The organism is Actinospineispora acaciae DSM 45401 (genome assembly GCF_000620785.1).
Lineage (GTDB): Bacteria > Actinomycetota > Actinomycetes > Mycobacteriales > Pseudonocardiaceae > Pseudonocardia > Pseudonocardia acaciae.
Genome location: NZ_JIAI01000005.1, coordinates 1 through 113,722, shown reverse-complemented (window position 1 = coordinate 113,722; position 113,722 = coordinate 1). Strand labels below are relative to the sequence as shown.

At 71.8% G+C, this 113,722-nt stretch carries 111 protein-coding genes and 2 tRNA genes (1 of these 113 cut by a window edge); 55 read left to right on the top strand and 58 right to left on the bottom strand.

Features of this window, described 5'->3' with window-relative positions; genetic code table 11:
• On the bottom strand, positions 1-73 hold the start of the coding sequence (locus N912_RS0123525) for an NAD(P)-dependent oxidoreductase (RefSeq protein ID WP_028924316.1). 776 nt of this gene lie to the left of the window's left edge; 73 of the gene's 849 nt are visible here — the first part of the coding sequence; the start codon lies at positions 71-73; its stop codon lies beyond the left edge, outside the window.
• Between the two features lies 1 nt (position 74).
• Positions 75-668 carry a helix-turn-helix domain-containing protein gene (locus N912_RS0123520; protein ID WP_028924315.1) on the bottom strand — a complete coding sequence of 198 codons (594 nt, stop codon included), beginning with the start codon at positions 666-668 and terminating at the stop codon, positions 75-77.
• A gap of 139 nt (positions 669-807) precedes the next feature.
• On the opposite strand from N912_RS0123520, the gene N912_RS0123515 reads away from it, so the two are divergent.
• Positions 808-1,317 carry a DUF1707 SHOCT-like domain-containing protein gene (locus N912_RS0123515; protein WP_051580679.1) on the top strand — a complete coding sequence of 170 codons (510 nt, stop codon included), beginning with the start codon at positions 808-810 and terminating at the stop codon, positions 1,315-1,317.
• Positions 1,318-1,417: 100 nt separating this feature from the next.
• Positions 1,418-3,427: a PhoX family protein gene (locus N912_RS0123510; RefSeq protein ID WP_028924313.1), complete on the top strand. Its 2,010-nt coding sequence runs from the start codon at positions 1,418-1,420 to the stop codon at positions 3,425-3,427.
• Positions 3,428-3,430: 3 nt separating this feature from the next.
• On the opposite strand, the gene N912_RS0123505 is transcribed toward N912_RS0123510, so the two are convergent.
• From N912_RS0123505 to N912_RS0123490, 4 genes are all read right to left on the bottom strand, one after another.
• The gene (locus N912_RS0123505) at positions 3,431-4,570 is read right to left on the bottom strand and encodes a mandelate racemase/muconate lactonizing enzyme family protein (protein ID WP_051580678.1); all 1,140 of its coding nucleotides are present in this window, start codon (positions 4,568-4,570) and stop codon (positions 3,431-3,433) included.
• A gap of 61 nt (positions 4,571-4,631) precedes the next feature.
• Positions 4,632-5,222 carry a thiamine pyrophosphate-dependent enzyme gene (locus tag N912_RS0123500; protein WP_028924311.1) on the bottom strand — a complete coding sequence of 197 codons (591 nt, stop codon included), beginning with the start codon at positions 5,220-5,222 and terminating at the stop codon, positions 4,632-4,634.
• A 2-nt stretch (positions 5,223-5,224) separates the two neighbouring features.
• The gene (locus tag N912_RS0123495) at positions 5,225-5,767 is read right to left on the bottom strand and encodes a thiamine pyrophosphate-binding protein (RefSeq protein ID WP_028924310.1); all 543 of its coding nucleotides are present in this window, start codon (positions 5,765-5,767) and stop codon (positions 5,225-5,227) included.
• Between the two features lie 469 nt (positions 5,768-6,236).
• Positions 6,237-6,959 carry a GntR family transcriptional regulator gene (locus N912_RS0123490; RefSeq protein WP_028924309.1) on the bottom strand — a complete coding sequence of 241 codons (723 nt, stop codon included), beginning with the start codon at positions 6,957-6,959 and terminating at the stop codon, positions 6,237-6,239.
• 217 nt (positions 6,960-7,176) lie between these two features.
• Between N912_RS0123490 and N912_RS54155 the strand changes: the two genes are divergently transcribed.
• The gene (locus N912_RS54155) at positions 7,177-8,499 is read left to right on the top strand and encodes an MFS transporter (RefSeq protein ID WP_245645394.1); all 1,323 of its coding nucleotides are present in this window, start codon (positions 7,177-7,179) and stop codon (positions 8,497-8,499) included.
• Here the strand turns inward: N912_RS54155 and leuS are convergent.
• The gene (gene leuS, locus N912_RS0123480) at positions 8,483-11,383 is read right to left on the bottom strand and encodes a leucine--tRNA ligase (RefSeq protein ID WP_051580677.1); all 2,901 of its coding nucleotides are present in this window, start codon (positions 11,381-11,383) and stop codon (positions 8,483-8,485) included. The two genes, N912_RS54155 and leuS, sit on opposite strands and share 17 nt — an antisense overlap.
• Before the next feature lie 225 nt (positions 11,384-11,608).
• On the bottom strand, positions 11,609-11,758 hold the full coding sequence (locus N912_RS63680; RefSeq protein WP_211261362.1) for a hypothetical protein: 150 nt from the start codon (positions 11,756-11,758) through the stop codon (positions 11,609-11,611).
• A 105-nt stretch (positions 11,759-11,863) separates the two neighbouring features.
• On the opposite strand from N912_RS63680, the gene N912_RS54150 reads away from it, so the two are divergent.
• Positions 11,864-12,310, top strand: a complete 447-nt coding sequence (locus N912_RS54150) for an SdpI family protein (RefSeq protein WP_245645393.1) — start codon at positions 11,864-11,866, stop codon at positions 12,308-12,310.
• An 8-nt stretch (positions 12,311-12,318) separates the two neighbouring features.
• Here N912_RS54150 and N912_RS0123470 read toward each other — a convergent pair whose 3' ends face one another.
• Entirely contained in the window at positions 12,319-12,918 is a 600-nt protein-coding gene (locus N912_RS0123470; protein ID WP_037066215.1) for a YqgE/AlgH family protein, read from the bottom strand.
• Between the two features lie 195 nt (positions 12,919-13,113).
• Between N912_RS0123470 and N912_RS54145 the strand changes: the two genes are divergently transcribed.
• Complete coding sequence (locus tag N912_RS54145; RefSeq protein ID WP_051580676.1) at positions 13,114-14,427, top strand: MFS transporter; 1,314 nt, start codon at positions 13,114-13,116, stop codon at positions 14,425-14,427.
• Between the two features lie 35 nt (positions 14,428-14,462).
• Here the strand turns inward: N912_RS54145 and N912_RS0123460 are convergent, their stop codons facing one another.
• The gene (locus tag N912_RS0123460; RefSeq protein ID WP_084211133.1) at positions 14,463-15,998 is read right to left on the bottom strand and encodes a CCA tRNA nucleotidyltransferase; all 1,536 of its coding nucleotides are present in this window, start codon (positions 15,996-15,998) and stop codon (positions 14,463-14,465) included.
• Positions 15,999-16,124: 126 nt separating this feature from the next.
• Here N912_RS0123460 and N912_RS0123455 point away from each other — a divergent pair, with 126 nt between their 5' ends.
• The 9 genes from N912_RS0123455 to N912_RS0123415 all read left to right on the top strand — a co-directional run bounded on the left by N912_RS0123455 (position 16,125) and on the right by N912_RS0123415 (position 27,043).
• Positions 16,125-16,616 (top strand): NUDIX hydrolase, encoded by a 492-nt coding sequence (locus N912_RS0123455; RefSeq protein WP_028924305.1) that lies wholly within the window; start codon positions 16,125-16,127, stop codon positions 16,614-16,616.
• Positions 16,616-19,618, top strand: a complete 3,003-nt coding sequence (locus tag N912_RS63675) for a DUF6049 family protein (RefSeq protein WP_028924304.1) — start codon at positions 16,616-16,618, stop codon at positions 19,616-19,618. Before N912_RS0123455 ends, N912_RS63675 begins: the two co-directional genes overlap by 1 nt.
• Entirely contained in the window at positions 19,615-21,246 is a 1,632-nt protein-coding gene (gene murJ, locus N912_RS54140) for a murein biosynthesis integral membrane protein MurJ (RefSeq protein WP_051580675.1), read from the top strand. Before N912_RS63675 ends, murJ begins: the two co-directional genes overlap by 4 nt.
• A gap of 102 nt (positions 21,247-21,348) precedes the next feature.
• Complete coding sequence (locus tag N912_RS0123440) at positions 21,349-23,010, top strand: protein kinase family protein (protein ID WP_028924303.1); 1,662 nt, start codon at positions 21,349-21,351, stop codon at positions 23,008-23,010.
• 139 nt (positions 23,011-23,149) lie between these two features.
• On the top strand, positions 23,150-23,710 hold the full coding sequence (sigM, locus tag N912_RS54135; protein ID WP_051580674.1) for an RNA polymerase sigma factor SigM: 561 nt from the start codon (positions 23,150-23,152) through the stop codon (positions 23,708-23,710).
• Positions 23,707-24,213, top strand: a complete 507-nt coding sequence (locus N912_RS60655; protein WP_028924302.1) for a hypothetical protein — start codon at positions 23,707-23,709, stop codon at positions 24,211-24,213. Before sigM ends, N912_RS60655 begins: the two co-directional genes overlap by 4 nt.
• Before the next feature lie 113 nt (positions 24,214-24,326).
• Entirely contained in the window at positions 24,327-25,304 is a 978-nt protein-coding gene (trxB, locus tag N912_RS0123425) for a thioredoxin-disulfide reductase (RefSeq protein WP_028924301.1), read from the top strand.
• The gene (gene trxA, locus N912_RS0123420; RefSeq protein ID WP_342670876.1) at positions 25,301-25,663 is read left to right on the top strand and encodes a thioredoxin; all 363 of its coding nucleotides are present in this window, start codon (positions 25,301-25,303) and stop codon (positions 25,661-25,663) included. The genes trxB and trxA overlap by 4 nt, the downstream gene beginning before the upstream one ends.
• A 225-nt stretch (positions 25,664-25,888) precedes the next feature.
• A complete protein-coding gene (locus N912_RS0123415) occupies positions 25,889-27,043 on the top strand; it encodes an N-acetylmuramoyl-L-alanine amidase (RefSeq protein WP_028924299.1) in 1,155 nt (384 codons plus the stop codon).
• 156 nt (positions 27,044-27,199) lie between these two features.
• On the opposite strand, the gene N912_RS0123410 is transcribed toward N912_RS0123415, so the two are convergent.
• Entirely contained in the window at positions 27,200-27,850 is a 651-nt protein-coding gene (locus N912_RS0123410; RefSeq protein WP_028924298.1) for a GNAT family N-acetyltransferase, read from the bottom strand.
• 229 nt (positions 27,851-28,079) lie between these two features.
• Here N912_RS0123410 and N912_RS0123405 point away from each other — a divergent pair, with 229 nt between their 5' ends.
• Together N912_RS0123405 and N912_RS0123400 are read left to right on the top strand one after the other, a co-directional pair.
• Positions 28,080-29,417: an aminotransferase-like domain-containing protein gene (locus tag N912_RS0123405; protein WP_245645392.1), complete on the top strand. Its 1,338-nt coding sequence runs from the start codon at positions 28,080-28,082 to the stop codon at positions 29,415-29,417.
• Between the two features lie 13 nt (positions 29,418-29,430).
• Entirely contained in the window at positions 29,431-30,375 is a 945-nt protein-coding gene (locus N912_RS0123400; protein ID WP_028924296.1) for a D-alanine--D-alanine ligase family protein, read from the top strand.
• Here N912_RS0123400 and N912_RS0123395 read toward each other — a convergent pair.
• The 8 genes from N912_RS0123395 to rpmH all read right to left on the bottom strand — a co-directional run bounded on the left by N912_RS0123395 (position 30,372) and on the right by rpmH (position 37,512).
• Positions 30,372-31,346, bottom strand: coding sequence for a ParB/RepB/Spo0J family partition protein (locus tag N912_RS0123395; protein ID WP_028924295.1), 975 nt, complete (start codon positions 31,344-31,346; stop codon positions 30,372-30,374). The genes N912_RS0123400 and N912_RS0123395 overlap by 4 nt on opposite strands.
• Entirely contained in the window at positions 31,343-32,218 is an 876-nt protein-coding gene (locus tag N912_RS54125) for a ParA family protein (protein ID WP_037066212.1), read from the bottom strand. Before N912_RS54125 ends, N912_RS0123395 begins: the two co-directional genes overlap by 4 nt.
• A gap of 245 nt (positions 32,219-32,463) precedes the next feature.
• Complete coding sequence (gene rsmG / locus N912_RS65820; protein ID WP_037066376.1) at positions 32,464-33,099, bottom strand: 16S rRNA (guanine(527)-N(7))-methyltransferase RsmG; 636 nt, start codon at positions 33,097-33,099, stop codon at positions 32,464-32,466.
• Positions 33,100-34,818: 1,719 nt separating this feature from the next.
• Positions 34,819-35,370 (bottom strand): Jag family protein, encoded by a 552-nt coding sequence (locus N912_RS0123375; RefSeq protein WP_211261361.1) that lies wholly within the window; start codon positions 35,368-35,370, stop codon positions 34,819-34,821.
• Between the two features lie 85 nt (positions 35,371-35,455).
• Positions 35,456-36,673, bottom strand: a complete 1,218-nt coding sequence (gene yidC / locus N912_RS54115) for a membrane protein insertase YidC (protein ID WP_051580673.1) — start codon at positions 36,671-36,673, stop codon at positions 35,456-35,458.
• Positions 36,667-37,002 carry a membrane protein insertion efficiency factor YidD gene (yidD, locus tag N912_RS62265; protein ID WP_084211131.1) on the bottom strand — a complete coding sequence of 112 codons (336 nt, stop codon included), beginning with the start codon at positions 37,000-37,002 and terminating at the stop codon, positions 36,667-36,669. The genes yidC and yidD overlap by 7 nt, the downstream gene beginning before the upstream one ends.
• On the bottom strand, positions 36,999-37,352 hold the full coding sequence (gene rnpA, locus N912_RS0123365) for a ribonuclease P protein component (protein ID WP_028924292.1): 354 nt from the start codon (positions 37,350-37,352) through the stop codon (positions 36,999-37,001). The genes yidD and rnpA overlap by 4 nt, the downstream gene beginning before the upstream one ends.
• 16 nt (positions 37,353-37,368) lie before the next feature.
• Positions 37,369-37,512: a 50S ribosomal protein L34 gene (rpmH, locus tag N912_RS0123360; protein ID WP_028924291.1), complete on the bottom strand. Its 144-nt coding sequence runs from the start codon at positions 37,510-37,512 to the stop codon at positions 37,369-37,371.
• 539 nt (positions 37,513-38,051) lie between these two features.
• Between rpmH and dnaA the strand changes: the two genes are divergently transcribed.
• The 11 genes from dnaA to N912_RS0123305 all read left to right on the top strand — a co-directional run bounded on the left by dnaA (position 38,052) and on the right by N912_RS0123305 (position 50,795).
• Entirely contained in the window at positions 38,052-39,758 is a 1,707-nt protein-coding gene (gene dnaA, locus N912_RS0123355) for a chromosomal replication initiator protein DnaA (RefSeq protein WP_028924290.1), read from the top strand.
• A 597-nt stretch (positions 39,759-40,355) separates the two neighbouring features.
• Positions 40,356-41,495, top strand: a complete 1,140-nt coding sequence (dnaN, locus tag N912_RS0123350; protein ID WP_028924289.1) for a DNA polymerase III subunit beta — start codon at positions 40,356-40,358, stop codon at positions 41,493-41,495.
• Between the two features lie 22 nt (positions 41,496-41,517).
• Positions 41,518-42,417, top strand: a complete 900-nt coding sequence (gene gnd / locus N912_RS0123345) for a phosphogluconate dehydrogenase (NAD(+)-dependent, decarboxylating) (protein ID WP_028924288.1) — start codon at positions 41,518-41,520, stop codon at positions 42,415-42,417.
• A gap of 6 nt (positions 42,418-42,423) precedes the next feature.
• Complete coding sequence (recF, locus tag N912_RS0123340; RefSeq protein ID WP_028924287.1) at positions 42,424-43,593, top strand: DNA replication/repair protein RecF; 1,170 nt, start codon at positions 42,424-42,426, stop codon at positions 43,591-43,593.
• A gap of 34 nt (positions 43,594-43,627) precedes the next feature.
• Positions 43,628-44,338, top strand: a complete 711-nt coding sequence (locus N912_RS0123335; RefSeq protein WP_245645391.1) for a DciA family protein — start codon at positions 43,628-43,630, stop codon at positions 44,336-44,338.
• Between the two features lie 251 nt (positions 44,339-44,589).
• Positions 44,590-46,572: a DNA topoisomerase (ATP-hydrolyzing) subunit B gene (gyrB, locus tag N912_RS0123330; protein ID WP_028924285.1), complete on the top strand. Its 1,983-nt coding sequence runs from the start codon at positions 44,590-44,592 to the stop codon at positions 46,570-46,572.
• Positions 46,573-46,635: 63 nt separating this feature from the next.
• Positions 46,636-49,119 carry a DNA gyrase subunit A gene (gene gyrA / locus N912_RS0123325; RefSeq protein ID WP_028924284.1) on the top strand — a complete coding sequence of 828 codons (2,484 nt, stop codon included), beginning with the start codon at positions 46,636-46,638 and terminating at the stop codon, positions 49,117-49,119.
• Between the two features lie 87 nt (positions 49,120-49,206).
• The gene (locus tag N912_RS66795; protein WP_051580672.1) at positions 49,207-50,385 is read left to right on the top strand and encodes a DUF3566 domain-containing protein; all 1,179 of its coding nucleotides are present in this window, start codon (positions 49,207-49,209) and stop codon (positions 50,383-50,385) included.
• A 67-nt stretch (positions 50,386-50,452) separates the two neighbouring features.
• A tRNA-Ile gene (locus N912_RS0123315) sits at positions 50,453-50,526 on the top strand.
• Between the two features lie 33 nt (positions 50,527-50,559).
• The gene (locus N912_RS65245) at positions 50,560-50,673 is read left to right on the top strand and encodes a DLW-39 family protein (protein WP_211261360.1); all 114 of its coding nucleotides are present in this window, start codon (positions 50,560-50,562) and stop codon (positions 50,671-50,673) included.
• Positions 50,674-50,722: 49 nt separating this feature from the next.
• A tRNA-Ala gene (locus N912_RS0123305) sits at positions 50,723-50,795 on the top strand.
• Between the two features lie 147 nt (positions 50,796-50,942).
• Here N912_RS0123305 and N912_RS0123300 read toward each other — a convergent pair.
• Positions 50,943-52,151 carry a cytochrome P450 gene (locus N912_RS0123300; RefSeq protein WP_028924282.1) on the bottom strand — a complete coding sequence of 403 codons (1,209 nt, stop codon included), beginning with the start codon at positions 52,149-52,151 and terminating at the stop codon, positions 50,943-50,945.
• 133 nt (positions 52,152-52,284) lie between these two features.
• Here N912_RS0123300 and N912_RS0123295 point away from each other — a divergent pair, with 133 nt between their 5' ends.
• Positions 52,285-52,914 (top strand): class I SAM-dependent methyltransferase, encoded by a 630-nt coding sequence (locus N912_RS0123295; RefSeq protein ID WP_028924281.1) that lies wholly within the window; start codon positions 52,285-52,287, stop codon positions 52,912-52,914.
• A 173-nt stretch (positions 52,915-53,087) separates the two neighbouring features.
• Entirely contained in the window at positions 53,088-53,336 is a 249-nt protein-coding gene (locus N912_RS0123290; protein ID WP_156993927.1) for a hypothetical protein, read from the top strand.
• Positions 53,337-53,380: 44 nt separating this feature from the next.
• Here the strand turns inward: N912_RS0123290 and N912_RS0123285 are convergent, their stop codons facing one another.
• The gene (locus N912_RS0123285) at positions 53,381-53,794 is read right to left on the bottom strand and encodes a MerR family transcriptional regulator (protein WP_028924279.1); all 414 of its coding nucleotides are present in this window, start codon (positions 53,792-53,794) and stop codon (positions 53,381-53,383) included.
• A gap of 83 nt (positions 53,795-53,877) precedes the next feature.
• Between N912_RS0123285 and N912_RS0123280 the strand changes: the two genes are divergently transcribed.
• From N912_RS0123280 to N912_RS54110, 3 genes are read left to right on the top strand one after another with little or no spacing between them, the layout of a single operon-like run.
• Positions 53,878-55,302 (top strand): amidase, encoded by a 1,425-nt coding sequence (locus N912_RS0123280; protein WP_245645390.1) that lies wholly within the window; start codon positions 53,878-53,880, stop codon positions 55,300-55,302.
• Entirely contained in the window at positions 55,299-55,508 is a 210-nt protein-coding gene (locus tag N912_RS0123275) for a hypothetical protein (RefSeq protein ID WP_028924277.1), read from the top strand. The genes N912_RS0123280 and N912_RS0123275 overlap by 4 nt, the downstream gene beginning before the upstream one ends.
• Positions 55,505-56,857, top strand: a complete 1,353-nt coding sequence (locus N912_RS54110; RefSeq protein ID WP_037066209.1) for an MFS transporter — start codon at positions 55,505-55,507, stop codon at positions 56,855-56,857. The genes N912_RS0123275 and N912_RS54110 overlap by 4 nt, the downstream gene beginning before the upstream one ends.
• On the opposite strand, the gene N912_RS0123265 is transcribed toward N912_RS54110, so the two are convergent.
• A complete protein-coding gene (locus N912_RS0123265) occupies positions 56,841-57,470 on the bottom strand; it encodes a MerR family transcriptional regulator (RefSeq protein ID WP_342670874.1) in 630 nt (209 codons plus the stop codon). The genes N912_RS54110 and N912_RS0123265 overlap by 17 nt on opposite strands.
• A gap of 116 nt (positions 57,471-57,586) precedes the next feature.
• Here N912_RS0123265 and N912_RS54105 point away from each other — a divergent pair, with 116 nt between their 5' ends.
• Both N912_RS54105 and N912_RS0123255 read left to right on the top strand, forming a co-directional pair.
• Entirely contained in the window at positions 57,587-58,555 is a 969-nt protein-coding gene (locus tag N912_RS54105; protein ID WP_051580671.1) for a hypothetical protein, read from the top strand.
• A complete protein-coding gene (locus tag N912_RS0123255) occupies positions 58,552-58,998 on the top strand; it encodes an ABA4-like family protein (RefSeq protein ID WP_028924275.1) in 447 nt (148 codons plus the stop codon). The genes N912_RS54105 and N912_RS0123255 overlap by 4 nt, the downstream gene beginning before the upstream one ends.
• Before the next feature lies 1 nt (position 58,999).
• Here N912_RS0123255 and N912_RS60650 read toward each other — a convergent pair whose 3' ends face one another.
• Positions 59,000-60,148: an acyl-CoA dehydrogenase family protein gene (locus N912_RS60650; protein ID WP_051580670.1), complete on the bottom strand. Its 1,149-nt coding sequence runs from the start codon at positions 60,146-60,148 to the stop codon at positions 59,000-59,002.
• 68 nt (positions 60,149-60,216) lie between these two features.
• Between N912_RS60650 and N912_RS54095 the strand changes: the two genes are divergently transcribed.
• Genes N912_RS54095 through N912_RS0123225 form a run of 5 tightly spaced genes read left to right on the top strand, consistent with a single transcriptional unit; the run spans position 60,217 to position 66,937 of the window.
• On the top strand, positions 60,217-60,876 hold the full coding sequence (locus N912_RS54095) for a TetR/AcrR family transcriptional regulator (RefSeq protein WP_037066207.1): 660 nt from the start codon (positions 60,217-60,219) through the stop codon (positions 60,874-60,876).
• Between the two features lie 50 nt (positions 60,877-60,926).
• A complete protein-coding gene (locus tag N912_RS0123240) occupies positions 60,927-62,234 on the top strand; it encodes an extracellular solute-binding protein (RefSeq protein WP_028924274.1) in 1,308 nt (435 codons plus the stop codon).
• On the top strand, positions 62,234-63,118 hold the full coding sequence (locus N912_RS54090) for a carbohydrate ABC transporter permease (protein WP_037066205.1): 885 nt from the start codon (positions 62,234-62,236) through the stop codon (positions 63,116-63,118). The genes N912_RS0123240 and N912_RS54090 overlap by 1 nt, the downstream gene beginning before the upstream one ends.
• Positions 63,115-63,945, top strand: a complete 831-nt coding sequence (locus N912_RS0123230; protein WP_028924273.1) for a carbohydrate ABC transporter permease — start codon at positions 63,115-63,117, stop codon at positions 63,943-63,945. Before N912_RS54090 ends, N912_RS0123230 begins: the two co-directional genes overlap by 4 nt.
• 7 nt (positions 63,946-63,952) lie before the next feature.
• Entirely contained in the window at positions 63,953-66,937 is a 2,985-nt protein-coding gene (locus N912_RS0123225) for an alpha-mannosidase (protein ID WP_028924272.1), read from the top strand.
• Here N912_RS0123225 and N912_RS0123220 read toward each other — a convergent pair.
• Complete coding sequence (locus N912_RS0123220) at positions 66,927-67,541, bottom strand: LysE family translocator (RefSeq protein WP_028924271.1); 615 nt, start codon at positions 67,539-67,541, stop codon at positions 66,927-66,929. The genes N912_RS0123225 and N912_RS0123220 overlap by 11 nt on opposite strands.
• Positions 67,542-67,661: 120 nt before the next feature.
• Between N912_RS0123220 and N912_RS0123215 the strand changes: the two genes are divergently transcribed.
• Complete coding sequence (locus N912_RS0123215; RefSeq protein WP_028924270.1) at positions 67,662-68,117, top strand: Lrp/AsnC family transcriptional regulator; 456 nt, start codon at positions 67,662-67,664, stop codon at positions 68,115-68,117.
• On the opposite strand, the gene N912_RS54085 is transcribed toward N912_RS0123215, so the two are convergent.
• Together N912_RS54085 and N912_RS0123205 are read right to left on the bottom strand one after the other, a co-directional pair.
• Positions 68,112-69,788: an MFS transporter gene (locus tag N912_RS54085; RefSeq protein ID WP_037066201.1), complete on the bottom strand. Its 1,677-nt coding sequence runs from the start codon at positions 69,786-69,788 to the stop codon at positions 68,112-68,114. The genes N912_RS0123215 and N912_RS54085 overlap by 6 nt on opposite strands.
• Positions 69,788-70,228, bottom strand: coding sequence for a MarR family winged helix-turn-helix transcriptional regulator (locus N912_RS0123205; protein WP_028924269.1), 441 nt, complete (start codon positions 70,226-70,228; stop codon positions 69,788-69,790). The genes N912_RS54085 and N912_RS0123205 overlap by 1 nt, the downstream gene beginning before the upstream one ends.
• A gap of 108 nt (positions 70,229-70,336) precedes the next feature.
• Between N912_RS0123205 and N912_RS0123200 the strand changes: the two genes are divergently transcribed.
• Positions 70,337-71,110, top strand: a complete 774-nt coding sequence (locus N912_RS0123200; RefSeq protein ID WP_028924268.1) for an SDR family oxidoreductase — start codon at positions 70,337-70,339, stop codon at positions 71,108-71,110.
• Complete coding sequence (locus tag N912_RS62255) at positions 71,107-71,568, top strand: hypothetical protein (protein WP_211261358.1); 462 nt, start codon at positions 71,107-71,109, stop codon at positions 71,566-71,568. The genes N912_RS0123200 and N912_RS62255 overlap by 4 nt, the downstream gene beginning before the upstream one ends.
• Here the strand turns inward: N912_RS62255 and N912_RS0123190 are convergent.
• A complete protein-coding gene (locus tag N912_RS0123190) occupies positions 71,483-72,457 on the bottom strand; it encodes an amidohydrolase family protein (protein WP_028924266.1) in 975 nt (324 codons plus the stop codon). The genes N912_RS62255 and N912_RS0123190 overlap by 86 nt on opposite strands.
• Before the next feature lie 67 nt (positions 72,458-72,524).
• Between N912_RS0123190 and N912_RS0123185 the strand changes: the two genes are divergently transcribed.
• Positions 72,525-72,962 carry a MarR family winged helix-turn-helix transcriptional regulator gene (locus tag N912_RS0123185; RefSeq protein ID WP_028924265.1) on the top strand — a complete coding sequence of 146 codons (438 nt, stop codon included), beginning with the start codon at positions 72,525-72,527 and terminating at the stop codon, positions 72,960-72,962.
• 12 nt (positions 72,963-72,974) lie between these two features.
• Here N912_RS0123185 and N912_RS0123180 read toward each other — a convergent pair whose 3' ends face one another.
• The gene (locus tag N912_RS0123180) at positions 72,975-74,093 is read right to left on the bottom strand and encodes a serine hydrolase domain-containing protein (RefSeq protein ID WP_211261357.1); all 1,119 of its coding nucleotides are present in this window, start codon (positions 74,091-74,093) and stop codon (positions 72,975-72,977) included.
• A gap of 259 nt (positions 74,094-74,352) precedes the next feature.
• Between N912_RS0123180 and N912_RS0123175 the strand changes: the two genes are divergently transcribed.
• Positions 74,353-74,916 (top strand): dihydrofolate reductase family protein, encoded by a 564-nt coding sequence (locus tag N912_RS0123175; RefSeq protein WP_028924263.1) that lies wholly within the window; start codon positions 74,353-74,355, stop codon positions 74,914-74,916.
• A gap of 79 nt (positions 74,917-74,995) precedes the next feature.
• Positions 74,996-75,472, top strand: a complete 477-nt coding sequence (locus N912_RS0123170; RefSeq protein WP_245645389.1) for a Panacea domain-containing protein — start codon at positions 74,996-74,998, stop codon at positions 75,470-75,472.
• Here N912_RS0123170 and N912_RS54080 read toward each other — a convergent pair.
• A complete protein-coding gene (locus N912_RS54080) occupies positions 75,436-76,557 on the bottom strand; it encodes a Glu/Leu/Phe/Val dehydrogenase dimerization domain-containing protein (protein ID WP_064745368.1) in 1,122 nt (373 codons plus the stop codon). The genes N912_RS0123170 and N912_RS54080 overlap by 37 nt on opposite strands.
• 109 nt (positions 76,558-76,666) lie before the next feature.
• Here N912_RS54080 and N912_RS54075 point away from each other — a divergent pair, with 109 nt between their 5' ends.
• On the top strand, positions 76,667-77,164 hold the full coding sequence (locus N912_RS54075) for an Lrp/AsnC family transcriptional regulator (RefSeq protein ID WP_051580755.1): 498 nt from the start codon (positions 76,667-76,669) through the stop codon (positions 77,162-77,164).
• A 53-nt stretch (positions 77,165-77,217) separates the two neighbouring features.
• Here the strand turns inward: N912_RS54075 and N912_RS0123155 are convergent, their stop codons facing one another.
• Positions 77,218-77,967: a GntR family transcriptional regulator gene (locus N912_RS0123155; protein ID WP_028924261.1), complete on the bottom strand. Its 750-nt coding sequence runs from the start codon at positions 77,965-77,967 to the stop codon at positions 77,218-77,220.
• A gap of 260 nt (positions 77,968-78,227) precedes the next feature.
• Positions 78,228-79,175 (bottom strand): ribose-phosphate diphosphokinase, encoded by a 948-nt coding sequence (locus N912_RS0123150; RefSeq protein ID WP_028924260.1) that lies wholly within the window; start codon positions 79,173-79,175, stop codon positions 78,228-78,230.
• A gap of 207 nt (positions 79,176-79,382) precedes the next feature.
• On the opposite strand from N912_RS0123150, the gene N912_RS0123145 reads away from it, so the two are divergent.
• The 4 genes from N912_RS0123145 to N912_RS60645 all read left to right on the top strand — a co-directional run bounded on the left by N912_RS0123145 (position 79,383) and on the right by N912_RS60645 (position 84,725).
• The gene (locus N912_RS0123145; RefSeq protein ID WP_084211187.1) at positions 79,383-80,945 is read left to right on the top strand and encodes an ABC transporter transmembrane domain-containing protein; all 1,563 of its coding nucleotides are present in this window, start codon (positions 79,383-79,385) and stop codon (positions 80,943-80,945) included.
• On the top strand, positions 80,942-82,726 hold the full coding sequence (locus tag N912_RS0123140) for an ABC transporter ATP-binding protein (protein ID WP_051580668.1): 1,785 nt from the start codon (positions 80,942-80,944) through the stop codon (positions 82,724-82,726). Before N912_RS0123145 ends, N912_RS0123140 begins: the two co-directional genes overlap by 4 nt.
• An 11-nt stretch (positions 82,727-82,737) precedes the next feature.
• Positions 82,738-83,943 (top strand): arginine deiminase, encoded by a 1,206-nt coding sequence (locus tag N912_RS0123135; protein ID WP_245645388.1) that lies wholly within the window; start codon positions 82,738-82,740, stop codon positions 83,941-83,943.
• A gap of 107 nt (positions 83,944-84,050) precedes the next feature.
• Positions 84,051-84,725 (top strand): hypothetical protein, encoded by a 675-nt coding sequence (locus N912_RS60645; protein WP_051580667.1) that lies wholly within the window; start codon positions 84,051-84,053, stop codon positions 84,723-84,725.
• On the opposite strand, the gene N912_RS0123125 is transcribed toward N912_RS60645, so the two are convergent.
• From N912_RS0123125 to N912_RS0123070, 12 genes are all read right to left on the bottom strand, one after another.
• A complete protein-coding gene (locus N912_RS0123125) occupies positions 84,712-85,689 on the bottom strand; it encodes a DUF5926 family protein (protein WP_028924256.1) in 978 nt (325 codons plus the stop codon). The two genes, N912_RS60645 and N912_RS0123125, sit on opposite strands and share 14 nt — an antisense overlap.
• Positions 85,690-85,738: 49 nt before the next feature.
• A complete protein-coding gene (locus N912_RS0123120) occupies positions 85,739-86,656 on the bottom strand; it encodes a DUF4328 domain-containing protein (RefSeq protein WP_051580666.1) in 918 nt (305 codons plus the stop codon).
• Positions 86,657-86,672: 16 nt separating this feature from the next.
• On the bottom strand, positions 86,673-87,008 hold the full coding sequence (locus N912_RS0123115; RefSeq protein ID WP_028924254.1) for a rhodanese-like domain-containing protein: 336 nt from the start codon (positions 87,006-87,008) through the stop codon (positions 86,673-86,675).
• A 70-nt stretch (positions 87,009-87,078) separates the two neighbouring features.
• Entirely contained in the window at positions 87,079-88,725 is a 1,647-nt protein-coding gene (locus N912_RS0123110; protein ID WP_028924253.1) for a solute symporter family protein, read from the bottom strand.
• Positions 88,722-89,063, bottom strand: a complete 342-nt coding sequence (locus N912_RS0123105; protein ID WP_028924252.1) for a DUF485 domain-containing protein — start codon at positions 89,061-89,063, stop codon at positions 88,722-88,724. The genes N912_RS0123110 and N912_RS0123105 overlap by 4 nt, the downstream gene beginning before the upstream one ends.
• 243 nt (positions 89,064-89,306) lie before the next feature.
• Positions 89,307-91,079: a sodium/solute symporter gene (locus N912_RS54065; RefSeq protein WP_037066197.1), complete on the bottom strand. Its 1,773-nt coding sequence runs from the start codon at positions 91,077-91,079 to the stop codon at positions 89,307-89,309.
• 55 nt (positions 91,080-91,134) lie between these two features.
• Positions 91,135-91,998: a hypothetical protein gene (locus N912_RS65240; protein WP_211261356.1), complete on the bottom strand. Its 864-nt coding sequence runs from the start codon at positions 91,996-91,998 to the stop codon at positions 91,135-91,137.
• Positions 91,995-92,876: a LytR/AlgR family response regulator transcription factor gene (locus tag N912_RS0123090; RefSeq protein ID WP_028924250.1), complete on the bottom strand. Its 882-nt coding sequence runs from the start codon at positions 92,874-92,876 to the stop codon at positions 91,995-91,997. Before N912_RS0123090 ends, N912_RS65240 begins: the two co-directional genes overlap by 4 nt.
• Before the next feature lie 188 nt (positions 92,877-93,064).
• Positions 93,065-93,958, bottom strand: a complete 894-nt coding sequence (locus N912_RS0123085; protein WP_028924249.1) for a S49 family peptidase — start codon at positions 93,956-93,958, stop codon at positions 93,065-93,067.
• A 10-nt stretch (positions 93,959-93,968) separates the two neighbouring features.
• Positions 93,969-95,174 carry a sensor histidine kinase gene (locus N912_RS0123080; RefSeq protein ID WP_028924248.1) on the bottom strand — a complete coding sequence of 402 codons (1,206 nt, stop codon included), beginning with the start codon at positions 95,172-95,174 and terminating at the stop codon, positions 93,969-93,971.
• Positions 95,175-95,179: 5 nt separating this feature from the next.
• Positions 95,180-96,043: an Fpg/Nei family DNA glycosylase gene (locus N912_RS0123075; protein WP_028924247.1), complete on the bottom strand. Its 864-nt coding sequence runs from the start codon at positions 96,041-96,043 to the stop codon at positions 95,180-95,182.
• Between the two features lie 18 nt (positions 96,044-96,061).
• The gene (locus tag N912_RS0123070) at positions 96,062-96,433 is read right to left on the bottom strand and encodes a hypothetical protein (RefSeq protein WP_245645387.1); all 372 of its coding nucleotides are present in this window, start codon (positions 96,431-96,433) and stop codon (positions 96,062-96,064) included.
• 321 nt (positions 96,434-96,754) lie between these two features.
• Between N912_RS0123070 and N912_RS0123065 the strand changes: the two genes are divergently transcribed.
• A complete protein-coding gene (locus N912_RS0123065; RefSeq protein ID WP_028924245.1) occupies positions 96,755-98,041 on the top strand; it encodes a hypothetical protein in 1,287 nt (428 codons plus the stop codon).
• A gap of 6 nt (positions 98,042-98,047) precedes the next feature.
• Here N912_RS0123065 and N912_RS0123060 read toward each other — a convergent pair whose 3' ends face one another.
• The 3 genes from N912_RS0123060 to N912_RS54060 form a co-directional block, all read right to left on the bottom strand.
• Positions 98,048-98,596 carry a methyltransferase domain-containing protein gene (locus N912_RS0123060; protein WP_245645386.1) on the bottom strand — a complete coding sequence of 183 codons (549 nt, stop codon included), beginning with the start codon at positions 98,594-98,596 and terminating at the stop codon, positions 98,048-98,050.
• A gap of 356 nt (positions 98,597-98,952) precedes the next feature.
• Positions 98,953-100,071 (bottom strand): DUF1996 domain-containing protein, encoded by a 1,119-nt coding sequence (locus N912_RS0123055; RefSeq protein WP_064745367.1) that lies wholly within the window; start codon positions 100,069-100,071, stop codon positions 98,953-98,955.
• Positions 100,072-100,120: 49 nt separating this feature from the next.
• Entirely contained in the window at positions 100,121-100,669 is a 549-nt protein-coding gene (locus tag N912_RS54060; RefSeq protein ID WP_245645415.1) for a DUF4142 domain-containing protein, read from the bottom strand.
• A gap of 329 nt (positions 100,670-100,998) precedes the next feature.
• On the opposite strand from N912_RS54060, the gene N912_RS0123045 reads away from it, so the two are divergent.
• Both N912_RS0123045 and N912_RS0123040 read left to right on the top strand, forming a co-directional pair.
• On the top strand, positions 100,999-101,682 hold the full coding sequence (locus N912_RS0123045) for a winged helix-turn-helix domain-containing protein (RefSeq protein WP_051580663.1): 684 nt from the start codon (positions 100,999-101,001) through the stop codon (positions 101,680-101,682).
• 103 nt (positions 101,683-101,785) lie between these two features.
• Entirely contained in the window at positions 101,786-102,988 is a 1,203-nt protein-coding gene (locus tag N912_RS0123040; RefSeq protein ID WP_211261355.1) for an MFS transporter, read from the top strand.
• On the opposite strand, the gene N912_RS0123035 is transcribed toward N912_RS0123040, so the two are convergent.
• The 5 genes from N912_RS0123035 to N912_RS0123015 form a co-directional block, all read right to left on the bottom strand.
• Positions 102,981-103,922, bottom strand: coding sequence for an acyl-CoA desaturase (locus N912_RS0123035; RefSeq protein ID WP_028924240.1), 942 nt, complete (start codon positions 103,920-103,922; stop codon positions 102,981-102,983). The two genes, N912_RS0123040 and N912_RS0123035, sit on opposite strands and share 8 nt — an antisense overlap.
• Before the next feature lie 167 nt (positions 103,923-104,089).
• Positions 104,090-104,656: a methylated-DNA--[protein]-cysteine S-methyltransferase gene (locus N912_RS54055; protein ID WP_051580662.1), complete on the bottom strand. Its 567-nt coding sequence runs from the start codon at positions 104,654-104,656 to the stop codon at positions 104,090-104,092.
• A gap of 39 nt (positions 104,657-104,695) precedes the next feature.
• The gene (locus tag N912_RS0123025; protein ID WP_028924239.1) at positions 104,696-105,142 is read right to left on the bottom strand and encodes a DUF3887 domain-containing protein; all 447 of its coding nucleotides are present in this window, start codon (positions 105,140-105,142) and stop codon (positions 104,696-104,698) included.
• A gap of 184 nt (positions 105,143-105,326) precedes the next feature.
• Positions 105,327-105,677 carry a DoxX family protein gene (locus tag N912_RS0123020; protein WP_028924238.1) on the bottom strand — a complete coding sequence of 117 codons (351 nt, stop codon included), beginning with the start codon at positions 105,675-105,677 and terminating at the stop codon, positions 105,327-105,329.
• Between the two features lie 5 nt (positions 105,678-105,682).
• Complete coding sequence (locus tag N912_RS0123015; protein WP_028924237.1) at positions 105,683-105,988, bottom strand: hypothetical protein; 306 nt, start codon at positions 105,986-105,988, stop codon at positions 105,683-105,685.
• A gap of 125 nt (positions 105,989-106,113) precedes the next feature.
• Here N912_RS0123015 and N912_RS54050 point away from each other — a divergent pair, with 125 nt between their 5' ends.
• Positions 106,114-106,620 (top strand): DUF4232 domain-containing protein, encoded by a 507-nt coding sequence (locus N912_RS54050; protein WP_156993925.1) that lies wholly within the window; start codon positions 106,114-106,116, stop codon positions 106,618-106,620.
• Positions 106,621-106,626: 6 nt separating this feature from the next.
• Here the strand turns inward: N912_RS54050 and N912_RS0123005 are convergent, their stop codons facing one another.
• The 6 genes from N912_RS0123005 to N912_RS54045 form a co-directional block, all read right to left on the bottom strand.
• Entirely contained in the window at positions 106,627-107,517 is an 891-nt protein-coding gene (locus N912_RS0123005; RefSeq protein ID WP_028924236.1) for an SMP-30/gluconolactonase/LRE family protein, read from the bottom strand.
• Positions 107,518-107,528: 11 nt separating this feature from the next.
• Complete coding sequence (locus tag N912_RS65235; protein ID WP_028924235.1) at positions 107,529-107,735, bottom strand: Orn/Lys/Arg family decarboxylase; 207 nt, start codon at positions 107,733-107,735, stop codon at positions 107,529-107,531.
• A 231-nt stretch (positions 107,736-107,966) separates the two neighbouring features.
• The gene (locus N912_RS67070) at positions 107,967-108,809 is read right to left on the bottom strand and encodes an SAVMC3_10250 family protein (protein WP_425415318.1); all 843 of its coding nucleotides are present in this window, start codon (positions 108,807-108,809) and stop codon (positions 107,967-107,969) included.
• A gap of 602 nt (positions 108,810-109,411) precedes the next feature.
• A complete protein-coding gene (msrA, locus tag N912_RS0122990) occupies positions 109,412-110,077 on the bottom strand; it encodes a peptide-methionine (S)-S-oxide reductase MsrA (RefSeq protein WP_028924234.1) in 666 nt (221 codons plus the stop codon).
• Positions 110,078-110,106: 29 nt separating this feature from the next.
• Positions 110,107-111,756 carry a TM0106 family RecB-like putative nuclease gene (locus N912_RS0122985; RefSeq protein WP_028924233.1) on the bottom strand — a complete coding sequence of 550 codons (1,650 nt, stop codon included), beginning with the start codon at positions 111,754-111,756 and terminating at the stop codon, positions 110,107-110,109.
• Positions 111,757-111,802: 46 nt separating this feature from the next.
• A complete protein-coding gene (locus N912_RS54045; RefSeq protein WP_037066193.1) occupies positions 111,803-112,870 on the bottom strand; it encodes a homocysteine S-methyltransferase family protein in 1,068 nt (355 codons plus the stop codon).
• 180 nt (positions 112,871-113,050) lie between these two features.
• Here N912_RS54045 and N912_RS54040 point away from each other — a divergent pair, with 180 nt between their 5' ends.
• Positions 113,051-113,311, top strand: coding sequence for a hypothetical protein (locus N912_RS54040; protein ID WP_037066191.1), 261 nt, complete (start codon positions 113,051-113,053; stop codon positions 113,309-113,311).
• 84 nt (positions 113,312-113,395) lie between these two features.
• On the opposite strand, the gene N912_RS54035 is transcribed toward N912_RS54040, so the two are convergent.
• Positions 113,396-113,722, bottom strand: a 327-nt coding sequence (locus tag N912_RS54035; protein ID WP_037066189.1) for a glycine betaine ABC transporter substrate-binding protein, incomplete at its 5' end; no start/stop codon positions are given.

Here is a 113,722-nt window from a genome sequence, read left to right as displayed (position 1 = left end):
CGTACCCGGCGCGGGCCAGGTTGGCGGCCATCGGCGCGCCCATCCGTCCCAGCCCCACGAACCCCACACGCATCTCAGATGGCCTCCTCGCCTCGGTAGATGAACCAGATCGCGCGCGCGTCCTCGGTGCCCGTGTTCTCCAGCAGGTGCGGCTCGGCGGCGTCGAACAGCGTGACGTCGCCCGGTTCGAGGACGTGGGTGTCGAAGCCCAGGTGCAGGGTCAGCCGGCCGGCGAGCACGTAGCCGCAGTCCAGGCCGGCGTGCTGGGAGTACCTCCCGGACCGCGAGGACCTGCCGCCCGGCGGATAGGTGACCTGCATGAACTGCAGCACGTCCGGGTCCACGTTGGCCAGCCGCTCCCAGACCACGCCGGTCTCCAGCTCGATGCGCGCCCGATCCTTCGCCTTGAACACCGGTTCGCTACGGCGCGGCGGCACCGGGCCGAAGTCGACCTCGGCCCGGCCGGGCCCGAGCGCGAAGAGGTCGTCCAGGGAGATCCCCAGTTCGCTGACCAGGGAGTAGAGCGTGCTCACCGAGGCCTGGCTGCGCCCGGTCTCGACCTGGGACAGCATGCTGGCCGACACGCCGACCCGCTCGGCCAGCTCGCGCAGCGACAGGCCATGGCGCTGCCGCTCGGCGCGCAGCCGGCTCCCGATGTCGACGTCCATGAACGCCCCCTTGCGTGTGAAGTGACATTAAATAGACAGTGGTCTGTCAAGCAATAGTGAACACCGGCTGAGAATCCGGGGCGGCGCTTGCGCGGGCGGCTCTACGCTTGGTTGCGGACTCCCCTGACCCGGAGGTGTGATGGCTCGGGACGATGGTTCGGACGAGGGCGCGCTGGAGCCTGCCCAGGACCATCACCGGGCCGGCGACGCGGACCGCCAAAAGGTGGCCGACCGGCTGCGCCAGGCGCTGGACGACGGCCGGCTCACACTGCTGGAGTACGACGAGCGGCTGCGCGCCGCCTACGGCTCGCTGACCTACGGCGAGCTGGCCAAGGTCACCAGCGACCTGCCGGCCACTGCCCCGGCCGCGCCGCCGGAACAGGCCCCGCCGAAGGCGCCCAGCCCGGCCCGGAGCTACCTGATCCGGCAGGGCCGAGGCTGGCTGGGCGGCGCGGTGATCACCAACGGCATCTGGGCGGCGACCTCCGGGTTCGACTGGCACCACTACTGGCCCGGCGTGGTGCTGCCCATCTGGGCGGCCGCCATCGCGGCCAAGCTGGTCAGCGGCGGGTTCCGCGAAGACGGGGAGAAGAGCCGCCACCGCGACCGGCTGCGCCACCGAGACGATCGCCGCTCGCTCCCGGAGTGACCGGGGACGGTGTTCATCGGAGGTTCACGTCCCGGACGGCCGGCGCTCACCCCGGTCGGGTGAGGTTCGGCGCGTGACCGCCCCGAACGATGGAGCCCGCATGCCACCACCACACGCCGGCGCCGGCCACCTCGGCCGTTCCGCCATCACCTGCCGGTACCGCTGCGGCGCCGCCTGCGCGCACCCGGCGCCGAACACCAGCGCGAACCCGACCTTCCTCGGGCTGGTCAACCGCCGCGACGTGTTCCGGGCCGGCGCGCTGCTCACCCTGGTGGGCGCTTCCGGTGCGGCGCTCGCGGCGTGCGGCGGTCCCGAAGGCGGCGGCTCGGGTGGTGCGCCGGCCGGCCCGCCCGCGCCCGGAACGGCCTTCACCCCGGTGGCGCCGAACACCGCGGACACCGTGACCGTCCCGGCCGGGTACACCAGCTCGGTCGTGGTGCGCTGGGGCGACCCGATCCTGCCGGGCGCGCCGGCGTTCGACTTCGGCAAGCAGACCGCCGCCGCGCAGGCCGGCCAGTTCGGGTTCAACAACGACTTCTGCGGGCTGGTGCCGCTGGGGCCCGACCGCTGGGCCATGTGGAGCAACCACGAGTACGTCACGCCGCTCGCCATGTTCACCGGGTACGACGAGAAGAACCCCACCGAGGAGCAGGTGAAGATCGGCTGGAACGCCGTGGGCGGCAGCGTGCTGGTGGTCCACCGCACGGCGACCGGCGCGCTGGAGGCGGTGCCCGGCGACCGGCTGAACCGGCGGATCACCGCGCTCACCCCGTTCCGGCTGACCGGCCCGGCGGCCGGCTCGGCGCCCGTGCGCACCGGCGCCGACCCGGAGGGCCGCACGGTGCTCGGCACGCACAGCAACTGCTCCGGCGGGGTGACGCCGTGGGGCACCATCCTGTCCGGCGAGGAGAACTTCCACAGCCTGTTCGCGAACGCCGCCTCGGTGACCGACCCGGCGGCGGCCGCCCGGCTCACGCGCTACGGCGTGACCACGGGCGAGTCCGAGACCAAGTGGGAGCGGTTCGACCCGCGCTGGGACGTGGGCAAGGAGCCGAACGAGGTCAACAGGTACGGCTACATCGTGGAAATCGACCCGCTGGAGCCGTCCTCCACCCCGGTCAAGCACACCGCGCTGGGCCGGTTCAAGCACGAGGGCGCCAACATCCGGCTGGCCCCGGACGGCCGCGCGGTGGCGTACATGGGCGACGACGAGCGGTTCGACTACCTGTACAAGTTCGTCTCCCGCGATCGGTACGACCCGAACGACCGGGCGAAGAACAAGACGCTGCTGGAGAGCGGCACGCTGTACGTGGCCACCCTGACCGGCGCCAGCCCGCCCGGCACGGTCGACGGCGGCGGCGCGGCCCCGGCCGGCGGCTTCCGGGGCTCGGGCACCTGGGTCCCGCTGGCCGAGGGCGGGACCAGCAAGGTGCCCGGGATGAGTGTCGAGGAGGTGCTGGTGTTCACCCGGCTGGCCGCCGACAAGGTGGGCGCCACCAAGATGGACCGCCCGGAGGACGTCCAGCCTCATCCCAGCACCGGCAAGGTGTACGTGGCGCTGACCAACAACACCGACCGGGGCGCGGCCGGCAAGGCGGGCGCGGACGAGCCGAACCCCCGGCGCGGCAACAAGCACGGCCACATCCTGGAGCTGGCCGAGCGCGGCGACGACCCCACCGGCACCGCGTTCGACTGGTCGCTGCTGCTGGTCTGCGGCGACCCGGCCGCGCCGGACACCTACTTCGCCGGGTTCGACAAGAAGCAGGTCAGCCCGATCTCCTGCCCGGACAACCTGGACTTCGACGCGCACGGCAACCTCTGGATCGCCACCGACGGCAACGCGCTGAAGTCCAACGACGGCCTGTTCGCGGTGCCACTGGACGGGCCCGAGCGCGGGCACGTCAAGCAGTTCCTGACGGTGCCGAAGGGCGCGGAGACCTGCGGGCCGGTGGTCACCGACCGGTTCGTGCTGGTGTCCGTGCAACACCCCGGCGAGGTGGACGGCGCCTCCGCCGACAAGCCCGCCTCACACTGGCCGGACGGCGGCACCAGCCTGCCCCGGCCGGCCGTGGTGTGCGTGGTCCGCGACGGGGGCGCGATCGGGGCCTGAGACCTAGGAGCCGATCACGATCTCGAACTTGGCGACGGCGTCCTCGTCCAGCTCGATGCCGAGCCCGGGGCGGTCCGGGACCAGGACGTGGCCGTCGCGGTAGCGCAGCCGGGTGTCCTCGGTGAGCAGGGTCTCGAAGTTGTAGATGCCCTTCTCGGGTGCGAAGTACTCGACGGTCACGGTGTTGTCGGTGGCGGCGGCCAGGTGGACGTGCAGGTTGTGGTGCCAGTGCGGCGCCATCGGCAGCCCGAAGCTGTCGGCGGTGTGCGCGACCCGCATCCACTCGGTGACGCCGCCGACCACGCCGGCGTCGGCCTGCAGGATGGCCGCCGAGCCCGCCTCGATCAGGCCGCGGAACTCCCACCGGGTCTGGTGGATCTCCCCGGTGGCCACCGGGGTGCGGATACGGGCGGCCAGTTCGGCGTGCCCGGCGATCGCGTCCGGGGACAGCGGCTCCTCGAACCACCACAGCGGCGTGGCGGCGGCTCGCTCGAAGGCCTCGATCGCGGACCGCGCCTCGGCGACCGAGCGGTAGGCGTTGTTCGCGTCGAGGGCGAGCCGGCCGTGGCCACCGATCGCCTCGACGGCCGCCGCGACGCGGGCCGCGTCCTCGGCGACCGTCAGGCCGCCGACCTTAATCTTGTGGTCGGTGAAGCCCTGGGACCGGTTGAACGCGATCTCGGCGGCGACGGCTTGTTCCGGCTCGCCGTCACTGGGTCGGTAGTACCCGCCGGAGGCGTAGGCGGGCTGTGGTGCGGTGGTGCCGCCCAGCAGTGTGGCCAGCGGCTGACCGGCTCGTTTCGCCTTCAGGTCCCACAGCGCGATGTCGACGGCCGACAGCGCGCGGATCACCGCGCCGCGGCGGCCGGCCAGCAGCGTCTCCTGGTACGCGCGGCGCCACGACCCGACCGCGTCGTCGGCGTCCTCGCCGAGGTAGACCGGCGCCAGCAGGTCGTCGACGGCCGCCTTGGTGAGGAACGCGCCGGCGGTGCCCGCGTAGGTGTAGCCGAGCCCCGTGCGCCCGGACTCGTCACGCACCTCGACGAGCACGTAGTGGCGGCTGTTCAGGTCGCGGTTCGACATGCGGGTGGGCACCGTGACCGGGATGTCGACCGCGCGGGCGCGGATGTCGGTGATCGTCACTTGCTCTCCTTAGTTCCCAGTACGAGGGCCGCTCACGAATCGCCTCCGGCGATGAACCGCGTCAGGAACGTGAACGGCCCTCGTGGCGGCCTGCGAGCCAGCCCTGGAAGCGGCGGGCGATCACGACCGGGTCTTCCAGCAGCTTCGGCACGTCGGGCGCGTTGCCCACCTCGATGCGGGCGTGCAGCAGCACCGGCCCGTCCAGCAGCATCGCCTCGGCGAGCCCGTCGCCGAGCCGGTCGGGGTCCTCGGCCCTGAGCACCCGCCAGCCGGCGGCGTCGGCCAGCCGCCCGAGGTCGACCCGGGTCGCGTGGGTGGGCAGGTTCGCGGTGGCGCCGTACACGCCGTTGTCCAGGAGCACCATGAGCAGCTTGCGCGGGGCGAGGAAACCGCCGGTGGCCAGCACGTTGGGGTTCATCAGCAGCGAGCCGTCACCCTCGATGGCCACCACCCTCGGCACCGGTGAACCGGCCAGGGCCAGCGCGAGGCCGGTCGCCACCGAGCCGGCCAGGCCCATGGAGTCCAGCAGGTACAGGTGGTTGGGGCGGTCCGCGACCGCCGCGAGCTCCCGGCTGGACGCCGCGCAGGTCACCACCACCGGGAGCCGTTCGGTGTGGGCGGCCAGCACCTCGAGCGCCTGAATGCGTCGCATCGCTACGCCACCTTCCCGTCCGTGCCCCAGAACGAGGCCAGCACGACGGCCGGGCGGAAGGTCATCCGGGCGTGCTCGCCGGCCTCGGTGACCACCGCCTCCCAGTCCGCCGGGCCGCTGCGCCGGTCCAGGCCGAACACCGGCAGGCCCACCCGGTCCAGCAGCGCCGGTACGTGCTGGCACAGCGAATGGATCATCGAGTTGTACTCGCCGAGCCCGCCCCTGGTGTTGGCCACGATCAGCAGCGGCAGGTGGTAGGCGAGGTTGAACGTGGTCAGCGCGGTCAGCGAGTTGCCGAACCCGTTGTCCTGCATCACCACGGCGCCGAACCTGCCGGCCAGCGGCAGCGCCCCGAGCACCCCCATCGCCTCCTCCTCGCGCGACAACGGGAACACCCGCTCCTCGCCCTGGCCGCCGGGGCCGTAGGAGCGCCGCAACTCCGCGATCACCGGCGCGACGCTCACCGACGGGACGTAACCCACCAGGTCCACCCCGGCCGCTCGCACCCCATGGGCCAGTGCCACCGCGTACGAATCCCGATCCAAGCCGACTCCTCTTCGATGTGACATGCAGTACTGTATCTGTTGCATGCTACTTATGTCTACAGCTATGTCACCGGCGTGCGGTGTGGGGATATCTCGGGGGACTTGGCACGGACGGCACGTCGTGGTGGCAGAACAGCGGGGACGTGGCCGGGGACGGCGGGGGACGCGGCGGCAGCGGAGAACGTGGTGGTGACAACGGAGGCGTTCCGGTGGCAGCGAAGAACCTGGTGAGCGCATCGGGACGTTCTGGCGGATCGGGCGCACACCGCTTCGATGTTCAGGGCCTTCTCGGACGCCACGCCCGCGCCGGCCGCCCCGGTGCCGGCCCGACGCCGGCCGGAGCCGCCGAGTGCCCCGCCGATCATCGAGGACACGGGCGGAGGATGCCGCCGCCCATGTCGTCCAGGACCCCGGCCGCCGTCCACGTCCGAGCCCCGCCGGCGCGGTGCCCAGGTCGCGGCGGCGAGGTTCAGCTCGGGATCCGGTCGCGTTCCGGCACGGCGATCTCCACCCAGCGGCGCCACTCCGCGACCAGGGACCGGTCGCTGCCGCTGTTGTGGGCCACCAGCAGGTCGGCGGACCTGACCAGGTGGCGGCGCATGGCGCCCTCCGCCCCGACGCCGTCACGGCGGCGCAGCGCGTCGACGATCGCCCAGTGGTCCTTGAGCGCGGTGTCCACGGACTGGTAGCGCGGCACCGTCATCCGGCCGTCCAGAGCCAGGGTCTGGCGGAGCCCGGCGACGAACTTCGCCAGTCGCTCGTTCCCGCTGCTGCGCATGATCAGGTCGTGTAGGCATTCGTCGGCCGCGAAGTACTCCGGACCGCCGTCGGCGCGGTCTTCCATGATCTTGTACTCGGCCAGCAGCGCGTCGTCGTCCAGGCTGGTCATGACGGCGGCGGCGGCGCGGCAGGCCGGCGGCTCGAGCAGCACGCGCAGGCTGCACAGCTCGACGATGCCCCGCCCGTCCGGGCCCAGCACGCGGGCGCCCCGGTTGCGCTCGATCTTGACAAGGCCCAGGTCGGCGAGCTTGAGCAGCGCCTCGCGGACAGGCGTCCGGGACCCGCCGAAGAGCTGGCCCAGCTCCCGGGAGGAGTACAGCTCCCCGCGCTGCAGCCGCCCGGACCGGATCGCGTCACGAATCTCGGTGGCGATCCGCTCGGTCATGCTGTCCGTGAGCGAGTCGGAACTCACGCGTCTCCCTGTGTACGAGGGCTGGGCGATCAGGTCACGGTCAGGCCGACCGCGCCATCCCCGGCGCGGCCAGCATAGCCACTCCGCCATCCCAGATCGGGCAGTTCTGTCACAATTGCCGCAAGTAGCATGCAACTCTGGACATCTGCCATTTTACTTGGCACAGTGGCCCGCCAGTGAGCTTCGTCATCGTCGACAGGAGGTCAGGATGGTGCGCGTGCGGGAGCGAGCGGGCGACCCTCTCCGGGCGGGCACGCTGCGGAAGGTGACCTGGCGGCTGGTGCCGCTGCTGATGCTCTGCTACACGGTCAACTACCTCGACCGGATCAACATCAGCTTCGCCAAGTTCGGGCTCGAGAAGAGCTTCGGGATGACGGCCACCCAGTACGGGTTCGCCGCCGGGATCTTCTTCGTCGGCTATGTGCTCGCCGAGGTGCCCAGCAACATGATCATGACGAAGGTCGGCGCCCGGATCTGGATAACCCGGATCATGGTCACCTGGGGGATCATCGCGGCCACCCTGGCGGCGGCGCCTAACGTGGAGACCGTCTACGCGCTGCGCTTCCTGCTGGGCATCGCGGAGGCCGGCTTCTTCCCCGGCATCATCGTGTACCTGACCCACTGGTTCCCCAACCAGCAGCGCACCAAGGTCATCGCCACCTTCATGGTCTCCATCCCGCTGTCGTCGGTGATCGGCGGCCCGTTCAACGGCTGGGTGCTGTCCGCGTTCGACGGGGTCTGGGGCCTCGACGGCTGGCGCTGGGTGTTCGTGGTCGGCGGCGTGCCGGCGGTGCTGCTCGGCGTGGTGTTCTTCCTGTCCGCCACCGATCGCCCGGCCGGCGCCCGCTGGCTCACCCCCGAGCAGCGCGACTGGCTCACCGCGACCCTGCGCGCCGAGGAGTCACAGAGGACCGCCGCCGCCCCGGCCGGGCACCGCGCCGCCCTGCGCAACAAGCGGGTGATCGCGCTGGCCGGCGTCTACTTCCTGCTGCAGTGCGGCGCGTACCCGCTGACCTACTGGATGCCCTCGGTCATCAAGGGCGTGGACAGGACGCTGAGCACGGTCGACGTCGGCTGGCTGTCCGCCGTGCCGTTCCTGGCCTCGGCGGTGTGCATGTTCCTGGCCGGGCGGGGCGTCAAGGGCGGTGACGGCTCCGCCAGGCCGGTGATGATCGCGCTCGCGGTCTCGGTGGTGACGTTCACGGTCACGGCGGTCAGCTTGGGCACGCCGTTGCTCGCGTTCGCGTCCATCACCGTCGCGACCATGGCGGCGCAGACGGCCAAGCCGCTGTTCTGGTCGCTGCCGACCGCGTTCCTGGCCGGCGCGGGCGCCGCCAGCGGGATCGCGCTGATCAACTCGCTGGGCAACGCCGCCGGGTTCATCAGCCCGTTCGCGGTCGGCTGGATCCAGGACGCCTCCGGCGGCAACGTCGGCCTGTCCATGACCGTCATGATCCTGGCCAACCTGTGCGCCATGGCCGTCATCGTCGGCCTGTGGTGGTTCGCCTCCCGGCCAACGCGGGTCAGAGCACGACGTTGACCAGGCGGCCGGGGACGACGATCACCTTGCGCGGCTCCTTGTCCCCGACCAGCGCGGCGATCTTCTCCTCGGCCAGGGCTGCGGCCTGGACGGCATCCCTGTCGGCGTCGGCCGCCACCGTGATCCGGGAGCGGACCTTGCCGTTGACCTGGATCGGGTACTCCACGGTGTCCGCGGCCAGGTACCGCTCGTCGGCCACCGGGAACGGCGCGTACGCCAGCGTCCCGGTGTGCCCCAGCAGCGACCACAGCTCCTCGGCGATGTGCGGACACATCGGCGCCAGCAGCAGCACCAGCGGCTCGGCCACCGCGCGCGGCACCGAACCCGGGCCGTAGTCCTTGGTCAGGTGGTTGTTCAGCTCGATCAGCTTGGCGGCCGCCGTGTTGTAGTGCAGCGCGGTGTAGTCCGCGCGGACGCCGGCGATCGTGCGGTGCAGCAGGCGCAGGGTCTGCTCTCCGGGCTGGGCATCGGTCACCGCCGGCAGCCCGGTCCGCTCGTCGACCAGGTTGCGCCACAGCCGCTGCAGGAACCGCGCCGAGCCCACCACGTCCCGGGTGGACCACGGCCGCGACACCTCCAGCGGACCGGTCGACATCTCGTACAGCCGGAACGTGTCGGCCCCGTACTGCTCGCACATCTCGTCCGGGGTCACCACGTTGCGCAGCGACTTGCCCATCTTCCCGTACTCACGCCGGACGGCCTGACCGTTCCACGTGAAACCAGTCGGCGCCTCGGCATCCTCCACGACCTCCTCGGCCGGCACGTAGCTGCCGCGCGCGTCGGTGTAGGCGTAGGCCTGGATGTAGCCCTGGTTGATCAGCCGGCGGTACGGCTCCTCGGAGCTCAGGTGGCCCAGGTCGTGCAGCACCTTGTGCCAGAACCGGGCGTACAGCAGGTGCAGCACGGCGTGCTCCACCCCGCCGACGTACAGGTCGACGCCGCCGGGGTCGCCCGCGCCGTGCTGGGCCGGCCGCTTGCCGATCCAGTAGCGCTCCACCTCGGGGTCGACGAACGCCTCGTCGTTGGTCGGGTCCAGGTAGCGCAGCTGATACCAGCAGGAACCGGCCCACTGCGGCATGGTGTTGGTCTCGCGGCGGTAGTCCTTGAGCCCGTCGCCCAGGTCCAGCTCGACGTTCACCCAGTCCGACGCCCGGGACAGCGGCGGCTCCGGCTCGGTGTCGGCGGCGTCCGGGTCGTAGCTGCGCGGCGAGTAGTCGTCGATCTCCGGCAGCTCCACCGGCAGCTGGTCCTCGGGCAGCGGCAGCGGGCCGTGCTGGTCGTGCACGATCGGGAACGGCTCGCCCCAGTACCGCTGCCGGGAGAACAGCCAGTCGCGCAGCTTGTACTGCACCACCGACTCGCCTGCGCCCTTGCTCGCCAGCCAGTCGATGATCGCGCGCTTGGCCTCGTCCACCTCCAGCCCGTCCAGGCTGACCTCGTCGTTCGCCGAGTTCACGGCCGGGCCGGCGCCCACGTACGCCTCGCCGTCGAAGTCCTCGGGCGGCTGCACCGTCCGCACGATCGGCAGCCCGAACGCGCGCGCGAAGTCCCAGTCCCGCTGGTCCTGGCCGGGCACCGCCATGATCGCGCCGGTGCCGTAGCCCATCAGCACGTAGTCGGCCACGAACACCGGGATGGTCTCGCCGTTCACCGGGTTGACCGCGTACCCGCCGGTGAACACGCCGGTCTTGTCCTTGTTCTCCTGGCGATCCAGCTCGGACTTGCGCGACGCCATCACCCGGTACGCCTCGACGGCCTCGGCCGGGGTGGCCGCGCCGCCGGTCCAGCGCTGGTCCACACCGGCTGGCCACTCGGCGGCGGTCAGCCCGTCGACCAGCGGGTGCTCCGGGGCCAGCACCATGTAGGTGGCGCCGAACAGGGTGTCCGGGCGGGTGGTGAACACCTCGATGCCCGGCCCTCCGCCCGCCACGGGGAAGCGCACGGTGGCACCCTCGGAGCGGCCGATCCAGTTGCGCTGCATGGCCTTGATCGAGTCCGGCCAGTCCAGCCGGTCCAGGTCGTCGACCAGCCGGTCGGCGTACGCGGTGATCCGCATCATCCACTGCTTGAGGTTGCGGCGGAAGACCGGGAAGTTGCCCCGCTCGCTGCGCCCGTCGGCGGTGACCTCCTCGTTGGCCAGCACGGTGCCCAGGCCGGGGCACCAGTTCACCGGCGCCTCGGACAGGTAGGCCAGCCGGTAGGTGTCGATCAGGTCGCGCCGCTCGGCCCGGGTGCGCTCGGCCCACGGCGTGGTCCCCGCAGGGACGGCCCGGGTGCCGGCGGCGAACTCGGCCTCCAGCTCGGCGATCGGGCGGGCGCGCTCGATGTCACGGTCGTACCAGGCGTTGTAGATCTGCAGGAAGATCCACTGCGTCCACCGGTAGAACTCCACGTCGGTGGTCGCCACGCTGCGGCGCTCGTCGTGCGCCAGGCCCAGCTGGCGGATCTGCGCGCGGTAGCGCTCGATGTTCTCCTCGGTGGTCTTGCGCGGGTGGGTGCCGGTCTGCACGGCGTACTGCTCGGCCGGCAGCCCGAACGCGTCGAAGCCCATCGCGTGCAGCACGTTGTGCCCGCTCATCCGCAGGAAGCGGCCCAGCACGTCGGTGCCGATGAAGCCCAGCGGGTGGCCCACGTGCAGCCCGGAGCCGGACGGGTAGGGGAACATGTCCAGCAGGTAGACCTTCTCGCCCCTGGCCTTCGCCAGCTCGGGCTCGCCGAGCGCGCCCGTCGGGTTGGGGGTGTGGAAGGTGCCGTTGTTCGCCCAGTAGTCCTGCCAGCGCCGCTCGATCTGGCCGGCCAGCGCCGCCGTGTACCGGAACGGGGGTGCCTCGTCCCGCTCGGGCGACTCCTGCCCGGTCGCGGCCACAGCGGTCTCGGTGCTCATCTGTCTCCGGTCCTTCCGATCGGGCCCGTTCACCCGCTCGCTCCTCGATCTCGTCGACGTCTCGATGTCGAGAATGGAAAAACCCCTCCGCTCGAGGCGTGAGGGGTCGGCCGCGCTGGCGTTGACGCGCTCAGCGCGGCTGGGTAAGGCGGGCCGCTCGCACGGCTCCAGGGTAGCTTGCCGTGCACGAGCGGCCCGCATCGGCTGGTCAGAAGCCGTGGGCGGTTACGGCTTGGGCTGTGCCCAGCCCTCGTCAGGCTCACGCTCGAACTGGGTGAGCACCGCGTTCACCGATGCCCCAGCCCCCGGCACCACGGCGGCGGCACGGGCATTGACCAGCTTGGTGACCTGATCCCGATCACTACGACGGAACACACGCACATCCAAATCACAACGGCTGCTCAGAAGCCGTGAGTGGTGAGCGTTGCTATGACAACGCTAACCACTCACGGCTTGTGAGCTGGGCTTAGGGTGGTGGGCGTGGGTACGGCGTTTGAGGTGGTCGCGGGCGTGCTGGTGCTCGGCGGCGTGGGGTTGGCTGTGGTCGGCGTGCTCGGGGTGCGGCGCAGGCTGCCCCGGAACCGGTTCGCCGGGGTTCGGACGGTGAACACCCTGCGCGACGACGAGACGTTCGCGGTCGGCAACCAGGTCGCCGCGCCGCTGACCATCGCGTCCGGCGCGGTGGCCGCGGTCGGCGGGGTCGCGGGGCTGGCCGCGCCGTCCGGTGCGGTGGCGGTGACGCTGCTGGTGCTGGCCGGGTTGGGCGCGGTCGTGCTCACCGTGGCCGGCGGGGTGCTCGGCGACCGGGCGGCCAAGCGGGTGCCGTTGCCCAGGTTCACCGGCTGCGGCGGGGCGTGCGGCTGCTGTACGGCGGCGGCCGCGTGCGCGGCGGCCGGCGACGAGGCGGAGGAACGGGCCGAGGCCTGACTACCGGCTCAGTTGGCGGCCACGTCGGCGGGGAAGGTGGACAGTAACGCCAGCGGCATGCCCTGCCGGCGCAGCACGTGACCCCACAGGTCGGCGCTGCCCACCGAGAGCACGTCGTCGGGCAGCGCGGGCACCAGGATCCAGTCGCCCCGGCCGATCTCACCGGCCAGCTGACCGGAGTTCCAGCCGGCGTACCCGGCGAACACCCGCAGCCCACGCACCCGGGGCGCCAACCGGTCCGGGTCGGAGTCCAGGTCGACCAGCGCCACCGGGCCGCGCACCGCGACCACGCCGCCGACCCCGGCCGGGTCGTGGCCGGGGCGGAAAGCGGCCAGGCACAGCGCCGTCTTCGCGTCCACCGGGCCGCCCACGAACACCGCCTTGGGACGGGTGGTGTGCGGCGCCCAGGCCGGCAGCACCTCGCGCACCGCAACGTCGCTCGGACGGTTCAGCACCACACCAAGGGTGCCCTCATCGCGGTGCTCGATGACGTAGACGACAGTGCGGCGAAAGTTCGGATCCAACAGGCCGGGGGCGGCAACGAGCAGGGTCCCCGGTTCGACGTCGCGGTCCTCATCGGTCTGCCGGTGCGCCGCCACGTCACTCATCGTTGCATCCTCCCGTGCACCCTTCCGCGCCCACGCGACGGCCCTCGATCAGGGCACTCATCATTCACCGTCTCACTACCGGGCAGAACTGAATACGAACGGCCGGTTAATACTGAGCCGGGCGGGCGGGGGTACCCGTTAGCCTTGGGCCTCGTGGGTTCCGCACAGTGGCCATCGGGAGAGCGGGCCGGGCGAGTGGATCGGCTCGGCCTGCGTGGGCTGCTCGGCACCAGGGGGTTTCGCCGGCTGCTCGCCGTGCGTTTCACCGCGCAGTGGGGCGACGGGATGTTCCAGGCCGCGCTCGGCGGCGCCGTGCTGTTCAACCCGCAGCGCGAGGCCGACCCGATGGCCGTCGCGCTCGGGCTGGCCGTGCTGCTGCTGCCGTACTCGATCGTCGGCCCGTTCGCCGGCGCGCTGCTGGACCGCTGGGACCGCCGCCGGGTGCTCTGGGCCGCGAACGTGCTGCGCGTGGTGCTCATCCTCGGGGTCGCCGCGATGGTGGCCACCGGCGTGGCCGGGCCGGCGCTCTATCTCGGCGCGCTCACCGTCGTCGGGGTGACCAGGTTCGTGCTGGCCGGGCTGTCCGCGTCGCTGCCGCACGTGGTGGTGGAGCGGCACCTGGTGGAGGCGAACGTGGTGGCGGCCACCGCCGGCGCGGCCGTGGCGGCGCTCGGCGGGGCGTGCGCGATCGGGCTGCGCGGGGTGTTCGGCGGTGACAACCTGGGCTCGGCCATCGTGACAGTGCTGGCCTCGACCGGCGCCGTGGTCGCCGCGGTGCTCGCCGCCGGGTTCCGCCGCGGCCTGCTCGGGCCGGACCGCAACACCGAGGCGCGCCGGACGCTGGTGGCGGTGGCGCGCGGGCTGGTGGACGGGGCGCGCGCCACGGCGGCGGTGCCGAACGTGGCGTCCTCGTTCGCCGCGCTGGTCGCGCACCGGCTGGCGTTCGGCATCTCGACGCTGTTGATGTTGCTGCTGTTCCGGCACTACTTCGTGTCGAACGGTCTGTTCAAGGCCGGCATGGCGGGCATCGGCGAGGTGGTCGTGGTGGCGGCGGCCGGGCTGGGCGCGGCCGCACTGGTGACGCCGTGGCTGGCGCACCGGCTGGGCCGGCCGAACACCATCCGGATCTCGCTGGTCGTGGCCGGCGTGACCATGCTCGTGCTGCCCATGGCCATCACCATGCCGATGGCGCTGCTCGGCTCGTTCATCGTCACCGGCGCCGGCCAGGTGATCAAGCTGTGCGCGGACGCGGCGGTGCAGAGCGAGATCGGCGACGACCGGCGCGGCCGGGTGTTCGCGCTCTACGACGCGGTGTTCAACATGGGCTACGTCGTCGCCGTGGCGGCCGCCGCCGTACTCGCCCCGCCCAACGGCTACTCCCCGCTCCTGCTCGTCCTGGCCGGCGCGTGCTACCTCGTCGGCGTCCTCGGCCACGAGCTCCTCCGCCGGCGCTCCACCTCCGCGAGTCGGGCGTCCGAGCACACCGAGTCGGGGATCTCAGCACACTGACGGCGCGCGTCGCCCGCGCGCCTGACTCGCGGGGGTTAAAGGCCTTGGTCGGTGGCCCAGCGGCGGAGCTCGGCCACGGCGTCCTCGTGGGACATCGGTCCGCGTTCCATGCGGAGCGCGAGCAGGTGCTTGTAGGCCTTGCCGACCTGTGGGCCCGGCTTCAGGTCCAGGATCCGCATGATCTCGTTGCCGTCCAGGTCGGGCCGGATGGCGTCGAGCTCCTCCTGCTTGCGCAGCTCCGCGATCCGGTTCTCCAGCGAGTCGTAGCTGCGCTGCAGGGCGGCGGCGCGGCGGCGGTTGCGGGTGGTGCAGTCGGAGCGGACCAGCTTGTGCAGCCGCTCCAGCAGCGGGCCGGCGTCGGTCACGTACCGGCGCACCGCCGAGTCCGTCCACTCCCCGGCGCCGTAGCCGTGGAACCGCAGGTGCAGGTACACCAGCCGGGACACGTCGTCGATCACCGCCTTCGGGTACCGCAGCGCGCGCAGCCGGGCCCGGGTCATCTTGGCGCCGACCACCTCGTGGTGGTGGAAGCTGACCCGCCCGTCCGGCTCCAGCCGCCGCGTCCGAGGCTTGCCGATGTCGTGCAGCAGCGCGGCCAGCCGCAGCACCAGATCTGGACTCGCGGACTCTTCCCTCTCGATGGCTTGCTCCATGACCACCAGCGAGTGCACGTAGACGTCCTTGTGCTGCATGTGCTCGTCGGTGGCCAGCCGCATGGCCGGCACCTCGGGCAGCACGTGCTCGGCCAGACCGGTGTCCACCAGCAGCTCGATCCCCGCGCGCGGCTGCGCGCCGGTGATCAGCTTGGACAGTTCGGCCTGCACCCGCTCGGCGGTGATCCGGGTGATCTGGTCGGCCATCGCGGTCATCGCGGCGCGCACCCGGGGCGCCACCGTGAAGCCGAGCTGGGAGACGAACCGGGCCGCGCGCAGCATCCGCAGCGGGTCGTCGGCGAACGACTCCTCGGGCGTGGCCGGGGTGTCGAGGACCCGACCGGCCAGCGCCTCCAGCCCGTCGTGCGGGTCCACGAACCTGCGCCCGTCCGGGCTGGTCAGCTCGATGGCCATGGCGTTGACGGTGAAGTCGCGGCGGAGCAGGTCGCCCTCGATGGTGTCGCCGAACTCCACCTCGGGGTTGCGGCTGCGCCGGTCGTAGCGGTCCGCCCGGAACGTGGTGATCTCCAGCTGGACGCCGCCCCGGACCGCGCCGATGGTGCCGAACGCGATGCCGGTGTCCCACTGCTGGCCGGCCCAGCCGGTGAGCAGCCGACGCACCGCGTCCGGGCGCGCGTCGGTGGCGAAGTCCAGGTCGGCGGTGTCGGCGAGGCGGCCCAACAGTGCGTCCCGAACGCTGCCGCCCACCAGGTACAGCCGGTGCCCGGCGGCGCGGAAGCGCTCGGCCAGCTCGTCGGCCAGCGGCGCCACCCTGAGCAACTCCACCACCGCATTCTGCCGCGCCCTGGCCAGGCGGCGGGTGTGGTGCACGGGCCGCGCGTGGGCGCCGAGTGATGAGCCGGTGGTAGACGGGCTGGCGGAAGCAGGCACGGCGGGCCAGTCTAGGCGTAACCTCATGGCAACCAAACTCAGTTGCCGATCATCGCGGCGAGCGGCAGGCCCCGCGATGCGAGCAGCGCTGACCCGCTCACCCGTTGGCTCACGCAACGAACGAGAAGTGAACGACGTCGTTACCATCTCGGCATGTCCCCTTCCCGCGGTCGCTCGGATGGGCGCCGCGGTCGTGGCCCCGAGCGGCGCCGGCGGTTGCGTACCGTCGACGAGACGTCCGCGGGAGGACTGGTGGTGGACCACGCGTTGTCGCTGGCCGCGCTGATCGGCCGGCTGGACCGGCGCGGGCGGTTGCTCTGGTCGCTGCCGAAGGGCCACATAGAGCCCGGCGAAACGCCCGAACAGGCAGCAATACGCGAGGTGCACGAGGAAACGGGCATCATCGGTCGTGTGTTGGCGCCGCTGGGCACCATCGACTTCTGGTTCGTGGCCGAAGACCGTAGGGTGCACAAAACCGTGCACCACTTCCTGCTGCGCGCCACCGGCGGTGAGCTGTCCGACACCGACGTGGAGGTCACGGAGGTGGCCTGGGTGCCGCTGGACGAGCTCGAGCGCAGGCTCGCCTATGCCGACGAACGGCGGCTCGTGCGCCGGGCCACCGCCCTGCTGGAGGAATCGGCGTGATGCCGGGCCGGCGCCGGCCCGCGGCCACCGTGGCCGCGCTGGCCGTGCTCACGCTCGGCCTGGTGGCGTTGCTCATCGGCCCGTTCGCCTCCCTGGCCACCGCATTCGCCACCCCCGCCCCCGCCGCGGCGGGTCCGGCAGTCGTTCCGGAAGCACCGCCCCCCGCGAACGGACCCCGGATCGAGCTGCGGGTGGGCGCGATGACCCCGAGGGTGGTCACCTCGGCCGGACCGTCGACGCTGATCGTGACCGGCGAGGTGGTCAACACCGGCAGCGAGACGGTGCGCCAGGTGCAGATCCGGGCCCAGCGCGGCGACCGGCTGCGCACCGAGGGCGACATCCGCACCGCGCTGGCCGGCAACGCCGCCGACGACGCGGTCACCCCGGCGTTCGCGGACGTGACCGACAAGCTCGCCCCCGGCCAGCGGCACCCGGTCCAGCTCACGATGCCACTGCGAGGCTCCACCGGCGGTTCGCTGGCGCTGCAGCGATCCGGGGTGTACGAGCTGCTGATCAACGTCAACGGGACGCCGGAGGACGGCTCCCAGATCCGGCTGGCCGGCCTGCGGATGCTGTTGCCGGTGCTCGGGGTGCCGGCCGCCGCGGGGCGGGCTCCGGAGGCCACCGAGACGACCGGCGCCGCCACCCCGGTCACCGTGGTCTACCCGCTGGCCGACCAGCCGCACCGGCTGCCGACCGGCCCCGGCGAGGCGGTGGTGCTCGGGGACGACACGCTGGCCACCTCGCTGGCCCAGGGCGGGCGGCTGGACGGCCTGCTCGGCGCGCTGGAGACCGCCGCGCCGGCCGGCTCCCCGATGCGCGACGCGATCTGCCTCGGCGTCGATCCCGACCTGTTGCGCACCGTGGCCGACATGAGCGGCGGCTACCGGGTGCGGGCCGCGGACGGCAAGGAGACCGAGGGCAAGGGCGTCAACGCGGCCGCCCAGTGGCTCGGCCGGGTGCGCGCGCTGGCCGCCGGCCGCTGCGTGGTGCCGCTGCCGTACGCGGACGCCGACCTGGTCGCGCTGTCCCGGGCCGGGCTGGACGACCTGGCCCGGTACGCGGTCAAGGACGGCGCCCGGATCGCCGGCGAGATCCTGCGCACCCCGGTGCGGACGGACACCTCCTGGCCGGCGGACGGGCTGCTGGACGAGCGCTCGCTGGCCGGCTACGCCGCCGAGGGCGGCCGCGCGGTGGTGCTGTCCTCGGACGCGGTGGCGGTGAGCGGGCGCTCCGGGCGGAGCACCACCGGCGGCACCGTGCGGGTGGCCGGCGCGGCGGCGAACGGGGTGACCGGGCTGCTGGCCGACCCGCTGGTCACCCAGGCGGCGGAGGGCAGCGACCGGGACGCCGGCGGGCTGTTCTCCACCGAGCTGGGCTCCGGCAGCTCGGGGCGACGCGGCTTCGGCGCGCTGACCAGCGGGATCACCAGCACCAGCCCGGCGGGCAGCGGCGTCACGCTGTCCGCCCAGGACGCGATCGGGGCCGTCGGCTTCCGGGCGCTCAACGCGTCGGCGTCCTCCGCTCCGCTGCTGGTGGCCCCGCCGCACCGGTGGAACACCACCGGCGCCGACGCCCGCGAGCTGCTCGAAGGCATCGGCGCGCTGGTCACCGCCGGCCGGCTCACCCCGACCCGGCTGCCCGAGGGCTCCGACACCGCGACGAGCACCCCGAGCGCGAGCCTGGTGTACTCGCTGAAGGCCGGCGCGCGCGAGGTCCCCGGCACCGTCACCGCCCGGCTGCGCACCGACCGCAACATGGCCAACGACCTGCGCACCGCCGCCGAGCCGGCGCCCACCGTGGGCGCCACCCCCGCGCAGGTGTTCGACCCGGTGACCGAGGGCCTGCTGCGCGCCGGGTCGGCGTCCTGGCGCGGCCAGCCCGACCTGGCCACCCTGGCCACCAAGGTGATCACCGATCGGGTGCTGCTGCTGCGCTCGCTGGTCCGGGTGCTGGAGCCGCCCGGCCCCTACTCGCTGGGCGGCGAGGAGGCGCCGCTGCCGATCACCCTGGCCAACGGGCTGCCGGTGGAGATGCGGGTGCGGCTCGCGCTGTCCGACACCCCGGGCCTGCGCACCGAGAAGATCGGCGAGGTCCGCATCCCGCCGCTGGGCCGTTCGCAGCTGCGAGTGAACGCCCAACTGACCCGGTCCGGCCAGTTCAGCGTGGAGGCCGGGCTGACCACGGCGAGCGGCGCGCCACTCGGGGTACCCAGCCGGTTGCTACTGCGTTCCACCGCCTACGGCACCATCACGCTGTGGTTGACGGGTACGGCCGGGGTGCTCCTGGTGATCCTCGCGGTGCGGCGGATCGTCAGGCGACTGCGCGGTGGACGCGGTGGACGCGGCGAACCGGCGGGCCGGCACGCCGGGAGCCAGCCGACCCCGGCGGGTGGGCCGGACGAGGAACCGGAGCCGGACCAGCCCGCACCGGCGGCGAGCCGGCCGGAACCGATCTCGGCCCTCGCCCCGGCGACGACGCCCGACCCGGCAACGGCTCCGGTCCCGACGACACGGGTCCCGACGACACGGGCACCGGCCGGCCCCGCTTCGGCGCGGCCGCCGGCCAACCCCTCGGCCAACCCACCGGCCAGCCCGGTGGCCGCCCCGCTGGGTGGCCCGGCGCGCTACCCGAGTCAGCCCGACGGCGAACCGCGCACCCCGGCGACCGCGCACGGATCGCCGGTCACGCGGCTCGGATCCACGGCGGCGCCCTCGGGCGGGATGCCGGTGAGCCCGGCGCCCCCGGTCCCGCCGGTGGACCAGCCGACCCGCCGCGTCGCCCCCGGCCGCCAGGGCCCGCCCCCGGCCGCTCCGGCGCGCCGGAGCCGTCCCGCCGGCCTGCCCCCGGGCACCCCGGGCGTGCCGCCGATGCCCCCCGGACCACCCCCGAACCCGAACGCGAACGCCCCGAACCCGAACGGGAACGCCCCGGAGCCGCCACCGGGCGCCCCGGCGACGCCGCCGCGACGGCCACGCCCACCGAGGACGCCCCGACGGTGAGCACCTCCACCTCGACCCCCACGCCCGCCCGAGGGCCCTCGCTGCTCCGGGACAGCGGCTCCATGGCGCTGGCCAGCCTGGTCAGCCGGGTCACCGGGTTCGCCCGCCAGCTGGCGCTGGTCGCCGCGCTCGGGCTGTTGATCGTCAATGACTCGTACACGGTGGCGAACACGCTGCCCAACATCGTCTACGAGCTGCTCCTCGGCGGCGTGCTGACCAGCGTGATGGTGCCGCTGCTGGTGCGCGCGCAGGCCGAGGACCCGGACGGCGGCGAGGAGTACACCCAGAAGCTGCTCACGGTGGCCACCGCGGCGCTGGTGCTGGCCACCGTGCTCGCCATGCTGGCCGCCCCGCTGCTCACCTACCTCTACCTGGGCAACGACGACGACAGCGCGGCCAACCCCGAGCTGGCCACCGCGTTCGCGCTGCTGCTGCTGCCCGAGATCGTGTTCTACGGGCTGGGCGCGCTGTTCGGCGCGATCCTGAACACCAAGGGCGTGTTCGGCCCGTTCGCCTGGGCGCCGGTGCTGAACAACCTGGTGATGCTCGGCGTGCTCGGCCTCTACATGGGCCTGCCGGGCGAGGTCAGCCTCGACCCGGTGAGCATCACCGAGCCGAAGGTGCTGCTGCTCGGCCTCGGCACCACGCTGGGCATCGTCGTCCAGGCGCTGGTGCTGCTGCCCGCCATGCGCCGGGTCGGGATCCGCTGGCGGCCGCGCTGGGGCTGGGACCACCGGCTCACCGAGGCCGGCGGGCTGGCCCTGTGGGTGATCGGCTACGTGCTGGTCGGGCAGGCCGGCTACATCGTGACCACCCGGGTCGCGGCGGCGGCCAACCCCGGCAGCGTGGCCACGTACACGAACGCCTGGCTGCTGCTGCAGGTGCCGTACGGGGTGCTCGGCGTCTCCCTGCTCACCGCGCTGCTGCCCCGGATGAGCCGCTCCGCCGCCGACGGCGACACCCCCGGGGTGATCAACGACCTGTCCGTGGGCAGCCGCTACTCGACGATCGCGCTGGTCCCGATCACCGTGCTGATCACCATCTTCGGCGGCTCGATCGGGGTCGCGCTGTTCAGCGTGGGCCGCAGCAGCGAGGCCGGCGCCGCCCGCCTCGGCGAGACGCTCGCGGTGTCCGCGTTCGGGCTGCTCCCGTTCGCGCTGACCATGCTGCAGCTGCGGGTGTTCTACGCGATGAAGGACGCCCGCACGCCCACCCTGATCCAGCTCATCTCCGTGCTGGCCAAGGTCCCGATGCTGCTGGCCTGCCCGATGTTCCTGCCCTCGGACCAGGTGGTGCTCGGGCTGGCGGCCGCGAACAGCCTCTCGTTCGTGATCGGCGCCGTGGTCGGCCAGGTCTGGCTGCGGATCCGGCTGGGTCCGCTGGACACCTGGGCGGCGGTGGTGACCTTCGTCAAGACCGCGATCGCCTCGTCACTCGGTGGAGTGGCCGCGGTGGCCCTGATCCACTGGGTGGTGGTCCCGCTGGCCGGTCGGCGTGGCGCGGTGGCGCAGGCCTGGATCGAGCTCGGAGTGGGCACGGTAACCGCGCTGGTCATCACCGTGGCGGCGATGCGGCTGGTCCGGCTGGCCGAGCTCGGACCGTTCTGGCGACGGCTGACCCGTAGGTGACGCACCCGCTTGCGGTGCGGCCATAATCAGACGCTCGCGGGGCCTTCTGCCGTAGTCTTGGCCCCGGGGTTGGGAGTCTCCGGCCGGCCGAGGGGGTCACATGTGAGCGGGCACACCGGGCAACGCTCCGCCGCCGAGTCGGGGGACTCGGCGCCCGCCGATCCACCCCCGCCGGGCGCGGTCACCCCCGCTCCCTCGGTACCCGCCCCTCGGCCCAGCGGCACGGTCATTGCCGAGCGCTACCAACTCCTGGCCCAGGTCGGCTCCGACGACTCCGTCAACGCCGCGTTCTGGCGGGCCAGGGACACCATCCTGGCCCGTGACGTGGCGCTGACCCTGCTGCAGGCCACCGGCGACGACGGCGAGGCCGAGCGCGCCGCCGAGATGATCACCAAGGCGCTGCGCTGGGGAAAGTTCGAACACCCCGGCTGCGCGCGGCTGCTCGACGTGATGCCGGGCGGCCACCACGGGCTGCCCGAGGACGTGCTCGGGCTTGCGGTCACCGAGTGGGTGCCGGGGCGCAGCCTGGCCGAGACGGTGCGCGCCTGGCCGCTGCGCACCGCCACCCTGCTCGGCATGCTCGACCCGCTGGCCAAGGGCGCCGAGGCGGCGCACAGGCAGGGGCTGGTGCTGGGCTGCGCGCACCCGCAGCGGATCCGGATCACCCCGGACGGCTCGGCCCGGCTGGCGTTCGCGCTCCCGCACCCCGACGCCACCCCCGCCGACGACGTGCGCGGGCTCGGGGCGGTGCTCTACACGCTGCTCACCGGGCACTGGCCGCTGTCGAACAGCGAGGCCGAGCTGGCCGGCCTGCCGCCGGCTCCGAGGGACGTGCAGGGCGTGGTGGTGCCGCCGGGGCTGGTCCGGCCCGGCGTGTCGGTGGAGGTGTCCGCGCTGGCCCTGGGCGCGCTCGGGGCCGGGGCCTCGCACGGGCGGGTGCACACCGCCGCCGGCGTGCACAAGGTCGTCGCCGAGCTGATGGACAGCGAGCAGGAGGTCGCGCTGCTGCCGCCGCCGGACGACGGCACGCCGGCCGCCGCCGACGAGGTCTGGAAGACGTCCACGATGCCGCCCACGGTGGACCCGGAGCGCAGGCGCAAGCTCTCGCTGGCCCTCGGCGGGCTCGGGGTGCTCCTGCTCGGGGTGCTCGGATACCTGGGCGTCCAGGTCGGCTCGCTGCTCGGCGTGACGCCGCCCTCGGCGCCCCGGATCATCGTCGCCGGCCCCCAGGCGCCCGCACCGGCGGCCGAGACCCCGCCCGCGCCCGGCGCCCCCGCCGCGCCGCCGCCCGCGCCGGCCCTGCCGCCCGACCCCGGCCGGGAAGCGGTGGTCCACCCCGCCTCGGTCCGGGTGTTCGACCCGACCGGCGACCCGGACAACTCCGGCCGCATCTCCCGCCTGGTCGACGACGACCCCAGGTCGAGCTGGAGCACCTACATCTACAAGCGGCCGTTCCCCGCGCTCAAGCCCGGCGTCGGCGTGATGGTGTCGTTCGCCTCCCCGGTGCAGCTGTCCAGGCTGACCATCGCGTCACCGAGCACCGGCAGCCGGATCGAGATCCGCTCCGCGCCCGCCCCCGACGCCACCTTCGCCCAGACCATCCAGATCGGCGAGACCACCGTCAACTCCGGCACCGCCGACGTCCCCCTGACCGGCAGCCAGCCCGTCCAGAACGTCCTGGTCTGGATCACCAAGCTCGGCGGCGGAGGCGACCAGAACGTCACCGAGATCGGCGACCTCCGCTTCGAGCGCGTCACCGGCTAAAAAACCGCCCGCGAGTCGGGATATTTGTCAGGGCGAGTCGGGATTTTCGTCAGGCCGGCGGACCGCGCCGCTGTGCGATCGCGAACGACTAGCGCCGAACCGCCCCGCCCGGCGGGCCGGCGACCCTAGCCTCCGGCGCATGATCCGGTCGGACGCCGAGCTGCTGCGCGCGCACCTCGACGGCGACCGGCGGGCGTTCGGCGAGCTGGTCGACCGGCACTCCTCGTACCTGTGGACGGTCGCCCGCCGAAGCCTGGACAGCCGGGAGGACGCCGCCGAGGCCGTCCAGGACGCGCTGCTGCGGGCGCACCAGCGCGCGGCGGGCTACCGGGGCGAGGCGACCGTGCGCTCCTGGCTGGTCCGGATCGTCGTCAACGCCTGCCTGGACAGGCACCGCCGCAACCAGGCTCGCCCCGCCGTCCCGGTCGGTGGCACGGAGTTCGAGACGCTGCCCGCGCCCAGGGACCCGATTGCGGACCACGAGCTGCACCTGGTCGTCCAGCGCGCGCTCGCCGAGTTGCCCGTCGAACAGCGGATGGTGATCGTGCTGGTTGACCTGCTGGGGTACCCGGTCGGCGAGGTGGCGGACATGCTGGAGATCGCGCCCGGGACGGTGAAGAGCCGGGGCGCGCGCGGCCGGGCCCGGCTCGCCGAGCTGCTCCGCCCCGGCGCCCGCGAGACCGTCGGGGAGGCGCGGTGAACGAGCACACCGACCTGCGCGCCACCCTGGCCGCCATGCCCCTGCTCGAACCCCCCGCCGACGTGGTCAAGGACTGGCATGCGGCGCTCGACCGGCTTCCTCCGCCCGCCACCGCGACCCGACGCGGGGGCCGTCGTCCCGTGCTCGCGGCCGCGCTGCTGGCCGCCGCTGCCGTCATCGCGCTGGTCTCGCTGTCCGGACTGGCGCGGCCGGCCACCGGCGCGGCCCCACTGAGCCTGAGCAGATCCGACCTGCCGAGCGCCGTCGCCGGCCTGCGCGCCGAGGCCCCAGGGGCACCGTTCGACGACCCGGGACGGCTGAACGCCTGCCTGGCCCGGCTTGGCGCCCCCGGTGCCGTCGTGCTCGGATCCCGGTCGGTCAGGCTGGACGGCGAGCCCGGCGTGCTGCTCGCGCTGGCCACCCCCACCCCCGGCCGGCTTCGCGCGCTGGTCGTCACGCCCGACTGCGCCACCGTTCTGGACGACCGCCCGGTCGGGCGCTGAGCCCGGAGCGTCCTGCGTCACCTGCGGGAATGCCGCCTCCTAGGATCGTGTTGAACGGCGTGCACGACTTGCCGCCCGGTACCGAGGCGGCCGGAGACGAAACGGACGGTTTGATGACTGGCGACGTGCGTGACCTGGTGATCATCGGATCGGGGCCGGCCGGCTACACAGCGGCCGTCTACGCGGCACGCGCCCAGCTCGAACCGCTGGTGTTCGAGGGCAGCCAGTTCGGCGGCGCGCTGATGACGACCACCGAGGTGGAGAACTACCCCGGGTTCGCCGACGCGATCATGGGCCCGGACCTGATGGAGCAGATGCGCCAGCAGGCCAAGCGGTTCGGCGCCGAGCTGCGCGCCGAGGACGTGGAGTCCGTGGACCTGGCCGGCGAGGTCAAGACGGTCACCGCGAACGGGCGCACCTACCGGGCCAGGGCGGTCATCCTGGCCATGGGCGCGGCCGCGCGCTACCTGGACGTGCCCGGCGAGCAGGAGCTGCTCGGGCGCGGAGTCAGCTCCTGCGCCACCTGCGACGGCTTCTTCTTCCGGGACCAGGACATCGCGGTGGTCGGCGGCGGCGACTCGGCGATGGAGGAGGCCACCTTCCTCACCCGGTTCGCCCGTACCGTCACGATCGTGCACCGGCGCGACGAGTTCCGCGCCTCGAAGATCATGCTGGAGCGGGCCAAGAACGACCCGAAGATCCGCTGGCGGACCAACGCGGTGGTGGAGCGGGTGCTTGGCGAGGGCAGTGTGTCCGGCCTGGCGCTGCGCGACACCCGCACCGGCGAGGAGTCCACGCTGGACGTGACCGCCATGTTCGTGGCCATCGGGCACGACCCGCGCAGCGACCTGGTCCGCGACGTGCTGGACACCGACGAGAACGGGTACCTGAAGGTCAAGGCGCCCAGCACGTACACCCAGATCCCGGGCGTGTTCGCCGCCGGCGACCTGGTGGACCACACCTACCGCCAGGCGGTCACCGCCGCCGGCTCGGGCTGCTCCGCGGCGATCGACGCCGAGCGCTGGCTGGCCGAGCAGCCGGTGCCCTCGGAGTTCGTCGGCGGCGGCTACGCCGCGAGCACCGCCCACTGAAACGTCAACAAGCGAAAACCGTAAGGAGCGCACGCATGGCCAACACCGTGACAGTAACCGACAAGTCGTTCGCCGAGGACGTGCTGAACAGCGACAAGACAGTGCTGGTGGACTTCTGGGCGACCTGGTGCGGGCCGTGCAAGATGGTCGCCCCGGTGCTCGACGAGATCGCCGGCGACCACCCGGAGAAGATCACCGTCGCCAAGCTGGACGTCGACGCCAACCCGAGCACCGCCCGGGACTACCAGGTGCTGTCCATCCCGACGATGATCGTGTTCCAGGGCGGCAAGCCGGTCAAGCAGATCGTCGGCGCCAAGCCCAAGGCCGCGCTGCTCAACGACCTGGCCGACTACCTGTAAGCCGCGACCGCAACCGCCGGGCCGACCCTGGGTTGGCCCGGCGTTCGCGTGTCACAGGCGTGACACGTCCGGGTCACGAAAGGTTTGGACTAGCCCGTCCGGGCGCACTCCTCGGACATGTCGGGGGCACCGTCTGTGTCACCAGGCCCGCCAGGGCACAATAAACCCGGCCCGGGGACCGGCGCCGTGTTACGGCGCGCGGAACATAGAGCGAGCGAGGGGTGCATGCAGCCATTGCGCACGGGGGACAGCGGTCCGGCCGTCGCCGAGGTGCGCTCCGCGTTACGTGAGTTCGGGCTGTTGCCCGCGCTCGCTCCCGGAGCGGTCGGCACGGCCGACGACACCTACGACGCCGCCGTCGAGCGCGCCGTACGAGCCTTCCAGCAACGCCGAGGCCTGATCACCGACGGCATCGTCGGCCCGGCCACCTATCGCGCGCTGCGGGAGGCCAGGTGGTCGCTGGGCGACCGGATGCTCGGGCTGCTCATCTCCGCGCCGATGTCCGGGGACGACGTGTTCGCCCTGCAGGAGCGGCTGCTCGAGCTCGGCTTCGACACTGGCCGGCCGGCGGGCGTGTTCGACGCGCAGACCGAGAAGGCGCTGCGGGCGTTCCAGCGCGAGTACGGGCTGAACCAGGACGGCATCTGCGGGCCGGCCACCCTGCGCGCCCTGCGCCAACTGGGCCGGAAGGTGACCGGCGGGCGCCCCGGGCTGCTGCGCGAGCAGGAGCGGGTGCGCAGGGCCGGGCCCCGGCTGCGCGGCAAGCGGATCGTGATCGACCCCGGGCACGGCGGCCCGGACCGGGGCGTGACGGTGGCCGGCGTGGCCGAGGCGGACCTGATGTGGGACCTGGCCCGCCGCCTGGAGGGCCGGATGGCGGCCACCGGCATGGAGGCGCTGCTGTCCCGTGGCGAGAACTCCTGCCCGCCGGAGCCCGAGCGCGCCGCGTTCGCCAACGCCGCCGGCGCCGACCTGGTGCTCTCGCTGCACACCGACGCGAACCGGAGCATGCACGCGCAGGGCCTGGCCACCTTCCACTTCGGCAACGGCAACGGTTCGACGTCCACCGTCGGCGAGGCGCTGGCCGGCCTGATCCACCGCGAGCTGCTCTACCGCACGCGGATGCTGGACTGCGGCATCCAGCCGCGCACCTGGGAGATGCTGCGGCTGACCCGGATGCCGGCGGTGCGCATCGAGGTCGGTTACCTGACCCACCTCGGCGACAGGCGCAAGCTCCTGGACCCCGTGTTCCGCGACGTGGTCGCCGAAGGCATCCTGGTCGCCGTCAAACGCCTCTACCTCCTGGGCCAGAACGACCAGCCCACCGGCACGTTCACCTTCCAGGACGTCCTAGCCCACGAACTAGCCCGCGCCGAGTAACCCCCCACCCCGCCCGCGCGCCGTACCCGCGAGTCGCGGATTCTGTCAGGGTGAGTCGGGAGATCTGGTAGGGCCGATCGGGTGAGCGGCGCCCGTGCGCCCGGTCTGTCAGAATCCGCGACTCACCCTGACAAATATCCCGACTCGCGGAGGGGTTTACGGGCGGACGGGGGCTTCGAGGGCGGGGGCGCGGACGGTGCCCTGGGCCGGGATGGTGATCTCGGTGAGGAGGCGTTCCAGGGCGGCCTCGACGTCTTCTTTCCAGGACAGCTCGCTGCGGAGTTCCAGGCGGAGCCTGGGCCAGCGCTGGTGGGCACGGACGGTCTTGAAGCCGACGGAGCGCAGGAAGTCGGCGGGGATCACGCAGTGCGCGTCCGGCGGGGGCGCGGCGTCGCCGAACGCCTCGATCGCCTTCACGCCGCGCCGGGTGAGGTCCCTGGCCACCGCCTGCACCAGCATCCGGCCGATGCCGCCACCGCTGCGCTCCGGCAGCACCGCCAGCGCGGTGAGCAGCACGGCGTCGTGGCTGACCGGGCCGGTGGGGAACGCCTCGGACCTGGGCACGGCGGCTGGCGGGGCGTAGAGCGCGTACCCGGCCGGGATCCGGTCCACGTAGACGATCTTGCCGCAGGACCCCCAGTCCAGCAGCACGCTGGACAGCCAGGCCTCCTTCTCCAGCTCGGTGTTGCCGTACTCGGTGGCCTGCTCGGCCATGTGCGGCGCGAGCTCCCAGAACACGCAGCGGCGGCAGCGCTTCGGCAACTCGTCGATGTTGTCGAGCGTGATACCGACCACAGACGTCGACACGTGCTGCAGACCTCCGCGGCGTGGGTGACCGGCCTGGACCTCGCCGGACGCCGGTGGCCAGCGCCCTTGCAATCGAGAATAGATCGATCCAGGAAGCAACCGGTAGTCATCTGTCCGCGGCCGGTCGGTGAACAGCGGCGAAAGGGTGTACGGCTTTCGCCTCCGTCGGCCCGGAGAACCGCTCGCCTACACTCACCCTGCCCCCGACCCCCAGCCCCGGAGCGTCCGCGTGCCACCGACGCCGGCCCATGAGCCCCGCCCCAGCGACCCGTCGCGACCCACGGCGGCGGCGCGGTTCGCGGCCCGTACCGAGCGGATGACCGCCTCGGAGATCCGCGCGCTGTTCGCGGTGGCCAGCCGCCCCGAGGTGGTCTCGCTGGCCGGCGGGATGCCGAACCTGGCCGCGCTGCCGCTGGACACGCTGGCCGGCCAGGTGGCCGAGATGGTCGCCCGCGACGGCCAGGTCGCGCTGCAGTACGGCTCCGCCCAGGGCGTGCCGGCGCTGCGCGAGCAGATCACCGAGGTGATGGCCGCCGAGGGCATCCGCGCGCACGCCGACGACGTGGTGGTCACCGTCGGCTCGCAGATGGCGTTGGACCTGGTCACCCGGCTGTTCTGCGACCCAGGCGACGTGGTGCTGGCCGAGGGGCCCTCCTACGTCGGCGCGCTCGGCTCGTTCTCCGCGTACCAGGCGCGGGTGGTGCACGTGGCGATGGACGCCGACGGGCTGGTGCCGGCGGCGCTGGCCGAGGCGCTGGACCGGTTGGCCGCCGCCGGCCAGCGGGCCAAGTTCCTGTACACGGTGCCGAACTTCCACAACCCGGCCGGCGTCACGCTGGCGGTCGAGCGCCGCGCGCAGATCCTGGAGCTGTGCCGGCGCCACGGCGTGCTGGTGGTGGAGGACAACCCGTACGGGCTGCTCGGCTTCGACGGCCAGACCTACCCCGCGCTGCGCTCGATGGACCCGGACAACGTGGTCTACCTCGGTTCGTTCTCCAAGACGTTCGCCTCCGGGCTGCGGGTGGGCTGGGCGCTGGCGCGGCCGACGGTGCGGGAGAAGCTGGTGCTGGCCGCCGAGTCGGCCACCCTGTGCCCGCCCACGTTCAACCAGATGATGGTGTCGAGCTACCTCAGCGGCCACGACTGGCGCGGCCAGGTCAAGTCGCTGCGCGAGATGTACCGGGACCGCCGCGACGCCATGCTGGACGCGCTGAGCGCCTACCTGCCGCCGGGATGCCGGTGGACGCACCCGGAGGGCGGCTTCTTCGTCTGGGTCACCGCCCCGGAGGGCGTGGACACCAAGGCGATGCTGCCACGCGCGGTGAACGCCCAGGTCGCGTACGTGTCCGGCACCGCGTTCTACGGCGGGTCCGGGCTCGGCGGCCGACACATGCGGCTGTCGTACTGCTACCCGACGCCGGAGCGGATCACCGAGGGCGTGCGGCGGCTGGCCGGCGTGCTCGAGGCCGAGCTGGAGGTGCTGCGGACGTTCGGCTCGCCGACCCGATCGACCACTCGGTCGGCCCCGGTGCGCGGGACGCAGACCCCGGCGCCGGACACCACGTGATGCGGCCGCGCCGGTGAGCGAGCGAACCATTGCCGTGCTGGCCGGCGGGTTGTCTCACGAGCGTGAGGTGTCGCTGCGGTCCGGGCGGCGGCTGGCGGCCGACCTGAGGGACGTCGGGGCCGTCGTGCTGGAGTGGGACGCGGACGCCACCCTGCTGGAGCGGCTGCGCACCGAGCCGCCCGAGGCCGTGGTGGTGGCGCTGCACGGCGGGCAGGGGGAGAACGGATCCATCCAGGCCGTGTTGGAGATGCTGGGTGTGCCGTTCGTGGGTACGGGGTCGCGGGCATGCCGGCTGGCCTGGGACAAGCCGATCGCCAAGGCAGAGCTGGCCCGCGCCGGGCTGGCCACCCCGGACTGGGTGGTGCTGCCGCACGCCACGTTCCGCGACCTGGGGGCACGGGCGGTGCTGGACGCCATCGTGGCCCGGCTCGGGCTGCCGCTGATGATCAAGCCTGACCAGGGCGGATCGGCGCTGGGCGCGAAGGTGGTGTACGACGCGGAGGACCTGCCGGCCGCGATGGTGGACTGCCTGGCCTACGGCAACGCGGTGCTCGCCGAGCGGTTCGTGACCGGCACCGAGGTGGCGGTCTCGGTGTGTGGATGGCCTGGGGCGCGGGCGCTGCCCGTGGTGGAGGTGTGCGGCGACGGCGGCGCGTACGACTACGTCGCGCGGTACACCCCGGGCGCGACCACGTTCCGGTGCCCGGCGCGGCTCGACGACGAGGTGCGGGCGGCGGCCGAGCGGGCGGCGCTGGATGCGCACCGGCTGCTCGGGCTGCGCGACCTGTCCAGGACGGACGCGATCATCGACCAGGACGGCACCGTCTGGGTGCTGGAGGTCAACGTCAACCCCGGGCTGACCGAGACGTCGCTGTTGCCGACCGCCGTGGCGGCCGACGGGAAGCACCTGGGCGAGCTGTTCGCCGGCCTGGTCGAAGAGGCGATCCGGCGGGGCTAGTCGTCCGGGCTCATCAGGGTGACGATGCGCTCCAGGTCGTCCAGCGAGCCGAACTCCACCACGATCTTGCCCTTGCGCTGGCCCATCTCGACCTTGACCCGGGTGTCGAACGAGTCGGACAGCCGGCCGGCGACCCGGTCCAGCTCCGGCGGCCGCTCGGTGCGCTTCTTCGCCGTCGAGCGGTTGTGCTCTGGCTCACGTTTGGCCAGGGTGACGGCCTCTTCGGTGGCGCGCACGGACATTCCCTCGGCGACCACCCTGGCCGCCAGCTCCTCCTGGCGGCCGGCGTCGTCGAGCCCGAGCAGCGCGCGGGCGTGACCGGCGGAGAGCACGCCGGCGGCCACCCTGCGCTGCACCGCGACCGGCAGCCGGAGCAGCCGGATCATGTTCGTGACCACCGGGCGGCTGCGGCCCAGGCGGTCGGCCAGCTGGTCGTGGGTGACGCCGAACTCGGCGAGCAGCTGCTCGTAGGCGGCGGCCTCCTCCAGCGGGTTGAGCTGGACGCGGTGGATGTTCTCCAGCAGCGCGTCGCGCAGCAGGGCGTCGTCCTCAGTCTGCCGGACGATGGCCGGCAGCGTGTCCAGCCCGGCCTCCTGGGCGGCCCGCCAGCGCCGCTCGCCCATGATGAGCTGATAGCGATCCGGCCCGACCTCGCGGACCACGATCGGCTGCAGCAGGCCGAACTCCTTGATGGAGTGCGAGAGCTCGGCGAGCGCCTCCTCGTCGAACTGCCGGCGGGGCTGCTGCGGGTTGGGCCCGATGGAGGCGGTGGCCAGCTCGCGATAGCTGGCCCCCGCGACCATGCCGGTGATCTGCTCGGCCTCGCCGTCCGCTGTCCCGTCGGCCGGGGCCCTCCTCGGCGCCGTGGCCACCCTGATCGGCTGGGCCGCCGCGCCGGGCGCACCGTCCTCCGGCCCGGTGGGGATCAGTGCCGCCAGGCCTCGCCCTAGTCCACCCTTGCGCGTGTTCACCTTCTGGACTCCACCCGCCGCTGGTCCTCCACGATCTCCTTGGCCGCGTCCAGGTACGACATCGCGCCGCGCGACCCTGGGTCGTAGGCGAGAATCGTCTGCCCGAACCCGGGCGCCTCGGACACCTTGACGCTGCGCGGGATGACCGTGCGCAGCACCCGTTCGCCGAAGTGCTGGCGCACCTCGCTGGTCACCTGGTCGGCGAGCTTGGTCCGGCCGTCGTACATGGTGAGCAGGATGGTGGACACGTGCAGCCGGGGGTTCAGGTGGGCGCGGACCAGCTCGATGTTGTTCAGCAGCTGCCCGAGCCCCTCCAGCGCGTAGTACTCGCACTGGATCGGGATCAGCACCTCTTCGGCGGCCACGAGCGCGTTGACGGTGAGCAGCCCGAGCGACGGCGGGCAGTCGACCAGCACGTAGTCCAGGTCCATCGAGTCGAGCACCTGATGGCTCAGCGCCTGCTGCAGCCGCTGCTCCCTGGCGACCATGCTCACCAGCTCGATCTCCGCACCGGCCAGGTCGATGGTGGCCGGCACGCAGAGCAGGTCGGGAGACTGGGTGCTGGGCACGGCGGCGTCGGTCAGGCCGATCTCGCCGAGCAGGCACTCGTACACCGACGCGGTTCCACTGGTGTGCTCGACGGCCAGCGCCGTGCTGGCGTTGCCCTGGGGGTCCAGATCGACGACCAGCACGCGCATGCCGTACGAGGTGAGCGCGGCGGCCAGGTTCACCGCGCTGGTGGTCTTGCCGACGCCGCCCTTCTGGTTGGCGATCGTCATGATCCGACACTGCGCTGGCCTGGGCATGCCCTGACCGCTCGGGTGCAGCACCCGAGCGGCCCGCTCGGCCTCCTCAGCGATGGGAGTCCACATCCGCTCCTCCGATTGCGTGGGGACCGGTGCGCCCGCGCTGTGCCGGCCCCTGTGTTCGTTCCCGCGGTCAGCGCGGTGCTGGGCTCTGTGTTCGCTCCGGTGTTCGGTCGCGGTGGCGACCGGGCCGGATTCGGATGTTTCACGTGAAACATCCGGCTTGTGGTGGTGCGCCCGACCGCCGCCGCGTCGGCCATTGTCGCTGCCGTTGTCGGTGTCGAACTCGGCGCCACCCCGGGCCCACACGCTCATCCTTGCCCTCTCCTCGTCCGGGCACCGAACCGGCTCTCCTGCCGTTCGATGACAACCACGGTGGTCGGTGGATCGACGTGTGTCCCCCCGCATTGGACCACGCGCGGCACCGAGCCTCCAAAGTCACGCACGGCCGCGCGGTCGCGCGTCACCTCTTCGGACGCGGACGCGCCTTTTACCGCGAGTAGACGACCGCCGGGCCTCAGTAAGGGCAGCGCCCAGCGTGCCAACCTTGCCAACGGGGCGACCGCGCGAGCGGTCACCACGTCCGCACCGCGCCACTCCCGGCGTATCTCGCGCTCCTCGGCGCGGCCGCGCACGACGGTCACCGGGATGTCCAGCTCTTGGATGGTGGCCTGGAGCCAGTCGACCCGCCGGGCCAGCGGTTCCAGGAGCACGACCTCGAGATCCGGCCTGGCCAGCGCGAGCGGGATGCCAGGCAGGCCGGCCCCGGAGCCGAGGTCCAGCAGTCGCGCGTCCGGTTCGATGAGCTCGGCCAGGACGGCGCAGTTGAGGACGTGGCGCTGCCAGGCCCGCTCGCCCTCACGCGGGCCGATCAGCCCGTGCGTCACGCCGGTGTCCGCGAGCAGCTCGACGTAACGCACGGCCCGATCGAGCCGATCGCCGAACAGCGCCTCGGCAGCGGGGGGCGGCGTTGGCTCGGTGGCGGGGTTGGCCCGGGTCCGCTCGTCCTGCCGCTCGGGCGTCGGCGTTCGCTCTGACTTCGGGGGATGGCCGCGGTGTCCGGCCGCGGCGGAATCGTTCGGTGAGGTCCCGTCGTTCGACCCTCGGCTGGCCACGACCCGGCCGGTCGACTCCGCCGACAGCCCCGTCGCGCCGTCGGTCGCGTCTGGGCCGACGGTCGCATCCGCCCCGTCGGTCGTGCCTGCGGTCGCCTCCGCACCGCCGACCGCACCCGTCCTGCCGATCGCGCCTCCGCCCGTGTCAACCGGCGCGCCCGTGCCCGCGGCCCCGCCCGTGCCGACAGCGGTGCGCGCAGCCGTGCCCGCGCCGACAGCCGTGCCCGCAGTCGTCTCCGTGCCGCCGGCCACGTCTATGCCGCCGGTCGCCTGCGCACCGCCGGCCGCGCCCATGTCCGCAGTCGCGCCCATGTCCGCAGTCGCGCCCGTGCCCGCGGCCCCGCCCGTGGCGCCGGCCTTGACCGTGGCGCCGGCCTTGACCGTGGCGCCGGCCTTGACCGTGGCGCCGGCCGTGCCCGCACCGCCGCTCGTGTTCATGTCGCAAGCCGTGCTCATGCCGCCGATCGCCTCCGCGCCGCCGGCGCCCGCCATGCCCACGGCCGCCTCCGCACCACCGGCCGTATCCGCACCGCCGGCAGTGCCCGTGCCCACGGGCGCCTCCGTGCCACCAGCCGCGCCCGACCCGACGGCCGTCTCCGCACCGCCGGACGCCGCCATGCCCACGGCCGCGCGCGTGCATGCGGCCCTGCCCATGCCGACCGCACTGCCCATGCCGGCCGCCGTGCCCGTGCCCGCAGTCGCCGCCGTGTCAACAGCCGCTTCGGCGCTGATAGCCGCGCCCGAATCCGAACCCGAGCCCGCAGCCGCCCTTCGACCGCTCCCGGACGCCGGAGTGCCCGCAGCCGAGGACGCGTCCCGCACAGGCCCAACCAGACCGCCACCCGACGCCTGCCCGCCCAACTTCGCGCCGCCCGACGACGTCGCTCCAGAACCGGACATCCCCGACCTCACCGCGTCTACCACCTACTCACCCGCACCGATACCCGCCCAGAACCGGCCAGCCAACCAACGGCACTCGCCGACCCACCCGCGACCGTCCCGGACCACCACCGTGGCGACGCGCTGCGCGGCGCCCGTGACCCGCTGCGCGTGCTGGGCCACCGGCTCAAGCCCTGGGAAGGCCGGCTGCACGAACTGCCCGAACAAGCGGGCACCCCCGACATCCCGCCAGCAACGGCCGCCATCGAACCCGCGACGACCCGTCCATCCGTAACCACGGCGATCACTCGCCGACACCGCCCCGGACCCCGCAGATCACCACCGCACCTCGCAGGTGTCCCGGCGTCTGTGACGTGACGGCAGGGCTGCGAGAACCGAATCGGCACAGGGCCGGCCAGCCACGGGCCCCCCGCGACCAGCGCCCCGCCGGCCGCGACCGAGACCGCCGCGACGCCGACCATCCGTGGCACCAGGCCCACCGAACACTCCAACCGCACCCCGGCCGCGTCAGCCGCCGGATCGGTCACCACACACCTACGAGCCCTACCTACGAGCCTTGCCGAGAGGATTGCTCACGAACCGCCTCCGGCGACCACACCGCCGAACTCCGACGAACGTGAACAACCCTCCCGCGTTTCACGTGAAACATCCCTACGAGCGGGGAAAGACCACCACGCGACGTCGAGGGTCCTCGCCCTCGCTCTCGCTGAACACACCGCGGATGTTCGCCACCGCGTCATGCACGACCTTGCGCTCGAACGGGGTCATCGGCCGCAGCCGCACCGGCGAACCGGTGGCCAGCACATCGCGCGCGGTGTCCCGGCCGAGCTCGGCCAGCTCCGCGCGGCGGGCCACCCGCCACCCGGCGATGTCCAGCATCAACCGGCTGCGCGCGCCCGTGGACTGCTGGACCGCGAGCCTGGTCAGCTCCTGCAGCGCTTCGAGCCCCGCGCCCCGCTCGCCGACCAGCCGACCCAGGTCCTCCCCGCCGTCCACGCTGACCACGGCGCGTCCGGCCTCGACGTCGATGTCCAGGTCGCCGTCGTAGTCGAGCAGGTCGAGCAGCCGCTCCAGGTAGTCGGCGGCCACGTCACCCTCTCGAATCAGCAGGTCCTCACCAGAACCCGAACCCGAACTCGAACCCGAGGTGGCATCCGTGTCCTCGCGGCCCGCCCCCTGATCCGTCTGCGCGGTCTTCGCCACGATTACTCCTCTCCCCAACAATGCCCGGCGCGCGCCACACCGCCGCTACCGAGTTCGTCTGTGCGGGCCACCTCGGGCCCAGCGACTACCGCCGCTTGCGCCGCCGCTTCGCCGCCCCGGATCGGCCGGCCGAGTCCGCGTCCGACCCGACCTCCGCGGTCGGATCGGACGGGGCCGGCTCCGACGCGGCGGGGCTCGACGTCGGGTCCTCGACCACACCGTTCGTCGGCGTCGCGTCCGTCACGGGCCGGTCGTCCGAACCGGCGGCGGCTCCGTTCGTGCTCGCGGCGGCCGGCTTCGAGGCGCCGGTCGCGCCCCGGGCCTTGCCCGTCCCGGCCGCGCCGTTGGAACTCGCCGCACCGCCGGCCTTGCCCCGGCTCGGCGCGATCGGCTTGGCGCCCGGCTTCTTCTGCTTGCGGGCCTGGTCGGGCTTCTGGCCGACCTTCGGCGCCAGGCTGCGCTGCGTCTCGGTCTTCTTGGTGGCCTTCTCGGCCTCTTCGCGGTCGATCTTGCTGTACACCACGCGCTGCTGGCCGAGGGTCCACAGGTTGTTCGACACCCAGTAGAAGAGGATCGCCAGCGGCAGCATCGGGGCGAAGACGACCACGCCGATCGGGAACAAGTACAGGGTCAGCCTGTTCATGATCGCGGTCTGCGGGTTCTCGATCTGCGCGGGCGTCTGCCGGGCCACCGAGTGCCGGGCGGTGATGTGCGTGAAGATGCCGGCCATGATCGCCAGCGGGACCATCACCACCAGCATCTGGCCGACGGTGGTGTCGTAGGCGGCCAGCGGGGGGTAGCCCGCGACGTGGAACAGCGGGAAGTTGGGCAGGAACTCCGGCCCGACCACCGCGCCCAGCTTGGCGCCGAAGATGTGCGCCTCGTTGAACGACTGCACGCCGGCGGCGTCGAAGACGTAGTTCTCGGTCTTGCCGGGGCGGAACTCGCGCAGCACGTGGAACAGGCCGATGAACACCGGCACCTGCACCAGCACGGGCAGGCAGCCACCGAGCGGGCTGACTCCGTGCTCGCTCTGCAGCCGCTGCATCTCGGCGGCCATCTTCTGCTTGTCGTTGCCGTACTTCTTCTTCAGCTTCTGGATCTCGGGCGCGAACTCCTGCATCTTGCGCATGGACCGCACCTGGTGCACGAACGGCTTGTACAGCAGCGCCCGCAGTGTGAAGACCAGGAAGACGACGGCCAGCGCCCAGGTGATCCCGCTGGACGCGCCGAACACGAACCCGAACACCATGTGCCAGAACCACAGGATCCACGAGACCGGGTAATAGATGAAGTTCAGCACGGTTCTCGCTCCTCGGTGGTGCTGCGATCGGTACGGCGAGCGGCGCGGGGCCGCCGCGGTGGCACGGGGTCGACACCTCCAGGGTGCCAGGGTGCGCAGCGCAGCAGGCGCCAAAGCGCCAACGCGCTGCCCTCGAACAAGCCGTGGGTACGCAGCGACTCCAGCGCGTACTCGCTACAGCTCGGATAGAACCGACAGGTCGGCGGCCGCGACGGCGATATCCACCGCCGGTAGAACCGAATCAGCGCGACCAGCGGCCGCGCCAGGAGCGGGGTGTGCGGCGGCTCGTCAGGGGCGCCGGCCTGCCATGGTGTTGCGGTTTCGCTCATCGTCTGCCCTGGTCGGCCCGCAGGGCGCGGAGCGCGCTGTCCACGTCGGCGCCGAGCTGGGCCGAGTTCGCGGTCGCCGAGCCCGGCCGCGCGCGCACCACCAACTGGGTGCCCGCGGGGAGCTGGTCGAGCCGGTCTCGCATCAGGTGCCGCAGCCGCCGCACCACCCGGTGCCGAACCACCGAACCTCCCACCGCCTTGCTCACCACGAACCCGACCTGTCGCTCGGGCCGTGGTGCGCCGGGAAGAAGCGCATGCATCACGACCAGTGTGCGCCCGACCTTGCGGCCCCGGCGGACCACCGTGGCGAAGTCGTCGCGGTGGGTCAGCCGGGCGGTCGCCGGGAGCACGGCAGTGCGGCCCGCGTCAGGCGGACAGCTTCTCCCGGCCCTTGCGCCGGCGCGCGGCCAGGATCGCCCGGCCGGCGCGGGTGCGCATCCGGAGGCGGAAGCCGTGGGTACGCGAACGGCGGCGGTTGTTCGGCTGAAAGGTGCGCTTGCCCTTGCTCACTTCTCGGTTCTCCCGTTCTCACATCCGCCGCTTGGCATGGTGAACTGTGCACATGCCATCGTTCTCGGACGTTCGATGGGCCACCCGGATCGCCGCCAGCCGTCTCGCCCGAGACGTCCGGATGACTGCATGCCACAGCGCGCCGGCTCGCGACGCGGTTACGTCAAGCGTACAGCGCGACCCGCACCGCAGCCGGAGCAACCCCGTAACGAGCGCTCATCCAGCCCCGCCGGCGAGTGAGGCGACAACACAGCGCGACCCGCACCGCGGCGTGAGCAACCCCGTGACGAGCGGGTCGCCCGAGCCCGGCCGGACCGGGATCAGCTTGTGGACAACCGCCCCGCGTTGTTAGCGTGCGCACCTTCGTACTTCGACCCGGGGGAAGTGGCCGTCATTGGGTACCCGCCCCGGGGGTGCCCCGCGAGTACGGCTTCCTCTCCGCGTACCGTCCCGCGCACAGGTGTGGACAACCCTGTGGACGGCACCGCTGACATCGGTGTTTGACAACAGGGCTTTCGACGAGGGGGGAGCGCCGGTCGATGGGCGACCAAGCGAACGGCCTGAGCGAGGTCTGGGACCGGGTGGTCGCCGACCTCTCCGGCACCCGGGAGGGCGGCCCCGACGGTAGGGGTAACGACTCCGGACCCGATCACGGGGGCACCACCTCGCTGTCCGCGCAGCAGCGCGCGTTCCTGCGCCTGACCCGCCCCCTCGGCCTGCTCGACGACACAGCACTGCTGGCCGCCCCGACCGAGTTCGCCAAGGACGCGATCGAACGCATCCTGCGCCGGCCGATCAGCGAGGCGCTGGGCCGGCACCTGGGCACGGCGATCACCCTGGCGGTGGTGGTGGACCCGGCCGCCGCCGCGAGCGGCACCGAGGTGCCCCGCGCCGACGCCCGCCCGGACGACGGCTTCGAGGAGCCGCCGACCCGTCCGCGCTACGCCGACCCACGGCATGCCGACCCGCGACCGAGGGACGAGTTCGACCGCGGCCCGGATGTCGACTTAGGCACACCCGAGGGCCGGGGCTACGGCTCCGAGACCGACCGCCCGGTGGGGCGTGAGTACGAGGGCGACCCCCGAACCGGCCGCGAGCAACCGGAGAGCTGGCCGACGTACTCCGCGTCCGGGTCCGCCTCGGCCGCGGGAGCCACCAGCGCCGGCCCGACCGGCGGCAGCGCGGGCCCAGTCGGCGCCCAGGCGCGGATGACCAGCCGGCTCAACGAGAAGTACACCTTCGACACGTTCGTCATCGGCGCTTCCAACCGGTTCTCCCACGCCGCCGCGGTCGCCGTCGCCGAGGCACCGGCCCGCGCGTACAACCCGCTGTTCATCTGGGGCGAGTCCGGGCTGGGCAAGACGCACCTGCTGCACGCGGTCGGGCACTACGCGCAGCGGCTGTTCCCAGGCATGCGGGTGCGCTACATCTCCACCGAGGAGTTCACCAACGACTTCATCAACAGCCTGCGCGACGACCGGAAGGTGGCCTTCCAGCGCCGCTACCGGGACGTGGACGTGCTGCTGGTGGACGACATCCAGTTCCTGGAGGGCAAGGAAGGCACCCAGGAGGAGTTCTTCCACACCTTCAACACCCTGCACAACGCCAACAAGCAGATTGTCGTGTCCTCCGACCGGCCGCCGAAACGGCTGGAGACCCTGGAGGACCGGATGCGCACCCGGTTCGAGTGGGGCCTGATCACCGACATCCAGCCGCCCGAGCTGGAGACCCGGATCGCCATCCTGCGCAAGAAGGCCGCCCAGGACCGGCTGGCCGCCCCGGCCGAGGTGCTGGAGTTCATCGCCGCCCGCATCGAGCGCAACATCCGCGAGCTGGAGGGCGCGCTGATCCGGGTCACCGCGTTCGCCTCGCTGAACCGCCAGCCCGTGGACACCCAGCTGGCCGAGATCGTGCTGCGCGACCTCATCCCGGACTCGCAGACCCCGGAGATCACCGCGCCGACCATCATGGCGGTCACCGCCGAGTTCTTCGACCTGACCATGGACGAGCTGTGCGGGCCAGGAAAGACCAAGGCGCTCGCCCAGGCCCGCCAGATCGCCATGTACCTGTGCCGCGAGCTGACCGACCTGTCGCTGCCCCGCATCGGGCAGACCTTCGGCGGCCGCGATCACACCACCGTGATGCACGCGGACAAGAAGATCCGTAACGAGATCGCGCAAAGGCGCAAGACCTTCGAACAGGTCCAGGAGCTCACCGCCCGTATCAAGCAGCGCGCCAGGCCCTGATAGCAGGGTCGGGTCGCGACGCCCCGTAACCACAAGATCCCCCGGGCCCACCCGAGCGCGTTGATCCGAACACGACCCGATCCGGCGCCCGGCCGCCGCCGCGGTCGCCCTCCGTGCTCGCGACCGAACCCTTCACCCACACTTGGGGATAACTCTGTGGATGCCTGTGCACGGGCCCGTGGACCGCGCGTGGACGGTTCGCCGCTACACCGTGGACGGGCCCGTGCACAAGGGGGACGGACAAACTCCTTCGGACGATCCATCCACCGGCCACGCACCGCCATCCGCATCCCGACCGCCCGGTTGTCCCCATCGCGACACGCCCCTTGACCAGCGCCGTCGCCAAGCGTCCCCACCATCCACAGCCCTTACTGCTACGACTGTTTTTCCTTTCATCAAGAAGAACCGAGAGAAACCGGGCTGTGCACGGCCGCTCGCCTCGCCCGCCGATCCGGGGCGAAGCGAACCGCGCTCACCCATGCCCCGCGTCAGGCCCTCCGGCCCGACGCTCTACGGTTGACCCCTAAGCACCGCCGCTCCCCGTGGCGAACACGGGTCGAGCTGGCCGCTCGTTACCGCAGGGTTGAGAGGTCCACCATGAAGTTCCGGGTCGAACGAGACGCGTTGGCCGACGGAGTGGCCTGGGTGGCACGCACGCTGCCGCCCCGCCCACCGGTCCCGGTCCTCGGCGGGGTGCTGCTCGAAGCCGGCACCGACGCCGACGAGCAGGCACTGACGGTGTCCGGCTTCGACTACGAGGTCTCCGCGCGGGCCGACGTCGACGCCTCGGTCGGCACCCCCGGCCGCGCGCTGGTCTCCGGGCGGCTGCTCGCGGACATCACCAAGTCGCTGCCGCCGCACCCGGTGGACGTGGCCGTCGACGGCGCCCGGGCCACGATCACCTGTGGCAGCGCCCGGTTCAGCCTGCCCACCATGCCGGTGGAGGACTACCCCAAGCTGCCGGACATGCCCACCCTGGCCGGCTCGGTGCAGCCCGAGGTCTTCGCCGAGGCCGTCACCCAGGTCGCGGTGGCCGCAGGCAAGGACGACACGCTCCCGATGCTCACCGGGATCCGCCTGGAGATCGAGGGCGAGAAGCTGACCATGGCCGCCACCGACCGGTTCCGGCTGGCCGTGCGCGAGCTGCAGTGGCACCCGGGCGACGCCGGGCTGAGCACGGCGGTGCTGGTCCCGGCGCGGACCCTGGCCGACGCGGCTAAGACGCTGGCCGGCAAGGACCCGGTGCAGCTCGCGCTCGCCGAGGGCGACGGCATGCTCGGCCTGGCCGGCAACGGCCGCCAGTCCACCACCCGGCTGCTGGACGCGGAGTTCCCCAAGTACCGCCAGCTGCTGCCGACCGAGCACACCTCGGCCGCCGTCATCGAGATCGCCCCGTTCGTCGAGGCCATCAAGCGCGTCTCGCTGGTCGCGGACCGGGCCGCGCAGGTCCGGCTGGAGTTCACCGAGGGCGACCTGCGGCTGACCGCCGGCGGCGACGACGAGGGCAGCGCCGAGGAGCACCTGCGCTGCGAGCTGGACGGCGAGCCGCTGACCATCGCGTTCAACCCCAGCTACCTGCTCGACGGGCTCAACGCCCTGCACGCCGACCGGGTGCACCTGGCGTTCACCACGCCGAGCCGCCCGGCGCTGGCCCGCCCGGTCTCGCCGGACGACGAGGAGCCCGGCAAGTCGACCGGGTATCTGCACCTGCTGATGCCGGTACGGTTGCCCGGTTAGCCGTCACAACCTAGGGGGAACCATGCAGCTCGGGCTGGTCGGGCTCGGCCGGATGGGCGGCAACATGGCCGAACGCCTGCGCGCCGCCGGACACGACGTCATCGGGTACGACCCGCACGCCGAGGCCAGCAACGTCGCCTCGCTGGCCGAGCTGGTCGAGAAGCTGGCCGCGCCGCGCGTGGTCTGGGTGATGGTCCCGGCCGGCGCGCCGACCAGGGACACCGTGGCCCAGCTCGGCCAACTCCTGGACGCCGGCGACCTGGTGATCGACGGCGGGAACTCCAAGTTCACCGACGACCAGCACAACGCCGCGCTGCTCGCCGAGCGGTCGGTCGGATACCTGGACTGCGGCGTCTCCGGCGGGGTCTGGGGGCGGACCAACGGGTACGGGCTGATGGTCGGCGGGTCCGAGCAGGACGTCCAGCGCGCGATGCCCATCTTCGACGCGCTGCGCCCGGAGGGCCCCCGCGAGGAGGGCTTCGCGCACGCGGGCGCGGTCGGCGCCGGTCACTACTCCAAGATGGTGCACAACGGCATCGAGTACGGGCTCATGCAGGCCTACGCCGAGGGCTACGAGCTGCTGCACGCCGCCAAGCTGGTGCACGACGTGCCGGCGGTGGTCAAGGCGTGGTCGCGGGGCACGGTGGTCCGGTCCTGGCTGCTGGACCTGCTGGTCCGCGCGCTGGAGGAGGACCCCGAGCTGGCCGACCTCGAAGGCTATGTTGACGACTCCGGCGAGGGCCGCTGGACCGTCGAGGAGGCCATCAACAACGCGGTGCCGATGCCGGTGATCTCCGCCGCGCTGTTCGCCCGGTTCGCCTCCCGGCAGGACGAGTCGCCCGCGATGAAGGCGGTGGCCGCGCTGCGCCAGCAGTTCGGCGGGCACGCGGTGAAGAAGGCCGGCCCGCCCGGGGCCGGCTAGGCGGCGATGTACCTGCGCCGGTTGTCGGTCGCCGACTTTCGCTCATGGCCGGCGGCCGACCTGAGCTTCGAGCCCGGGGTCAGCGTGCTGGTCGGCCCGAACGGGGCCGGCAAGACCAACCTGGTCGAGGCCGTCGGCTACCTGGGCACGTTCGGCTCGCACCGGGTGGCCACCGATGCCCCGCTGGTACGCAGGGGAACGCAGCTCGCGGTGGTGCGCGGGCTCGCCGTGCGCGGTGACCGCGAGCTGGCGATCGAGGTCCAGATCACCCCGGGCAAGGCAAACAAGGTGCGGGTGAACCGCTCCCCGCTGCCCCGGGCGCGCGAGGCGCTGGGCATCGTGCGCAGCGTGCTGTTCGCCCCGGAGGACCTGGCGCTGGTCAGGGGCGACCCGGGAGAGCGCCGACGCTTCCTGGACGAGCTGCTGATCCTGCGCTGGCCCCGGTATGCCGGCGTCCGAAGCGACTACGACCGGGTGGTGCGCCAGCGCTCGGCCTTGCTCAAGACCGCGAAGCTCGGCCGCTCCGGGAGCGCGGAGAAGGCCGAGCTGAGCACCCTGGACGTGTGGGACGGCCACCTGGCCCGGCACGGCGCCGCCCTGCTGGCCGGGCGGCTGCGGCTGGTCGCGGAGCTGGCCGGCCCGGTGCGCGACGCCTACGCCGAAGTGGCCGGCCCGGCCGCCGCCTCGGCGCCGGCGGACGCGCGCTACCGAAGCGGTGTCGTGCCGGGCGAGGAGGTTCCCGACGAGGCGGAGCTGGAACAGGCGCTGCTGGACGAGCTGGGCCGGACCCGCCGCCAGGAGCTGGAGCGTGGGGTGTGCCTGGTCGGGCCGCACCGCGACGACCTCGAGCTGCGCCTCGGGGACGGGCCGGCCAAGGGCTACGCCAGCCACGGCGAGTCCTGGTCGCTGGCGCTGGCCCTGCGGCTGGGCTCGTTCGAGCTGCTGCGCGCGGACCTCGGCGAGCCGGGCGACAGCTCCGACCCGATCCTGATCCTGGACGACGTGTTCGCCGAGCTGGACGGCAGGCGGCGCGATGCGCTCGCCGAGCTGGCGGTGCGGGCCGAGCAGGTCCTGGTCACCGCCGCGGTCCCCGACGACGTGCCGGAAAAACTGAGCGGCGCGCGGTTCGACGTAGGATCCGGCCAGGTGACCGGGCCGATATCACACGACAGCTAGATCACCCGGCGATGTGGACAACACTGTGGATACTGTGGATAACTCTGGACGAGCTGGGGACGCCGACGGGCCCGAACCGCCGAGCGCCGGCAATCGACCGTTCATCCGTCATTCACCGCCTGAGACTGTCCTCAACCCTGGGGACGGGCCCTCTAAACCGCCCACCGACGAACATCAACCCGACACGCCGAACCCCTCCGGGTGGTCACCGGGCGCGTCCGAACAGTCACCCAACGCGTCCGGCGCGGACCTGGCACGGGAGGCCCTGCGTGCCGCCCAGCGCTCGGCGGCCGCCCGTGGCGTTCGCCCCGGCGCGCCCGCCAAGGGCAGGTGGCGCCGCGCCGGCCGGGGCGCCCGACGGCGGGGGTGGTCCGGCGCCCGCCCCGACGACCGCGACCCGCAGCCGCTGGGCCGGCTGGCCTCCAAGCTGGTGGCCGACCAGGGCTGGCAGGAACGGGTCACCTCGGCGTCGGTGTTCGGAAGGTGGGCCGAGCTGGTCGGCGCGGACGTGGCCGAGCACGCCACCCCACTGACCCTGCGCGACGGCGAGCTGACCGTCGCGGCCAGCTCCACCGCGTGGGCCACCCAGCTGCGCACCCTGCAACGCCAGCTGCTGGCCCGGATCGCCGCCGGGCTCGGGCCGAACGTGGTGCGCAAGCTGAAGGTGCAGGGACCGGCCGCGCCGAGCTGGCGCCGAGGCCCCCGACACGCCCCCGGGAGGGGTCCCCGTGACACCTACGGATGACCGCTTCGGCGGGCTCGGCGGCCCGGCTTCGCAAACGCCAGGTGTCCAATCGGGGGTATCTCGGACCCGCCTCGGTCGCCGATCGGCGCTCTGTGTGCGTTCTAGGGGTGTCCTAGGCGCCGTTCAGGTCAGCCGGACCAGTAGAATGGACCAGGGAGCGCCGCGTTGCCCCGGTTTCCTGCGCGGCGGCCCCCGGCGCGGGCTCTGACCGCCCCCGCCGGTCGTACCCAGGCAAGGAGACATAAAGGCCCGTGGCTGCTCAGAAGAAGAACGCCTACAGCGCGTCCTCCATTACCGTGCTGGAGGGGCTCGAAGCTGTCCGCAAGCGGCCCGGCATGTACATCGGTTCCACCGGTGAGCGCGGCCTGCACCACCTGATCTGGGAAGTCGTGGACAACGCGGTGGACGAGGCCATGGCCGGCCACGCCACCCGGGTCAACGTCACCCTGCTCGCCGACGGCGGCGTCAAGGTGGTCGACGACGGCCGGGGCATCCCGGTCGGCCTGCACCCGGTGGAGAAGGTGCCCGCCGTCGAGGTCGTGATGACCCGGCTGCACGCCGGCGGCAAGTTCGACGACAAGTCCTACGCGGTGTCCGGCGGCCTGCACGGCGTCGGCGTGAGCGTGGTGAACGCGCTGTCCAGCGCGCTGGACGTGGAGATCCACCTGGACGGTGTGGTCTGGCGGCAGCACTACGAGCGCTCGGTGCCCAGCAAGCTGCGCAAGGGCGAGCCGACCCACGAGAGCGGCACCGCCATCACGTTCTGGGCCGACCCGGACATCTTCGAGACCACCACGTACAACATCGAGACGATCGCGCGCCGGCTGCAGGAGATGGCCTTCCTGAACAAGGGCCTGACCATCGTGCTGCGCGACGAGCGCAACGGCGACAACGGCACCCAGGAGGAGCCGGACGCCGAGGGCTACGTGGCCAAGGTCAAGGAGCGCACCTTCCACTACCCGGGCGGGCTGGAGGACTTCGTCGCCCACATCAACAAGACCAAGGACGCCATCCACAAGAAGGTGGTGGCGTTCCAGGCGGCCGGCGAGGAGCACCAGGTCGAGGTCGCCATGCAGTGGAACTCCAGCTACACGGAGTCCGTCTACACCTTCGCCAACACCATCAACACCCACGAGGGCGGCACCCACGAGGAGGGCTTCCGCGCGGCGCTGACCTCCACGGTCAACAGGTACGCCCGGGACAAGAAGCTGCTCAAGGAGAAGGACGCCGCGCTGACCGGCGACGACATCCGCGAGGGCCTCGCCGCCATCGTGAGCGTCAAGGTCAAGGAGCCCCAGTTCGAGGGCCAGACCAAGACCAAGCTGGGCAACACCGAGGTCAAGTCGTTCGTGCAGCGGGTCTGCAACGAGTGGCTGGCCGACTGGCTCGAGCGCAACCCGGCCGAGGCCAAGACCATCGTGAACAAGGCGGTGTCCAGCGCGCAGGCCCGGATGGCCGCCCGCAAGGCCCGCGAGCTGGTTCGCCGCAAGACCGCCGGCGACATCGGCGGGCTGCCCGGCAAGCTGGCCGACTGCCGCTCCACCGACCCGTCCCGCTCCGAGGTCTACATCGTGGAGGGCGACTCGGCGGGCGGCTCGGCGAAGTCCGGCCGGGACTCCATGTTCCAGGCCATCCTGCCGATCCGCGGCAAGATCATCAACGTGGAGAAGGCCCGCATCGACAGGGTCCTCAAGAACACCGAGGTCCAGGCCATCATCACCGCCCTGGGGACCGGCATCCACGACGAGTTCGACATCGCCAAGCTGCGGTACCACAAGATCGTGCTGATGGCCGACGCCGACGTGGACGGCCAGCACATCCAGACCCTCCTGCTGACCCTGCTGTTCCGGTTCATGCGCCCGCTGATCGAGCACGGCCACGTGTTCCTGGCCAAGCCGCCGCTCTACAAGATCAAGTGGGGCGGCCGGGGCGCCGAGCCGGAGTACGCCTACTCCGACAAGGAGCGCGACGGCCTCGTCGAGACCGGTCGCGCCGGCGGCAAGAAGCTGCCCAAGGACGAGGGCATCCAGCGCTACAAGGGTCTCGGCGAGATGAACGCCAAGGAGCTGTGGGAGACCACCATGGACCCGGCCAACCGGGTGCTGCGCCAGGTCACCCTGGACGACGCCGCCACCGCCGACGAGCTGTTCTCCATCCTGATGGGCGAGGACGTGGAGTCCCGGCGCTCGTTCATCACCCGCAACGCCAAGGACGTCCGCTTCCTGGACGTGTGACCGGCCGCCGGTCCCGCCTGACCCACCCGAGAGAGAGTTGAGAAAGTCTCCGTGACGGACACCATGGATCCCACCGTCCCAGGCAATGGTGGTGGCGACCGCGTCGAACCGGTCGACATCCAGCAGGAGATGCAGCGCTCCTACATCGACTACGCGATGAGCGTGATCGTCGGTCGGGCGCTGCCGCTGGTGGAGGACGGGCTCAAGCCGGTCCACCGCCGGGTGCTCTACTCGATGGGCGAGAACGGCTTCCGGCCGGACCGCTCGTACGTCAAGTGCGCCCGCGTGGTCGGCGAGGTGATGGGCAACTATCACCCGCACGGCGACTCGTCGATCTACGACGCGCTGGTGCGGCTGGCCCAGCCGTGGTCGATGCGCTACCCGCTGATCGACGGCCAGGGCAACTTCGGCTCGCGGGGCAACGACCCGGCCGCCGCCATGCGGTACACCGAGTGCCGGCTCTCGCCGCTGGCCATGGCGATGCTCCAGGACATCGACGAGGACACCGTCGACTTCCTGGACAACTACGACGGCAAGACCCAGGAACCCGAGGTCCTGCCGTCCCGCATCCCGAACCTGCTGATCAACGGCAGCGCCGGCATCGCGGTCGGGATGGCCACCAACGTCCCGCCGCACAACCTGCGCGAGGTCGGCGCCGGCATCGTCTGGGGCCTGGACAACCCGGATGCGTCCGACGACGAGCTGCTGGCCGCGCTCATGGAGCGCATCAAGGGCCCGGACTTCCCGACCTACGGGCTGATCGTCGGCCGCAACGGCATCGAGCAGGCCTACCGCACCGGCCGGGGCTCGGTACGGATGCGCGCCGTGGTGGAGGTGGAGGAGGACACCAAGGGCCGCGCCACCCTGGTGGTCACCGAGCTGCCCTACATGGTCAACCCGGACAACCTGATCGAGTCCATCGCCGGGCTGGTCAGGGACGGCCGGTTGGCCGGCATCGCCGAGATCAACGACGAGTCCAGCGACCGGATCGGCATGCGCATCGTGATCACGCTCAAGCGTGACGCGGTGGCCAAGGTGGTGCTGAACAACCTCTACAAGCACACCCAGCTGCAGTACAGCTTCGGCGTGAACATGCTGGCCATCGTCGACGGGGTGCCCCGCACCCTGCGGCTGGACCAGGTGATCCGGCACTACATCCGGCATCAGATCGAGGTCATCGTCCGGCGCACCCGCTACCGGCTGCGCAAGGCCGAGGAGCGCGCCCACATCCTGCGCGGCCTGGTCAAGGCGCTGGACGCGCTGGACGAGGTCATCGCGCTGATCCGCCGCTCGCCGTCGGCGGACGAGGCCCGTCCGGGCCTGATGGAGCTGCTGGACATCGACGACATCCAGGCCACCGCGATCCTGGACATGCAGCTGCGCCGGCTGGCCGCGCTGGAACGTCAGAAGATCATCGACGATCTGGCCGAGCTGGAGCGGATGATCGCCGACTACCAGGACATCCTGGCCCGCCCGGAGCGGCAGCGGCAGATCGTCAAGGACGAGCTGACCGAGATCATCGAGAAGCACGGCGACGACCGCCGCACCCAGCTGGTGCCCGACGACGGCGAGGTCGCCGACGAGGACCTGATCGCGGTCGAGGACGTGGTCGTCACGATCACCCAGACCGGCTACGCCAAGCGCACCAAGACCGACCTGTACCGGGCGCAGAAGCGCGGCGGCAAGGGCGTGCAGGGCGCGCAGCTCAAGCAGGACGACATCGTGGCGCACTTCTTCGTGTGCTCCACGCACGACTGGATGTTGTTCTTCACCAACAAGGGCCGGGTGTACCGGCTCAAGGCCTACGAGCTGCCGGAGGCCAACCGGGCCGCCCGGGGCCAGCACGTGGCGAACCTGCTGGCCTTCCAGCCGGACGAGCACATCGCCCAGGTCATGCAGATCAAGGACTACCAGGCGTCCCCGTACCTGGTGCTGGCCACGAAGAACGGCCTGGTGAAGAAGTCCAAGCTGGAGGACTTCGACTCCAACCGCTCCGGCGGCCTGATCGGCATCAACCTGCGCGACGACGACGAGCTGGTCGGCGCCGTGCTGTGCGGGCCGGACGACGACCTGCTGCTGGTGTCCGCCGAGGGCCAGTCCATCCGGTTCCATGCCGACGACGACGCGCTGCGCCCGATGGGCCGGGCCACGTCCGGCGTGTTCGGCATGCGGTTCAACGGCGAGGACCGGCTGCTGTCCCTCGGCGTGGTGCGCGACGGCACGTTCGTGTTGGTCGCCACCGCGGGCGGCTATGCCAAGCGCACTCCGATCGAGGACTATCCGGTGCAGGGTCGCGGCGGCAAGGGCGTGTTGACCATCCAGTACGACCGTCGGCGCGGCACACTTGTCGGGGCGCTGATCGTGGATGTCCGCGACGAGATCTACGCCATCACGTCCGGCGGCGGTGTGATCCGCACCCGGGCCCGCGAGGTGCGCAAGGCGGGCCGGCAGACCAAGGGCGTGCGGCTGATGAACCTCGGCGAGGGCACCACCCTGCTGGCCATCGCCCGCAACGCGGAGGATCTGGCCGACGGCAACGACGGCTGATCGGGCGGGGGCTGCGGCCAGCTCACCACGGCGGCGCTCTAGGGTGACCCCGACCGAGTGAAAAACCGAGGAGGCGCGAGGCAACTCGTGACCACACCGACCGACCCGCCGCGGCCCACCCGCCCCTCGCCGGGGCCCAGGGCCAGACCCGCCGGGGGCGACTCGACGACCATCGTCGAGCCGCCCGATCCCGGCACCGACACCAGCGCCGTGACCAGCGCGGATCCCGATACGGATACCGGCACCGCCGGTCCGGGGACCGCCCGCGACACGGCCGGGGCGGCGGCCAGCGCAAAGCTCGTAACCGAAGAGGACGTGGCCGCCGAAGAGGTGGCCACCATCGCCGAACCCGCCGCGGGCGAGGGTTCCGCCGGCGAAGGTGACGCCGACCGGAAAGCCGGTGCCCCCGGTGACGCGGGCGCCGCCACCGAGCCCGCGACCGAGCCCGCCGTTGAGCCCGTCACCGCCGCGGGCACAGACGCCGCCGCCACCGAGCGCGACGATCCGCCGGCCCAGCGCCCCGAGGTGGAGCCCGTGAGCCGCACCGCCCGCGCCTCCGGCACGTTGCCGCCTCCCTGGCGGCGGACGGCGGGAACGTCCGAACCCGGGCCGCCCGGCGCTCGCCCGGGGGGATCCCTGCCGCCCCCGGGTGGCCCCCGGCGCTCCAGCAAGCTCCCGAGCGCGAGCCGCATCCCGGCGCCGTCGACCGGTCGCTTCAGGATCAACGACCGGGGCGCCGCCGCCACCGAAGGCGCGGACGCCGAGTCCGCCGGGGAGCCCGGCCATACGCAGCTCGACACGCCGACCCGGGGGTTCCGCCGCCCACCCGGCCAGGCCGCTCCCCCGGAGAGCAGGGTCGAGCAGACCTCGCCGCCCGGCGGGTTCCCGATGAGCTGGCCGCGCAGCCGCCGGCCCCGCCAGGCCAACCTTCAGCTCAAGCGGCTCGACCCGTGGTCTGTGTTGAAGATCGCACTGGTGCTCGCGGCGGTGCTCTACCTGGTCTGGATGGTCGCGGTCGGCCTGCTCTACGGCGTCCTGAACGGCGTCGGCGTCTGGGACCGGCTCAACGGCCAGTACGCCGACCTGGTGGCCGAGCAGGGCGGTGACCGCCTGATCAGCGCCGGCCGGGTGTTCGTGGTCGCGGCGCTGATCGGGGCGGTGAACAGCCTGCTCGTCGCGGTCGGGCTGTCCGTCGGGGCGTTCATCTACAACGTGTCCGCCGACCTGGTCGGAGGTATCGAACTGACGCTGTCCGAGCGGGACTAGCCCGTAGAGGTGGCCGGTTCGGGCGCCCTCGGGCGCCTGGGCTAGGCTTGTCAGTGCCTCGGTTCGAGGGCCCATAGCTCAGTCGGTTAGAGCGCGTCGCTGATAACGACGAGGTCGGTGGTTCAAGTCCACCTGGGCCCACTCCCGCGCAACTCGCAGAGGAACAGTGATCACATGAAGAAGTTTCTGGTCTTCGCCGCGATTCTCGGTGTCGCGGCGTTCGTGTTCAGCAAGGTCCGGTCGCGCTCCGACGAGGACCCCTGGCAGCACGCGACCACGAACAACTGACGCGCGACAACCCGTGCGGCGGACGGGCCAGCTGACCCGTCCGCAAACCGGGGACGTAGCTCAATTGGCAGAGCACTGCCTTTGCAAGGCAGGGGTTAGGGGTTCGATTCCCCTCGTCTCCACCCGACTGGGAGGCTCGTGCTCGCGGAGAGCGCGAGCCTTTGTCGTGTGGTCATTATGTTGGGGGGCCGAGCCCCCCAGACCCCCCACGGTGCGAGCTCCTCTCGACCCAGCGTGGTTGGGTCTGGGCTTGACCAGCGCCTGGTCTGTCATCTGTCCCAGGTGACGGGCAGGTTCTTTACGCCGTAGACGTCCGCGGTTTCAGGGCGTAGGGCTACTTCGTCGGCTGGTACGGCCAGGCGGAGGGTGGGGAAGCGGGTGAGCAGGGCCGGGAAGGCTACGCGCATCTCCACGCGGGCCAGTTGTTGGCCCAGGCACTGGTGGATGCCGTGGCCGAAGGCCAGGTGCCTGCCGTCCTGCCTGCGGATGTCGAGTGCGTGGGGGTTGGGGAAGCGGTCGGGGTCTCGATTGGCGGTGTTGTAGGACAGGATGATCGCGGTGCCGGCCTTGATGGTCTGGCCGGCCAGCTCGACGTCCTCCAGGGCCGTTCTCATGAAGGTCTTGGCGACGGTCAGGTAGCGCAGTAGTTCTTCCACGGCGCCGTCCGTGAGGTCGGGGTTGGCGCGCAGGGCGGCCAGTTGGGTCGGGTTGCGCAGTAGGGCGAAGGTGCCGAGCGCGAGCATGTTCGCGGTGGTGTCGAAGCCGGCGGCCAGCAGGAGCAGGGCGATGCCTTTGAGCTCCTCGTCGGTCAGGTCGGTGTCGGTGAGGTCGCTGAGGACGTCGTCGGTGGGGTTCGCGCGTTTGGCGGCCACCAGGTCGGCGAGGTAGTGCTGGGTCGCGGTGTAGGCGGCCATGAGGTCCTCGTCGCTGGTCTCGCCGCTCATGAACGACTCGACCTGCTCCTGGAAGGAGCCCCGGTCCTGGTAGGGCACGCCCAGCAGCTCGCAGATCATGATGGCGGGGATGGGCCTGGCGAACGCGGGCACCAGGTCCGAGGGCGGGCCTGACTTCTCCATGGCGTCCAGGTGGTCGGCGGTGACCTGCTCGACGCGCTCGGTGAGCAGGCGCATCCGGCGCGCGGTGAACTTGCCCACCAGCGGTTTGCGGTAGCGGCCGTGGCGGGGCTCGTCCATGAGCAGGAACTCGCCGGGCGGCGCCTCGGTGACCTCCACGCCGGAGTAGTCGATCAACGGGTGGTGGAGCATGAGCTCCCTGCGCGAGCTGAAGCGCGAGTCGGTGAGGACCGACCTGACCAGGTCGTAGCCGGTGACCAGCCAGCCCTGGTGGCCGTCGGGGAAGCGGTAGCGGCTGATGGGGCCGTGTCGGTGGGCGTCGATCAGCCCGGCCGGCGGGTCGAAGGGACAGCCGGGCTGGCGCGCGGTCGGCAAGGTCGTGACGGTGTTGAGCGGCTCACCCATGGCGGTTCCTTTGTCTCGAGGCCGATGTGAGCCAAATTGACATCAAAGTGGTGCCAAGTCAAAAGGTATACGGCATCATGGTGGCCACTTTTGGCGTCTTGGTGGTGTCACCTCGCGGGTGCATGATGGGCTCATGGCGGCCGGGCGGGCTGACGCGGCGCACTGGGATCGGGTTTACGACCAGGGCGCTACCACTCGGAGCTGGCATCAGGACCGGGCGCCCGTGTCGCTGCGGATGATGCGGTCGGCGGGCGTGCGGACCGGTGACGGCGTGATCGACGTCGGTGGAGGGGCCGCGCCGCTGGTCGATGAGCTGCTCGGGCAGGGGTTCACCGACCTGACGGTCCTGGACGTCTCCCGGGTCGGCATGAGCTACGCCCAACGGCGGCTTGGGGACACCGCTCGACGGGTCACGTGGGTCGTCGCCGACGTGCTGACCTGGCGCCCGCCGCGGCGATACGACCTCTGGCACGACCGGGCGGTGTTTCACTTCCTCACCGACGCCGATGACCAGCGGCGGTACGTGGACACCCTCCGCGCGGCGGTTGCCCCGGGCGGGCACCTGGTCATCGGGACGTTCGCCGCCGACGGGCCGACGCGCTGCTCGGGGCTCGCGGTCGCTCGGTACGGACCGGAGGGACTGGGCGAACGGCTCGGCCCCGGGATCACCGTCATCGCGGCCGACCGGGAGGAGCACCGCACGCCTTCTGGCACGGTTCAGCCGTTCACCTGGGTACTTGCCCGGCGGGGCCGCGCTGGCTGAGCGCGCGGGTTCGGCGTACTTAATGCGTGGCGTATGGGGCTGTTGTCACTCGTGTGGAGTAATCGGCGGGTGAGGTCGTGACCCGATATAACTGATGCCGTTGGTGTGGGTGGAAGGACTCCGTAAGCGGGCCACGGCCCGTGGAGTGTGTCGATCCAAGGGGGAACGTCCACATGTTGATGAAGGTTGTCATTGCGAGCGCGGCAGCGGTCGTGGCAACGCTTGGCGCTGTGGGTGTGGCTCACGCGACGGGCGCGGAGAACAGTCCGGACTGCTCCAGCCACGAGAAGACCAAGCAGGTCAACAAGGGCACTCAGGTCATCGGCAACACCGTGGTGAAGCACATCAACGGTGGCATCGCCGGTTCGATCGAGAAGCCCGGCCTGTGCCCGAGCATCGGGAACGACAACAGGATCGGGTAGCCCGGTCCGTCACATGCTTGTGCCCCGGTGATCAGGGGGAGCGATCACCGGGGCACTGCCATGTCCGGGGCCGGGAGCGTCACGGCGGCGCGGTAGTCGGAGCAGCGCTCCAGCTCGTGGCCGCAGCGGCAGCCCATCAGCTGGGTCAGGTAGCCGCGGGCGGTGGTGAGCTCGGCGATGCGGTCGTCGATGGCGGTGATGCGGGCGGTCACCGTGGCGTGCCAGGGCTGGGGCTCGGGGTCGCCGGCGCGGGCGGTGAGCAGCTCGGCGATCTCGTCCAGGTTCATCAGCCCGGTCGCCTGCCAGTGCTGGATCAGGGAGATCCGGTAGAGCTGGTCGCGGTCGTAGCAGCGGCGGCCGGCGCGGCGGTGCGCGGTGAGCAGGCCCCGGCGTTCCCAGTAGTGCAGCGTGGACAGCGGGATGCCGAAGTGGTCGACGACGACGCCGATGGGTGTCATTTCTCCAGTTGACCTCAACTCGGGTTGAACAGGCAAGGTGACCCTAAGTTCACCACCTCGACCCGTTCCGGAGGACAACTACAGTGCATCCCGAGCCGTACTCGGTGACCGACGCCGCCCGCGCCCTGCGCGCCGGCGAGACGACCAGCGCCGAGCTGGTCGAGTCCGCGATCAGCATGGCCGACCGCCACGACGCCGCGCTCGGCGTCTACCTGACCAGGTTCGACGACCAGGCCCGCCGGTGGGCGCGGCGGGCGGACGACGAGCTGGCGCGCGGGCTGGACAAGGGGCCGTTGCACGGCATCCCGATCGCGGTGAAGGACGTCATCGCCGTCGCCGACGGCCCGACCACCGCGCAGAGCCTGGTGCACGACCCGGACTGGGGCGCCGGCCGCGACGCGCCGGTGGTGGCCCGGCTCAGGCGCGCCGGCGCGGTGATCACCGGCAAGACCACGACCATGGAGTTCGGCTGCGGCATCCCGGACGCGGCGAAGCCGTTCCCGGTGCCGCGCAACCCGTGGGACCCGAACCGCTGGGCGGGCGGCTCCAGCTCCGGGACCGCGAACGGGGTCGCGGCCGGGCTGTTCCCCGCCGGCCTTGGGTCGGACGCTGCCGGCAGCATCCGGATGCCCGCCGCGTTCTGCGGGATCACCGGCCTGATGCCGACGTTCGGCCTGGTGCCCAGGTCCGGGTGCGTGCCGTTGGGCTACACCGTGGGCCGGGTCGGCCCGATGGCCCGCACCGCCCGTGACTGCGCGGCCCTGCTGGCGGTGATCGCGGGCGAGCACCCCGCCGACCCGGACAGCGCCGGGACGCGCTTCCACCCGGTACCGCCCGCGACGGACGACCTGACCGGGCTGCGGGTGGGTGTGGTGCGGGCGGAGCATTTCCCGGCGGGCTCCGATCCCGGCCTGGCCGGGGCGTTCGACCAGGCCGTCGGGGTGCTGGCGGCGGCGGGCGCGAGCGTCGAGGAGGTCACCCTGCCGTACTGGCGGGAGGCGATCACGGTCACCATGGTCAGCGCCTACTGCGAGGGGCTGGCCTACCACCGTGGCGACCTGTCCGAGCGGTGGGACGACTACTTCGCGGCCTCGCGCGGGCTGCTGGCCAGGGGCGCGTTGATCTCCGGCGCGGACTACGTCCAGGCCCAGCGGGTGCGCAAGGTGGCGCAGGTCGCGATCGCCCGGCTGTTCGAGCGGGTGGACGTGGTGGCCTGCCCGACGGCGGCGATCGGCGCGCCCGCGCTCGACCAGCTGGCCAACGAGGCGGGTCACCAGGACGACGAGGGGTCGTTCGGCATGATCCGCACCCCGTACTGGAACGCGCTGGGCAACCCGGTGCTGGCGGTGCCGATCGGGCCCGGCGCGGCCGGGCTGCCGCTGTCCATGCAGCTGGCCGGGCCGGCGTTCGGTGACGCCACGATCCTGCGCGCCGGCGAGGCGTACCAACTGCGCACCGGGTGGCACCGAGATCTGCCGCCCGCGTTCCGGACGGAGGTGGTCCGGTGAGCGCCGAGGACGTGACGGCGACGGTTCGGGCGCTGCTGGCCGCCGCCGGGCTGCCCGCGAGCGACGACGAGGTGCACGGGCTGGCGGTGGCCTACCCCGGGCTGCGGGCGATGGTGGACGGGCTGTTCACCGTGGACGCGGCGCGCTACGCCGGCCCCGCGCTGCGGTTCTGTGCCCGGTCCGAGTCCGAGGAGTGGGGTGAATGACCACGAGCGTCGAGGGGCGCTCACGGCGTGAGCGGCTGGTGCTCGGCGTGGCCTGCATCGGTTCGTTCGCGGTGATCATGGACGCCACCATCGTCTCGGTGGCGCTGCCGGACGTGCGCGCCGACCTGGGCTTCTCCCCGGCCGGGCTGCCGTGGGTGGTCAACGCCTACACGCTGGCGTTCGCCGGCTTCCTGCTGCTGGGCGGGCGGTGCGCGGACATCTTCGGCCGGCGGCGGATCATGGTGCTGGGGATGGGGCTGTTCACCGCGGCCAGGGTGGCCGCCGGGTTCGCCTGGTCGCCGGCGCCGCTGCTGGTGGCCAGGGCGGTGCAGGGGGTCGGCGGCGCGCTGCTGATGCCCGTCACGCTGTCCGCGCTGACCAGCACGTTCGCGAGTCCGGTTGGCCGGGCGCGGGCGCTGGCGACGTGGAGTGCGGTGGGCGCGGCCGGGGCCGCCGCCGGGCCGGTGATCGGCGGACTGCTCACCCAGTGGGGCGGGTGGCGCTGGGTGTTCTTCGTCGTCGTGCCGCTGGGCGTGGCCGGCATCCTCGGTGCGCTCGCCGTGCTGCCCCGCCCGCCCGCATCGGACGGGCCCCGGCCCCGGCTGGACCTGGTGGGCGCGGTGCTGGTCACCGCCGGGATCTCCGTGGTGGTGCTGGCGATCATGCGCTCCTCGGTCGGGACGGCGCTGGTCGGGCTGCTCCTGGTCGGGGCGTTCCTGGTGCACCAGGCGCGGTGGGTGGCGCAGCCGCTGCTGCCGCTGGACGTGTTCCGGCTCCGGTCGGTGAGCAGCGCGAACGTGGTGATGTTCCTGCTCGGGTCGGGGTTCTTCGCCAGCCCGGTGCTGCTGTCGCTGTACCTGCAGGACGTGCACGGCTACCCGCCGCTGCTGGCCGGCGTCGGGTACCTGCCGGTGGGGGTGGCGATGTTCGCCGGCGCGCGCTCGGCGGGGCGGGTGACCGTCGCGCTCGGACCGAGGCTGGCCACCGTGCTGTGCTGCGCGATCGGCGCGGTGGGCCTGGCCGGCACCTGCGTGTTCATCGCCGCCGGCGCCTCGTACGTCTGGTCGGTGCTGGTGGCCGGCGTGGTGTTCGGCTTCGGCACGGCGGCCGCGTTCACGCCGCTCACGGTGGCGGCCACCAGCGGCGTGCCGCCGGAGCGCGGCGGGCTGGCCGCCGGCGTGCTCAACACCGTCCGGCAGACCAGCGGCGCGGTGGGCCTGGCGGCGCTGAGCGCGGTGGTCACGGCGGTGGCGGCGCAGGCGGCGGGCTACGCGGCCGCGTTCGGCGCCTCGGCGGGGTGCCTGGCGGTGGCCTGCCTGGTGGCCGCCGTGATCATGCCTCGCCGGTGAGCCCGTACGTCAGCGCGGAGGCGTGCTGCTGGGCCAGCCGGCGCAGGGTCGCGATGAGCACGTCGCCGAGCACGGTGCCCACCACGGCGCCCTCCACCAGCGACTCGATGCTGGTCAGGTCGCGGAGCGTGCTCAGGTCGAGCTCCGCCAGCCGGTCGGCCAGCTCGGCGTACTCGTCGATCCGCTCGACCAGCTCCATCTTGCCCAGCTCGGCGAACGTGCACAGCGTCCCGACCAGGGCCTCCACCACCACGTGCCCCGGCTTCAGCTTCCAGCCGCGCTCCTCGGCGATCCGCTCCACCACCCCCAGCGCCCACTCCCGGGACCGCTCGTCCACCCCTGCCTTGGGCAGCGGCAGCCCGTGCTGGGCGATGCCGAGCACCTTGTGCGTGGAGATCTGGTGGTCGATCGCGGTGAGCACCTCGCGCACGCTGGCCACCGAGAGCCCGCCGACGTCGAGCAGCGCGCGCACCAGCTTGAGCCGCCGGACGTGGGCGTCGGTGTAGTTCGCCTGGTTCGGGCTGGTGCGCTCGCCGGCGGGCAGCAGGCCCTCGCGCAGGTAGTACTTGATCGTCGCGATCGGCACGCCCGACGCGGCGCTCAGCTCGGCCATTCGCATGAACCTGGGCCCTCCGGTGATCTGTGGTCGGTATGACATGGACTTCGCCGAGTGGATAGTTTAACTTCCCATTGTGGATAGTGAAGCTATCCATCTGAGGAGGTGAAGCGATGACCGAGCTGACGCGGCAGGTGCGTGGCTGGCATCGGCCCATGATGCTGCTGGCCGGCGCGATGGTGGTGATGGCGGTCGTCTCGGCGGTCGGGCTGGCCGTCGACGACCGCGTGCTGATCGGCGCACCGGCCTGGCTCAAGCCCTTCAAGTTCGCGGTCTCCATCGCCATCTACTGCGTGACCTGGGCCTGGATGACCTCGCTGCTGACCACCCGCCGCCGGCTGGCGGACCGGGTGTCCCACGGGTTGGTGGCCGTGCTGGTCATCGAGTACGCCGTCATCGTCGGGCAGGTGGTGCGCGGGCGGGCCAGCCACTACAACGTGGCGACGCCGCTCGACGCCGCGCTGTGGACCACCATGTCGGTCAGCATCGCGGCGCTGTGGCTGGGCACGCTGGTGCTCACCGGGCTGCTGTTCCGCGCCCCGATCGCGGACCTGGCCAGCCGCTGGGCGATCCGGCTCGGCGGCGTGCTCTCGCTGGTCGGGCTGGCGCTGGGGTTCTTGATGACCAGTCCGACCGCCGGCCAGCTGCGCACCATGCGCGCCGGCGGGACCACCGACATGATCGGCGCGCACAGCGTCGGGGTCGCGGACGGTGGCCCGATCATGCCGGTCACCGGGTGGAGCACCGTCGGCGGTGACCTGCGGATCCCGCACTTCGTCGGGATGCACGCGCTGCAGGCGCTGCCGCTGCTGGCCATGCTGCTGGTGGCGCTGGCCGGGCGGTTCCCCAGGCTGCGTGATCACGGGGTGCGGGTCCGGTTGGTGGCGATCGCGGCGGCCGGGTATGCGGGGCTGATCGGGCTGGTCACCTGGCAGGCGCTGCGCGGCCAGGCGCTGATCCACCCGGACGCGGTGACGATGGGAGCGGCGGCGGCGCTGCTCGGCGGCGTCGCGGTGGCGGCGGCGGTGGTGCTGCGAGGGCCGGCCGGAGTCGGCGGTGGGGTGGCGGTGAGCGCGCGATGACCGAGCTGTTCGACGTCACGTTCTACCTGGCGGCCCCGTTCTGGTTGTTGATCATCCTGGCGCCGGCCTGGTCGGGCACCCGGCGGGTGATGTCCTCGCCGTGGGTCACTGTGCTGCCGCTGGCCGTCTACCTCATCGTGGCGCTGCCGCACTTCGGCGAGCTGTGGGCGGTGGTCAGCCGGCCCGACCTGGCGGAGTTGCGGGCGTTCCTGGCCACCCCGTACGGCGCGGCCGCGATCTGGGCGCACCTCATCGCGTTCGACATGTTCATCGGCCGGTGGATGTACCTGCAGGGCCGGGACCTCGGCATCCATCCGTTGATCGTCAGCCCGATCCTGCTGTTGACGATCTTCCTGTCCCCGTTCGGGCTGCTCGTCTTCCTGGTGGTTCGCGGCGTGGCGGCGGCGCGGGCACGGACGGTGCGGGCCGGGGTGCCCGCGTAGGTCAGGCCGGTACGCCGAGGTGGCGGCGGCCGGCGTCACGGCGGAAGAACTGGCTGAACGCGACGTGCCGGGTGGCCACCATGGTGTCGGTCAGGCACCGGGTCAGCACGCCGTCCGCCCGGATGGCGGCGGTACCGGCCTCCCGGTGCGCGAACTGCACGGCGTCCAGCGCGGCCTCGGCGGCCTCCCCGACCGCCAGCGCCGCGCCGGCCTGAGCCATCGGGGTGACCTCGCCGGCCACCGCCGTGCGCCACACCTCGGCGGCCCGGTCCGCGAGATAGCTGCGGGCCGCGCCGAGCCGGGCGAGCACCGAGGTGAACCTGTCCTGGAAGCCGGGGTCGGCCGCCAGCGGGCGCGGCTGCCCGAACCGGACCCGGGTGCCCGCCAGCTTGACCAGCTCGTCGAGCGCGCGCCTGGCGATCCCCAGCGGCACCGCGCCGAGCAGCGGACCGAGCGCGAAGAACGGCACCGCCGCGATCGGGTCGTTCGACCAGCGCGGCCCGACCAGCGGCGTGGTCCGCCCGGCGGGCACCAACACCTCGTCCGCGACGACGTCGTGGCTGCCGGTGGCGCGCAGCCCGATGACGTCCCAGTTCGGCACGATCCGGGCCTGCTCGGCGGGGAAGAACCCGACCAGCCACGCCGGGCCGTCGCCGTCCCCGTCCCCGTCGCCGGCCGGCGGGACCGTCATGCCGCCGAGCAGCCAGGTCGCCGCCCGCGCGCCGCTCGCGAACGACCAGCGGCCGGTCAGCAGGTAGCCGCCGTCGGCGCGCACGCCCCGCCCGGTGGCCGGGAACCCGCCGGCGATGCACAGCCGCTCCGGAACCGCCGCGATCACGGCGGCCTGCCTCCGGTCGATGCCGGCCAGCAGGGAGGCGCCGACGTTGGCCACCACCGCGCACCAGCCGACCGACCCGTCCGCGTAGCTCAGCCGCTCGATCGCCTCGACCGAGTCCGGCAGCGGCACCCGCGCCCCGCCCAGCTCGCCGGGCAGGCACAGCCGGTACAGCCCGGCGTCCAGGCAGGCGCGCACGATCTCGGCCGGTAGCTGGTCGGAAACCGCCAGGTCGGCGGCGTACCGGCCGGCCAGCTCGGCGACCTGGTCGGCCCTCTCGCGCAGGTCGGCCGACATGTTGGTGGTGACGCTCATGGTCGTTCTCCTTCGATTTCGCTAGCCCATAAGGCTAGTTAATAGCTCGCACGGGTAGAGTGAGCGCGATGGACGGGGTTGTCAAGGGTTCTCGCCGCTACCGCTCCCCGAAGCGCGACGCCCAGGCCGCCGCCACCAGGGCCGAGATAGCGGCCGCCGCGCGCCGGCTGTTCGTCGAGCACGGCTACGTCCGCACCACGCTGGCCGACATCGCGGCCGAGGCCGGCGTGGCGCTACCGACCGTCAAGCTCGCCTTCGGGACCAAGCCGGCGGTGCTGGCCGCCGCCTGGGACCACGCGGTCAAGGACGGCCCCGACCAGCGCCCGGTGGCCGAGCAGGACTGGTTCCGGGAGATGCTCGCCGCGCCCGACCCGAGGGAGCACCTGCGCCTGCAGGTCGCCGGATCCCGCCGGGTCAAGGGCCGCATCGCGCCGATGATCGAGGCGATCCGGGCCGCCGCGCCGGCCGACGCCGAGATCGCCGCGCTCTGGGAGCGGATGCAGGCCGAGTTCCTCGACAACCAGCGCCACACGATCCGGGCGCTGCGCTCGAAGGGCCGGCTGCGCACCGAGCTGACCGAGGACGAGGCCGCCGACGTGCTCTACACGCTCAACCACCCGACGCTGTACCACATGCTGGTGGTCCGCCAGGGCTGGTCGCCGGAGCGGTACGAGCTGTGGTTGGCCAGAACGCTCATCGAGCAGTTGCTCGAGCCCGAATCTGGGTAGGCTCACGCGCGAGTGGTCGACAACGTTGTCAGACTGGCCTGGGGGGCACCGTGGCCGAACTCATCGCTCAGACGACCCGCCGTGCGCTGAGCAGGCGCCGGCTGTTCGGGCTGGCCGCCGGGGGCCTCGCGGCGGCCGGACTCGCCGGCTGCGGCACCAGCCAACCGCCGAAGAGCTTCCGCTGGCAGGCCATCCCCACCTACTCGCTGGTCGCGCCGCTGCCCGAACGCGTCGAGTACGTCCGGGCCCGGCTCGCGGACTATGAGCGGGAAACCGGCTGGCTGCCACTGCCGGAGGTCACCAGCAACGACATCAACGCCTCGATGGCGAAGCTGTTGTTGCAGGCCTCCCAGGGCAGGGCGCCGGAGGTCGCGCAGGTGGACTCCTACGTGTTCGGCCGGTTCGCCCGCTACGCCAACGACCTGTCCGAGCCGCTGCGCCGGGCCGGGCTGCGCCTCGACGACTGGTTCCCGCAGTTCCGGGAGCTGATGACCACCGAGACCGGCCAGCCGAGGGCGCTGCAGTTCAACACCGACGTCCGGGTGCTGTACTACCGCCGCGACCTGGTGCCGAACCCGCCGGCGTCCTGGGACGAGGTGTTCTCCCTGGGACGGCGGCTGGCGGCGCACGGGAAGTACTTCATGTTCTGCGGCAGCCGGTCCGAGGACAGCGTGAACACCGCGCTGTGGCCGCAGTACTGGGCGCAGGGCGGCGAGATCCTCAACCCGGACGGCTCGCCCGGGTTCGCCTCCGGGCCGGCGCGGCGGGCGATGATCGACAGCCTGGGTTTCCTGCGGCGGCTGGTCACCGAGGGCGTCACGCCGCAGCGCATCTCCACCCTGCGCGGCGACGACGACGTCAACCCGGACGTGCTCGCCGGGAACGTGGCGATGTTCATGGGCGGCAGTTGGCAGGGTGCTGACCTGCAGAAACTGGTCAAGGGCGCGGACTTCGGCCGGGAGTGGGGCGCGGCGCCGGTGCCGAGCCGCTCCGGCGACAACCACAGGTGCGTCGCGGGCGGCTGGACCTGGGCGTCGTTCGCGAAGGATCCGGAGGTCGCGGTGCAGAGCATGAAGCTGGTGATCGACGGCTACTGCGGCGACAGCGGCATGGCCCGGTGGTGCACGCTCGGCGGGTACCTGCCGACCAGGGAGTCGGTGTACGACCACCCCGAGTACCACGGCGACGCCTTCACCCCGGTGTTCCGCGAGCACCTGCGGCGCTACGCCAGGGTGCGGCCGCTGCGGCGGGAGTACCAGCAGGTCTCCAACGCCATGCAGATCGCGCTGTCGTCGGTGACCTCGCTGAGCAAGGAACCCGAGGCGGCGGTGGACGCCGCGTTGGCGCAGATCGTCTGATGGGCGGCCACCGCGTGCGGCCCTGGCTGTGGATGCTTCCGCTCGGCGCCGTGCTGCTGCTGGTCTTCGTCTACCCGCTGATCGAGATCGTGCGGGTGAGCTTCACCGACGCGTCGCTGGTGGCCGGCGAGCCGTACTCGTACACGGTGTCGGCGTACCGCAGCGTGGCCGCCGGTCAGGACTTCGCCGACATCCTGCGGATCACGTTCCTGTTCGTGCTGTTCAGCGTGGTGTTCCAGCTGTTGTTGGGGTTGGCGATCGCGCTGCTGGTGGACACCGCGCGCCGGCGGGGGCTGCGCGGGGCGATGGTCACCAGGACGGTGGTGCTCACCGCGTGGGCCATTCCCGGCGTGGTGATCGGGGTGATCTGGCGGATGCTCTACCAGGAGGGCCCGTCCGGCATCCTGAACTACCTGCTCGGGCTGGTCGGGCTGCCCGGGCAGGAGTTCCTGTCCGACCCGGACGCCGCGCTGGTCTCGGTGACGGTGGCGAACGTCTGGCGGGGCACCGCGCTGTCCATGATCTTGATGTACGCCGGGCTGCAGACGGTGCCGCGCGACCTGCTGGAGGCGGCGCGGATCGACGGGGCCGGGGTGCTGCAGTCGTTCCGGGCGGTCACCTTTCCGGTGCTGTTGCCGTTGATCGCGATCGACCTGGTGACGATCACGGTGGAGACCTTCAACACGTTCGACATGGTGATCGCGCTGACCGAGGGCGGGCCTGGGACGGCGACGCAGGTGCTCGCGCTGGGCGTGTACGACCAGATGTTCAACCAGCTCGCGTTCGGGCGGGGCGCGGCCATGTCGGTGGTGCTGTTGTTGATCAACCTGGTGATGGTCGGGGTGTACTTCCGGTATACGGCGCGGCGGGAGGCGATCACGTGAAGCGGCGGTGGCAGAACGGGTTGTTGTCGTTGGCCATGGTGGTCACCGTGGTGGCGTTCGCGTTTCCGCTGCTCTGGGTGTTGTCGCTGTCCCTGCGCAGCGCGGAGGAGGTGGTCGCGGCCCCGCCGCCGCTGGTGCCGTCTCAGATGAGGTGGGACAACTACGGGCACGTGCTGGAGACCACCGACATCGGCCGCTACCTGCTCAACTCGCTGGTCGTGGTGTCCGGCTCGGTGGCGCTGTGCCTGGCGGTGTGCGTGCCCGCCGCGTACGGGATGTCTCGGCTGCGGTTCCGGGGCGGGCGGACGTTCTCCCGGTTCGTGCTGGCCTGCCAGCTGATCTCGCCGGTGGTGCTGGTGGTGCCGGTGTACCGGGCGTTCGTGGCGGTCGGGCTGGTGAACAACTACTTCGGGCTGATCGTGGTCTACGTCGCGGTCACGTCGCCGTTCCTGACCTGGTTCCTGCGCGACTACCTGGACACCATCCCGGCCGAGCTGGACGAGGCGGCCATGGTGGACGGCTGCACCCGGCGCCGCGCGCTGGTCTCGGTGGTGCTGCCCGCCGCGGCGCCGGGGATCGCGTCGGCGGCCATCGTGGTGGCGGTGCTCAGCTGGTCGCAGTTCGTGGTGCCGTTCGTGCTGGTCGACGACGCGAACCTGCTGCCGGTGTCGGTCGGCGTGGTGAGCCTGCAGCAGACCGGGCACGAGATCACCGCGCAGTACCTGGCGGCCGGGAGCATGCTGGCGGTGCTCCCGGTGATCGTGGTGTTCATCGTGCTGCAGCGCTATATCGTCGGGGCGCTCACCGCTGGCAGCGTGAAGGGGTAACGGCTGTATGCACGACGACCGGAAGCTGATCGAGCAGCGGATCTCACGGGTCCTCGACGAGCGGGTCCGGCCGGCCGTGTACTCGGCGTTCGCCCCGGTCGAGGTGGCGGCCTGGGACGTGCCGGGCGAGCCGGTGCCGGTTTCGGAGGCGCTGGCGGCTTCGTTCGAGCCGTTCCGGGTCGGCGAGCAGTGGGGTCCGCCGTGGGGCACCACCTGGTTCCGGTTCACCGGCGCGGTGCCCCCGGAGTGGGCGGAGCGCGCCGTGGAGCTGGTGCTCGACCTCGGGTTCGACCAGGTCAACCCCGGGTTCCAGGCCGAAGGGCTGGTGTACCGGGCGGACGGCACGCCGGTGAAGGGGCTCAACCCGTTCAACGCCTGGGTGCCGGTGACCGGCTCGGACGACGTCGTGCTGTACGTCGAGGCGGCGGCCAACCCGGTGATCCTGGACCCGCGCCATCCGTTCCGGCCGACCCCGCTCGGTGACCTTCGGACCGCGGGCCGCGAGCCGCTGTACCGGCTCGCGATGGCCCAGCTCGCCGTGTTCGACGAGGAGGTCTGGGGGCTCGTCGCCGACCTGGAGGTGCTCGACCAGCTCATGCTCGCGCTGCCGGTGGAGTCCGGGCGCCGCTGGGAGATCCTGCGCGCCTGCGACCGGGCGGTGGACGCGCTGGACCTGGCCGACGTGCCCGGCACCGCGAAGGCGGCCCGTCACGAGTTGGCCACCGTGCTCGCGGCACCCGCGCACGCCAGCGCGCACCTGGTGTCCGCCGTCGGGCACGCGCACATCGACTCCGCCTGGCTGTGGCCGCTGCGCGAGACCGTGCGGAAGGTGGCGCGGACGGCGGCGAACGTCACGGCGTTGATGGACGAGCACCCCGAGCTGGTGTACGCCATGTCGTCCGCGCAGCAGTTCGCCTGGATCCGCGACCACCACCCGGCGGTGTACGCCCGGGTCAAGGAGCACCCCGGGCGGTTCGTGCCGGTCGGTGGCATGTGGGTGGAGTCGGACACGAACATGCCGGGCGGCGAGGCGATGGCCCGGCAGTTCACGCACGGCAAGCGGTTCTTCGCAGAGGAGTTCGGCGTCGAGACCGAGGAGGTGTGGCTGCCCGACTCGTTCGGCTACAGCGCGGCGCTGCCGCAGCTCGTGGACCTGTCCGGGTCGCGGTGGTTCCTCACCCAGAAGATCTCCTGGAGCCAGACGAACACGTTTCCGCACCACACGTTCTGGTGGGAGGGCATCGACGGCACCCGGGTGTTCACCCACTTCCCGCCGGTGGACACCTACAACTCCGAGCTGTCCGGGGCGGAGCTGGCGCACGCGTCGGCGCGCTTCGCGGAGAAGGGCAGGGCACGGCGCTCGCTGGTGCCGTTCGGTTTCGGCGACGGCGGGGGCGGGCCGACCAGGGAGATGCTGGCGCGCGCCGCCCGGCTGGAGGACCTGGAGGGTTCGCCCCGGGTGGCGGTCGAGGCGCCCTCGGAGTTCTTCCGGAAGGCCTGTGAGGAGTACCCGGATGCGCCGGTCTGGGTCGGCGAGCTGTACCTGGAGTTCCACCGGGGCACCTACACCAGCCAGGCTCGAACCAAGCAGGGCAACCGGCGCAGCGAGCATTTGTTGCGCGAGGCCGAGCTGTGGGCGGCGACGGCGGCGGTGCGTGTCGGGCGGCCGTATCCGTACGAGCGGCTGGACCGGATCTGGAAGTCCGTGCTGCTCAACCAGTTCCACGACATCCTGCCCGGTTCGTCGATCGCCTGGGTGCACCGCGAGGCGGAGCGGACGTACGCGGCGCTGGCCGGCGAGCTGGAGGAGATCATCGGCGCGGCGCAGCGGGCGCTGGCCGGGGAGGGCGAGCGTCCGGTCGTGTTCAACGCCGCGCCGCACCAGCGGGACGGGGTGCCGGCCGGTGGGGCGGCGTTTCAGTCTGAAACTCCGCCGGCGGCGGTCACGGCCGTCGACGACGGGTTCGTGCTGGACAACGGCCTGATCCGGGTGACGGTGGACGGACGCGGGCTGGTCGTCTCGCTGGTGGACCTGGACGCGGACCGCGAGGTGATCGCCCCGGGCGCGGCCGCCAACCTGCTCCAACTGCACCCGGACCTGCCGAACAGGTGGGACGCCTGGGACGTCGACGAGTTCTACCGCAACACCGTCACCGACCTGACCGAGGCCGCCGAGGTCTCCGCCGAGGCGGCCGGCGTCCGCATTATTAGAACGTTCTATCAATCGACGGTCACCCAGCGCCTCACGCTGGGCGCTGGCGCGCGCCGGCTGGACATCGAGACCGAGGTGGACTGGCACGAGACCGAGAAGTTCCTCAAGCTCGCGTTCCCGCTGGACGTGCACGCCGACCGGTCCGCCTCGGAGACCCAGTTCGGCCACGTCCACCGCCCCACCCACCGCAACACCAGCTGGGACGCGGCGAAGTTCGAGATCTGCGCGCACCGCTGGATACACCTGGCCGAGCCCGGCTACGGCGTCGCGCTGGCCAACGACTCGACCTACGGCCACGACGTGACCCGCTCCGCCCGCGACGGCGGCGGCATCACCACCACCGTGCGGGCGTCCCTGCTGCGCGCGCCCCGCTTCCCGGACCCGGAGACCGACCACGGCGTGCACCGCTTCCGGCACGCGCTGGTGGTCGGCGCCGGCGTCGGCGACGCGGTGCGCGAGGGCTACTTCCTGAACTTGCCGGCGCGCACGGTGCACGGCGCCAACCCGGTAGACCCGCTGATCTCCGTCGACAACCCGGACGTCTGCGTCGAGGCGACCAAGCTGGCCGACGACGGCTCCGGCGACGTGATCGTCCGCATCTACCAGGCTACCGGCGCCCGGAGCACCGCCCGCATCACCGCCCGCTTCGACGCGACCGCCGCCTGGACCACCGACCTGCTCGAACGCCGCTGGCACCGCACCGAGGACCACCCGGCGGCCGACCAAGTGACCGTCCACCTGCGCCCGTTCGAGATCCTCACCCTGCGCCTCACCCGCTGACCCGCTCGACCAGCAGCGCGATCCCGACCGCGATCATGGCCCCACCGGACACCCGGGAGACCAGCCGCGAGAAGGACGGACGAGCGCGCAACAACCGCCGTGCGCACGTCCCGACCGCCAGGTAGACCACCGCACACGTCACCGTGAAAGCAAGCCCCAGAATGGCCAGCTGAACAGGCAACGGCCAGCTCGCCGTGCGGTCGGTGAACTGCGGAAGCATCGCAACGAAGATCAACAGCCCCTTGGGGTTGAGGCCGCTGACCGCCGTGCCCCGCAACACCGTGCCCAAGCGCCCACCGCCCACCGCGTCGTTCTCGGTCCCCGGCGTCGACGGATGCCGCCAGATCTTCACGCCCAGCCACACCAGGTAGCAGCCGCCCGCGACGGTGAGCACGGTCAACGCGGCCGGCGCCCGGGCGATGAGGATGCCGAGCCCGGTGGCGACCACGATCGTCATCGCCAGGTAGCCGAGCACGATGCCACCCGCCGCCGCGACGACGTGCCCGCGCAGCCCCGCACTGATCGCGAACGCCCAGTCCGGGCCCGGCACCGCGATCAGCAGGGCGGCGACCACCCAGAAGGCGAGAACGGAGCTGGCGGGCACTGGCGACCTCTTTCGCCGAGCCGGCGGTGGAACGAGTGCCGAAAAGGCTATGCCCGTCAAGCCCGAAGTTGATTCCAACTTCTACCCGCACAAGGCCCGTCGCATGGAAAAATCTTCCCAGTGGACACGGTCGACAGGAAGATTCTCACCATCCTCCAGACAGAGGGACGCCTCACGCTGACCGAACTGGCGGACCGGGTGCGGCTGAGCATCTCGCCGTGCCACCGGCGGCTGCGCGCGCTGGAGCGCGACGGCACGATCCGGGGCTACCGGGCAGTGGTCGACCCGGTGGCCCTCGGGCTCACCTTCGAGGCCCTGGTGTTCGTCACGATGCGCCAGGAGGACCGCGAGACCCTGCTCGGCTTCGAGGACGCCGTCGCCAGGGTCCCCAACGTGCTGCTCGCCCAGCGCCTGTTCGGTGACCCCGACTACCTGCTCCGCGTGCTCACCGCCGACCTCGCCGCGTACCAGCGCCTCGAGGACGACGTGCTCGCCGCGCTCCCCGGCGTGCAGCGGCTCAACTCCACGCTGGTGATGAAGCGGATAGTGGACGACCGCCCGCTGCCCACGTCATGACCTCGGCGAACCACCACCGCGCAGCAGCGACGCCGCCGCGGCCACCAGCGAGAGGCCGGCGGCGACGGTGAACACGATGACCAGGCCGTGATGGAACGGCTCGGAGATCAACTGGGGGAAGAACCGCGTGCCGGTCAGGACCTGTTGGCTGGCCGGCGGAAGCGCCGCGAGCGCCCCGGTGCCCCCGAGCAGGTGCTCGACCGGGTTCTCCCCGAGCATGGCGGCGAACAGCGACGACACCGGCGGCAGGGCGCCCACCTGCCGTGCGGTCTCCTCGGGCACCCCGAGCCGGTGCAGCCCGTCGGCCAGCGTCGTCGGCAGCGTGCTCGCCAGCCCGGCGATCATGAGCGAGAAGAAGACACCGATGGAGACGGCGGTGCCGCCGTTCTGGAACGTCGCACGCATGCCCGACGCGGCCCCGCGCCTCCGCGCCGGCACGCTGCCCATGATCGACGACGAGTTCGGCGAGGCGAACATGCCCACGCCGAGCCCGTTCACCAGCGTGAGCAGCGCGAACGCCCAGTACGGGAAGTCCACCGGAAGCAGCATCAGCCCTACGAAGCTGGCGCCGAACACGAGCATGCCGCCGGTGGCGAAGGCGCGGGCGCCCAACCTGTCCGACAGCGCTCCCGAGACCGGGCCCGAGACCAGGAACGCGGCGGTCATCGGCAGCAGGAAGATGCCGGCCCACAGCGGCGTGTCGGCGTAGTCGAAGCCGTGCAGCGGCAGCCAGATGCCCTGCAACCAGATGATCAGCACGAACTGCAGGCCGCCGCGCGCCACCGAGCCGAGCAACCCGGCCGCGTTGGCGGCGCTGAACACCCTGATCCGGAACAGCCCGAGCTGGAACATCGGCGCCGCGACCCGGCGCTCGATCACCACGAACACCACCAGCAGCGCCACCCCGCCGACCAGCGAGCCGTAGACCACCGGGTTCGTCCACCCCATGCTCTGGCCGCCGTAGGGCTGCATGCCGTCGGTGACGGCGATGAGCACAGCGCTCAGGCCGACCGCGAACGTGATGTTGCCCCACCAGTCGATGCGGTCGGGATGCCGCTCGCCGGTCTCGCGCAGGCTCCGGTACGCCCACACGGTTCCGAGCACGCCGACCGGAACGTTGACCCAGAACACCGCGCGCCAGTCCAGCTCGGCGAGCGCTCCGCCCACCACCAGGCCGATGAACTGCCCGGCGATGGCGGCTATCTGGTTGGTGCCCAGCGCGAACCCGCGCCGGTCGGCCGGGAACGCGTCGGTGAGGATCGCGGCGGAGTTGGCGGTGAGCATCGACCCGCCGATCGCCTGCAGCACCCGCCAGCCGATCAGCCACAGCGCGCCGCCGCCGCCGGCGAACGGGTCGAACGACAACAGCACCGAGGCCGCGCCGAACACCGCGAACCCGGCGTTGTAGATCTTCACCCGGCCGTAGATGTCGCCCAGCCGGCCCAGGGTGACCACGAATACGGCCTGCACCAGCCGATATCCCATGATCATCCACAGCAGGTAGCCGATGTTGCCCTCCGCGAGCGGGTCGAGGTGGATGCCTCGGAAGATCGCGGGCAGCGAGATGATGACGATCGAGCCGTCCAGCGCGGACATGAACACCGCCATCGTGGTGTTCGACAGCGCCACCCACCGGTAGCGGTCCGCAAGCTTGCCGGGGCGGCCGGCCATCAGACGCGGTGCGCCAGGCGCTCGATCAGTGGGGCGGCCGCCGCCAGCTGGGCGAGCTCCTCGGCGGTGAACTCGGCGGCGAGCGCCCTCGCGATCTGCCCGGTGCGGGCCGACCGCCGGTCTTTCAGCACCCGCACGCCCTCGTCCGACACCGAGATCACGACGCGCCGCCCGTCGCCGGGGTCCGGCCGCCGCTCGACCAGGCCACGTTCCTCCAGCGCGCCCAGCGTCGCGCCCATCGACTGCGGGCTGATCTGCTCGGCCCTGGCCAGCGCGGCGGTCGTGGCCGGGCCCTCGCGGTGCAGGCGGGACAGCGCGGCGCTCTCCGGCAACGTCAGGTCGCCGTCCCCGGCCTTGGCCTGCCGCAACCGGCGCAGGAACAGCCCGATGCTCAGCCGCAGCGCGGCGGCGACCTGTTCGGCGTCGTGATCGTCGACCATATTGGAAGGCTAGACTGTTCAGTTCAGCCTTGCAATGTGTCACGGTCGTCGGGGGTATCCGGTCTCTGGTGGTGTAGAGGCAATCCTCGAGCCACCACGGAGCAGTGAATGACGACAACGGTTCTGGTCACCGGCGGTACCGGACGGCTCGGGCGCGCGCTCGTGCCCCGGCTGGCCGGCTCCGGCCACCGGGTGCGGGTACTCACCCGCTCCGAACGCCGGCCCGCCGAGTGGGAGTGGGCGGTCGGTGACCTGCGCACCGGGCGCGGAGTCACCGAGGCGGTCGCCGGCACCCAGGCGGTCATCCACCTGGCCACCACCAACGGGCGCGGTGACGTGGCCGCGACCCGCACCCTGGTCGACGCGGCGAGGGCCGAGGGCGGACCGCACCTGGTCTACGTCTCGATCGTCGGCATCGAGAACGTCGCGCTCGGCTACTACCGCGTGAAGCTGGCCTGCGAGCGACTGGTCGAGGCGTCCGGGCTGCCGTGGACGATCCTGCGCACCACGCAGTTCCACGACCTGATCACCGCGGCCTGCGACGCCCAGCGCCGGCTGCCGGTGACGCTGGTGCCGTCGGGGGTGAGCTTTCAGCCGATCGACGTCACCGAGGTCGCGGACCGCCTGGTCGCGATCGTCGAGGCCGGCCCCTCCGCGCGGGTGCCCGACCTCGGCGGACCGAGCGTGCGTGACGCGGCCGAGCTGGCGCGGGTGTACCTGCGCGCGATCGGGCGCCGCCGCGCGGTGTGGTCGGTTCCGATCCCGGGCCGGGCGATGCGGGACTACCGCGCGGGCAACCACCTCGCCCGGGAGCGCGCGGTCGGACGGATCACGTTCGAGGAGTTCGTCGCCGGGGTCGCGCGCGAGCGGAGCGGCCGGTGACTCCGGTGACCGGGTGGCTGCGGGCCGGTGTCGGCCTCCTCGCCGCGGTGCAGGTCGTCGTCGGCGCCTGGGCGCTGTTCCTGCCGGCGAGCTTCTTCTCCCTCGAGGTTGTCGGCATGGGAATGGCCTACAACGAGCACCTGATGCGCGACTACGGCGCCATGACCCTGGCCAGCGCGGTGGTACTCGGCGCCGCAACCGTCCACACCGGATCGTCGCCCGTCGCCCTGACGATGTACCTGACCTGGGCGGTCCCGCACTTCGTGATCCACCTGACGATGCTCGACCACCTCTCGCCGTCGACGGGCGCGCTGCTGATGACCGCGCTAGGGCTCGCGATCGCCCTACCGACCGCACTGCTGGCGCTCACGGTCAGAGGCCGTACAGCGCCGCCGCGTTCGCCGAGCAGAACTTCTCCCGTTCCTCGTCCGAGGAGAGGTGCCCCAGGAAAGAGTTGATCTCCTCCCGGGTCGGCCGTTGGAACGGGTAGTCGGTCGAGAAGATCAACCGGTCGACGGAGGTCACGGACAGGGCGTGGTGCAGCAGCGCGGGGTTGAGCATGCCCGAGGTGGTGATGAAGAAGTTCGACCGCAGGTAGTCCGACACGGATTGTCGCAGGCCGGCGACGCGGGCGAGGCTGTCCGCCCGGTCCAGCCAGAACAGCAGCATCTCGCCCCAGTGGCCGAGCACGACCCGCAGGTTCGGATGCCTGTCGAAGGTGCCCCGGAGTATCAGCCGCAGCGCCGTCGTCGCGGTGTCCAGGTGCCACCCCCAGCCGAACGTTGCGAGGGCGAGATCGGTCATCGGGTCGAAGCCCCGGTACGACGCGTCGCGCACGGCGGGCGACGGCAGCTGGGGATGGATGAACACCGGCTGGCCGAGCTCCGCCGCCGCGGCGAAGAACTCGTCGTAGGCGGGGTCGTCCAGGAAGACGTCGCCCGACCGGCCGTAGACCATGGTGCCCACGTGCCCCATGCCCGCGGCCCGTTCGAGCTCGCCGGCAACGTCCGGTGGTGACGACATCGGCAGGGTGGACAGCGACCGGAACCGGGACGGATTGGCGCCGACCGCCGCCGAGGCGACGTCGTTCGCGGCGCGGCTGCGGCGCACCGCGTCCTCGGGCGGCAGCGGCTGGGTCCCCGGCGGCGTCAGGGCGAGGATCGACACGTCGATGCCCTGGGCGTCCATGGCCGCGAGCCGGCCAGCGCCCAGGTCCTCCAGGCGCTGCCGGTGGTCGCCCATCTCGTTGAAGGCGAGGCTCTCGTCGCGAACCTCGGCCGGCATGGCGCTCAGCGCGGACGTCAGGTCCGGCATGATCCAGTGTTCTTCGATGGCGATGAGAGCCACGGCTTCTCCTGTCGAATTCTCCTGTCGAACGATAGCTATCATCTGACAACAAAGATAGCATCGCGGCGTGGACGAGGAGCGCACGTCGAGGCTGTTCGAGCTCGCCGACCTGATCCTCGCGGTCGGTCGGCTGATCCATGCGTCCAAGGACTTCGGGGCCGACTCGTGGACGCCGCTGGAGAGCGCGGTGATGCGCTTCATCGACCGGAACCCCGGCACGTCGGCCAGCGCGGCGGCGGAGGCGACCCAGATGGTCTCCAGCAACTTCAGCAGGGCGGTACGGGGCCTGGAGAAGAAGGGGCTGGTGCGCCGGGAGGTCGACCAACATGACGGCCGGCGGGTGCGCCTGTATCCGACCGCGCGGGCGCACGAGAACCTGCAACACCTGCGTGACGTCTGGAGCCGCCTGCTCGACGGCATCGTGCCCGATCCCGACGAGATCGAGGCCGTCACCTCGGCCCTTCGGCGCATCGAGACCCAGCTCGTCGCGCGAGCCCGGGGATAGGACGAGCGTCTGTCAGGCGGGTGGGTGGAGCTCGGCCGCGATCAGGTCGGCGAGTCGTTGCGCGGTGTTGAAGTGGGGGGTGAGGCGGGTCTTGGTCAGGGCGAAGGAGATGCCGGTCGCGGTGTCGGCATAGACGCAGCTGCCGCCCCCGCCGACCCAGCCGAACGTGGTGGGCGTCTGGTCGGGCCGGGTGCCGATGCGGCCGAGCGGATAGCCGAGCGCCAGCCGTGCATGGTTGCCGAAGACCTGGTCGATGCCCTCGAAGGCCACCGCCGTCAGCTCCTCGAGCTGGCGTGGGTCGATGAGCCGACCGTCGAGGACCGCGGCGTTCATGGCGGCGACTCCCCGCGCGGTGAAGGTGCCGACCGACGGGATGTCCGCCCGCAGGATCTCGTGGTCGTTGCCCATGGCCGCGGTCGGTTGCAGTTCCCAGGGCGCATCGGCGTCGGGCGGGGCGGCGTCCTCGAGCCGTGCCAGCCGGGCCAGGTCGGTTGGCGGAACGCCGAAGTACAGGTCACCGTCGATGCCCAGGGGCACGGTGACCCACTCGCGCAGGAGCTGCCGGATCGGTTTGCCGGTGGCACGGCGTGCGACCTCGCCGACGAGGAATCCGAAGGTGAACGAGTGGTACCCCGTCGCGGTCCCGGGTCGCCACCTCGGTTCGGCGTCGGCGATCGCGGCGCACACCCGTGCCCAGTCGGCCAGGTCGGCGGGGCCGATGTCACGAGGCATCGCCGGCAGGCCGACCGAGTGGGTGAGCACGTGTCGAAGGGTCACGGTCGCCTTGCCGTGGGTGCCGAACTCCGGCCACAGGTCGGCCACCGGCGTGTCGTATCCGACGGCGCCGGTCTTGACGAGCAGGTGAGCGATCAGCGACGTCATGACCTTGCCGGCGGAGAAGCTGAAGAACGGGGTCTCCGGGGTGACCTCGCGGTCGGTCCGGCGGTCGGAGAGGCCGGCGACGGCGTCGACGACAAGGGCACCGCGGTGGTAGACGGCAACCTGCAGGCCCGTTTCGGCTCCCGTGTCGACGAGTTCATCGAGGACAGCTTGGATCTTGTGTCGCGGTGAGGGCGTCACGGGCCCGGCCGGGTGTAGCGCGTCTGGCTGGAGGTCCGGTTCACCGTCCACCACGTCACATCCTCCGGTAGGTGTCGCCTGCCGTCACGATGACGACCCGAGTTCGCGGGGAAACTCATCGGGTTGGTGGGCGCGACTTCGCGCGGGTCGATCACGAGCCGGCGGACGGGGAGCACAGCGCCGACTACGGCTCGCCGGAAGCGCAATCGCTGGCGTGGTTGGTCAACCGGCCCTCGGTGTGGCCTGACCGATGATTTGTCCGCGCCGTGCCCGTCTATACGTCACGTACCGACTCACGGGAGCTGACGCCATGCGGAAACTGACCTTTGGCATGAACCTGAGCCTGGACGGCTACATCGCCGCGCCCGGGGACGACATCGGCTGGAGCGCGCCGAGCGACGAGCTGTTCCAGTGGTGGTCGGACCGGGTGGGGGCGACCGACCTGGCGCTGTATGGGCGCAAACTGTGGGAGACGATGAGTTCCTACTGGCCGACCGCCGACCGGCAGCCCGGCGCAACACCGGCGGAGATCGAGTTCGCCCGCCGCTGGCAGAAGATGCCGAAAGTGGTGTTCTCCTCCACGATCAGTACGGTCGACTGGAACACCCGCCTGGCCACCGGTGACGCGGTCACCGAGATCACCCGGCTCAAGGCCGAGGATGGCGGCCCTATGGACATCGGCGGCGCCACGCTCGCCTCGGCGGCGATGCGGGCCGGGCTGATCGACGAGTACGTGCTGGCCACCGCGCCGGTCTTGGTGGGCAGCGGCACGCCGTTCTTCACGGCCCTGGACAACTGGGTGAACCTGACCCTGGTGGAGACCCGGACGTTTCCCGAGGGCGTGGTCCTGACCAGGTACGAGACCAGGCACTGAGGGTCCGACGTCGGATCGGCGCGGGGTTCACGGCAGGAAGTTGGAGGCATCTATCGAACATATGTTCTATACTGGGTGCATGACCGAGGTCGCGGTGACCAGCGCACGGGACGTAGCGGCGTACATCCTGGGGCGACAGGGTCCGATGACGGCGATGAAGCTCCAGAAGCTCGTCTACTACAGCCAGGCCTGGCACCTGGTGTGGGAGCAGCGGGCGCTGTTCGCCGACCGGATCGAGGCGTGGGCGAACGGGCCGGTCGTGCGCGCGCTTTACCGCATGCACCGGGGTCGGTTCACACTCGCCGGTCCGGCCGATGTCGGCGGACCGCCGGCGGGCCTCACCGATGCCGAGACGTCCACGATCGACGCCGTGCTGGGTGCCTACGGCGACGAGTCCGCGCACCGGCTCAGCGAGCTGACACACCGGGAGGACCCATGGCGACAGGCGCGGGAGCGCGCCGGGCTGAGCGAGCGCGAGCGGGGCGATGCGGTCATCACGACCGACGCCATGTTCACCTACTACGGCTTGACCAGGGTCGATGCCGAGGTCGTCTGAGTCCGGGGCGGCGTCGTACCGGGGGCCGCCGCCCGGCGCGCGGCGGCGAGGCGGTCACGGACGCGGCGGAGAGCGGACAGGTGCGGGCTGATGCCGTCGCGCGCCGCCGCGTGCAGGAGCGCGGCGGTGGTGTCTCCGATGCCGCGTACCCGGGCGGCCGCCTCCTCGTGCCCGGTTCCGCGCAGCTCGCGCGCCACCGCGTAGATCACGCCGCCCGCGCCGGCCAGGTAGTCCGGCACCCAGTGGACGCCGCGCCGGTGCAGCCGGTCGGCGACCTCCTCGTCCGCGAGCTGGTTGTTCGCCGGGCCGACGATCGCCCGGCAGCGCAGCTCCGGCACCAGCGCGTGGGTCAGCGCCCCGCCGAGCGCGGCCGGCACCAGCACGTCGGTCTCCTCCGTCCAGGCCCGCCCCGGCTCCAGCCACCGCGCGCCGAGCTCCGCCGCGAGCGCGCGCCGTGCCGGGTCGATGTCGGTCACGGCGAGCCGGGCGCCGGCAGCCGCGAGCGTCCTGGCCAGTCGCTCGCCCACGTGCCCGAGCCCGACCACGGTGATCCGCCGCCCGTCCAGGTCGGCGTGCCGCGCCGGGTCACCGCCGTCGAGGTGGACCGTCGTCGCCGCCAGCGCCGCGAGCACCCCGTCGGCGGTGTGTGACGACGAGTCGCCGCTGCCGCCCAGCGACTCCGGCCGGCAGAACAGGTGGCCGGTGCGCTCGCCGATGACCGCCATGTCGTCGGGGCCGGTGCCCACATCGGGCCCGGTGGCGTAGCGGCCGCCGAACGACTCGACCAGCTCGCCGACGTCGTGCAGCACGTCCCGGCGCTCCCGACCGTCCAGTGTGGCGCCCTCCGGGAGCGCGATCACCGCCTTGCCGCCGCCCAGGTCCAGCCCCGCGGTCGCGTTCTTCACGGTCATGCCCGCCGACAGGCGCAGCGCGTCGGTCAGTGCGTCGCGCCAGCCCGGGTAGCGCCACAGCCGGCAGCCGCCGATCGCCGGCCCGAGCGCCGTGGAGTGGATGGCCACGATGATCGTCACGCCGGAGCGCGCACCGCGCTCGATCCGAACCTGCTCGTGCTGGTACTCGTGCATCGCGCTCCTGCCTCGTTCTGACCGACCGAACGGCTCGAAGCTAGCCAGAGAACCGACGCCTACGGCGATGTGGCGAACAAAATTCGGCACCGGCGCCAGAATGGTGTTCATGGACGACATAGATTCGGCGCTGGTGGCCGAACTGCAACGCGACGCTCGGCAGACCAACCGCGACCTGGCCCGCGCGGTGGGGGTGGCGCCGTCGACCTGCCTGGAGCGGGTCAGGCTGCTCCGCGAGCGCGGCGTGCTCCGGGGCTACACCGCGCGGGTCGACCTGCCCTCGCTCGGCCGCCAGGTCCAGGCGTTGATCACCGTGCAGGTCCGCCCGCTGAACCGGATGGTGATCGACAACTTCCACGACTCGGTGATCGCGCTGCCCGAGGTGCTCGCGGTGTTCGTGCTGGCCGGCGGCGATGACTTCCTGGTCCACGTCGCCGTGCGCGACATCGAGCACCTGCAGGCGTTCCTGCTCGACAGGTTCAGCCAGCGCCGCGAGATCGCCGGCTTCCGCTCCTCGGTGATCTTCCAGCACACCGCGAACCAGGTGATCACCGCGCTCCCCGACCAACCGCTCGCCCCACCGCCCAGCCGCGTCGGCCGCCGCTGACGCTCACGACCCCGGCGTCAGCTCGCGCCGAGGCCGGCGTGAACGCTAGCGGGTCAGTCGGCCGGCAACGTGTAGACCAGCTCGTACCGATCACCGGCGAGCACCATGTCGTTGACCTCGACGGCGCGGTCGCCCGCCCACGCCACCCGGGTCACCGCGAGCACCGGGTAGCCGGCGGGAATGCCGAGGCCGCTCGCCTCCTCCGGTCGCGCCGGTCGAGCGTTGACAGCCTCCTCGAAGTGGGTGAGCCGAAACCCGAGCTCCTCCAGCCGCTCGTACACCCCGCCGTCCCCGGTGTCGGGCTGCTCGATCGCGGTCCCGGCCGCGATGCCGGCCGGGAAGTACGACGTGGCCAGCTGGACCACCCGACCGTCCGCCCGCATCTCGCGGGCGCGCACCACGACCTCGGCCACATCGCCGGCGAGGTCGAGGATGCCGGCAATGCGGTCGTCGGCCGGCTGCCTGCGGACCTCGACCGAGACGTCCGGCCGCCATCCGCCCTGCGCGGCGTCCGACAGGAACGCGCCACGCCCGGCGTCTCGTTCGGCCTTGCTCAGCCGGTTCCGGGCCAACCTGCGGATCGCGGGCCGCTCGGCGACGTACCAACCGCGACCAGGGCGGCTGCCCACGAGTCCCTCGGTCCGTAGTTGGTCGATGGCGTTCTGCACGGTCTGCCGGGCGACGCCCCAGCGATCCATCAGCTCGCGGGCGGTGGGCAGCGGGTCGCCCGGACGGAGGCGGCCGGACGTGACTGCTGTGCGTAGGTCCTCGGCGATCCGGACCCAAGGCCTGGTTCGCGGCATTCGGCGAGGCTATCTAGACGGTCGGGGCTGGCGTCACGCGATGCTATCTGGATAAGGTTATCTAGATAACTAAGCAAGCTTGGAGGTCTCCGAGATGTCGGACCTGTGGATAGGCGGGTTCGTGGGTGCGTCGGTCTCGGCCGTGTTGGTGCTGGCCGGAACGGCGGACTGGGAGTATCGGCGAGCGCGTTTGGCGTGGCCACCGTGCACTGCGCCGGGCACACCGCAAGACCGACAGGGCGACGCGTTGACCTGGGCGGTCAGTGGTCTTCGAACAGGACGCTGACGGACTCGCCGTTGTGGATGCGGCGGACGGCTTCGGCCAGGGGGGCGGCCACGGAGAGGACCGTCAGCTTCGATGAGCGGCTCTGCTCGGGGATCGGCACCGTGTTGGTGCAGACGATCTCGGACACCTCGTCGCGCGCGCTGATCCTGGCCAGCGCGCCGTCGGTGAACAGGCCGTGCGTGCAGGCCACCCGGACCGAGGCGACGTCCAGCTCGGACAGCTTGTCCAGCAGCTCGAGGATGGTGCTGCCCCGGGCGATCTCGTCGTCGAGCACGATCACGTCCCGCCCGCGCACGTCACCGATGACCGAGCTGATCACCACCTTGTCGTCCGAGAAGCGCTGCTTGGCCGCCGCCGCGACCGGCAGCCCCAGCGACCGGGCGAACTTCGAGGCCTCCTTGGCGTTGCCGAGGTCGGGCGAGACCACCACGGAGTTGGACAGGTCGACGCCGCCCCGGAAGTGCGCGGCCAGCTCGTGCAGGGCGTGCAGGTGGTCCACCGGGACGCTGAAGAAGCCGTGCACCTGCGGGGAGTGCAGCGTCATCGCCAGCACCCGGCCCGCGCCGGCGGTGACCAGCAGGTCGGCGATCAGCCGGGCGCCGATGGAGATGCGGGGGGCGTCCTTCTTGTCCGAGCGGGCGTAGGCGAAGTGCGGCATCACGACGGTGATCCGGGCGGCGGACGCGCCGCGCGCGGCATCCAGCATGAGCAGCAGCTCGACCAGGTTCTCCTGCACCGGCGGCACCAGCGGCTGGACGATGAACACGTCGCGTTCCCGGCAGTTGGCCTGCAGCTGCACCTCGATGCAGTCGTTGGTGAACCGGGTCACCCGGGTCGGGGCCAGCGGCACCTCCAGGTGATGGGCGATCGCGGCCGCCAGCTCCGGGTGCGCCGAGCCGCTGAACAGGGTGATCTCCCGCATGGTCCCTCCGGTTGGAAGCCGCCGATGTCCATGATCCTCCATAGGTCGGGGGCGGTGCCGGCACGGGCGGGCGAAACTCGGTGGCCGGCTTTCGTCGGCCGTGGTTAGCCTGCGGTCATGTTCTATTGACACAGGCTCGACGCCCGCTCGGCGCCCCGGCTGCTGTGGTCGGTGCTCCGGGCCGTGCCGGGCACCCTGGCGTGCGCCATGACCTTGGGCGTGCTGTGGACGGTCCCGGTGGCGCTGATGCCGCTGGCCATCGGCCGGGCGATCGACGCGGCACTGCGGCGCGGCGCCCCCGACCCGGCCGCGGAGGGCGGCGAGGACGCGCTCGGCGGTGACTGGGGGCTCGGCGGCTCGCTGTGGACCTGGGTCGGCGTGTTGCTCGCGCTGGGCGTGGTGCAGGTGATCAGCGTCGGGTTGCTGGAGTACTACTCGGTCAAGCTGTGGGTACGGGCGGCCACCATCGTGCAGCGCGCGGTGCTGCGGCACGCGACCACGGTCGGCGCGGCGCTGCCCCGCAAGATCCGCGCGGGCGAGGTGGTGGCGATCGGTTCGTCGGACGTCCACCACATCGGCGCCGCGCTGGAGGTGATCGGCCGCACCACCGGAGGCCTGGTGGCGTTCGCGCTGGTAGCGGTCGTGGTGCTGGAGCGCAGCCCGCTGCTGGGCGCGGTGGTGCTGATCGGCGTGCCGCTGGCCACCGTGGGCATCGCGCCGCTGCTCGGACCGCTGCGCCGGCGCACCGAGAAGCACCGCGAGCAGGTCGGCGCGGCGACCACGCTGGCCGCCGACATCGTGTCCGGGCTGCGGGTGCTGCGCGGCATCGGGGGCGAGCGGCGGTTCGCCGACAGGTTCGCCGAGACCAGCCAGCGGGTCCGCCGCGCCGGGGTGAGCGCCGGGCGGATCGACGCGCTGCTGGACGGGATCGCGGTGCTGCTGCCCGGCCTGGTCACGGTGGCGGTGACCTGGCTGGGGGCCCGGCTGGCGCTGGACGGGACGATCACCGTCGGCGAGCTGGTCGCGTTCTACGGGCTGTCGGCGTTCCTGGTGATCCCGGTGAGCCTGGCCACCGGGGCGGTGCACAGCGTGAGCGAGGCGCTGGTCGCCGCCGGCCGGATCGTCACCGTGCTGCGGCTGCGGCCCGAGCTGGAAAGCCCCGCCGAGCCCACCCCGCTGCCGGCCGGCGCGCTCGGGCTGTCCGACCCGGAGACGGGCCTGCACTGCCCGCCGGGCGAGCTGACGGTGATCCGCCCGTCCGGGCCGTCCGAGGAGGTGGCCGACCGGCTCGGGCGGTACGCGGACTCCGCCGTGGTCGCCGTCGGCACAAACGCGCGGACGCCGCTGCGGGACGCCGAGCTGGACGAGGTGCGCGGGCGGATCCTGGTCGCGCACAACCAGGACCTGCTGTTCTCCGGGGGCCTCGCCGAGGAGGTCCAGCTCGACCAGGCGACGGTCGGGCTGGACAAGGTGCTCTGGGCCGCCGACGCCTCGGACATCGTGGCCGGGCTCCCGGACGGCGTGCGCGAGCGGCTCACCGAGCGCGGACGCCGGCTCTCCGGCGGGCAGCGGCAGCGCTTGATGCTGGCCCGAGCGCTGTCCGCCGACCCGGACGTGCTGGTACTGGACGAGCCGACGTCGGCGGTGGACGCACACACCGAGGCGCGCATCGCCCGCCGGGTGGCCCGGCTGCGCCGGGGCCGGACCACCGTGGTGATCAGCCGGAGCCCGCTGTGGGCGGCCGTGGCGGACCGTAAGGAGACATCGTGACGGACTCGGCGGAGGGGTCGGCGGAGGCGTCGGCGTACCCGCTGGCCGGGCCCCGCGAGGTGCGCGCATGGCTATGGACGGTGGCCACCACGAACCGGGCCGCGTTCGCCGCGATGCTCACCCTGTTCGGGCTGGCCACGGGGGCCGGCCTGGTCGGGCCGTGGGTGCTCGGCGAACTGGTGGAGTCGGTGCGGCGGGGCGCGGCGACCACGGCGGTCGACCTGCTCGCGCTGCTGTTCGTCGGCGTGCTGCTGGTGCAGGCCGCGCTGCGCGCCTGGGCCCGGTTCGTGGCGGCGGTATTCGGCGAGCGGCTGCTGGCCAAGGCCAGGGAGGACCTGGTGCACCACGCGGTGGAGCTGCCGCTGGACACCGTGGAGACGGCCGGCACCGGCGAGCTGCTCGGGCGGGCCACCTCGGACGTGGACAAGCTGGACGAGGGCCTGCGCCAGGCCGCGCCGGAGATCGTCATCGCCTCGGTGATGGTGCTGCTCACGGCGGTCGCGATGGTGATCACGTCGCCGCTGCTGGCGCTGGGCGCGCTGGTCTCGGTGCCGCTGCTGGTGGTGCTCACCCGGTGGTACCGGCCGCGCGCGGTGCCGGTCTACGAACGGACCCTGGCGAGCTGGGCGAAGGTGCACGCCAGCGCGCACGAGACGGTGGTCGGCGGGCGCACCGTGGAGGCGCTCGGGCTGGGCGGCAGGCGGCGCACGCACCACGACGCCGCGATGCGCACCGCGGTCGCCGGAGAGCGCCGCAGCGGGCAGCTGTGGGGGGTGTTCCTGGCCGGCCTCGACGCCGCCGCGCTGCTGCCCATCGCGGTGTTGTTGCTGTTCGGCGCGTGGGCGTACCAGGCGGGGCTGGTCGGCATCGGCGAGGTGACGGCCATGGTGCTCTACGCCGGCGCGCTGACCGAGCCGATCAACGAGGTGCTCGGGTGGATGGACGAGCTGCAGATCGGTCACGCCGCGCTGCGCCGGGTGCTGGGAGTGGGCAAGGTGCCGCCGGACACCGGGGACCCGAGCGTGGTGCCCGCCGGCCGGCGCATCGAGCTGCGCGGCGTGCGGTTCGGCTACCGGGCCGGTCGGGACGTGCTGCACGGCATCGACCTGGCCATCGAGTTCGGGGAGCGGATCGCGGTGGTCGGGCCGTCCGGCGCCGGGAAGTCCACCCTCGGGCGGCTGCTCGCCGGCATCAACCCGCCGGACCGGGGCGAGGTCCTGGTGGGCGGGGTGCCGATCAGCGCGCTGCCGCTGGAGCGGCGCCGGCGCGAGGTCGTGCTGGTCACCCAGGAGCAGCACGTGTTCACCGGGACGCTGCGGGATAACCTGACGCTGCCCCGCTCGGCGTCCGACGAGGAGCTGCACGACGCGCTGCGCGCCGCCGGCGCCTCGGACTGGGCGCTGCGCCTGCCCGACGGCCTGGACACCCGGCTCGGCTCCGAGGGGGTGCCGGTGCCGCCGGCCATCGTGCAGCAGCTCGCGCTGGCCCGCCTGGTGCTGGCCGACCCGCACACCCTGGTCCTGGACGAGGCCACGTCGATGGTCGACCCCACTGTGTCCAGGGGCCTGGAACGGTCGCTGGCCGCCGTGCTGGACGGGCGCACGGTGGTCGCCATCGCCCACCAGCTGCACGCCGCGCGCGACGCGGACCGGGTCATCGTGATGGACGAGGGCCGGATCGTGGAGCAGGGGCCACACGACGAGCTGATGGCCGCCGGCGGCCCGTACGCCGAGCTGTACAACACCTGGGACGCGGGCACGGACACCGTTACGCTGCGTTGATGATGGGGATCATGACGGCGCCGTACCGGGTGGACAGCGAGGTGGGCCGGCTGCGGGCCGTCCTGTTGCACCGCCCCGGCGCCGAGCTGACCAGGCTGACCCCGCGCAACAACGACCAGCTGCTCTTCGACGGCATCCCGTGGGTGGCCCGCGCGCAGCGCGAGCACGACGGGTTCGCCACCGCGCTGGCCGAGCGCGGGGTGGAGGTGCTGCTGCTGGACGAGCTGCTCACCGAGACCCTGGCCGACCCGGCGGCGCGCGAGCGGGGCGTCGGGAGCGTGCTGGACGAACGCCGGCTGGGCCCACCGCTGGCCGCCGAGCTGGGCGACCACCTCGCCGAGCTGCCGCCCGCCGAGCTGGCCGAGACGCTCACCGCCGGCCTCACCTTCGCCGAGCTGCCGGACGGGACCCCAGCCGCGTCGCTTGTACGCACCATGCATCCGGCCAGCGACTTCGTCATCGACCCGCTGCCCAACCTGATGTTCACCAGGGACTCCTCGGTGTGGCTGGCCGACCGGGTGGCGATCACCTCGCTGGCGCTGCCGGCGCGGCGCCGGGAGACCGCGCTGACCGACCTGATCTACGCCCACCACCCACGGTTCACCGGCGTCGGCCGGGCCTACGAGGCGCACAACGCGCCGGTGGAGGGCGGCGACGTGCTGCTGCTCGCCCCCGGCGTGCTGGCCATCGGGGTCGGCGAGCGCACCACGCCGGCCGGGGCCGAGTCGCTGGCCCGCTCCGCGCTGGCCGACGGCCTGGCCGAGACCGTGCTGGTGGTGCCGATCGCGCAGGCCAGGGCCACCATGCACCTGGACACGGTGTGCACCATGGTCGACACCGACGCGGTCGTGATGTACGAGCCGCTGCGCGACACGCTGTGCGCCTACACGGTGCGGTCGACGGTCGACGGGATCAAGGTGGACGGCCCCACCCCGTTCCGGAAAGCGGCCGCCGACGCGATGGGCGTGGCCGAGCTGCGGGTGATCGCCACCGGCCTCGACCCGGTGACCGCCGAGCGCGAGCAGTGGGACGACGGCAACAACACGCTCGCGGTGGCCCCGGGCGTCGTCGTCGCCTACGAGCGCAACACCGAGACCAACGCGAGGCTGGAGGACGCCGGCATCGAGGTGATCAGGATCGCCGGCTCCGAGCTGGGCTCCGGCCGGGGCGGCCCCCGCTGCATGTCCTGCCCGCTCGCCCGCGACCCGTACGGGTAGACGGTTTCACGTGGAACCGCGGCTACGCCCGGCGCGGTATCCGGGCTGGTCAGGGACACTCCGTCGGTAGGACGTCGCGGCGGCGGTCAACGAGAACACTGCTCGGTATGACTGACATTGCCACCGAGCGGCGGACCGACCCCCGGCTCTGGGCCGGCATCGGGTTCGTCGTGATCTTCCTGGCCGGCCTGGTCGCCGGCCTCGCCACCACCAAGGGCGGCTGGCCGGTGCCGACCGCATCCCCGGACGAGGTGCTCGGGTTCTTCACCTCGAACCGGGAGGCGATCGCGATCATCGGGTTCACCCAGGGGCTGGCCGCCGTGCCCCTCGTCGTGTTCTCCGCCGGCCTGGCCCGCACCCTTGGCGACCGCCCGGCGCCGCAGCTGATCGCCGCCGGGGCGCTTGCCGCCGGCACCCTGCTGCTGAGCGGCGCCCTGACCAGCACGCTCACCCACCCGGCGCTCACCGGCCAGCCGGCGCTCACCTCCGCGCTGGCCTACCTGGTGTTCCTGATCGGCGGGCCGGCGCATGTGCTCGCGCTGTCCCTGCTGGTGCTGACCACCGCCGTGGCGGGCCGCTTCTCCGGACGGTTGCCGGTGTGGCTGTCCACCTTCGGGTTCGTGGTGGCCGCGCTCGGCCTGGTGTCGACGCTGAACCTCGCCGTGCCCGCGTTGCCGTCCATCGCCGTCGCCGCGTTCATCCCGGCCGGACGGTTCCTCGGGTTCGTGTTCATAGTGGCCGCCGTACTTACTCTCCGACGGTCACGGGTCAGCGCAGAGTGATCTGCCGACCGGCCAGTGAGTCCCGAGCCCGACGCTCGCGCTCGCTGGCCGGTTCGTCGTCCAGCGAGCCCAGCGCCCGCTCCAGCCGCCCGGCGAACGCCTGCGCCGGTGCGGACCACTCCTTGGCGTGCATCTCCAGGTCCAGGTCCCAGACCGGCACCAGCAGCCCGTGCGCCCGGAACGAACCGGCGTAGCGCGACCCCTCGCCGAGGTCCAGCTCGTCGTTCGCCAACAGCCGGGCCAGCGCGGCCAGCAGCCGGTCCTCCGGCTCCGGGCGCACCCAGCGCAGGTGGGCCTTCTCGCCCGCGTCCACCCAGTACGCCGCCCGCACGCCCTCGCCCCGGACCGGCTCGGTCGGCCTGATCACGCTGTTGGCGTGCTCCAGCGCCGCCGTCACGTCCGCGCTGGGCTCCTCGGACGAGTCCTCGGGCAGCCACCAGCCGAAGTCCTTGTGCACGGTGATGTCCAGCGAGGCGTCCGGGTCGACCAGGTCCTGCAGCCGCACCGGCCCGTCACCCAGCGACGACCCGGACACCGGCAGCACCTCGCCCGGCTCGGCGGTCAGCGCCCAGCGCAGCGCGCGGCCCAGGTCGGCGGAGATGTCCCCGCCCCTGGTCTGGGTCTGCAGCCCGACCAGCGCGGTGCCGTCCGCGCGGACCATCCCGGCGGACGCGCCGGGGAGCACGGTGGCCAGGGTCGCGGTGCGCTCCCCGGCCAGCTTCGCGCCGGCCTCGGACAGCGGCAGCGGCGCCAGGCCGGACGGGACGAACTCGCGCAGCGCGATCAGGTCCGGCTCGGCGGCCAGGCCATCGAACGGGCGCAGCACGATCACCTCGTCGCCGGCGCCGTGGCAGGCCTTGTACCGCTTGCCCGAGCCGCAGGGACAGGGCTGCTTGGGGTTCGGGCCGCCGGCCTGTGCGGTCGCGGCGCGCGCCCCGGCCCGGCCCTTCGTCTTCTTGCTCATCGCGCCACACGGTAGTCGCCCCGCCGAGGCGCCGGTGCGGCGAGGCCGGTCAGGCCGTAGCGGCCGGGGTGCGGACGCTGACCACCGTCGGCAGCCGGATCGTCCTGGGCGGGTTGACCAGCGCGGTCAGCCAGGCGACCACCCGCGCGGTGACGGTCGCGGTCGCCGCCGCCGCCAGGTCGACCAGCGCGTGCAGGACCACGCCGTCGGCCTTGGCCTGCACCCCGGCGCGGAACATCCAGACCACCGCGACCACGCCGAGCACCACGTTCGCTGCCCACAGCCCCCACCACACCAGCAACAGGCGGGACGGCCGTGGCCGCCCGCCGGGAGGCCGACCCAGCGCGGTGTGCTCCACCTCGGCCAGCATCGAGCCGGGCACCGTCAGGTTCGGGCCGGGCACCAACCAGCCGACCAGCGTGGCGAGCCCGCTCCTGGACGGCCGTACGTTCGAGTTCGTGGCCGCCGCCGCGATCACCTGCCGCAGCCACACCAGCAGGTAGCAGCCCGCGCCCACGGCCATCAGGGTGCACACCCAGGACGCCGCCTGCTCCAGCGCGTCCGAGGCGGCCACCTCGCCGGCGTTCAGCGCGGAGTCCCGGCTGCGTAGCAACAGCACGTACCGCCAGATCTCGGCGGCCGCGGCCAGCCCGGCCAGCACGGCCACCCCGCGCAGCAGCGGGATGAGCAGGCCGGCGTGGCGGGCGGCGGCCGCCGCTGCCGAGGGCTCGGGTGCCGGCCGCTCGCGTTGCCAGGGCAGCGGGGGGAACCCCCAGTTCGGCGTGACCCGATAGCTCGGCGGACCGGTGTACCGGCCGCGCCACCGCGCGGGAGCCGAGGACGGCCGCGCCGGCGGTGGCGGCGTCGCGACCCACCTGGTGGCCACCAGGAACTGGCCGCAGTGCACGCAGAACACGCCGGAGCGCGCCTCCGGCGGCTGCGCCTGGCCGCAGCGTGGGCAGATCACGCCCGGCGCCCGTGCATCAGACGATCTCCGGCTGGCCCGGGCCGTCGGCCACCAGCGGCTTGCCGGCGCCGGCCCAGGCCTGCATGCCGCCGTCCACGTTCACCGCCGGGTAGCCCTGGGAGACCAGGTAGGCCACCACCCGGGCGGAGCGCCCGCCGGAGCGGCAGATCACGTACAGCGGGTCCTGGTCGTCGGGCAGCTCGTGCAACCGGCCGGTCAGCTCGGACATCGGGATGTGCACGGCGGTGGGGGCCCGGCCGGCGGCCCACTCGTCGGCCTCGCGCACGTCGAGCGGGCGGGCATCGGCCGGCAGCGCGTCGACCGGCACCGCCGGCAGCTGGGAGGAACTCACCCCAACATGGTGCCACCCGGGCGCGTCAACCAGTGGTAAAGGCGCCCGGGTGGCGGGTGGTACTAAGGGTTTAGTGCTGGACGGCGGGCCGGTCCGAGCGCTCGGAGCCGGCCCCGGTCAGCGAGCGGACCTCCATCTCGGCGTACCGCGACGACCCGTCCGGGTCCTTGGTGCCGACGTAGGTGCCGACGATGCCGAGGATGAACGACAGCGGGATGGACACCAGGCCCGGGTTCTGCAGCGGGAAGAAGTGGAAGTCCACCTTGCTGAGCATCGCGCTGGACGACCCGGACACCGCCGGCGAGAAGATGATCAGAACCACCGACGAGATGAGCCCGCCGTAGATGCTGTACAGCGCGCCGGTGGTGTTGAACCGCTTCCAGAACAGCGAGTACAGGATCGTCGGCAGGTTCGCCGAGGCGGCCACCGCGAAGGCCAGCGCCACCAGGAACGCGATGTTCTGCCCGTTGGCCAGGATTCCGCCCACGATGGCCACCACGCCGATCACCAGCGCGGTGCGCCGGGCCACCTTCACCTCGGCGTCCGGCTCGGTGCCGATGTGCTTCTTGAGCACGTTGGCGTACACGTCGTGCGCGAACGAGGCGGACGCGGTGATGGTCAGGCCGGCCACCACCGCAAGGATGGTGGCGAACGCGACCGCCGAGATCAGCCCGAGCAGGATCTCGCCGCCCAGCTCGAAGGCCAGCAGCGGCGCCGCCGAGTTCGCCCCGCCGGGCGCCTTGCTGATCGTGTCCGGCCCGACCAGCGCGCCCGCGCCGTAGCCGAGCACCAGGGTGAACAGGTAGAAGATGCCGATCAGCCAGATCGCCCAGACCACCGAGCGACGGGCCTCCTTGGCGCTGGGCACCGTGTAGAACCGCATCAGGATGTGCGGCAGGCCGGCGGTGCCGAGCACCAGGGCCAGCCCCAGCGACACGAAGTCGATCTTCGAGGTGGCCGTCTTGCCGTACTGCAGGCCGGGGCCGAGGATCTTCTCGCCGTTCTTCGGGCTGTGCTCCACGGCCTGGCCGAGCACGGCGGAGAGGTTGAAGCCGAACTTGCCGAGCACCCACACGGTCATCACGGCGGCGCCGACCAGCAGCAGCGTGGCCTTGATGATCTGCACCCAGGTGGTGCCCTTCATGCCGCCCACCAGCACGTAGACGATCATGAGGATGCCGACGATGGCGATCACCAGGGACTGGCCGTTGAAGAACGTGGTCTTGTCGTTCTCCACGCCGAGCAGCAGCGAGATCAGCCCGCCGGCGCCGGCCATCTGGGCGAGCAGGTAGAAGAACGAGACCACCAGGGTGGACACCGCGGCGGCGGCCCGCACCGGACGCTGCCGCATCCGGAAGCTGAGCACGTCGCCCATGGTGAACTTGCCGGTGTTGCGCAGCAGCTCGGCGACCAGCAGCAGGGCCACCAGCCAGGCCACCAGGAAGCCGATCGAGTAGAGGAAGCCGTCGTAGCCCACGGTGGAGATCGCGCCGGCGATGCCGAGGAATGACGCCGCCGACAGGTAGTCACCGGAGATGGCGACACCGTTCTGGGTGCCGGTGAACGCCCGCCCGGCGGCGTAGTAGTCCGAGGCCGTCCGGTTGGTCCGGCTGACCCGGAACACGATCACCAACGTGATCAGCACGAAGACCAGGAAGATGCCGATGTTCAGCGCCGGCTTGCCGACGGTCGTCTCGGCGAGGTAGAGCGCGTTCACTCCTCGTCGCTCCCTTCGAGCTGCGCGCGGATCCGCTCGGCGGACGGGTCGAGGTGCTTGTTGGCGTACTGCACGTAGATCGTGGTGATCACGAAGGTGCTGACGAACTGCAGCACGCCGATCAGCAGGCCGACGTTCAGGTTGCCCGCTAACTTGATCGACATGAACTCCGGCGCGTACGCCGCGAGCACGACGTAGAACAGGTACCAGGCCAGGAACGCGACGCTCATCGGAAACACGAACCGGCGCAGCCGCTTGCGGAGCTTGACGAACTCCGGGCTTGCCTGGATCTGCTCGTACCGGGTGCTGCCCGGTGGGCGTTCACCGGTTGTACTCACGAGGCTCTCCTTCTCCGACGTGCATGCGGTACGCCGGGCCGCTTGGTGGTTGATCAGATACGCAGCGTGGGTTTCGTGGGATCCATCACACTAGAACACGTCCCATACCCACGCCGATGGCGCCGAAGAGAGACCAGGGGAAAGCCGGGCCGAAATCACCCTTTCGGGCGAGGCCATCCGGGAACTCATTTCAGCTGTACTCAAATGACGCATCCGAATGAGTGTAGCCGGATGGCGTAGCGGTCACTCCGCTTTGCGCAGATCGGGTGTCGCCTCGTCGAGGTCGCGAGCCCGGTCCTGGCTCAGGCCCAACCGCTCCGGCGCGTGCAGGCGCAGCATCAACCGGGACACGTCGGGCAGCAGCCGGCCCGAGGTGGCCTTGCTGACCACGATCATGACCAGGAACGCCAGCGGCACCGTGATGATGGCGGGACGGCCGAGCAGGGTGCCGAGCCAGCCGGCGAAGTTGAAGCCGATCAGGCTCACCATCACCGCGCCGGCCGAGGTCACCCCGCCGACCAGCAGCCCGGCCACGGCGCCCCGGTCGGTCAGCCCGCTCCACCAGATGCCCAGCACCAGCAGCGGGCAGAACGTGGACGCGGCCACCGCGAACGCCAGCGCCACCGTCTGCGCGAAGTCCATCCGGGTGGCGAACAGCGCCAGCCCCAGCGGTACCACGCCGGCGAGCACGGCGGCCAGCCGGAAGTCACGCACTCCGCCCCGGCGGAACAGCGTCGGGCTGGTCGAGAGCACCCCGGCCACGCCGACCACCAGGCCGGACGCGGTGGACAGGAACGCCGCCCAGGCACCGGCCGCGACCAGCCCGCCGATCAGCGTGGGCAGCGGCCCGCCGCCGAGCGCGGCCGACGGCAGCAGCAGCACCGCCGCGTCGGTGTCCCCGCTGACCAGCAGCTGCGGCACGTACAGCCGCGACATCGCGCCCAGCAGCGTGGGAAACAGGTAGAACCCGCCGAGCATGGCCAGCACCGCCACCGCCGTGCGGCGGGTGGCCCGCCCGTCCGGGTTGGTGTAGAAGCGCACCAGCACGTGCGGCAGCCCCATGGTGCCCAGGAAACAGGCCATGATCAGCGAGTAGATGCCGACCAGCGGGTGCTCCTCGTTGCCGGACAGCGGGGTCAGCCAGCTGGAGTCGCGCGCCGGCGAGCCGGCCGGCACCGGCACCGAGGAGCCGGCGTCGAAGGTGAGCCGGGAGTTCTTCAGCACGGTGTGCTCGCCGGTGTTCCACCGGACCAGGCCACGGACCGGCTGGCCGTCCAGCACGCCGGTGGCCTCGAACGTCACCGGCTGGCTGACCTGCAGCACCACGTCGGTCTTGATCTGCACGGTGGTGTCGGTGGGGAACTGCGGCGGGGCCGGCCGGTTGAACGGGCGGTGGTCGCTGCCCAGGTAGATCACCAGGATCAGCGCGGGCAGCGCCAGCGCGGTGAGCTTGAGCCAGAACTGGAACGCCTGCACGAACGTGATCGAGCGCATGCCGCCGAACACCACCGTCGCGATGACCACAAGGCCGGCCGCGACGGCCCCGGTCCAGGGCGGCAGCGTCGGCACGGCGGTGGCCACGGTGAGCCCGGCGCCCTGCAGCTGCGGCAGCAGGTACATCCAGCCGATGACGATCACGAAGATGGTGCTCACCCGCTGCACCAGCGGGCTGCGCAGCCGGAACTCGGCGAAGTCCGGCACCGTGTACGCCCCGGAGCGGCGCAGCGGCGCGGACACGAACAGCAGCAGCGCCAGGTAGCCGCCGGTGTATCCGACCGGGTACCACAGCGCGTCCGGGCCGTCCTTCATGATCATCCCGGCCACCGAGAGGAAGGACGCGGCGGACAGGTACTCCCCGGAGATCGCGCCCGCGTTCGCGGTCGGCCCGACCGTGCGGGAGGCGACCAGGAAGTCGGAGGTGTTGCGCGCGAACCGCACGCCGAACGAACCGATCACGGTGGACGCCACCGCGACGAGCGCGATCGAAGTCAGCGCCACCACGGCAGCCGGCGTCATGGAGCCAGAGTTTAGGCGGCGCCCGACCGGGTGCGCCCGGTGCCCGTGTTACGGGCTAGCTCTGGATGTGGTCGGCGAAGACCTGCTCGATCTTGTCCGCCGAGCGGGTGTACAGCCAGCCGAGCAACACGAAGAACGGGTAGGCCAGCACGCCGAGCAGCAGCCACGGCACCCGCAACCCGAACAGCTCGAACCTGCCCAGCACCGGGAACATCGCGAACAGCGCCGGCAGCGAGCCCAGCGCGAGCACCGCCACGGCGCCGAAACGCACCGAAAGGCCCAGCTGCGAGCCGATCAGGCTGGAGCTGAGCACCTCGCCGACCTGGGTCAGGTCCTGGACCTCCACCACCGTGCGCACCGGCCGGGCCTGGCCCTTGCGCTGGGCCAGCACCACCCGCTCGCGCTTGCCCTTGGTGATCGGTTCGGCGGGTGCGGGCGGTGGTTCGGCGGTCTTCTGCTCGGGCACCGGGTCGGCGGAAGGCCGGGCGTGCAGCGGCTCGGACTCCGGGCGCGCCGGCAGCGGGCGTTCGGTGGGGTCCCTGCGGACCCGGGAGAACACCTCGGTCTTGTCGTTCGGGGACACCGAGCCGGGGCCGGGGGTACGGACGGCGTGGCGGGGCACGTAGTCCAGCCGGGGTGGGCGGCTCTGGCCGTCGCGGCGGGCGTGGCGGCCGGCGCTGAGCATCGGGTGCGTCGAGCCGTTCGGGTCGGTGTGGTCGTCGTCCGGCGGGCGCTGGCTCGCGCCCGGACGGTCGGGGTCGGGGGCGGGCTCGTCCGCGCTGAGCAGGCCCTGCACGCGCAGCCGCAGCTCGCGGCGGAGCTGGACCGGGGAGCGGTCCGGCTCGAGATCGGCGTCGGGCTCCCGTGGTTCGGGATCGGGGTCCGACGCCACCGACGGCACGTGGCCGTCGGAGCTCACCGTTGGCTCCACGCCTGTTTCGTCGCACGCACCAGGCGGTCCTTGAGCTCACGGGTGTGCCGGCGGCTGACCGGCAGCTCGGCGGTCTCCGGGCCGGAGCCGATCCGCACCACATAGCCGGACCCGGACAGCCGCAGCTCGGTGACCAGCGGCAGCGACACCAGGTACGAGCGGTGGATGCGCACAAAGCCGGCATCCCGCCAGCGGTCCTCCAGCACCGACAGCGGAATGCGGACCAGGTGGCTCTTGTTGTCGTTGGTGTGCAACCGTGCGTAGTCGCCCTGCGCCTCGACGTAGCGGACCGCCGAGCGGGGCACCAGCTTGGTGGTGCCGGCCAGCTCGACGGGGATGACCTCGTCGTCGCTGGGGCCGCCGTCGCCGGAGCCGGACTCGTTGCTGGCCACCACCCGGCTGGACAGGATGCGGTCCAGCGAGTTGCGCAACCGCTCCGAGCGCAGCGGTTTGAGCAGGTAGTCCACGGCGCCGACCTCGTAGGCGTCGACCGCGCGGTCGTCGTGCGCGGTCACGAACACCACCGCCGGCGGGACCACCATGGTCGAGAACACCCTGGCCAGCTCCAGGCCGTCCAGCCCGGGCATCCGGATGTCCAGGAACACGACGTCCACGTCCGTGCTCCTGGCGATCGGCGCACCGGTGATCGGGTGCACCGGGACCTGGCCCTGCGGGGCTCCCGGCGTATTGTCCCGATGCCGCTCCCTGCCGCTGAGCATGCGGAGCGCGTCGTTGGCGTTGGACGCGGTGAGCACGGTGCCGATCCGCTGGTCCTGGCCGAGCAGGTACTCGAGCTCGTCGAGAGCGGGCTTCTCGTCGTCTACCGCGAGAACGACCAGCCCACCGGAGCCTTCTGAACTGTTCACGATCTCCTCATCCTGCTCTATCCCCCCGGTGTGAGATATATATCATCGCATCGGAGTCTTGCTCATCGCACCGTGTCTGCCCGATTCATCATGGTGGCGGTGATTGTCGCCGAGTGCCAGGGCTGGGGCGGATTTCGCCACTCACCCCAATGGGGGCCTCGGTCAGCATCCCACGTTCTGGGCGCCCCTCACAGTCCGAACCGGGCCCACGCGGCGCGCAGCTCGGCGGCCTGCAGCAGGCCCTCGGCCAGCGACGCCGCGCCGAACCCCGCCGCCGGTGCGCCCACCCCGAGCCGGGCGAGCAGCGGCTTGCGGCCCTCCACCAGCACCGGCTCGGCGTCCGGGAAGCGGTTGGCGATGATCTCGCGTGCGGTGCCGAGCCCGTCGACGAGGCCGAGCCGTTCGGCGTTGGCCCCGGTCCAGACCTCGCCGTTGAACAGGTCGCCGTCGCCGGTGGCCAGCTTGTCGCCCCTGCGCTCCTTGACCCAGCCCTGGAACTGCTCGTGCAGCTGGCCCTGCAGCGCGGACAGCCAGGCGACGTCCTCCTCCTTCTCCGGGAGGAACGGGTCCAGCCGCGCCTTGTTGCTGCCCGCGGTGTACAGCCGCCGCTCCACGCCGAGCCGCTCCAGCAGCCCGGCCAGCCCGAACCCGTGGCTGACCACCCCGATCGAACCGACCAGCGAGGTGGCGTGGGCGTAGATCTCGTCCGCGGCGCAGGCCAGCCAGTAGCCGCCGGAGGCCGCCACGTCCTCGCAGAACGCGAGCACCGGGGCCTTTCGCTCGCCGCGCTCCTCGGCGAGCCCCCGGATTCGGTCGGCGATGAGCGCGGACTGGGTGGCCGACCCGCCCGGGGAGTTGATCATCAGGGCGACGGCGGCCAGCCGTTCGGGGGCGAACGCGCGCTTGAGCACGGGCTCCAGCACGCTCAGGTTGAGCACGGACCTGGCCATCGGCCCGAGCGCGGGCGTGATCACCCCGTGCAGCCGCACCACGCTCACCACCGACCGGTCGGCGCGTTCCCCGAGCCGCCCCGGCAGCCGCCCGGTCACCGTGTTCGGAAGCCTGTCGAGCAACGTCGTCATACCATGCACGCTACGCGCGGATGCCGGCCCGGAACTTCGGGACCCGCAAGGTGATCTTCGTGCCGGCGCCGATCGCGGTGTCCACGACCAGGCCGAAGTCGTCGCCGAACGCCGAGCGCATCCGGTCGTCCACGTTGCCGAGGCCGACGTGCGCGCCGGAGAGGTGCGCGTCGGTCATCTCCTCCTTGAGCCGCTTGGGGTCCATGCCGACGCCGTCGTCCTCCACGCTGATCACGCATTCGGCGCCGGAGTTCTCCGCCGTGATGGTGATCGAGCCGCCGCTGGGCACGCCGGCCAGCCCGTGCCGCACCGCGTTCTCCACCAGCGGCTGCAGCGCCAGGAACGGCAGCACCACGGACAGCACCTCGGGCGCGATCTGCAGCCGCACGTGCAGCCGGTCCTCGAACCGGGCGCGCTCGATCATCAGGTAGCGCTCGATGTTGGTCAGCTCGTCCTGCAGGGTGGTGTACTCGCCGGCGGTCCGGAACGAGTACCTGGTGAAGTCGGCGAACTCGTTGAGCAGCTCGCGGGCGCGCGTCGGGTCGGTGCGGATCAGCGAGGAGATCGTGGTCAGCGCGTTGTAGACGAAGTGCGGCGAGATCTGGGCGCGCAGCGCGCGGACCTCGGCGCGGTTGAGCCTGGCGCGCGACTCGTCCAGCTCGGCGAGCTCGAGCTGGCTGGAGACGTAGCGGGCGACCTCGGCGGTGGCGCGCAGCAGCACCGGGCCGGTGGTGGACTCGGTGAGCGCGCCCAGGGTGCCCACGATGTTGCCCTCGGTCTCCAGCGGGACCACCACGATGCCCTTGATCACGCAGTCGTCGCGGCCGCAGTCGATGGCGGTGTGCGAGGAGACCTGCTGGCGGCCGGTGCTGATCACCTGGCGGGCCAGCTCCACCACGTCCATGGTGTGGTGGTCGCCCTCGCCGTCCCAGCCCAGCGACTGGGCCTGGTCGTCGGTCATGGTCAGCGCGCAGGTCTCCAGCAGGGTGCGCAGGTAGGGCAGCGCGAACGAGGCCGACTGGCGGGACAGGCCCTCGCGCAGCGCGGGCGCGGCCAGCGAGACGGTGTGCAGGGTGGAGAAGGTGGCCCGCTCCAGCGGCGAGGCGAACGCGCGGCGCTTGGCCTTGTACAGCAGGACCAGCGCGACGATGGCCACGCAGAGCACCGTGATCAGCAGCACCAGCAGGGCGCTGGGCGAGTTCAGGATCTCGGGCACGGCTGCTATCTCACCAGGCGGGAGAGGCGGCGGTCCGCCAGGGGCTTCCCACCGGTCTGGCACGTCGGGCAGTACTGGAACGAACGGTCGGCGAAGGACACCTCCCGAATGGTGTCTCCGCACACCGGGCAGGGCAGCCCGGTGCGCGCGTGCACCCGCATGCCGGAGCGCTTCTCGCCCTTGAGCCGAGCCGCGTCCTGGCCCACCGAGCGCTTCACCGCGTCGGAGAGCACCTGGTGCATCGCCTCGTACAGGGCGTCCAGCTTGGCCTCGTCGAGGCGGCCGGCCACCGCGTACGGGGACAGCTTGGCCACGTGCAGGATCTCGTCGCTGTAGGCGTTGCCGATGCCCGCGATGACGCCCTGCTCGGTGATCAGGTTCTTGATCCGCTCGGTGCGCTTGGCCAGGATCTTCTCCAGGTCCGCGCGGGACAGCGTGAGCGCGTCGGGGCCGAGCCTGGCGATGCCGGGCACCTCGGCGGGGTCGTTCACCACGTACACCGCCAGCCGCTTCTGGGTGCCGGCCTCGGTCAGGTCGAACCCGGGGCCGCCCGGCTCGTCCAGGTGCACCCGCAGCGCGATCGGGCCCTTGCCGGTGGGCTTGGGCGGCACGGTGCTGGCCGTGTCGTGCCAGCGCAGCCAGCCGGCCCGGGACAGGTGGGTGATCAGGTGCGGCCCGTCGCACTCCATGGCCAGGAACTTGCCGTACCGGGCGGCGCCGGTGACCGGGCGGCCGGCGAGCGCGGACAGCGGCGGGTCGAACGTCTTCAGCGCGCTCATGCTGGCCTGGTCGACCCTCGCGACCTGGTGGCCCACCGCGTGTTCGCGTAGGTGGTGGGCCAGCGCTTCAACCTCGGGTAGCTCGGGCATGGTCTCGGGAGGTGCTCGTCAGCTGACCGGCTGCAGCGGGCCGTCGGCGTACGCGGGGGTGGCCCGCATCCGGATGCTGCGGATGACCATCTTGGTCTCCTCCCTGGCCTTGCTCAGCCCGCGCACCACGCCGACCCAGTGCTCGGGGTCGAGGTCGTAGCCGCCCGGGGTCTGGGCCACGATCGTCCACGGCCGGCGCAGCACCCAGCGCACCGGGAAGAACCCGACGACGATCAGCCCGGCCAGCATCACCCACCAGGGTATGTGTACGTCGGCCGGCTTCCAGCTGAACAGCGCGACGTAGAACAGGCCCAGGGTGGACAGGATCATCGCCACGCCGGCCCGGCCACCGTCCACGTCGTGCTCGAAGTCCTCACCGGTGGCGGGCATCGACCATTCCATCCGTCGACGTACCGTCCAGGTCCGGCCGTCGGATCCGGTGACCGTTTTCGACTTGGTAACCATGTCTGCCGTCGTCCCCGCCGTCATAGCTCGTCGTCTCTAGCTTCCCATATTTGCCCGACATCCGGACGGACTCACCGCCGAGGCGACACGGGTGAACGCGGCCACAGTAAGCGAGATACCAGCGGGTCACTAACACTCGAAGGAGTGTCTGTCCTGGTTGGTCACGCTAACACTCGGTTACCGTCGTGATTCGATCAAGACGGGGGGCCGGCACGGATCATGGGACGAGCATGGACAGCGCTGCCGGTGACGGCATCCGTCCTGCTCAGCGCCGTGCTGATCGGTCGGTTGGACGCGCCCGGATCTGTCGACCCGGTCGCGCTGGCGGCCGCCACCGCAGCCGCCCGCTGGCACTGCTCGCTGCCGCACCGGCCGCGTGAGCAACGCGTCCACGCCCGCGCCGACGCCCCGCCGCCGCTGCGCCTCGGCGTGGCCGGGCAGGGCGTGACCGGCCAGCCGGAGCTGGGCAGGCGGATCGACGGGCTGGGCACCGGCCCCGGGCAGAACCCGGCCGCCGAGCTGACCGGCGAGCTGACCGGCGCCGACCAGGTGGACACCTACCAGGTGCCGATGCGCGCCGGTGAGGTGCTCGGCGCCACGGTGCAGGGCGGCGCCGAGCGGTTGGAGGTCTACGACCCGCGCGGCCAGCTCGTGCAGGGCTCGGAGACCGACCGCTCGTCCAGCTACCCGGCGGGCTCCCCGCTGCCGGCCGGCGGCAACGCGACAATCGACCATGTGGCCGAGGTGACCGGCACGCACCGGGTCGCGGTGCGCAAGGGCGCCGGCACCTACCAGGCCCGGCTGCTCATCGCGCGGCCCCCGGAGACCGGCCCGCAGCGGATCGTGCTGGAGTTCGCCGGCGCGACGCTGGACACGACCACCTTCGGCACCGACACCGCCGTCACGCAGCCGAGGCGGCTGTCCTCGCTGCGGAAGTTCCTGCCCCGCTGGGGCCTGCGCGACTCCGACGAGCCGGCGCTGACCAAGCTGATCGCCGACACCGTCACCGAGAACCTGGGCATCGAGGTCGGCACCGACGGGTTCGGGACCGCCAACGTGAGCCGGGTCGTGATCGGTGGCACCGCGGCGGAGGCCGGGGTGGACACGGTGGGCATCTCCGAGTCGGTGGACCCCGGCAACCTGGCCCGCGAGGAGACCGCGCTGGTGCTGCTGGACAGGCTCAGCGGCCCGGCCGACTGGCCGGACTCGCTCAACCACTACCTGGCCACCGGCGGCGACCGGCTCACCTTCGTCGGGCGCGCGATCGGCAACATCGCCTCGCACGAGGCCGGCCACTTCCTGGGCAGCTGGCACACCGACCCGAACTCCGGGTTGCACGACCTGATGGCGCCCGGCGACCTGGTCGGTGCCTTTGGGTACGGGCCCGACCAGGTCGGTGGCACGGCGGACGACATCAGGACGAGGTTCGACAGGGACGCGTTCGCCCCTGACGAGGGATTCACCGGGCTCGAGGACACCCGCAACCGCACCACCGTCGGGATCGACGGCGGCGTGCGCCCCAGCCCCGGCTGAGGTGGGCTACAAGTCCGCGCGCTTGCGGCCGATCATGCCCGTGTAGTGCAGCGGACCGCCGCTGGTTGCCAGCCGGTGCCGGTACACGCGTGACCCGGCCACCTCGAAGGAACCGTCCTTGATCGCGTCCCGGAGCAGCCCGGCGAACCCCGAGGTGTCCGAGTCGGTCAGGAAGCCCTCCTTGATGGTCAGCGCCACCCAGCCGCCGTCGGCGACCAGGTTGAACGCCGTGCGGAAGCAGGCAGGCGGGATGTCGCCGAACCCCAGGGCGGCGATGCAGCTCAGCGCGTTGAACCGGTACTCGCCGAGCATCGCCCGCTGGTCGGCGGTCAGCGCCGTCATGTCCAGCACGTGGTAGTCGCGGTAGGTGCCGGGGCGGTCCCGGCCGGCGGCCCGTGCCGCTTCGGGCAGGATGTCCGCCCCGACCACGAACGCCACGCCCAGCTTGCGCAGCTGCTCGCCCATGATGCCGTTGCCGGCCCCGAGGTCGAGCGCCCGCAGCTCGCCGGGCTCCACCCCGGCGCGGTCCAGCTCGGCGTGCAGGAAATCGCACATGAACCGTGGTGAATCGCATTGCAGTACGTTGTAGAAAAGCTGCTCGTAGAGGCCGGGTATGGAGTATATCTCGGCGTAGTTGTGAAACCGGATCTCGTGCCATTTTCGATCCAGTTCGATGACGAACCATTCCGCGTCCTGGTCGTACGACTGAGATGGTTCGGGCAATGCGATGCGGTGGTGTCTTAGGTCAGTAGAAATCGAATTCGGTCGCATCCCCGATAATGTCGTCGATCGATCTTTCTGGCCCATATCATTGAGCGTAACACAGAAAATTGAGCCCGTCGATTTGGAGCGAACGCGCCGGAGCGCGGTCCACCGATGTTGCTCGATGGACCGCGCTCGGCCAATTGGGGTTAACAGTTGCGACCGGAGTTGATGCAGTCGGCGGCCAGGTCGAGCACCTCCTTCGAGGCGATGTTCATGAAGTCGGCGTGGTCGGTCCGGGGGTCGTGCTGTTGATCAGGGAATGAGTCCAGCGCGAAGTTGCGCCCGGGCGGCGCGTCGTAGGCCAAGGTCATGCGCAGCTTCGGGATGGTCTTGAAGCCGCGCTTGCAGTCGCCGTCGTCGTCCGGGAACGCCATGTGCGCCCGGTGATCCTTCGAGTCGAGGTTCTTGCCGTCCCAACAGCTGGGGAACTCCAGGATTCGGACGATCTTGCTGCCGGACGGGCACAGCGGGTACTTGTCGGTAATTCGGTTCTCGAACCCGGTGCAGGTCCATTGCGCGTTGGCGTTCTTCTCGCCGTTCTTCTTGACCTGGGCGTCACCGGTGATGATCGACAGGTCGTCCGGCATGGGGTTCACCTTGCGGGTCGGGTTGCCGACGAACCGCATGTCGGCGGTCACCGGGCGCAGGATCCGCCCGAAGTTTCCGTCCCGGCCGCCGCCGTCCTTGTTCTCGTCGCCGCCGCTGCCTCGGGTGTCGCGCAGCACCGGCCAGAAGAACGTCGACTTGTTGTTCCGGTCACAGGTGGTGCCGGCCTCGTGCAGGCTGTCGTCGTCGGAGAACGCGTCGGTGGACAGGTTGCCCACGTAGTCGTGCACGTGCTGGGCGCCGTTGCGCTTGCCCGGCGTGACCATGAAGTTGTCCGAGTTGCGGTGGCCGTTGCCGTTGGTGCCGCAGTGCGCCACGAAGCTGCCGGTGGAGGCGTCGCGCTCGTTGCGCGGCCGGTCGTCGTCCGGCCTCACGTTGCGGATGTCCACGAAGTCGTCGTCATCCGGCGGCTCCGCCTTGTCCCGGCCGGGGAACTCGTCGTCGTCGTCCTTCTTCTTGTCACGCTTGCGCCGGTCGTCGTCGTTGCGATCGTCGTCATCGCTGCTGCCCCGGTCGGCCTTGCTTGACGACTTGCCGTCGCTGTCGTGGGCGAGTGCGGATCCGGTGGTCAGCACCAGGCCCGCGCCGACGAGCGCGACCACGATCAGCGCGAGCAGCCGGGTTGGTCGGGGGAGTCGATGTCGTCCGGGTGGTGCCATTACGTGCCTTCTCTCTGTGGGGGAGCGGTTGCGGACGGGGTCCGGCGGCTCAGCCGGCGGGGGCCCGGTCGAGCTGCCACAGGTGCCTGTCGAGCATCGCGGCGGCCTGGTCGGCGAGCCGGCGGACCTGCTCGTCGGTGGACTCCGTCCTGGCGCGGTCGATCACCGCGCGGGTCGTGGTGCAGCCCGACCGGAGCCGGCTCACCGCGACCCGGTCGTAGCCGGCGCCCGAGCTGCCCGAGATCCGGGCGGACCAGGCCTGCTGCTGTCCGGTCGGTTGGCTGGGCAGGGCCACGCCCAGCCGGTCGGCCACCGCGCGGACCTGGTCGGACAGCGAGTCCAGGTCGGTGGCCAGGGAGCCGCCCATTTCGCGCACGCCGGGGTCGGCGGCCATCTGCCGTACCTGCTGGCCGACCGGGACCGCGAACAGGCCGAACTGCCGCAGGGTCACCAGCAGCGCCCGGTCGGTCTCGGCGACCGGACGGTCGGCGCGCGGCGGAGTACCGTCGGCGCCGGCCGTCGGTTGGCCCGGGGTGGACGGGCCCGACATCCAGGTCGGCACGGCCACGACGAGCCCGGTGAGCACCGCGAGCAACATGGTCACGCGCGGTAACGGGGGTGTGTCGGGGAGCACGGGGGAAGGGGCCTTTCTGCGATACGCGTCGCTGGATCGGTGGATCGCTGGGGAGCGAGGGAGCGCACGCACGGTAAGGAGCTTCGGGCGCCCAGGTTGCGCAAGATGAGAGCGAGACAAACCCGATGGTCGGCGTGCCGCGCCCAACCGCGGCCTACTAGTCCGGTCGCATGGCGGCATTGCTCCGGCTGCCCGATAGCCGACTCAGAAAGCCCCGGTAAACGCTGGTCCGGCCGGGTATTCCGCCCGCTCGTCGATTGTCAGGCCGCGCACGGCGCGGAACTCTGGGCCAAGTGCAGCAACCACGAGCCCTCACGTTCCGGCGTTATCGCGTCCTGCTGGCGGTGCCTGCGGACCGGTCCACCGGGCCGCTGCTGCGCACCCTGCGCTCGCACGGATACGACGCCACGGTGATGCACGACGGCACCCGGGTGCTGGACACCGTACAGTCCGGCCGGTTCGCCGCCGTGGTGCTCGAGGTCGGGCTGCCGGGGCTGGACACCGCCGCCGTGCTCGCCGGCCTGGCCCGGCTGGCCTCGGACACGCCGGTGATCGCGCTGACCCCCCGCGAGCAGCGCGACCAGGTGCTGGCCGGGCTGCGCGGCGGCCAGGACGACTACCTGCTCACCCCGTTCAGCGTGGACGAGCTGATCGCCCGGCTGCGGCTGCGGATGCGCGAGGAGCAGCCGGCCGAGCGCGCGGTCGCCCGCCGCGGCGACATCACCGTGGACACCGCGCTCGGCCTGGTCAGCGTGGACGGCCAGCTCGTGACCCTGACCCCGACCGAGTTCGCCCTGCTCACCATCCTGATCAGCCACCCCGACCAGGCCATGTCCCGGGAGAAGCTCACGACCATGCTCTGGCGCGACCCGCCGTCCTCCAACGTCGTCGAGGTCTACATCGGCTACCTACGCCGCAAGCTGGGCTCCGACCGCATCCGCACCGTCCGAGGCGTCGGGTACGTGCTCGAAGAATGACCCGCGAGTCGGGGCTCTTGGCACACTGAGTCGCGCGTTTCAGCACACTCGTGAGCGCGAAACCCAGGGGTGTGTCGGCTCGGCAGCGGTCATGCTGTGAGCCGTGCTCACGTTGATCCGGACCCACGGGGACTTCCGCGTGCTGTGGACGGCTCGCACGGCGTCCTTCCTCGGTGACTCGCTGAGCCTGGTCGCCCTGCTCCTCCACGTCGCCGACCGGACCGGCCAGGCCGTCGCGGTGGCCGCGCTGCTGGTGTTCGGCGAGGTGCTGCCGGCGCTGCTCGCCCCGGCCGCCGGCGCACTGAGCGACCGGTTCGACCCGCGCCGGATCATGATCGGCTGCGAGCTGGTTCAGGCCGCGCTGACGGTGCTCATCGCGCTGTGGCTGCCCGGGCTGCCGGTGTTGCTCGCGCTGGTCGCGGCCCGGGCGCTGGCCGCGCAGGCGTTCGCGCCCGCGTCCCGCACGGCGGTGGGCGCGCTGGTGGAGGGGCCGAGGCTGCCGGTGGCGAACGCGGCGGTCGGTTTGGGTACGAACGGTGCCGAGGCGCTCGGGCCGCTGGTCGCCGCGGCGCTGCTGCCGTGGCTGGGGATCCGGGGCGTGCTGGTGGTCGACGCCGCCACGTTCCTGGTGTCGGCCGTGCTGTTGTGCCGGTTGCCCGCGCTGCGCCACGCCGACACCGGCGCCGGGGCGGACGGATCGAAGGACAGCGTCTGGGCGGGGCTGGCGTACCTGCGGCGGGCCCGGATCGCGCGGGCGGCGGTGCTCGGCACGTTCGTGGTGATCGCGTGCAACGGCATCGACGACGTGGCCCTGGTCTTCCTCACCCAGCGCGACCTGGGCGGAGGGGACGCGGCGGTGGCGGTGCTGCTCAGCGCGGTCGGACTGGGGCTGCTGGCGGGCTACTGGCTGCTCGGGCGGCTCACCGGCGCGCGGGCCGGGGTGTCCATGGCGGTGTTGATGGTCGGCGGTTTCGCGGTGAGCAGCGCCGGCAACCTGCTGACCGGGCTGAGCTGGGCGGTCGCCGTGGCGTTCGGGCTGCAGGCGATACGGGGCGTGGGCATCGCGGCCATGGACGTGGGCGCCACCACCCTGCTGCAGCGCCACGTGCCCGCGCAGCTGCAGGGGCGGGTGTTCGGGGCGTTCTACGGCTGCATCGGGCTGGCCGCCGGGCTGTCCTACCTGGGCGGCGCGCTGCTGCTGGACGCCACCTCGCCCCGGACGACGTTCCTGGTGGCCGGCGCGGCGGGGCTGGTGGCCTCGGTGGTCACCGCCGTGTCGCTGCGCCGGCCACGCCCGGCTAGCTGACCCGCTTCGACGCCAGCCGCTGCTCGGACGGCCAGCGCACGTCGTAGGCCCAGCCCAGCTTCTCGAACCAGCGGATCACCCGGGCGCTCGGGTCCAGCTGCCCGCGCAGGGCGCCGTGCCGGGCGCAGGTCGGGTCGGCGTGGTGCAGGTTGTGCCAGGACTCGCCGAACGACGGGATGGCCAGCCACCACACGTTGCGGGACTTGTCGCGCACGGTGAACTGCTTCTCGCCGAACACGTGGCACACCGAGTTGATCGACCAGGTGACGTGGTGCAGCAGCGAGACCCGCACCAGGCTGGCCCAGAAGAACGCGGTCAGCGCGCCGAACCAGGACCAGGTCACCAGGCCGCCGATCAGCGGCGGGAGCAGCATCGACGCGGCCACCAGCCAGGTGAAGTGGCGGTGCATCGGCTCGATGTCGCGGTCCGCGACCAGGTCGGGGGCGTAGCGCTTGCGGTTGGTGCGCTCGTTGCTGAACAGCCAGCCGACGTGGGCGAAGAACAGGCCCTTGGTCAGCGCCTTCCAGTCGTTGCCGAAGCGCCACGGCGAGTGCGGGTCGCCGGCCGCGTCGGAGTACTTGTGGTGGCGGCGGTGGGTGGCCACCCAGTCGATGATGGTCATCTCCAGGGACAGGCTGCCGGCGAGCCCGAGCGCGATCCGCAGCGGCCGCTTCGCCTTGAACGAGCCGTGCGTGAAGTAGCGGTGGAAGCCGACGGTGACGCCCAGCCCGGACACGATGTAGAACACCGCGAAGATCGCGACGTCGACCCAGCCGAGCCAGCCGGCGGCCCAGGCCAGCGGCACCGCGGCGAGCACGGCGAGGAACGGGACGACCACGAACACCACCAGCAGGACGCGTTCCAGCGCGCTCTTCGGTTCGGGCTCGATCTCCGGTTGCGCCGTCTTCGCCGGACTGGATGGGGCTGTGGTCATGGGATTCCTCTGCTCAGGGGGATCGAGGACCGGGCGTTGTAAGGACGAACAGGGTGCCCAGGGAGTTCCGCGACTCCACGCTACTAAGGCTCGCCTAAGTTCGAGAGTCTAGAAGGGTCGACGGGGCTGGACAATGACTATGCGTCCGCGCTCACGTCCGCTCTCCGTCAACTCCAGGCCAGGTCCAGCGCGGGCGGCAGCGCGCCCTCCAGCTCGAGCAGCCAGCGCTTGGCAGCCAGCCCGCCGCCGAAGCCGCCCAGCCCGTCCGAGGCGAGCACCCGGTGGCACGGCACGATCACCGGAACGGGGTTCGAGCCCATGATCGAGCCGACCCGGCGGGCGGCGTGCCCCAGGTGGTCCGTGTGGTACGCGCCACTGCGGGTGGCCAGCTTGCCGTAGGTGATCGTCTCGCCGTAGCCGACCTCGCGGTAGAGCGTGGTGAGCACGGCGTGCTGGTCGCCGGAGGTGAGCCGCCAGTCGATCGGCAGCTCGAAGGCGCGCCGCCGCCCGGCCAGGTACTCGGACAGCTCCTCGGCCGCGGCGGCGGCAAAGACGTCGTCGCGCTCCGCGTCGACCTCCAGCCAGCGAGCCGCGTCGGCGACCTTCCGGCGGGCGCCGTCGCCCGCGCCGAAGCACACCAGCGCGACGCCCGCCTCGGTCACCCCGACGGTGAGCACGTCGACCGGTCGCGGAGCCGACGAGGGCGCAGCGACGGTGGTCCACCCGAACCGCATGCCACCATTGTGACCGTCGCCCTCAGGCCACGACCAGCCTCAGGCGTTCAGGAGATAGATCCCGGCGATGCGGCCGTCGGGGTGGAAGGTGATCTGGAACTGTCCGCGCTGGCTCGACATGTTCAGCGGCACGTTGACCACGGACATCTCGCCTCGCGGAGCAACCACGGGCTCGCCGTGTGACCGATAGCTCCCGTGCGCTCGCTGGAAGTCCGCCCACGTCCTCGCCAGGACATCGGTGTTGAGCTGTCGCCGCAGGTTCGGGTCGAGGGCACCGACAACGGCGCCATAGTTGCCGACCACGATGCTGCCGAGGTGCCCGAGGGCGAGCTGTCCGGCGCCGACCGGAGCCAGCGCCGCCGGCTGGGCGGCTTCGGCCTGGCCTGCCGGCACGGACACGCTCAGCGCAACGCTCGCGCCGAGCGCGACGCCCAGGCCCAGCGCGGCCGCAACCGAACGGCGTGCGAGCAGCTTCGTGCTTGCCATGGTCCTTCTCCTGGAGTAGACGGCCCCCCGACCCCTGCTTGGAGCTGAAGAATCGAACCCCTGATCTGCTCGATACAAGCGAGTCGCGTAGCCCCAATGCGTCCGGCCGGCATCGGCCATGACGCGGCGCGACCCTAACAAGCGATCGTTGATGGCGCAGGGCGTGCGCCTGGGGCCGCCGCCCTCAGGCCACGACCAGCCGCAGCGCCAGCGAGCCCGCCGCCAACAGGAGGAACGGCGCCGGGAACCGGACGTGCGAGTACCACCGGGCTCGCACCACCGTCAGCACGGCGCCGACGAAGTACGCCACGAGCCCGGCCGAGGCCGCGAGTCCGAGGAACGGCACCCAGATTCCGGCCAACAACCCGAGCGCCCCGGCCGCCTTTACCACCCCCAACGGAAGAATCCAGGAATGCGGCACTCCGTACCTGGTCATGTTCGCGAGCACCCACTCGGAGCGAGCGAAGTCGACGGCCGCCGCGACGGCGTTGATCGCGGCGGCGGCGACGGTCACGATGACGTACGCGACAAACACCCGTGCTACCCCGAGATCCCGTACGCGCCGAGGACGTCCAGCCGCTGAGCAGCCGGTTTCCCGTCGACCGACCAGCCCTCGAGGCCCTGCTGGAACCGTCGTGCCTCCGCGATGGCGGGCAGCGGGTTGTCCACCCCGTCTTCGAGCTCCAGCACGCCCACGAAGGTCACGCCGTCGGGCAGCTTTCCCAATGTGTAACGAATTCCGGCCGGCTGGGCATCGTGGATCGCGGCCATCATCTCGTCGATCCGCGTCTCGACGTCCGTGACGTCGTCCTGGTTGGCGGTGAAACGGAGAACAAGGACGCTCATGGCGTTACTCCCTTTTCTTGTCGAACGTTCTCGCCCTTTCCGACGGATGACGGACCGGAAAGGTGACCGGTACGATCGCGGAGGGGTCGCCCGGAGGGCGCGGCCACGGCGCGGGGAGGCACCCGATGCGTTGGTGCCGGTTCGGACGCGGGCTGGTCGCGCTGGCGCTCGGCCTCGGGTTGCTCGGCTGGGCGCCCGCCGAGCAGCCCCCGGTGACGTGCACGGCGTCGACCCTGTCGGTCACCTTGGGGCCGGGCGAGGGCGCCGCCGGCACCACGTACGCGCCGCTGCGGTTCACTAACACCGGCGCGCGGGCCTGCGTGACCCAGGGCTTCCCCGGCGTCTCCTACCTGACCGAGGACGGCGGCGCCCAGATCGGTCGGGCCGCGCTGCGGGAGGGCGCCCCCGGCGGGACCGTCACCCTCGCTCCCGGCGCGGTGGCCTCGGCGGCGCTGGCCATGGTGCGGGTGGAGAACTACGACCCGGTGGTGTGCCGGCCGACGCCGGTGCGGGGCCTGCGGGTGTACCCGCCGGGCCAGCGGGTTTCCGTCTTCGTGCCGTACGACGCCACCGTGTGCGCCGGCAACCTACCCAGCCAGCAGCTGCGCATCGCCACGATCAAGGCGGCGTGACGGGAGCTACCCCAGGTCGAGGCGCACCAGTTTCGCCGGCTGGGTCAAGCCGTCCAGCGGCATGACGACCCCGCCCGTGGTGGTCACGTAGAGCCCGCCGTCGGTCCCGAACGCGCAGGCCGTGGACCCTGCCATGCCCTGGTCCCGACCGGCGACCGCCACCCGCTCCCCGTTCGCGCCGAGCCTGATCACCGTGTTGTGGATGTGGGTGGTGATGTAAAGGTCGCCGTTCCCGGCCACCGCCAGGTCGTCGCCGCGCAGGTTCTCGGCGATCACCTCGACCACGCCGGTCGGCCCGTGCGCACCGAGCGGTGCCCGCAGGACCCGCGCGCTCTCGGTGTTGGTGAGCACGAGCTCGTCCTCGCGCACGGCGATGCCGTTCACGGCGGGCATGCCCGGCATCTCGGTGCGCTTGGCCAGCAGTTCGTGCTCCAGCACCACCCGAAACCCCGGCTGGTCCAGGTCGATCTCGACGATGCGACCGAGCACGGAGTCCACCGCATACGCCGTACCGCCGCCGACCACGGCGAACCCGTTCAGGAACTTCGCGTCCGGCACCGCCACCCACTCGGCCGCCCGCCCGTCCGGCCCGACCCTGACGACCTGGTACGGCCCGGTCTCAGGGACGCCGGCGAGCACGAAGTAGTCCTCACCGCGCACCACGACCCCGGCCGGTGGCGCCGGCGTCGCGGCCAGCACCCGCCGGGCACCCTCGGGCGAGACGACCTGCAGCTCGCCGGCGGTCAGCACGGACACCAGCAGCTCGCCGGTGCTCAGCGCGGCGAGGTTCTCCACGAACGTCCCGACCGGCCAGGTAGTGACCACCGTGCTCGGCACCGGCTCCAACGGGGGCGGATCGTGCCGGCCCAGCTCTTGCGGCAACTCCGGCTCGCTCACGGCGGAGATAATTACACAGTTACAGTCCGGCCACCAGACCCTTGACCGGCGAGCGCCCGCTCGGTGAGGACGCGGTAGCCGAGGTCGGCCCGGTAGCCGTGCACCTCGGGGGTGTCCAGGCTGGACATGTAGTCCAGGATCTCGGTGCTGAAGCACTGCCCGGGCACCAGCACCGGGAAGCCCGGAGGGTACGGCGTCACGAAGGTCGCGGACACCACGTCGTGGCTCGCGCGGGCTGTAGCCGATCACCCGCTGGTCGAGCTCGCGCACGATCTCCACCAGGACCTCGATGAGGTGGGCCACCGAGCTGCGGGCGGTGCCGATGGGGGTCATGAACAGCACCGTGTTGCGGGAGGTCTTGTTGACCTGCACCCCGTAACGGTCCATCAGGTGGTCGCGCTTGACGGTGTCGCTGTCGATGCCCGTGTCGAGGCGGCTGAACGCGAGGGTTACTCCGGCGGAACGTAGTACCTGTTGCGGTCATGCGGAGCGAGGTCAGGGCTCCACTTCCATATGGATTGGCCGTAGCGGCGGCAGAGATCGCGATGAAGCCGCAGTCTTGTAATCCAGCTTGTCGACTTCCTCGATGCGTCCTGGACATACAAGGGAGTGGCTACCACTAGGCGGGGAAAAGTCGTCCTATCATCGAAGCTGAGATCTACGCGCGCCAACCCTTGAACGCGTGCTCGATGAATAGGTGCATGGTGCCTGGCGATGACGTCGAACACCCATCGTGCCACCACCTCCCGGCGGTTTGCGCTGCACACGGTGAGGGCGTGTTGGTCCAGGTCTGGCGGGATCCCAGTCTCGCCGCCTTTGTCCGAATGGTTGATCTTCAGGATTAGGCTGTGGAGCCAACCTGTCCCTGAGCCCATCCTTCCGGCAGTTGCGGTCTTCTTAAGTAGATGCTCTGTAGATCCACACAACATGAGATCCACGGGAGCTCTACTGTGGGTGTGCTCGCTCGGCATGGAGCCAAAGAACAACAATACATCGTCGAGGTCAGGAAGATCTCCATCCTCGTGAGAGGTGCTCCATCCCATCCTGAGATCGAAATAGATCCAGTCTCCCGTTCGAAGGTCGGGAGCGTAGAAATACGATGCATGGCGTTTGATCTGTTGGCGTACTTGGCGCAGCCTGTGTAGCTCCGCATCGGTCGGGCTTCGCGCTGCGGGAGAGCCCATTTCCACTGACGCCACTTCAAGATTAACCCCAACCTTCACGGTCGGCAGGAGCCTTGGCGGGTGTTCAGGAAAGAAAGCATTCAATCGCGGTCGAGAGAAGTAGATCATGTTGACCAGTCGCATATTGCTCCTGCTTTCCAGGGCTGCTGCCGATTGGTGTCTACTGTCGCAATTTCTACCTTTCCCACACTATCGTCTGTGATCGACTGGGTGACGGCGTCGGCGCACTCGTCCTTGTTGGGCGCGCTGTTGATCTGCCATTCGGCGAGGTTTGCGCCTGCCTCGGTGCTGAGAAAACCCGGAAATGACTACTGAGATTCTTGCCTTCCAGATAGCGAAGAGTTCGGAAGTCGAGGTTGTATGAGCCCCAATCGATCTGACCCACAAAATACACCGAAGGCTCAGCCGCGGGCTGGGCCCGCGATGGCTAGGAACCACGTGCGGCGAAGTCTGCGAGGTCGCAGCCGGAGGGCGGACGGTCACCTTGATTGTTGGAGAGGAAGCGCTCGGCGTGGGTTCGGGCGTGCTAGCTCGCCCGGCGAAGAAGCCCGCGCCCGTGAGAGCAACGATCAGTCCGCTGATGGCCGTTGTCCATAGGGGTCCTAGCTCACGACGACCCTTCTTCGACTGTCGTCCCCCCACGTTCACGGCGCTCGATCATATGGAGTTCGCCCGTGCGGCGGGTCAACTTGCGAACTTTGATGACGGTTCTAGCCTCCGGCCGCCTCAATCCCCGTGCCGATGGGGCAGGTTACGCCGGTGCCGCCTAGGCCGCAGTAGCCGTTGGGGACCTTGGCGAGGTACTGCTGGTGGTAGTCCTCGGCGTAGTAGAACTCGCGCAGCGGGGCGATCTCGGTGGTGATTTTGCCGCGGCCGGCGGCGGTGAGGGCGCGCTGGTAGGCGTCGCGGGTGGACTCGGCGGCGGCGCGCTGGGTGTCGTCGGCGTAGTAGATGGCCGAGCGGTACTGGGTGCCGATGTCGTTGCCCTGGCGCATGCCCTGGGTCGGGTCGTGGCCTTCCCAGAACAGTTTGAGCACGGTGTCCAGGGGGATCCGGGCCGGGTCGAAGACCACGAGGACGGCCTCGGTGTGGCCGGTCAGGCCCGAGCAGACCTCCTCGTAGGTGGGGTTCGGGGTGTGCCCGCCGGCGTAGCCGACGGCGGTGGAGTACACGCCCTCGGCCTGCCAGAATCCGCGCTCGGCGCCCCAGAAGCAGCCCATCCCGACCACCAGGGTGGCCAGGCCGTCGGGGAACGGCGGCTGGATCCGGTGGTCGTTGACGTAGTGCCGCTCCGGCACCGCCAGCGGGTCCGGCCTGCCCGGCAGCGCCTGCTCGGCGTCGACCGGCCTCGTCTTGTCACGCCCAAACCACGCCATACCGCGAGGTTACGCCCATTCGGGGGCGGTCACAGCTCGGCGGCGAGGGGGATATCGGCAAGGCCGGGCGAGCACATCCACTCGCGCAGGGTGAGCGTGGCGTGCACGTCGTCGGAGTTGTAGCGCAGCAGCCGGTCGCGCTGGCCGGGGTCGGGGGGCTCGCCGTCCATCCCGACGGCCGCGCGGTACCAGCGCATCGAGTTCTCGCCGCTGGCGTCCGGGTCGTGCCAGGTGAACCCGGCGGCCGGCGCGATGCGTTTGAGCCCCTTGCCGTGCGCGCACAGGAACCACTCGCTGACCACGGCGAACAGGTCGATCCAGGCGTCGGAGGTGATGAACTCGATGACCTCGGCGCGGCTCGGGATGCCCGGGTGGCCGGCGAACCTGTCGGCCGAGGCGAGCAGCCAGCGGTTCTCCGCCTGCTCGTTGTAGCAGTACGCGGCGAAGCTCAGGCCGAGCTCGGCGCAGCGCGCCCGCAGCTCGCGCAGCCAGCCCCAGAACTCGGCGAACGAGCGCGCCTCGTCGGCGGTGGGCAGTGGCTCCCAGGTGGCGAACGCGCGGTAGCCGACGGGGACACCGAGGTCGACCCCGGACGGCGTGGAAAGGAGGCAGCCCCACATGTAGGCGCCGGACTCGCTGAAGCTCTCCATGTCCACGTCAAGCTCGACGTCCGCGCGCGGCACCTTGACCTCCGCGACGCGCCGGACCAGCGGAAGCCCGCGCTGGAACGCCCTGGCCAGGACCACCGCGTCGGCGAACGGCATGCCGCCTAGCGGTACCGGCGGTTCCCCGGCCGGATCGAGCGCGGCGAGTTGGGCCACGGTGCCGACGCCGGCCGCGCGCAGGGCCATCGCGTCCTCGCCGCGCAGCACCAGGCTGACGTCGCGGCGGTCGGCCAGCACCGCCTCGCAGGTCGGCCACCAGGGGCAGCGGCGGCACTCGGTGATCCGGGACGGCTCGGCAAGCGCGGGCTCGCCGGCCGCCGCGGCGGTGGCCACCGCGACCCGGTCGGCAAAGCGCGCGTCGTACTCCTGGAGGGTGTCGTGGCCGCCGGGCCAGGTCGGCGCGGACAGGTCGTGCCAGAGCACCACGTCGGCGTCCAGGCCGATCACGCCGCCCAGCGCGGGACCGGCGGTGGCGTGGCCGATGGACTCCAACATCCTGGTCAGGTGCGCGAGCCGTAGCTGGTCACGGGACTGCGAGCGGGGACGCCTGGCCGGGTCGGGGGCGGCCAGCTCCACCTTCGGCAGGCCGAACGGGCCGGTCAGCGCGCCGGCGCCGGGGTCGGTCACCCGGTGCCGGACCACGATCACCGGGCGGTATCCGCCGTCCTCGGCGCGGACCAGGAGGTCGGCCTCGCCGGTGCGGGCGCCGTCGACCGGGAGCACGGCGTTCCAGACGTAGCGCGCGCCGGACGCCAGCGCAGCCGAGGTGGCCCGCTCGCGCTCGTGCACCGAACCGTCCGGGGTGGCCACCCAGTCAGCACCGGCCAGCGCGGCCAGCCGGGCGCCGATCTCGGCGCGGTGCGCGGTCGCGTCGGCCCTGCGCTGTTCGAGGGCAGGGTCGGGCTCGGCGCGCGGGCCGTGCGCGGCGGACGGGTCGTGGTCGAGGTGCACCCGGCGGCGGCAGCGGACCACCGACGACGCGTCCAGCGCCACCCGTCCCGCAATCACCGCCATACGAGCAGAGTAGAGACTCCCCCCGACAGAACGGCGTTCAGTACATCTAGTGATCACTCGCTTGTGTCGAGAACCGCCGTCCGTACTCCAGGTTGTGCCGGCGCAGCTCGGTCGAGGTGCCGAAGTAGACGTGCCGGGACATGTCCTCGGAGTACCGGCTCGCGCCCGGCCGCCGACCCAGCGCCTCGGCCATCGCGCGCAGGTGGTGCGGTGCCGCGCCGCAGCACAGGCCCAGGTAGCGCACCCCGAGCTCGGCGGCGGCCTCGGTGAACTCGGCGATCTCGTACCGGTTGCAGGTGAACGGGTCCAGCGCGGTCGGGAAGGCCCGCTCGGAGCCGCTCGCCGGGTCGCGCAGCGACTGCATGGTGGGCTGCTCGTTCGTGGTCCGGTACGGCACCGGCAGCGCGGCCACCGGCACGGACACCGCCGCGACCAGCGAACCCAGCAGCGGCAGCATGGTGGCGGGCCCGCGCGCGCAGTTCACCCCGACCACGTCGGCGCCCTCGTCCTCCAGCCGGCGGCAGGCGTCGATCAGCGAGAAGCCGTCCCGGGTGCGCGGCTCCTGGTGCACCGCCAGCGTGACCACCGAGGGCAGCCCGGTGGCCCTGATCGACGCCAGCGCCAGCGATGCCTCCTCCAGGTAGCTGAAGGTCTCGCCGACCACGAAGTCCACCCCGGCCTCGACGGCCCACCCGATCTGCTCGTCGAACATCTCCCGCACCTGGGCGGCGGTTGCCGGGTCGGCGGGGTCGAACATCGTGCTGTTGCAGACGTTGCCGGCCAGCAGCGTGCCGGTCTCCCTGGCCACCTGCGCGGCCAGCCGCAGCGCCTGCCGGTTCATCGGCTCCAGCAGGTCCAGCTGGCCGATCACCCGCAGCTTCTCCCGGTGCGCGTAGTACGTGAACGCCTCGACCACGTCCGAGCCGGCGTGCACGAACTCCCGGTGCAGCGTGCTGACCTCCTCGGGATGCTCCAGCACCACCTCCGGGACGAACCCGCCCGCCTGCAGGTAACCGCGGCGTTCCAGCTCGAACAGGTAGCCCTCGCCGCAGATCACGGGCCCGGTGGCGAGCCGCTCCAGCAGCCCGGCGGTCAGGGTGGACGTCTCGGACATAAACCGCCCTCTCGCTTTGGGAGTCAAGAATTGCCCAGACGGCAATGGAGTATCCGAATTGCACCGCGAAACTAACACGCCGGGCGGGTCCGCGACAACGAATTCGCGACAGCAAACGATGTATGTCGAACGGCCCCTCGGATGCGGCGGCGCCAGCCACCATGCCGCCATGGAGCACCGATGATCCGTCCGGACGGCAACGGCCGAATCGAGATCCGCAACGGCGTGGACACCGACCACGACGGCCACCCCGACACCATGGTGTTGCCGGTCCGCGACGAGCTGGCGCTGGTCGTCGACCTAGACCGGGACAACCTCGCCGACCTGCTCGTCCGTATCGGGGCCGACGGCTCCGACACGACGATCGACCTTCACGACGACCCGAACGGCTGGCTGGCCACCGATCCGGACGCGGACGCCTGCTACGAGGACTGGCTATGACCTCGCATCGGCCCTGGTCAGAACCCGTGAGTGGTAAGCGGTGCTATGACACCGCTAACCACTCACGGCCGGTGACCAGGGGCGTCAGCGGATGAAGCCGTTGGCGCGGAGGAAGTCGGCGGCGGTTTGGTCGGCGCTGCGGCCTTCCAGGTCGACCTTGCCGTTCAGCTCGATCATGGCGGGTTCGGTGAGTTTGGCGCCGAGCATGGTGGCGAGCTTGGCGAGGTCGGGGTGTTGTTGGTAGGTCTCGTCGCGCATGACCAGGCCGGCGAGTTGGCTGAGGAAGAAGTTCTTGTCGTCGGCGAGGACGGTGAGGTTGAGGCTCTTGAGGCGGGCGTCGGTGGTGAACACCTCGGCGAAGTTGCATGGGCTGGACTTGGCGACGTTCACGAAGTTCAGCGCGAACGCGTT

Coding starts and splice junctions, on each gene's coding strand:
- N912_RS0123520 (WP_028924315.1), bottom strand. CDS start 668: ATGGACGTCGACATCGGGAGCCGGCTGCGCGCCGAGCGGCAGCGCCAT.
- N912_RS0123515 (WP_051580679.1), top strand. CDS start 808: ATGGCTCGGGACGATGGTTCGGACGAGGGCGCGCTGGAGCCTGCCCAG.
- N912_RS0123510 (WP_028924313.1), top strand. CDS start 1,418: ATGCCACCACCACACGCCGGCGCCGGCCACCTCGGCCGTTCCGCCATC.
- N912_RS0123500 (WP_028924311.1), bottom strand. CDS start 5,222: ATGCGACGCATTCAGGCGCTCGAGGTGCTGGCCGCCCACACCGAACGG.
- leuS (WP_051580677.1), bottom strand. CDS start 11,383: ATGAGCACCGAGACCGCTGTGGCCGCGACCGGGCAGGAGTCGCCCGAG.
- N912_RS0123470 (WP_037066215.1), bottom strand. CDS start 12,918: ATGAGTGACGTGGCGGCGCACCGGCAGACCGATGAGGACCGCGACGTC.
- N912_RS0123460 (WP_084211133.1), bottom strand. CDS start 15,998: ATGAGGTTACGCCTAGACTGGCCCGCCGTGCCTGCTTCCGCCAGCCCG.
- N912_RS0123455 (WP_028924305.1), top strand. CDS start 16,125: ATGTCCCCTTCCCGCGGTCGCTCGGATGGGCGCCGCGGTCGTGGCCCC.
- N912_RS63675 (WP_028924304.1), top strand. CDS start 16,616: ATGCCGGGCCGGCGCCGGCCCGCGGCCACCGTGGCCGCGCTGGCCGTG.
- sigM (WP_051580674.1), top strand. CDS start 23,150: ATGATCCGGTCGGACGCCGAGCTGCTGCGCGCGCACCTCGACGGCGAC.
- trxB (WP_028924301.1), top strand. CDS start 24,327: ATGACTGGCGACGTGCGTGACCTGGTGATCATCGGATCGGGGCCGGCC.
- N912_RS0123415 (WP_028924299.1), top strand. CDS start 25,889: ATGCAGCCATTGCGCACGGGGGACAGCGGTCCGGCCGTCGCCGAGGTG.
- N912_RS54125 (WP_037066212.1), bottom strand. CDS start 32,218: ATGTGGACTCCCATCGCTGAGGAGGCCGAGCGGGCCGCTCGGGTGCTG.
- yidD (WP_084211131.1), bottom strand. CDS start 37,002: ATGAGCGAAACCGCAACACCATGGCAGGCCGGCGCCCCTGACGAGCCG.
- dnaA (WP_028924290.1), top strand. CDS start 38,052: ATGGGCGACCAAGCGAACGGCCTGAGCGAGGTCTGGGACCGGGTGGTC.
- dnaN (WP_028924289.1), top strand. CDS start 40,356: ATGAAGTTCCGGGTCGAACGAGACGCGTTGGCCGACGGAGTGGCCTGG.
- gnd (WP_028924288.1), top strand. CDS start 41,518: ATGCAGCTCGGGCTGGTCGGGCTCGGCCGGATGGGCGGCAACATGGCC.
- recF (WP_028924287.1), top strand. CDS start 42,424: ATGTACCTGCGCCGGTTGTCGGTCGCCGACTTTCGCTCATGGCCGGCG.
- gyrA (WP_028924284.1), top strand. CDS start 46,636: ATGGATCCCACCGTCCCAGGCAATGGTGGTGGCGACCGCGTCGAACCG.
- N912_RS65245 (WP_211261360.1), top strand. CDS start 50,560: ATGAAGAAGTTTCTGGTCTTCGCCGCGATTCTCGGTGTCGCGGCGTTC.
- N912_RS0123300 (WP_028924282.1), bottom strand. CDS start 52,151: ATGGGTGAGCCGCTCAACACCGTCACGACCTTGCCGACCGCGCGCCAG.
- N912_RS0123295 (WP_028924281.1), top strand. CDS start 52,285: ATGGCGGCCGGGCGGGCTGACGCGGCGCACTGGGATCGGGTTTACGAC.
- N912_RS0123290 (WP_156993927.1), top strand. CDS start 53,088: ATGTTGATGAAGGTTGTCATTGCGAGCGCGGCAGCGGTCGTGGCAACG.
- N912_RS0123285 (WP_028924279.1), bottom strand. CDS start 53,794: ATGACACCCATCGGCGTCGTCGTCGACCACTTCGGCATCCCGCTGTCC.
- N912_RS54110 (WP_037066209.1), top strand. CDS start 55,505: ATGACCACGAGCGTCGAGGGGCGCTCACGGCGTGAGCGGCTGGTGCTC.
- N912_RS0123265 (WP_342670874.1), bottom strand. CDS start 57,470: ATGGCCGAGCTGAGCGCCGCGTCGGGCGTGCCGATCGCGACGATCAAG.
- N912_RS54105 (WP_051580671.1), top strand. CDS start 57,587: ATGACCGAGCTGACGCGGCAGGTGCGTGGCTGGCATCGGCCCATGATG.
- N912_RS0123255 (WP_028924275.1), top strand. CDS start 58,552: ATGACCGAGCTGTTCGACGTCACGTTCTACCTGGCGGCCCCGTTCTGG.
- N912_RS60650 (WP_051580670.1), bottom strand. CDS start 60,148: ATGAGCGTCACCACCAACATGTCGGCCGACCTGCGCGAGAGGGCCGAC.
- N912_RS54095 (WP_037066207.1), top strand. CDS start 60,217: ATGGACGGGGTTGTCAAGGGTTCTCGCCGCTACCGCTCCCCGAAGCGC.
- N912_RS54090 (WP_037066205.1), top strand. CDS start 62,234: ATGGGCGGCCACCGCGTGCGGCCCTGGCTGTGGATGCTTCCGCTCGGC.
- N912_RS0123225 (WP_028924272.1), top strand. CDS start 63,953: ATGCACGACGACCGGAAGCTGATCGAGCAGCGGATCTCACGGGTCCTC.
- N912_RS54085 (WP_037066201.1), bottom strand. CDS start 69,788: ATGGCCGGCCGCCCCGGCAAGCTTGCGGACCGCTACCGGTGGGTGGCG.
- N912_RS0123205 (WP_028924269.1), bottom strand. CDS start 70,228: ATGGTCGACGATCACGACGCCGAACAGGTCGCCGCCGCGCTGCGGCTG.
- N912_RS0123200 (WP_028924268.1), top strand. CDS start 70,337: ATGACGACAACGGTTCTGGTCACCGGCGGTACCGGACGGCTCGGGCGC.
- N912_RS0123175 (WP_028924263.1), top strand. CDS start 74,353: ATGCGGAAACTGACCTTTGGCATGAACCTGAGCCTGGACGGCTACATC.
- N912_RS0123170 (WP_245645389.1), top strand. CDS start 74,996: ATGACCGAGGTCGCGGTGACCAGCGCACGGGACGTAGCGGCGTACATC.
- N912_RS54080 (WP_064745368.1), bottom strand. CDS start 76,557: ATGCACGAGTACCAGCACGAGCAGGTTCGGATCGAGCGCGGTGCGCGC.
- N912_RS54075 (WP_051580755.1), top strand. CDS start 76,667: ATGGACGACATAGATTCGGCGCTGGTGGCCGAACTGCAACGCGACGCT.
- N912_RS0123155 (WP_028924261.1), bottom strand. CDS start 77,967: ATGCCGCGAACCAGGCCTTGGGTCCGGATCGCCGAGGACCTACGCACA.
- N912_RS0123150 (WP_028924260.1), bottom strand. CDS start 79,175: ATGCGGGAGATCACCCTGTTCAGCGGCTCGGCGCACCCGGAGCTGGCG.
- N912_RS0123145 (WP_084211187.1), top strand. CDS start 79,383: ATGACCTTGGGCGTGCTGTGGACGGTCCCGGTGGCGCTGATGCCGCTG.
- N912_RS0123135 (WP_245645388.1), top strand. CDS start 82,738: ATGACGGCGCCGTACCGGGTGGACAGCGAGGTGGGCCGGCTGCGGGCC.
- N912_RS60645 (WP_051580667.1), top strand. CDS start 84,051: ATGACTGACATTGCCACCGAGCGGCGGACCGACCCCCGGCTCTGGGCC.
- N912_RS0123125 (WP_028924256.1), bottom strand. CDS start 85,689: ATGAGCAAGAAGACGAAGGGCCGGGCCGGGGCGCGCGCCGCGACCGCA.
- N912_RS54065 (WP_037066197.1), bottom strand. CDS start 91,079: ATGACGCCGGCTGCCGTGGTGGCGCTGACTTCGATCGCGCTCGTCGCG.
- N912_RS0123085 (WP_028924249.1), bottom strand. CDS start 93,958: ATGACGACGTTGCTCGACAGGCTTCCGAACACGGTGACCGGGCGGCTG.
- N912_RS0123075 (WP_028924247.1), bottom strand. CDS start 96,043: ATGCCCGAGCTACCCGAGGTTGAAGCGCTGGCCCACCACCTACGCGAA.
- N912_RS0123070 (WP_245645387.1), bottom strand. CDS start 96,433: ATGCCCGCCACCGGTGAGGACTTCGAGCACGACGTGGACGGTGGCCGG.
- N912_RS0123060 (WP_245645386.1), bottom strand. CDS start 98,596: ATGTGCGATTTCCTGCACGCCGAGCTGGACCGCGCCGGGGTGGAGCCC.
- N912_RS0123055 (WP_064745367.1), bottom strand. CDS start 100,071: ATGGCACCACCCGGACGACATCGACTCCCCCGACCAACCCGGCTGCTC.
- N912_RS54060 (WP_245645415.1), bottom strand. CDS start 100,669: ATGTTGCTCGCGGTGCTCACCGGGCTCGTCGTGGCCGTGCCGACCTGG.
- N912_RS0123035 (WP_028924240.1), bottom strand. CDS start 103,922: ATGACCACAGCCCCATCCAGTCCGGCGAAGACGGCGCAACCGGAGATC.
- N912_RS54055 (WP_051580662.1), bottom strand. CDS start 104,656: ATGCGGTTCGGGTGGACCACCGTCGCTGCGCCCTCGTCGGCTCCGCGA.
- N912_RS0123025 (WP_028924239.1), bottom strand. CDS start 105,142: ATGGCAAGCACGAAGCTGCTCGCACGCCGTTCGGTTGCGGCCGCGCTG.
- N912_RS0123015 (WP_028924237.1), bottom strand. CDS start 105,988: ATGAGCGTCCTTGTTCTCCGTTTCACCGCCAACCAGGACGACGTCACG.
- N912_RS54050 (WP_156993925.1), top strand. CDS start 106,114: ATGCGTTGGTGCCGGTTCGGACGCGGGCTGGTCGCGCTGGCGCTCGGC.
- N912_RS67070 (WP_425415318.1), bottom strand. CDS start 108,809: ATGATCTACTTCTCTCGACCGCGATTGAATGCTTTCTTTCCTGAACAC.
- msrA (WP_028924234.1), bottom strand. CDS start 110,077: ATGGCGTGGTTTGGGCGTGACAAGACGAGGCCGGTCGACGCCGAGCAG.
- N912_RS0122985 (WP_028924233.1), bottom strand. CDS start 111,756: ATGGCGGTGATTGCGGGACGGGTGGCGCTGGACGCGTCGTCGGTGGTC.
- N912_RS54045 (WP_037066193.1), bottom strand. CDS start 112,870: ATGTCCGAGACGTCCACCCTGACCGCCGGGCTGCTGGAGCGGCTCGCC.
- N912_RS54040 (WP_037066191.1), top strand. CDS start 113,051: ATGATCCGTCCGGACGGCAACGGCCGAATCGAGATCCGCAACGGCGTG.